General features: G+C 39.0%; 101 protein-coding genes, 2 pseudogenes and 1 CRISPR repeat array (1 of these 104 running past the window's edge). Of the genes and pseudogenes, 37 read left to right on the forward strand and 66 right to left on the reverse strand.

What is annotated here, in order from left to right:
- The 5 genes from paaC to AC58DT_RS09440 form a co-directional block, all read right to left on the reverse strand.
- Positions 1-326, reverse strand: the 5' end (the start) of a protein-coding gene (paaC, locus tag AC58DT_RS09420; RefSeq protein WP_497216599.1) for a 1,2-phenylacetyl-CoA epoxidase subunit PaaC. The gene continues 430 nt to the left of window position 1, outside the view; the window shows 326 of its 756 coding nt (coding positions 1-326); it begins with the start codon at positions 324-326; its stop codon lies beyond the left edge, outside the window.
- A gap of 63 nt (positions 327-389) precedes the next feature.
- A complete protein-coding gene (gene paaB, locus AC58DT_RS09425; protein WP_497216600.1) occupies positions 390-680 on the reverse strand; it encodes a 1,2-phenylacetyl-CoA epoxidase subunit PaaB in 291 nt (96 codons plus the stop codon).
- Positions 681-792: 112 nt separating this feature from the next.
- A complete protein-coding gene (gene paaA, locus AC58DT_RS09430) occupies positions 793-1,749 on the reverse strand; it encodes a 1,2-phenylacetyl-CoA epoxidase subunit PaaA (protein WP_497216601.1) in 957 nt (318 codons plus the stop codon).
- 56 nt (positions 1,750-1,805) lie between these two features.
- A complete protein-coding gene (locus tag AC58DT_RS09435; protein WP_497216602.1) occupies positions 1,806-2,879 on the reverse strand; it encodes a 2Fe-2S iron-sulfur cluster-binding protein in 1,074 nt (357 codons plus the stop codon).
- 129 nt (positions 2,880-3,008) lie between these two features.
- Positions 3,009-3,578, reverse strand: a complete 570-nt coding sequence (locus AC58DT_RS09440; RefSeq protein ID WP_497216603.1) for a TetR/AcrR family transcriptional regulator — start codon at positions 3,576-3,578, stop codon at positions 3,009-3,011.
- Positions 3,579-3,710: 132 nt separating this feature from the next.
- Here AC58DT_RS09440 and AC58DT_RS09445 point away from each other — a divergent pair, with 132 nt between their 5' ends.
- The 3 genes from AC58DT_RS09445 (at position 3,711) to AC58DT_RS09455 (ending at position 6,284) form a co-directional block, all read left to right on the forward strand.
- Entirely contained in the window at positions 3,711-5,480 is a 1,770-nt protein-coding gene (locus AC58DT_RS09445; RefSeq protein WP_497216604.1) for an aromatic amino acid hydroxylase, read from the forward strand.
- 66 nt (positions 5,481-5,546) lie between these two features.
- Positions 5,547-5,852, forward strand: coding sequence for a rhodanese-like domain-containing protein (locus AC58DT_RS09450; protein WP_497216605.1), 306 nt, complete (start codon positions 5,547-5,549; stop codon positions 5,850-5,852).
- A 105-nt stretch (positions 5,853-5,957) separates the two neighbouring features.
- Positions 5,958-6,284: a thermonuclease family protein gene (locus AC58DT_RS09455; RefSeq protein ID WP_062622571.1), complete on the forward strand. Its 327-nt coding sequence runs from the start codon at positions 5,958-5,960 to the stop codon at positions 6,282-6,284.
- On the opposite strand, the gene AC58DT_RS09460 is transcribed toward AC58DT_RS09455, so the two are convergent.
- From AC58DT_RS09460 to AC58DT_RS09470, 3 genes are all read right to left on the reverse strand, one after another.
- On the reverse strand, positions 6,279-6,893 hold the full coding sequence (locus tag AC58DT_RS09460) for a DUF4230 domain-containing protein (RefSeq protein WP_497216606.1): 615 nt from the start codon (positions 6,891-6,893) through the stop codon (positions 6,279-6,281). The two genes, AC58DT_RS09455 and AC58DT_RS09460, sit on opposite strands and share 6 nt — an antisense overlap.
- Before the next feature lie 65 nt (positions 6,894-6,958).
- Positions 6,959-9,718 (reverse strand): carboxypeptidase-like regulatory domain-containing protein, encoded by a 2,760-nt coding sequence (locus tag AC58DT_RS09465; protein ID WP_497216607.1) that lies wholly within the window; start codon positions 9,716-9,718, stop codon positions 6,959-6,961.
- An 89-nt stretch (positions 9,719-9,807) separates the two neighbouring features.
- Positions 9,808-10,680: a GLPGLI family protein gene (locus AC58DT_RS09470; RefSeq protein WP_497216608.1), complete on the reverse strand. Its 873-nt coding sequence runs from the start codon at positions 10,678-10,680 to the stop codon at positions 9,808-9,810.
- A 260-nt stretch (positions 10,681-10,940) separates the two neighbouring features.
- Here AC58DT_RS09470 and AC58DT_RS09475 point away from each other — a divergent pair, with 260 nt between their 5' ends.
- From AC58DT_RS09475 to ppk1, 4 genes are all read left to right on the forward strand, one after another.
- Positions 10,941-11,741 (forward strand): hypothetical protein, encoded by an 801-nt coding sequence (locus tag AC58DT_RS09475; protein WP_497216609.1) that lies wholly within the window; start codon positions 10,941-10,943, stop codon positions 11,739-11,741.
- Between the two features lie 2 nt (positions 11,742-11,743).
- Complete coding sequence (locus AC58DT_RS09480) at positions 11,744-12,358, forward strand: deoxynucleoside kinase (RefSeq protein WP_497216610.1); 615 nt, start codon at positions 11,744-11,746, stop codon at positions 12,356-12,358.
- A gap of 94 nt (positions 12,359-12,452) precedes the next feature.
- Positions 12,453-12,977, forward strand: coding sequence for a lipocalin family protein (locus tag AC58DT_RS09485; protein WP_497216611.1), 525 nt, complete (start codon positions 12,453-12,455; stop codon positions 12,975-12,977).
- Between the two features lie 131 nt (positions 12,978-13,108).
- Positions 13,109-15,148 (forward strand): polyphosphate kinase 1, encoded by a 2,040-nt coding sequence (ppk1, locus tag AC58DT_RS09490; RefSeq protein ID WP_497216612.1) that lies wholly within the window; start codon positions 13,109-13,111, stop codon positions 15,146-15,148.
- Here the strand turns inward: ppk1 and AC58DT_RS09495 are convergent.
- The 5 genes from AC58DT_RS09495 to AC58DT_RS09515 form a co-directional block, all read right to left on the reverse strand.
- Positions 15,138-16,136, reverse strand: coding sequence for an App1 family protein phosphatidate phosphatase (locus AC58DT_RS09495; protein WP_497216613.1), 999 nt, complete (start codon positions 16,134-16,136; stop codon positions 15,138-15,140). The genes ppk1 and AC58DT_RS09495 overlap by 11 nt on opposite strands.
- 6 nt (positions 16,137-16,142) lie before the next feature.
- Positions 16,143-17,408, reverse strand: coding sequence for an MgtC/SapB family protein (locus AC58DT_RS09500; protein ID WP_497216614.1), 1,266 nt, complete (start codon positions 17,406-17,408; stop codon positions 16,143-16,145).
- 271 nt (positions 17,409-17,679) lie between these two features.
- On the reverse strand, positions 17,680-20,172 hold the full coding sequence (locus AC58DT_RS09505; RefSeq protein ID WP_497216615.1) for a sodium-translocating pyrophosphatase: 2,493 nt from the start codon (positions 20,170-20,172) through the stop codon (positions 17,680-17,682).
- A 170-nt stretch (positions 20,173-20,342) separates the two neighbouring features.
- Positions 20,343-20,855: an inorganic diphosphatase gene (locus AC58DT_RS09510; protein ID WP_497216616.1), complete on the reverse strand. Its 513-nt coding sequence runs from the start codon at positions 20,853-20,855 to the stop codon at positions 20,343-20,345.
- Between the two features lie 61 nt (positions 20,856-20,916).
- The gene (locus AC58DT_RS09515; RefSeq protein WP_497216617.1) at positions 20,917-22,317 is read right to left on the reverse strand and encodes an MATE family efflux transporter; all 1,401 of its coding nucleotides are present in this window, start codon (positions 22,315-22,317) and stop codon (positions 20,917-20,919) included.
- Positions 22,318-22,769: 452 nt separating this feature from the next.
- Between AC58DT_RS09515 and AC58DT_RS09520 the strand changes: the two genes are divergently transcribed.
- Entirely contained in the window at positions 22,770-23,720 is a 951-nt protein-coding gene (locus tag AC58DT_RS09520; protein WP_497216618.1) for a DUF4382 domain-containing protein, read from the forward strand.
- Positions 23,721-23,886: 166 nt separating this feature from the next.
- Here the strand turns inward: AC58DT_RS09520 and AC58DT_RS09525 are convergent, their stop codons facing one another.
- The 15 genes and pseudogenes from AC58DT_RS09525 to AC58DT_RS09595 all read right to left on the reverse strand — a co-directional run bounded on the left by AC58DT_RS09525 (position 23,887) and on the right by AC58DT_RS09595 (position 40,652).
- Positions 23,887-24,261, reverse strand: coding sequence for a hypothetical protein (locus tag AC58DT_RS09525; RefSeq protein WP_497216619.1), 375 nt, complete (start codon positions 24,259-24,261; stop codon positions 23,887-23,889).
- Entirely contained in the window at positions 24,212-24,775 is a 564-nt protein-coding gene (locus AC58DT_RS09530) for an REP-associated tyrosine transposase (protein WP_497216620.1), read from the reverse strand. Before AC58DT_RS09530 ends, AC58DT_RS09525 begins: the two co-directional genes overlap by 50 nt.
- An 88-nt stretch (positions 24,776-24,863) precedes the next feature.
- Positions 24,864-25,412 (reverse strand): annotated as a pseudogene (locus AC58DT_RS09535) (RHS repeat domain-containing protein); the annotation flags it as partial.
- A 95-nt stretch (positions 25,413-25,507) separates the two neighbouring features.
- Positions 25,508-25,945: a hypothetical protein gene (locus AC58DT_RS09540; RefSeq protein WP_497216621.1), complete on the reverse strand. Its 438-nt coding sequence runs from the start codon at positions 25,943-25,945 to the stop codon at positions 25,508-25,510.
- Positions 25,946-26,350: 405 nt separating this feature from the next.
- Positions 26,351-26,914, reverse strand: a complete 564-nt coding sequence (locus AC58DT_RS09545) for an REP-associated tyrosine transposase (protein WP_497216622.1) — start codon at positions 26,912-26,914, stop codon at positions 26,351-26,353.
- A gap of 707 nt (positions 26,915-27,621) precedes the next feature.
- Positions 27,622-28,512, reverse strand: a pseudogene (locus AC58DT_RS09550) (RHS repeat-associated core domain-containing protein); the annotation flags it as partial.
- 121 nt (positions 28,513-28,633) lie between these two features.
- Positions 28,634-29,041 carry a hypothetical protein gene (locus AC58DT_RS09555; protein ID WP_497216623.1) on the reverse strand — a complete coding sequence of 136 codons (408 nt, stop codon included), beginning with the start codon at positions 29,039-29,041 and terminating at the stop codon, positions 28,634-28,636.
- A gap of 4 nt (positions 29,042-29,045) precedes the next feature.
- Complete coding sequence (locus AC58DT_RS09560) at positions 29,046-32,735, reverse strand: DUF6443 domain-containing protein (protein ID WP_497216624.1); 3,690 nt, start codon at positions 32,733-32,735, stop codon at positions 29,046-29,048.
- A complete protein-coding gene (locus AC58DT_RS09565) occupies positions 32,725-35,565 on the reverse strand; it encodes a hypothetical protein (RefSeq protein ID WP_497216625.1) in 2,841 nt (946 codons plus the stop codon). Before AC58DT_RS09565 ends, AC58DT_RS09560 begins: the two co-directional genes overlap by 11 nt.
- A 1-nt stretch (position 35,566) precedes the next feature.
- Positions 35,567-37,168 (reverse strand): T9SS type A sorting domain-containing protein, encoded by a 1,602-nt coding sequence (locus AC58DT_RS09570; protein WP_497216626.1) that lies wholly within the window; start codon positions 37,166-37,168, stop codon positions 35,567-35,569.
- Positions 37,169-37,641: 473 nt separating this feature from the next.
- The gene (locus AC58DT_RS09575) at positions 37,642-37,812 is read right to left on the reverse strand and encodes a hypothetical protein (protein ID WP_497216627.1); all 171 of its coding nucleotides are present in this window, start codon (positions 37,810-37,812) and stop codon (positions 37,642-37,644) included.
- A gap of 35 nt (positions 37,813-37,847) precedes the next feature.
- Positions 37,848-38,117, reverse strand: coding sequence for a hypothetical protein (locus AC58DT_RS09580; RefSeq protein ID WP_497216628.1), 270 nt, complete (start codon positions 38,115-38,117; stop codon positions 37,848-37,850).
- A 118-nt stretch (positions 38,118-38,235) separates the two neighbouring features.
- Positions 38,236-38,646: a DUF5675 family protein gene (locus AC58DT_RS09585; protein ID WP_497216629.1), complete on the reverse strand. Its 411-nt coding sequence runs from the start codon at positions 38,644-38,646 to the stop codon at positions 38,236-38,238.
- Positions 38,647-38,663: 17 nt separating this feature from the next.
- Complete coding sequence (locus tag AC58DT_RS09590; RefSeq protein ID WP_497216630.1) at positions 38,664-39,419, reverse strand: hypothetical protein; 756 nt, start codon at positions 39,417-39,419, stop codon at positions 38,664-38,666.
- A gap of 408 nt (positions 39,420-39,827) precedes the next feature.
- Positions 39,828-40,652 (reverse strand): hypothetical protein, encoded by an 825-nt coding sequence (locus tag AC58DT_RS09595; RefSeq protein ID WP_497216631.1) that lies wholly within the window; start codon positions 40,650-40,652, stop codon positions 39,828-39,830.
- A 255-nt stretch (positions 40,653-40,907) separates the two neighbouring features.
- Here AC58DT_RS09595 and AC58DT_RS09600 point away from each other — a divergent pair, with 255 nt between their 5' ends.
- From AC58DT_RS09600 to AC58DT_RS09655, 12 genes are all read left to right on the forward strand, one after another.
- Positions 40,908-41,075 carry a hypothetical protein gene (locus AC58DT_RS09600; protein ID WP_497216632.1) on the forward strand — a complete coding sequence of 56 codons (168 nt, stop codon included), beginning with the start codon at positions 40,908-40,910 and terminating at the stop codon, positions 41,073-41,075.
- A 31-nt stretch (positions 41,076-41,106) separates the two neighbouring features.
- Positions 41,107-42,756 carry a tetratricopeptide repeat-containing sensor histidine kinase gene (locus tag AC58DT_RS09605; RefSeq protein ID WP_497216633.1) on the forward strand — a complete coding sequence of 550 codons (1,650 nt, stop codon included), beginning with the start codon at positions 41,107-41,109 and terminating at the stop codon, positions 42,754-42,756.
- A gap of 2 nt (positions 42,757-42,758) precedes the next feature.
- Positions 42,759-43,424 carry a response regulator gene (locus AC58DT_RS09610; protein ID WP_497216634.1) on the forward strand — a complete coding sequence of 222 codons (666 nt, stop codon included), beginning with the start codon at positions 42,759-42,761 and terminating at the stop codon, positions 43,422-43,424.
- A 451-nt stretch (positions 43,425-43,875) separates the two neighbouring features.
- Positions 43,876-44,109: a DUF4177 domain-containing protein gene (locus AC58DT_RS09615; RefSeq protein WP_497216635.1), complete on the forward strand. Its 234-nt coding sequence runs from the start codon at positions 43,876-43,878 to the stop codon at positions 44,107-44,109.
- Complete coding sequence (gene yidD / locus AC58DT_RS09620) at positions 44,106-44,390, forward strand: membrane protein insertion efficiency factor YidD (protein WP_497216636.1); 285 nt, start codon at positions 44,106-44,108, stop codon at positions 44,388-44,390. Before AC58DT_RS09615 ends, yidD begins: the two co-directional genes overlap by 4 nt.
- 72 nt (positions 44,391-44,462) lie before the next feature.
- Entirely contained in the window at positions 44,463-44,669 is a 207-nt protein-coding gene (locus AC58DT_RS09625) for a hypothetical protein (protein ID WP_497216637.1), read from the forward strand.
- Positions 44,629-45,024, forward strand: a complete 396-nt coding sequence (locus AC58DT_RS09630; RefSeq protein WP_497216638.1) for a DUF6804 family protein — start codon at positions 44,629-44,631, stop codon at positions 45,022-45,024. Before AC58DT_RS09625 ends, AC58DT_RS09630 begins: the two co-directional genes overlap by 41 nt.
- Before the next feature lie 14 nt (positions 45,025-45,038).
- Positions 45,039-45,446, forward strand: a complete 408-nt coding sequence (locus AC58DT_RS09635; protein ID WP_497216639.1) for a hypothetical protein — start codon at positions 45,039-45,041, stop codon at positions 45,444-45,446.
- A 3-nt stretch (positions 45,447-45,449) separates the two neighbouring features.
- A complete protein-coding gene (locus tag AC58DT_RS09640) occupies positions 45,450-46,745 on the forward strand; it encodes a beta-carotene 15,15'-monooxygenase (RefSeq protein WP_497216640.1) in 1,296 nt (431 codons plus the stop codon).
- 2 nt (positions 46,746-46,747) lie between these two features.
- A complete protein-coding gene (locus AC58DT_RS09645; RefSeq protein WP_497216641.1) occupies positions 46,748-47,677 on the forward strand; it encodes a hypothetical protein in 930 nt (309 codons plus the stop codon).
- Positions 47,678-47,770: 93 nt separating this feature from the next.
- Positions 47,771-48,169, forward strand: a complete 399-nt coding sequence (locus AC58DT_RS09650) for a thermonuclease family protein (RefSeq protein WP_497216642.1) — start codon at positions 47,771-47,773, stop codon at positions 48,167-48,169.
- Positions 48,166-48,537, forward strand: a complete 372-nt coding sequence (locus tag AC58DT_RS09655) for a hypothetical protein (RefSeq protein WP_497216643.1) — start codon at positions 48,166-48,168, stop codon at positions 48,535-48,537. The genes AC58DT_RS09650 and AC58DT_RS09655 overlap by 4 nt, the downstream gene beginning before the upstream one ends.
- Before the next feature lie 74 nt (positions 48,538-48,611).
- Here AC58DT_RS09655 and AC58DT_RS09660 read toward each other — a convergent pair whose 3' ends face one another.
- Positions 48,612-48,758 (reverse strand): hypothetical protein, encoded by a 147-nt coding sequence (locus AC58DT_RS09660; protein WP_497216644.1) that lies wholly within the window; start codon positions 48,756-48,758, stop codon positions 48,612-48,614.
- An 84-nt stretch (positions 48,759-48,842) separates the two neighbouring features.
- Here AC58DT_RS09660 and cas1 point away from each other — a divergent pair, with 84 nt between their 5' ends.
- Together cas1 and cas2 are read left to right on the forward strand one after the other, a co-directional pair.
- Positions 48,843-49,763, forward strand: coding sequence for a type II CRISPR-associated endonuclease Cas1 (cas1, locus tag AC58DT_RS09665; protein ID WP_497216645.1), 921 nt, complete (start codon positions 48,843-48,845; stop codon positions 49,761-49,763).
- The gene (gene cas2, locus AC58DT_RS09670; protein ID WP_497216646.1) at positions 49,754-50,083 is read left to right on the forward strand and encodes a CRISPR-associated endonuclease Cas2; all 330 of its coding nucleotides are present in this window, start codon (positions 49,754-49,756) and stop codon (positions 50,081-50,083) included. Before cas1 ends, cas2 begins: the two co-directional genes overlap by 10 nt.
- A 105-nt stretch (positions 50,084-50,188) precedes the next feature.
- Positions 50,189-51,275: a CRISPR direct-repeat array (repeat unit 37 nt; unit sequence AATATCGTGAATCCTAATCTTTAATCAAACCACAACT).
- Positions 51,276-51,493: 218 nt separating this feature from the next.
- On the opposite strand, the gene AC58DT_RS09675 is transcribed toward cas2, so the two are convergent.
- The 11 genes from AC58DT_RS09675 to AC58DT_RS09725 form a co-directional block, all read right to left on the reverse strand.
- Positions 51,494-51,817 carry a GIY-YIG nuclease family protein gene (locus AC58DT_RS09675; protein WP_272856746.1) on the reverse strand — a complete coding sequence of 108 codons (324 nt, stop codon included), beginning with the start codon at positions 51,815-51,817 and terminating at the stop codon, positions 51,494-51,496.
- Positions 51,818-51,886: 69 nt separating this feature from the next.
- Positions 51,887-55,747, reverse strand: a complete 3,861-nt coding sequence (gene cas9, locus AC58DT_RS09680) for a type II CRISPR RNA-guided endonuclease Cas9 (protein ID WP_497216647.1) — start codon at positions 55,745-55,747, stop codon at positions 51,887-51,889.
- A 509-nt stretch (positions 55,748-56,256) separates the two neighbouring features.
- Positions 56,257-57,870, reverse strand: a complete 1,614-nt coding sequence (locus AC58DT_RS09685; protein ID WP_417559181.1) for a T9SS type A sorting domain-containing protein — start codon at positions 57,868-57,870, stop codon at positions 56,257-56,259.
- 293 nt (positions 57,871-58,163) lie between these two features.
- Positions 58,164-58,793 (reverse strand): hypothetical protein, encoded by a 630-nt coding sequence (locus tag AC58DT_RS09690; RefSeq protein WP_497216648.1) that lies wholly within the window; start codon positions 58,791-58,793, stop codon positions 58,164-58,166.
- Between the two features lie 2 nt (positions 58,794-58,795).
- Entirely contained in the window at positions 58,796-59,143 is a 348-nt protein-coding gene (locus tag AC58DT_RS09695) for a hypothetical protein (RefSeq protein ID WP_497216649.1), read from the reverse strand.
- A gap of 339 nt (positions 59,144-59,482) precedes the next feature.
- Positions 59,483-60,154 (reverse strand): restriction endonuclease, encoded by a 672-nt coding sequence (locus AC58DT_RS09700; protein ID WP_497216650.1) that lies wholly within the window; start codon positions 60,152-60,154, stop codon positions 59,483-59,485.
- A gap of 245 nt (positions 60,155-60,399) precedes the next feature.
- On the reverse strand, positions 60,400-61,716 hold the full coding sequence (locus AC58DT_RS09705) for a DNA cytosine methyltransferase (RefSeq protein ID WP_497216651.1): 1,317 nt from the start codon (positions 61,714-61,716) through the stop codon (positions 60,400-60,402).
- A gap of 2 nt (positions 61,717-61,718) precedes the next feature.
- The gene (locus AC58DT_RS09710) at positions 61,719-62,558 is read right to left on the reverse strand and encodes a hypothetical protein (RefSeq protein WP_497216652.1); all 840 of its coding nucleotides are present in this window, start codon (positions 62,556-62,558) and stop codon (positions 61,719-61,721) included.
- A gap of 5 nt (positions 62,559-62,563) precedes the next feature.
- On the reverse strand, positions 62,564-63,682 hold the full coding sequence (locus AC58DT_RS09715; protein WP_497216653.1) for a hypothetical protein: 1,119 nt from the start codon (positions 63,680-63,682) through the stop codon (positions 62,564-62,566).
- A gap of 209 nt (positions 63,683-63,891) precedes the next feature.
- On the reverse strand, positions 63,892-64,218 hold the full coding sequence (locus tag AC58DT_RS09720) for a hypothetical protein (protein ID WP_497216654.1): 327 nt from the start codon (positions 64,216-64,218) through the stop codon (positions 63,892-63,894).
- A 100-nt stretch (positions 64,219-64,318) separates the two neighbouring features.
- Positions 64,319-64,732: a transcriptional regulator gene (locus tag AC58DT_RS09725; RefSeq protein WP_497216655.1), complete on the reverse strand. Its 414-nt coding sequence runs from the start codon at positions 64,730-64,732 to the stop codon at positions 64,319-64,321.
- Positions 64,733-65,332: 600 nt separating this feature from the next.
- On the opposite strand from AC58DT_RS09725, the gene AC58DT_RS09730 reads away from it, so the two are divergent.
- Genes AC58DT_RS09730 through AC58DT_RS09740 form a run of 3 tightly spaced genes read left to right on the forward strand, consistent with a single transcriptional unit; the run spans position 65,333 to position 72,388 of the window.
- Positions 65,333-68,329, forward strand: a complete 2,997-nt coding sequence (locus AC58DT_RS09730) for a SusC/RagA family TonB-linked outer membrane protein (RefSeq protein WP_497216656.1) — start codon at positions 65,333-65,335, stop codon at positions 68,327-68,329.
- A 17-nt stretch (positions 68,330-68,346) separates the two neighbouring features.
- Complete coding sequence (locus AC58DT_RS09735; protein ID WP_497216657.1) at positions 68,347-69,735, forward strand: RagB/SusD family nutrient uptake outer membrane protein; 1,389 nt, start codon at positions 68,347-68,349, stop codon at positions 69,733-69,735.
- A gap of 1 nt (position 69,736) precedes the next feature.
- On the forward strand, positions 69,737-72,388 hold the full coding sequence (locus AC58DT_RS09740) for an alpha/beta hydrolase family protein (protein WP_497216658.1): 2,652 nt from the start codon (positions 69,737-69,739) through the stop codon (positions 72,386-72,388).
- 35 nt (positions 72,389-72,423) lie between these two features.
- Here the strand turns inward: AC58DT_RS09740 and AC58DT_RS09745 are convergent, their stop codons facing one another.
- The 4 genes from AC58DT_RS09745 to AC58DT_RS09760 all read right to left on the reverse strand — a co-directional run bounded on the left by AC58DT_RS09745 (position 72,424) and on the right by AC58DT_RS09760 (position 75,780).
- A complete protein-coding gene (locus AC58DT_RS09745; protein ID WP_497216659.1) occupies positions 72,424-72,687 on the reverse strand; it encodes a DUF6520 family protein in 264 nt (87 codons plus the stop codon).
- A gap of 90 nt (positions 72,688-72,777) precedes the next feature.
- Complete coding sequence (locus AC58DT_RS09750; protein WP_497216660.1) at positions 72,778-74,256, reverse strand: MauE/DoxX family redox-associated membrane protein; 1,479 nt, start codon at positions 74,254-74,256, stop codon at positions 72,778-72,780.
- Between the two features lie 103 nt (positions 74,257-74,359).
- Positions 74,360-75,337 carry a helix-turn-helix domain-containing protein gene (locus AC58DT_RS09755; protein ID WP_497216661.1) on the reverse strand — a complete coding sequence of 326 codons (978 nt, stop codon included), beginning with the start codon at positions 75,335-75,337 and terminating at the stop codon, positions 74,360-74,362.
- 68 nt (positions 75,338-75,405) lie between these two features.
- Entirely contained in the window at positions 75,406-75,780 is a 375-nt protein-coding gene (locus AC58DT_RS09760; RefSeq protein ID WP_497216662.1) for a DUF7793 family protein, read from the reverse strand.
- A 195-nt stretch (positions 75,781-75,975) separates the two neighbouring features.
- On the opposite strand from AC58DT_RS09760, the gene AC58DT_RS09765 reads away from it, so the two are divergent.
- From AC58DT_RS09765 to AC58DT_RS09775, 3 genes are all read left to right on the forward strand, one after another.
- Positions 75,976-78,384 carry an aminotransferase class I/II-fold pyridoxal phosphate-dependent enzyme gene (locus AC58DT_RS09765; protein WP_497216663.1) on the forward strand — a complete coding sequence of 803 codons (2,409 nt, stop codon included), beginning with the start codon at positions 75,976-75,978 and terminating at the stop codon, positions 78,382-78,384.
- Positions 78,385-78,509: 125 nt separating this feature from the next.
- Positions 78,510-79,121 carry a hypothetical protein gene (locus tag AC58DT_RS09770; RefSeq protein ID WP_497216664.1) on the forward strand — a complete coding sequence of 204 codons (612 nt, stop codon included), beginning with the start codon at positions 78,510-78,512 and terminating at the stop codon, positions 79,119-79,121.
- A 516-nt stretch (positions 79,122-79,637) separates the two neighbouring features.
- Positions 79,638-79,877: a hypothetical protein gene (locus AC58DT_RS09775; RefSeq protein WP_497216665.1), complete on the forward strand. Its 240-nt coding sequence runs from the start codon at positions 79,638-79,640 to the stop codon at positions 79,875-79,877.
- Positions 79,878-80,465: 588 nt separating this feature from the next.
- Here AC58DT_RS09775 and AC58DT_RS09780 read toward each other — a convergent pair.
- Positions 80,466-80,924, reverse strand: a complete 459-nt coding sequence (locus AC58DT_RS09780) for a response regulator (RefSeq protein ID WP_497216666.1) — start codon at positions 80,922-80,924, stop codon at positions 80,466-80,468.
- 318 nt (positions 80,925-81,242) lie between these two features.
- Here AC58DT_RS09780 and AC58DT_RS09785 point away from each other — a divergent pair, with 318 nt between their 5' ends.
- Complete coding sequence (locus tag AC58DT_RS09785) at positions 81,243-81,473, forward strand: Kazal-type serine protease inhibitor domain-containing protein (protein WP_076692459.1); 231 nt, start codon at positions 81,243-81,245, stop codon at positions 81,471-81,473.
- Positions 81,474-81,560: 87 nt separating this feature from the next.
- Here AC58DT_RS09785 and AC58DT_RS09790 read toward each other — a convergent pair whose 3' ends face one another.
- From AC58DT_RS09790 to AC58DT_RS09850, 13 genes are all read right to left on the reverse strand, one after another.
- Positions 81,561-82,337: a DUF1206 domain-containing protein gene (locus tag AC58DT_RS09790; RefSeq protein ID WP_497216667.1), complete on the reverse strand. Its 777-nt coding sequence runs from the start codon at positions 82,335-82,337 to the stop codon at positions 81,561-81,563.
- A gap of 125 nt (positions 82,338-82,462) precedes the next feature.
- Entirely contained in the window at positions 82,463-84,310 is a 1,848-nt protein-coding gene (locus tag AC58DT_RS09795; RefSeq protein WP_497216668.1) for a tetratricopeptide repeat protein, read from the reverse strand.
- Positions 84,311-84,477: 167 nt separating this feature from the next.
- The gene (gene ligD, locus AC58DT_RS09800; RefSeq protein WP_497216669.1) at positions 84,478-86,901 is read right to left on the reverse strand and encodes a DNA ligase D; all 2,424 of its coding nucleotides are present in this window, start codon (positions 86,899-86,901) and stop codon (positions 84,478-84,480) included.
- 2 nt (positions 86,902-86,903) lie between these two features.
- Complete coding sequence (ku, locus tag AC58DT_RS09805; protein ID WP_045079125.1) at positions 86,904-87,680, reverse strand: non-homologous end joining protein Ku; 777 nt, start codon at positions 87,678-87,680, stop codon at positions 86,904-86,906.
- Positions 87,681-87,831: 151 nt separating this feature from the next.
- Positions 87,832-89,220, reverse strand: a complete 1,389-nt coding sequence (locus AC58DT_RS09810) for an NAD(P)(+) transhydrogenase (Re/Si-specific) subunit beta (RefSeq protein WP_497216670.1) — start codon at positions 89,218-89,220, stop codon at positions 87,832-87,834.
- Between the two features lie 131 nt (positions 89,221-89,351).
- Positions 89,352-89,648, reverse strand: coding sequence for an NAD(P) transhydrogenase subunit alpha part 2 (locus AC58DT_RS09815; protein ID WP_497216671.1), 297 nt, complete (start codon positions 89,646-89,648; stop codon positions 89,352-89,354).
- Positions 89,649-89,651: 3 nt separating this feature from the next.
- Positions 89,652-90,785 carry an NAD(P) transhydrogenase subunit alpha gene (locus AC58DT_RS09820; protein ID WP_497216672.1) on the reverse strand — a complete coding sequence of 378 codons (1,134 nt, stop codon included), beginning with the start codon at positions 90,783-90,785 and terminating at the stop codon, positions 89,652-89,654.
- Positions 90,786-90,816: 31 nt separating this feature from the next.
- A complete protein-coding gene (locus tag AC58DT_RS09825; RefSeq protein WP_497216673.1) occupies positions 90,817-91,197 on the reverse strand; it encodes a hypothetical protein in 381 nt (126 codons plus the stop codon).
- A gap of 25 nt (positions 91,198-91,222) precedes the next feature.
- On the reverse strand, positions 91,223-91,639 hold the full coding sequence (locus tag AC58DT_RS09830) for a GreA/GreB family elongation factor (protein ID WP_062622593.1): 417 nt from the start codon (positions 91,637-91,639) through the stop codon (positions 91,223-91,225).
- A 90-nt stretch (positions 91,640-91,729) separates the two neighbouring features.
- Positions 91,730-93,025, reverse strand: a complete 1,296-nt coding sequence (locus tag AC58DT_RS09835; protein WP_062622594.1) for a Glu/Leu/Phe/Val family dehydrogenase — start codon at positions 93,023-93,025, stop codon at positions 91,730-91,732.
- Positions 93,026-93,039: 14 nt separating this feature from the next.
- The gene (locus AC58DT_RS09840) at positions 93,040-93,213 is read right to left on the reverse strand and encodes a hypothetical protein (RefSeq protein WP_497216674.1); all 174 of its coding nucleotides are present in this window, start codon (positions 93,211-93,213) and stop codon (positions 93,040-93,042) included.
- Between the two features lie 258 nt (positions 93,214-93,471).
- Positions 93,472-94,785 carry a sigma-54-dependent transcriptional regulator gene (locus tag AC58DT_RS09845; protein ID WP_497216675.1) on the reverse strand — a complete coding sequence of 438 codons (1,314 nt, stop codon included), beginning with the start codon at positions 94,783-94,785 and terminating at the stop codon, positions 93,472-93,474.
- Between the two features lie 6 nt (positions 94,786-94,791).
- On the reverse strand, positions 94,792-95,880 hold the full coding sequence (locus tag AC58DT_RS09850) for a sensor histidine kinase (protein ID WP_497216676.1): 1,089 nt from the start codon (positions 95,878-95,880) through the stop codon (positions 94,792-94,794).
- Between the two features lie 161 nt (positions 95,881-96,041).
- Between AC58DT_RS09850 and AC58DT_RS09855 the strand changes: the two genes are divergently transcribed.
- Positions 96,042-97,493 carry an exonuclease domain-containing protein gene (locus tag AC58DT_RS09855; RefSeq protein WP_497216677.1) on the forward strand — a complete coding sequence of 484 codons (1,452 nt, stop codon included), beginning with the start codon at positions 96,042-96,044 and terminating at the stop codon, positions 97,491-97,493.
- Here AC58DT_RS09855 and AC58DT_RS09860 read toward each other — a convergent pair.
- The 4 genes from AC58DT_RS09860 to acnA form a co-directional block, all read right to left on the reverse strand.
- Positions 97,479-98,132 (reverse strand): HAD family hydrolase, encoded by a 654-nt coding sequence (locus AC58DT_RS09860; protein ID WP_497216678.1) that lies wholly within the window; start codon positions 98,130-98,132, stop codon positions 97,479-97,481. The two genes, AC58DT_RS09855 and AC58DT_RS09860, sit on opposite strands and share 15 nt — an antisense overlap.
- Positions 98,133-98,198: 66 nt before the next feature.
- Positions 98,199-99,266, reverse strand: a complete 1,068-nt coding sequence (locus AC58DT_RS09865) for an NADH:flavin oxidoreductase/NADH oxidase (RefSeq protein ID WP_497216679.1) — start codon at positions 99,264-99,266, stop codon at positions 98,199-98,201.
- A 25-nt stretch (positions 99,267-99,291) separates the two neighbouring features.
- Complete coding sequence (locus tag AC58DT_RS09870) at positions 99,292-99,570, reverse strand: hypothetical protein (RefSeq protein WP_497216680.1); 279 nt, start codon at positions 99,568-99,570, stop codon at positions 99,292-99,294.
- Positions 99,571-99,724: 154 nt separating this feature from the next.
- On the reverse strand, positions 99,725-102,505 hold the full coding sequence (acnA, locus tag AC58DT_RS09875; RefSeq protein ID WP_497216681.1) for an aconitate hydratase AcnA: 2,781 nt from the start codon (positions 102,503-102,505) through the stop codon (positions 99,725-99,727).
- Between the two features lie 361 nt (positions 102,506-102,866).
- On the opposite strand from acnA, the gene AC58DT_RS09880 reads away from it, so the two are divergent.
- Positions 102,867-103,295 carry an STM3941 family protein gene (locus AC58DT_RS09880; protein WP_497216847.1) on the forward strand — a complete coding sequence of 143 codons (429 nt, stop codon included), beginning with the start codon at positions 102,867-102,869 and terminating at the stop codon, positions 103,293-103,295.
- 43 nt (positions 103,296-103,338) lie between these two features.
- Here the strand turns inward: AC58DT_RS09880 and AC58DT_RS09885 are convergent, their stop codons facing one another.
- The 4 genes from AC58DT_RS09885 to AC58DT_RS09900 all read right to left on the reverse strand — a co-directional run bounded on the left by AC58DT_RS09885 (position 103,339) and on the right by AC58DT_RS09900 (position 108,159).
- Positions 103,339-103,863, reverse strand: a complete 525-nt coding sequence (locus AC58DT_RS09885) for a DUF1697 domain-containing protein (RefSeq protein WP_497216682.1) — start codon at positions 103,861-103,863, stop codon at positions 103,339-103,341.
- 3 nt (positions 103,864-103,866) lie between these two features.
- Complete coding sequence (locus AC58DT_RS09890) at positions 103,867-105,093, reverse strand: BaiN/RdsA family NAD(P)/FAD-dependent oxidoreductase (RefSeq protein WP_497216683.1); 1,227 nt, start codon at positions 105,091-105,093, stop codon at positions 103,867-103,869.
- Positions 105,090-106,484: a pyridoxal phosphate-dependent decarboxylase family protein gene (locus AC58DT_RS09895; protein ID WP_497216848.1), complete on the reverse strand. Its 1,395-nt coding sequence runs from the start codon at positions 106,482-106,484 to the stop codon at positions 105,090-105,092. The genes AC58DT_RS09890 and AC58DT_RS09895 overlap by 4 nt, the downstream gene beginning before the upstream one ends.
- A 205-nt stretch (positions 106,485-106,689) precedes the next feature.
- The gene (locus tag AC58DT_RS09900) at positions 106,690-108,159 is read right to left on the reverse strand and encodes a T9SS type A sorting domain-containing protein (protein WP_497216684.1); all 1,470 of its coding nucleotides are present in this window, start codon (positions 108,157-108,159) and stop codon (positions 106,690-106,692) included.
- A 97-nt stretch (positions 108,160-108,256) separates the two neighbouring features.
- On the opposite strand from AC58DT_RS09900, the gene AC58DT_RS09905 reads away from it, so the two are divergent.
- From AC58DT_RS09905 to AC58DT_RS09930, 6 genes are all read left to right on the forward strand, one after another.
- Positions 108,257-109,300: an endonuclease/exonuclease/phosphatase family protein gene (locus AC58DT_RS09905; RefSeq protein WP_497216685.1), complete on the forward strand. Its 1,044-nt coding sequence runs from the start codon at positions 108,257-108,259 to the stop codon at positions 109,298-109,300.
- A 476-nt stretch (positions 109,301-109,776) separates the two neighbouring features.
- Positions 109,777-110,784: a tyrosine-type recombinase/integrase gene (locus AC58DT_RS09910; protein ID WP_497216686.1), complete on the forward strand. Its 1,008-nt coding sequence runs from the start codon at positions 109,777-109,779 to the stop codon at positions 110,782-110,784.
- Positions 110,785-111,038: 254 nt separating this feature from the next.
- Positions 111,039-111,971 carry a hypothetical protein gene (locus tag AC58DT_RS09915; RefSeq protein WP_497216687.1) on the forward strand — a complete coding sequence of 311 codons (933 nt, stop codon included), beginning with the start codon at positions 111,039-111,041 and terminating at the stop codon, positions 111,969-111,971.
- Positions 111,972-112,040: 69 nt separating this feature from the next.
- Positions 112,041-112,328: a helix-turn-helix domain-containing protein gene (locus tag AC58DT_RS09920; protein WP_497216688.1), complete on the forward strand. Its 288-nt coding sequence runs from the start codon at positions 112,041-112,043 to the stop codon at positions 112,326-112,328.
- Between the two features lie 6 nt (positions 112,329-112,334).
- Positions 112,335-113,645, forward strand: a complete 1,311-nt coding sequence (locus AC58DT_RS09925; RefSeq protein ID WP_497216689.1) for a DUF3987 domain-containing protein — start codon at positions 112,335-112,337, stop codon at positions 113,643-113,645.
- A 207-nt stretch (positions 113,646-113,852) separates the two neighbouring features.
- Complete coding sequence (locus tag AC58DT_RS09930; RefSeq protein ID WP_497216690.1) at positions 113,853-114,884, forward strand: DUF6371 domain-containing protein; 1,032 nt, start codon at positions 113,853-113,855, stop codon at positions 114,882-114,884.
- Positions 114,885-115,343 lie beyond the last annotated feature (459 nt).

The raw sequence follows: 115,343 nt of genomic DNA on the forward strand, positions 1-115,343 counted from the left end.
ATAAAGTGATAAACATCAAATAAAAATTGACGACCAATAACGTAACCAAAATGTGTATTTGGCTGTTCTACAAGCAAGCAGTTTTTATATTCCCTTTCTATTCTTAGGAACGCGATATCGTCTTCGGTTTTATCTTCTCCAGAAATTTTGGCGGCATACTGATAATAACTGCGAGTTTGCCCGAGTAAATCCAAGGAAATATTGGTCAGTGCAATATCTGTTTCCAAACTTGGGCCGTGACCGCACAATTCACCCAATCGCTGTGCGAGTATTAGGGAATTATCGGCTATTGTTAGAATGTAATTATAGAGATTTTGGTTTTTCATTTAAAGTTTAAATTCGTTCATCAAAAACCTTTCGACTGCGCTCAAGGTGGCAAACAATTAACATCACATATGTTTTACTTCGTCAGGCAAATCGTAAAAAGTAGGATGACGATAAACCTTATCCTGTGCTGGCTCAAACATTTCCCCGTTTTGCTCTGGGTTTGAAGCGGTGATGTGTTTACTTTCTACCACCCAAATACTTACGCCTTCATTTCTGCGTGTGTAAACATCGCGGGCGTTTTCCAAGGCCATTTCTGCATCGGCGGCATGAAGGCTCCCGAAGTGGCGGTGCTCCAATCCGTTTTTACTGCGGACAAATATTTCCCAAAGGGGCCAGTTTCTCTTTTCAGTCATCAGATATTAGATTTTAGTATTAGGACTTAAGACCGCTTCGCTTTAAGACTAAGGATGTAAGACTATAAATAAATTGTCCTACGTCTTAAGTCCTATTGTCTTACGGCATTTTTTAACTTGCTTTAGCTACTTTTTTGTTTGCATTCTTTTCTGCGTAAGCCATTGCGGCATCGCGGACCCATTCTCCATTATTCCACGCATTAACACGGGCGTTCATGCGTTCTTTGTTACAGGGGCCATGGCCTTTTACTACTTGCCAGAATTCATCCCAATCTATTTCACCAAAATCATAATGGCCGGTTTCCTCGTTCCATTTTAGATCTGGATCGGGAACCGTGATTCCCAGTAAATCCGCTTGGGGAACAGTTTGATCTATAAACTGCTGGCGAAGTTCGTCATTGCTTTTGCGTTTCAATTTCCACTTCATGGATTGCTCTGTGTGAACCGACTCGGCATCCGTAGGTCCCAACATCATCAAGCTTGGCCACCACCAGCGATTTAGTGCATCCTGCGCCATTGCTTTCTGTTCCTCGGTACCACGACAAAGCGTCAACATAATTTCAAAACCCTGTCTTTGGTGAAAACTTTCCTCCTTACAAACGCGAACCATTGCTCTTGCATATGGACCGAAAGAAGTATTGCACAGCGGCACCTGATTGATAATCGCCGCGCCATCAACCAGCCAACCAATCGCACCCATATCGGCCCACGTAATGGTTGGATAATTGAAAATTGAAGAATATTTCGCCTTTCCGCTGTGAAGCTGTTCGTATAGCTCATCCCGCGAAATGCCCAACGTTTCGCAAGCTGAATATAAATACAATCCGTGGCCTGCTTCATCTTGTACTTTTGCAAGCAACGCAGCTTTTCTGCGTAATGAAGGCGCACGGGTAATCCAGTTTCCTTCAGGGAGCATCCCAATAATTTCGGAATGGGCATGCTGGCTTATCTGCCGGATATGGGTTTGCCTGTATTTTTCTGGCATCCAATCTTTCGGCTCTATCTTTTCGTCGCGTGCAATGCGAGCCTCGAAAATTTCTTCTAAGTTCTTAATATTCTTTTCACTCATAATCGCTTAATTTATATTCTCTACTAAAAATATTGAGATTCCCACATTTTCGGGGATTAAACATCAAAATCTACTTTTACTTTTTCCGAAGTGGGAACTGCTTGGCAACTCAATACATAGTTTTGCGCCACTTCCTTTTCTTCCAAAGCATAATTAATTTTCATCTCTACGCTGCCTTCCACAATTTGGCATTTGCATGTACTGCAAACTCCGCCCTTGCAGGCAAATGGTAAATCGGCACCGGCAGCCAAAGCCGCATCTAGGATATTATCAAAATCCTTAGTCATTGTGAATTGGAATTCCTTTCCAGCATCCACAATGGTCACTTCAACGCCTTCCACGTTTTGCTGTGCCAAACGTTCGGCGCGTTGTTTATCTTCTTCGGTAAGGCCAGTTACGAACAGTTCAAAATGAATCAATTCTTTTGGCAAACCTGCTTCCACCAAATAGTTGCTCACGTAGCTCACCATTTCTTCTGGACCGCACAAAAATACTTCGCTAGTATCAGGAATATCAATAAAGGTTTTGGTTAAAACCTGCATCTTTTCATCATCAAAACGGCCGTTGAAAAGTTCGATATCGCGGCGTTCCTTTGTAAGGAAATAATAGATCTCCAATCTGCCAAAAAATTGGTTTCGCAATTGCTCCAAAGCTTCTTTAAAGATAATGGATTTCGCCGTCCTATTCACATAAAACAGCTTACAAGTTGCCTTGGGCTCCAATGCCAAATGTGTTTTAATCATTGAAAGCACTGGGGTAATCCCGCTTCCGGCGGCGAAAAACAAATAGTTTTTGGCTTTTTCAGGTTCAATTTCCACACCAAACATTCCGCTTGGTTCCATAATTTCCAACGTATCTCCAGCCTGTAATCTTGAATTCACAAAGCTTGAAAATTTACCTCCGGGAATTGTTTTTACAGCCACCTGCCATTGCCTATCAATTGGACTGGAACACAGACTATAAGAGCGGCGGGTATCTTCACCATTAATGTCCGCTTTTAAAGTTAAATGCTGCCCTTGCCTAAAGTTGAATTCTTCAGCCAACTCTTCGGGAACGTCAAAGGTTATTACCGAGCAATCGTCGGTTTCTTTGTAAACGTTCTTTACTTTTATTTTATGAAATTTTGCCACCTGTTTTTTGTCGAATTAAGCTAACAAAACTAACGCTTGTTAGTTTAACTTGCAAATTATTAACTTCTGTCACGTCGAGTGCAGTCGAGACGCCGCGTGATAGTTCTCGACTGCGCTCGAACTCACATCCTATTTTATTCCTTTAATGAGCACTGAAACCATATCTTTTTTCAAAATATTTACATCTATTTTTCCACGTTTTTGATACCACAAATACAGCGTTCGCAATGTGGAAAGTATTGAAAACAGAATCACTTCGGGATGATAAGCTTTTATTTCACCTGCATCAATGCCTTGTTTTATGATTTTTCGAAAATTTTCTTCATAATCTTCCCGCATTTTCACGAAAGCCTTCAAATCTTCTTCTTCCAAATGCATCCAATCATTGTTCAATGCGGCAAGCGCCTCGGAATAATTCACAGTAATATCAACGTGCATTTCAATAACTTTCTCCACTTTTTCAATTGCCGAAATGTTTTCAGAAACCACTTTTTCCATTCCAACAGTAAACTCTTCTGCCAATTTCAGAATGATTTCCGAAAGTATTTCCTGCTTGCCATTAATGTGATTGTAAAGACTCGCAGCTTTTATATTCATTGCGGTCGCGATGTCTCGCATGGAAACCGTTTTGTATCCTTTTTCGTAAAAAAGACGGGAAGCAACTCGTATTATTTCTTCTTTTCGGGAGATTGTTTTCATTGTTGCTGCAATTTACAAAACAAGTATCAATTACCCTTTCCGAATTTTTCGCGAAGGGCAAAAAATCCACCTTCCCCTGAAAAAGGAGATGGAGCAATATGTTTTCAAAGTAAAACCAATTACTTTTGAACTATGGAAATTAAAATTGAAACCAACGAATTGTTGGACCGTTTGCCGCCACATTTAAAACAGTACATAAAACCACAAAACTATGAGCAATACACGCCCATAAATCAAGCGGTTTGGCGTTATGTGATGCGAAAAAACGTGGATTATCTCGCAAAGGTTGCCCACGAAAGTTATTTGGGCGGCCTCAAAAAAACTGGTATTTCCATAGATGAAATTCCTTCCATGTACGGGATGAACCGTATTTTAAAGGAAATTGGCTGGGCTGCGGTTGCTGTTGACGGCTTTATTCCGCCGAACGCGTTTATGGAATTTCAGGCGTATAAAGTGCTTGTAATTGCTAGTGACATCCGCCAACTTGAAAACATAGAATACACGCCAGCTCCTGATATTATTCACGAAGGCGCGGGCCACGCCCCAATTATTGCCAGTCCGGATTATGCGGAATATCTGCGTCGTTTTGGGGAAGTGGGCGCGAAAGCAATTTCCAGCGCACACGATATTGATATGTACGAAGCTGTTCGCGAGCTCTCCATTTTAAAGGAAGCCGAAGGCATTTCGCAGGAATTGATAAACGCTGCAGAAGCGCGTGTGGAAGAACTTCAAAACAAAAAAGTGAAACCTTCCGAGATTTCTTTGATTCGAAATTTGCATTGGTGGACTGTGGAATACGGGATGGTCGGTACGGTTGAAAACCCAAAAATTTATGGAGCAGGATTGCTTTCTTCTATCGGTGAAAGTGTTTGGTGTATGAAAGATGAAGTGAAAAAAATTCCTTACTCAATTGATGCTGCATACCAAGATTTTGACATTACAAAACCGCAGCCGCAACTTTATATTACGCCAGATTTTGCCTATTTGCAGGAAGTTTTGGAAGAATTTGCAAATACCATGGCTGTTCGAAAAGGCGGATGGCGTGGATTGAAAAAATTGATAAAGTCGAAACAACTTGGCACGATTGAAATCAGTACCGGACTTCAAATAAGCGGTAATTTCAGTCGAATGATAAAAAACGAAGACAACGAGGTTGTTTATTTTGAAACCGAAGGCGAAACCGCGCTGTCCTACCGTGAAAAAGAAGTGATTGGCCACGGAATACTTCGGCATAAAAAAGGTTTCCGTTCGCCTTTGGGAAAATTGAAAGGCATCAATCTAGCTATTGAAAATATGGGGCCGCGCGATTTGCAAGCCTATAATTTTTACGACGGAAAACCAATTGAATTTGAATTTGAAAGCGGAATAACGGTTGCAGGTTTGAACGTTACCGGAATACGAAACCTTCGTGGTGAATTGATGCTGATCCAGTTTACGGATTGCACCGTAAAGTATAAAAACGAAGTACTGTTTTCACCAGAAATGGGCGATTTTGACATGGCTGTGGGCAAGGAAATAGTTTCAGCTTTTGCGGGGGCAGCAGATTATAATTCCTTTGATTTGGAAACGCACAATGCTACCAGCGAAACCATCCGACCCCAACTTTCTGAAAAAGAAATTGAACTGAATTCGCTTTACAAAAAGGTTCGGGAAATTCGTAATTCTGAAGAAATTAATACGACAAAACTTCAGCAAATCTTTAAAATTTTGGGAGAAAATCATCCAACTGATTGGTTGCTTCCGCTGGAAATTTATGAATTGGTTTCAGAAAACAATTCAGATTTTTCGCAAGAAGTATTGAAACACCTACTAAATTTGAAAAAACAACGCCCAAAAGTGGCACATTTAATTGAAGGTGGAATGGAACTTTTAGAAATGAAAACTAAAGAAGTTATTAACTAAAAAAACCTTTCGACTGTCCTTCGACTTCGCTCAGGGCAGGCTCCTCAAGGTGACAAAATATATTTTATGGGACTATTTGATTTTTTATTCGGAAACAAGACAAAGAAAATTCAGGATTTTAAAAGCCGAGGGGCCATCATTGTGGATGTTCGCAGTAAAGGTGAATATGAAAGCGGGGCAATTCCAGGCTCTAAAAATATTCCCCTTCAAAATATTTCCTCAAAAATTGGCGAAATAAAAAAATGGAATAAACCCGTAATTGCCTGCTGTGCCAGCGGCATGCGTAGCGCAAGTGCCGCAGGAATTCTCAAAAGCAATGGCATTGAGGCTATGAATGGTGGCGGTTGGTTTAATTTGAGCCAAAAATTATAAGCCCACCCCGAATCTCCCGAAGGGAGGGGTAAAATTTCTATATTTTTTAAAGTGTTGAATTTCAGTTTTTTGTAGTTTTATAATGACTAACAAAAAATTGAGATTATGTATCAATACAAAGCAAAGGTTATAGATGTATATGACGGAGATACCATTACAGCAATGGTAGATTTGGGGTTTTACCATTTTCAGCAAATGAAATTTCGGCTCTACGGAATAGATACTCCCGAAATTAGAGGAGAAGAGAGAGAAAAGGGATTAGTGGTTCGCGATATTGTTCGCGCTATGATTCTGGATAAGGAGGTTACCATAAATTCTTATAAAGATAAACAGGAAAAATACGGCCGTTATCTTGCAAACATTATCATAGACGATATAGATTTGAACAAATGGTTAGTGCAAAACGGGCATGCGAAAGAATATATGCTATAGTTTAAGGTTTTGCAGTTCCGCTTCGTTTTCAACTACTGTGGAATTATATTTTAATGTCCAACCCATAGAATTGGTGAGGATATAAATTTTTTGAAGTTCCGAAATCAATCGGTTTTCGGCATTTGTGCGCAATTCGGATGCCTCTATTTTTTTGTGAAGTGATTTTTCAATCCGGCTTTTAATCTTGTTATAATCCGAAGCTGTGAATTGATTGAGATAATCCTGGGTAACATCGTAATACTGTATGTTTGGATTGATGGAAAGCTCCGGTTCGGGAATATTTGTAATGGTTACGGTCTTTTTAGCTTCATCAATATCGGTTTTCACTTCACTTAAATCATAAGCAATACTAGCTTTTGCGTTCACAACAATCAATGCTTTCTTTCTAGCATCAAAAAGCCCGTACATTAAATCCCTACTGGCTTTATAAGTAAAGACTTGCGCATAACTGCCCTCGGTGACAATCAGTTTGCCTACATTTTTCAGTTCTTTTTGTATGAGCGCTGTATTAGCCTCAATGGTTTCACGGTTTTCTTTTTTATTTTCACAATAGCGCAGACCAAAAACGATTACAAAGGCAATGACTATTCCGAGAAGGATATTACGCATGGGAGCAATTTTTATGGGAATTTAAGAAAAAATCATGAGATTGCGTCGCTGCGCTCGCAATGACACTACAAGTCATATTTTATAACAAACATAACAATGCGAGGCATTACAATATACTGTGAAGTGGTGTTGAATTGATCATTAAAACTATCATTGTTAATGGATTCGGTATCTAAAATATTAGTGGCCTGTACCGAAAATTCCCAAGGACTTTCGCCGTGTTTGTAGTAAAGATTTGCATTAAAAAAGGAATATGTGTTTTCGATAGTATTTGCGTCATTGGTATATTTATAATAATCCCACTCCGCAAAAAGATTGAAATATTTTAAAAACCGAAGATTTAAGTTAGCATACGGCCGATTGGTAAAAAAAGTCTGTTCAATCCCGCCATTGTCATAGTCATTTTTCATAAAACGGTATCCTACTTCAAAATTTGGAAAATTCTTGAAATTGCTTAAAACACTGGCATTGTAGTTTTGCGTTAGACTTTGGCTTTCCTGTATTTCTTCATTTATAGTATTATTTGTTTTGCTCAAAAACACTGCTGCATCCAGTTTAAATTGAACTTTTTTTATGGTTTTGCTGAATCTACCAACTGCTGAAAAAGTTTCATCGGGAAAGTTACTATCAAAATTTATGGGGCTACTCACTTGGTTGATTCCAACCAATTCTGTGTTTGTTTTTATGGCGTCAATCCGTCGTGTGTAACTCACATTCCCTCCAATGTTGGTATAGTTGAAAAGATTGAAACTGAAATAGGTCAAATTATAACTGTGCGAAAGTGAATTCTCAAGTTCACGATTTCCTCGAAAAAGTCTGTTATAATTATTAAAAACATAAGCCTGTGCATAATTATTCACATCGCTATATTCTGAAGTGATCGCGTAATTGAAGCGCAGGTTTTCGCTTTTCTTAAGTTCCAAAACAACATTTACATCGGGTAAAACCATCCAATCATTTTGAGTGGAAACAGTTCCCAATTGCTCATTTTTCAGATTATAATTATGAAGTGTAATGCCTGGATTAAATATGAATTTGCCGCTTTTCAGTTTATAATGTAGCCCAAAAAATGCATCTGTAAAAGTATAAGCTACATCGTTGTTGAAATTGTCGTCGGTAAAATCATTTCGGTTGCCGTTGTCTAAAATCTGAAAAATTCCCGAGTTGAATTTCTGCTTGCTGTATGTAGTTCCAACGGTAAAACTAAGGTTGCTAACGTTATTCAAAACGTAGTAATAATCAACCTTTGCGTCTAGTTTATGGCTTTTTACAATTTTATTTTGATTTACGCTGTAGCGATCCGATTGCTCTAAAGGATCAAAAGTATCAGCATCACTATTGAAAGGATCCAACGGATTTATCTGTGTAAAAACGCCACGAAAGGGAATTGAATCCTGTACGGCTTGATAAAACGGATCTTCGTTTTGATAGAGATGCTGAACTTCCGCTGCAAAAATGTTTTTATCGTTTAAAGTATAATAAGCGTTCGCCGTTTGGTTGATGGAAAAAGGTTTATTCTCCTTCACTTCGGCAATATCATTTTGGTTACCGCCCACTATTGAAATGGTAGTATCGTCCTCTGTTTGTTTGGAAGTTTTAATAAGTGCGTCATAATCTAACTGAAAATTTGTGTTTGGTTTATAGGTACTGCTCAATTTTAGCATTCCCAATTGGTTGCGCTGGTCGTTTTCGGTATTTGTATTCTCCGTGATTCCCGTTAAAATATATTGGCGAATACTATTGTTGACGATATTTGTTTTATTGTCGCTCAAAATTCCGAAGCCACTTATATCCAGTTTGTCGTTCACAGCATAGCTGAAGTTTCCGGCAACAAATTTAGCATCGATGTTTTTTGCACGATCGTTTTGCGAAACAGCAAAACCGAGGTCGCTGTCGCTAATCCTAAAACTGGTTCCACCACCTTTGTTAAAGTTTTTAAACCCACCCGTAAAGTTGAAATAATCGCGAAAAGTAAAAGGCACTTCCCCAATATTGTTGAAATCGGTAATTACATTAATACTGTATTTAGGACTGTAATAGAAAAGCTTCGGATGTACTAGATAGCGTCCATTATCATCGCCATATTCATCTGCAATTCCTGCGCCAGCCGTAACCTCTCCAAACCAGAAATTTTTCTTCCCTTCTTTCAATTTGATGTTTATGGCAACATTGTCGCGATCGTTTCCAAGACCGCGCATTTGGCTTACTTCGTTATAATTACGCAGTACTTCTACTTTGTCCACAGCGTCTGCAGGAATGTTTTTTGTTGCCAATTTACTATCGCCGTCAAAAAAATCCTTCCCTTCCACCATTACTTTACTTACAGTTTTTCCTTCCACTTGTATTTCCCCTTCATCGTTTACCTCAACGCCGGGAAGCTTTTTCATTACATCCCCCAATTTGCGTTCGTCTCCGTTTGTAAAGCTATCTGCATTATAAACAATAGTGTCGCCTTTAACGGTTACCGGCATTTCATAAACAATTTCCACATCGTCCAGTTGGTTTTCCTGCGGGTTTAAAATGAAATCCAAATCAATATTTTCCGTATTAGCGGTAACGTTAACGGTTTGTTCCTTGGATTCATAGCCTAGAAAGCTTGCTCTTAAAACATACGTATTTCCTTTCGGAAGATCGAGTTGGTATCGCCCTTGGTAGTTTGTGATTCCGTAGGATTCCGTGGCTCCAGAAGATTTTAGGGACGCAATAACATTGGCAAATTCCAGCGGATTTCCAATGCTGTCTTTTATGGTTCCTTTTACTTTTATGCTTTGGGCTGAAAGTGAAAAGGAGAAAAGCAAGTAAAAAATTGTAATGAATTTATTCATTGAAATTTCATTCGATTTAATGGGAAAGGGAATAGTTTAAACAAAAAAACACGGAAGTTTTCACAAAATGTACAAAGTGGCATTTCTAATTAAAATCCTCCCCCGCGACGACCATTGCCCCCACGATTTTGAAAGTTTTCACGAAGCTCGTCTGTTTTTTCTTTTACGATTTTTACATATTCCTCGCGGGTTACTTCTTTTCCTTTTTTGGGAGGTTCAATTTTTTCAGCTTCTTTCGGGTTCATCACTATTTTGGAACACAAAAGTGTGGTTCTATAAACGTTCAATTCCAAAATAAGTCCGGGCAGTCCGGCATATTCCCCGGGGCCGTTGCTCACGGGAATCTGTGGGGTAAACCAAGCCGTAACCTCAATTTCCTCGGGAATTTCAATCATATCCATCGGGTCTTGTGGTTGCGTAGAATCTTTTTTTACTTCAGCATTTTCTTTTTCGTCCTTCTTTTTTGGGCGCGCCATGCTGTAATCATTGGGATCTACTTTTTTAACAGCCGTGGCTTTAAAAGCGATGTATTGCCCAATGGTTTTGGACTCCTTGGTTATTTGCCAATCTAAATGTTTAATGGAATCTGTCACTAAAAACTGTTTTCCGAAGAATTCGTTTTCTTCAACAATTTGCCCTGATTTAAGATTTTTATACTGTGCCCCTGGCGTGTAGCTGCTCATCATCATTTTAAAGCCAGGGTTCATTGGTGTAGCATCCAGTTTTTCCTGTTCCTTATAAATTGATTCGTCCTTATTGAAGGTAAGGATGTATGTTTTTTCAAGCATACTTTTCATCCGTTCGGCAATCATCTTTTTCATTTCTTCCGTCATTTCACGATTACCGCCAAAAGCATCAAGATCAACTGTTGTTTTGGATTCATAATAAGCTTGGCCACTTATGTTTTGGGCATTTATGGTAAATGAGAAAAATAATAAAAGTATTAAGGTATATCGTATCATAAATAATATTTTGATGGTAAGTGTCAAAGTTAAAACACTTTGACTAAAATGTTTAAAATTAGTTTAATTTGTTTGAACAAATTTCTGTCCACTACCACTAAGACGAACCAAGTTATAATCTGTTACATTATTTTTCGTTTAAATAAAACCTTCATTTTGTAACTTGCCAACTTTATGAAATGCCATTAAAAGATTGTAAACCAAATGAAGATAGATGCTGTGGGCATTCCATCTTCCTATTTCTCAAATATCTTATACAGATGAAACAGCTTTTCCTCTTTTTTCTGCTTATTTGCCAACTTGGCATTGCCCAAAGCGTTACTCTTGAGGGTAAGGTTCCCTTTGTTGCCGATAAGTTTATTGGTTTTGACAACTACAAAAATGCCTACTTTATAAAAGACCGGGTACTGAAAAAACAAGGCCCAGATGGTAACTTTCTTTTTAATGATTTACAATTAGGGCGGATAACATCGGTGGATATAATCAATCCACTGAAAGTGATTGCCTTTTTCCAGGACACAAACACGGTGGTGATGCTGGACAACAAACTCAACGAAATAGAACGTATTAATTTTAACAATCTACCGCAGTTTTTGAACGTAAGCACCGCAACCAACGCTGGCAGCAACAGCTTGTGGCTTTTTAATGTGGATACGCAACAACTGGAAATGTATAATTACGGTTCAAAACTGCAAACAGTAGTATCGCAACCATTTCCGGGGAAACTGCTTTCGCAGGCGAGTAATTTTAATTACTGTTTTGCACTGACTGAAAAAAAACTGCGCGCCTTCAATATCTACGGAAGTATTCTGAACGAAGTACCTTCTGAAAACTATGAAAAAATTGTTCAACAGAATGAAAATTTGATCGCTTTAAAGCAAAACGCACTTTATTACCTTCCAGATTTTGCTAAACGGAACGAAACACTAAACCACAAATCTGTGCAGCTGAAATTACCCGAAATAACAATTAAGGACTTGCAGCTTACCAATGATTTCCTGTATATTTATGACGGCGAAAATTTGCACACTTTTAAACTAACCATCCCAACTAAAGAATAACTATGCACGTTGCAATTGCAGGAAACATAGGTTCCGGAAAAACCACCCTTACCCGTTTATTGGCAAAACATTACAAATGGCAGGCCCATTATGAAGATGTGGAAGACAACCCCTATTTGGACGATTTTTACAACCAAATGGAGCGGTGGTCCTTCAACCTTCAAATCTACTTTTTGAATAGCCGCTTTCGCCAAATTCTCGAAATTCGTGAAAAAGGAAAGAACGTAATTCAAGATCGTACTATTTACGAAGATGCCTATATTTTTGCTCCAAACCTACACGCCATGGGCCTAATGACAAACCGTGATTTTGAGAATTACCGCTCGCTTTTCGATTTAATGGAAAGCGTAACCGAAGGGCCCGACCTGCTTATTTATTTACGTAGCAGCATTCCGAATTTGGTGAACCAGATACACAAACGGGGACGCGATTATGAAAATTCCATCAGTATTGATTATTTAAGTCGTTTGAACGAACGTTACGAAGCGTGGATTCATAATTATGATAGAGGCAACCTCATTATTTTTGACGTGGACAATATAAATTTTGTGGACGATCCGGAGCATTTGGGTCAGGTAATCAACAAGATAGATGCGGAACTTCACGGGCTGTTTTAAGCAAGTCTAAAAAAACAAAAAACTCTTTTTTTACGTTTGATAAAAGTTATATATTGCGCGCTTTAACTTTTTATTAACACGTAAAATATTACCTATGAAAATTTTTAAATTAATCCTTTTTACAGCATTTATTTCATTAACCATTTCTTGTTCCAAAGATGATAATAATCCTGCACTTGAAAATAATGGCAATATTGTTGGCGTATGGAAAGGAACAACAGTAGATTATTCTGGAGCAACAGAAACTTCTGGACAAGGTCAAAATATTTCGGCTACTTTTAATGGAGAAGGCTATGATGTAGACTACACGCTTACTTTTACTGAAAATCCCAACAAAGTAGTTTCTGACGGCAGTTATAGTATTGAACTGACAACAACTGCTAATGGTCAGTCAACTACCCAAAACATTGAGAATTTAGAAATTCTTTCAAGTGGCGAGTGGAGCATGAATGGAAACACGCTCAATGTAACAGTTGATAATGAAACTGATGAAATAACAATTGTACAGTTAACTGATGATACTATGGTATTAAAAGGTCAAGAAGTTCAAACGATGTCCCAAGGTGGATTTACTGTAACTTCTACCACAAATATCATTTTGACTTTTACAAAACAGTAAATTCTTTCGGCTAAAGCTTTCAACCCCTTTTCAAATGAAAAGGGGTTATTTTTTAAAAAATTTTAATATTTAAACCTTAACGTTTCCCTTACAGTATCCTATCTGTAAAACCATTATTTTGCCATAATACTATGGCATCACTATACAACAATAAATTTTACCACCGCGACCTTTCGTGGCTTCGCTTTAATCACCGTGTTTTACAAGAAGCGGCAGACGCGCGCAATCCGCTTTATGAGCGCATCAAGTTTCTGGCAATTTTTTCATCTAATCTGGATGAATTTTTTCGCGTTCGAGTTTCCGATATCCGGCAGATAAAAAACATTGAAAAGCCACTTCGGAAAAAGCTCATTACTAAACCCAACAAGGTTTTAAAAGAAATTAAAGAACAGGTTGATATTCAGCAAAATGAATTTGGAAGAATTTTCAATGAAGAAATAATTCCGCAATTGGCTTCCGAGGGAATTCACCTAATTCGCCACGAGGATTTTTCTGAAGCACAAAAAGAAATTGCAACCAAATATTACGAGGAAAGCCTCAAGCAAATTACCGAAATAAGTTGCAACCCCTGTACGGAAACACAATCTGTATTTGTAAAAAATGAAAGGCTATACTTGGCCGCCCAAACTGCGGAAGATGAATTTTTAATGGTTGAAATTCCAGAGACGGAACCACGCTTTTTTGTGTTTCCTTCGGAAGATGATAAAGAGTTTTATATCACCTTTATTGATGATATTCTGAAATACAACCTCCAGAAGGAGTTTTCCGAAGAAAGGGATTCGGCCTTTCATTCCCTGAAAATTTCCCGAGATGCGGAACTCTATATTGAAGATGAATTTTCGGGCAATTTAATGGAAAAAATCAAGGAGGCGCTTCCGAAGCGCGATACCGGGCAGGCCACACGGGTTTTGATAGACCCCGAAATGCCGCAGGATTTCAGGGAAACATTAAAAAAAGCCTTGGACGTAAACCATACCGATGTGGTTTTGGGCGGTCGCTATCATAATTTTAAGGATTTTTTCAGCTTTCCAAATCCCACGCAAAAGCAATTGCACAATAAAAAACTGCCTCCACTTCCGCATCCCGTTTTGGCAAAATGTGATTCTATTTTTGAAGCAATCGATAAAAAAGACCAATTGCTGCATTATCCCTATCAAAGTTTTAGACCGGTTATCAAACTGATGCAGGAAGCAGCGAATGACCCGCAAGTTAAAACTATAAAAATCACTATTTACCGCGCTGCTGATGAATCTGATTTAAACGATGCCATAGCCCTTGCCGCCAAAAACGGGAAGGATGTAACTGTTTTTATTGAAGTGAAGGCCCGTTTTGATGAACACAACAATTTAAAATGGGGTGCCATTTTTAGAAAAAACGGAGCCCGCGTTATTTATAGCTATCCAGATATTAAAGTGCATTCCAAAATACTTTATATTGAAAGGGAAGTTGAGAACAAAACCAAACGCTACGCCTACATTGCCACAGGCAACTTCAACGAAAATACGGCCACACTTTACACAGATTTTGGATTGATGACCGCCCACAAAAAAATAACCAAAGACCTCAAAAAGGTATTTATGGTTTTGGAGCGCGATATGATTGTGCCAAAAACAAAGCAATTATTGGTTTCGCCATTTACCACCCGCGAGCGTTTTACTGCGTTGGTAGAAAAGGAAATAGCGCTGGCCAATGCCGGTAAAAAGGGCTCGATTATTTTAAAAATGAACAGTCTGCAGGACGAAGGAATGATAAAGGAGCTTTACAAGGCCAGCAATGCAGGAGTAGAAGTGCGATTATTAATACGCGGAATGTGCTCATTGGTACCCGGAATTAAAGGCCAGAGTGAGAATATTTACATTACCAGTATCGTGGATCGCTTTTTGGAACACGGAAGAATCTATATTTTCGGAAACGATGGCGATGCACAAATCTACATAGGCTCAGCAGACTGGATGACGCGCAATTTAACCCACCGCATAGAGGTAGTCACGCCCATTTTGGATGAAGACCATAAGAAAGCCGTTAAGAAAATCATCGATATAGAGCTGAACGATAACATAAAAGCCAGAATTATTGATGCCGAACAAAAAAATGAATACGTAAAAAATTCAGAAAAAGAAGTGCAGTCGCAGCTTGCGATTTATGATTACTTTGAAAGGCTTATTGAATAAAACCCATCTCTCTAGCGTGGGCAACGGCAGCTTTGCTGTTTTCAACAAGAAGTACCGGTACGGTTTCATAGTTTTCAAAGAGGCCCTCAACCCGTACCATTTTTCTTTTGTGGTTTACATTCCGCAGATAAATTGCAAGAATACGTTCAGGATGCGCTTCGGCAATTTCAATATAAATATCGGGATCGTGCTCGCCACTATCCCCAATTAACACAAAGGGTAATTTAGGATATGTTTTCAGAATATTGGTTATTTCCTTTTGTTTTTGCGGCTTTTCCGGCTTGTACTTTTTGGCAAAGGGATTTACAAAATCGCGCAACAAAATGGGGCCTTTCGGAAAATTATTTTTTTGAAGAAATACTTCCAAATAGCGATACAGATTCCACGGACTGTGGCTTACATAGAAAACCGGATTGCAATCGCTGCCAGATTTTCCATCGTGCAATTGGTGATAAAATGCTGCCGCGCCCTCAAGTGGAATTCGTTTTTCGGCTCTTTTGAAAAAAGTATTTTTAACCACAGCCCATTTAAAAAAAGAGGTTAGCCCTGTGTGGAGAATGGTGTCGTCTATATCGCTGATAACACCAAATTTTGCTCCTTCGGAAGGGATTAAGATTTCACCTTTAAAATTGTTGTTTTGTTGAATTTTTCTTCCCTTAATTTCTTCTGCGAAAGAGATAGAGTAATGAAGCCAACCATCGGCATCCGTCAAAGGAAGTAAGTTTTCTATCATGGCATCTATTAAAAAATAGCCTTGGGAATCTGATACTGTTTCCAGCGTTCTTCCATTTGCAAGTTTAAGAATGAGCTTGGCATTCTTAACCTTATCTGTTTCAAAGCGCTTCCAACTGTTCCAAAGTAGATTGAAAAAACCAGTTTTGGAAAGATCGATACCTTCATCCTGTATTGCCCTTCCTTTTATATATAGATGGCTCGCAGTGCCATAACTGTGAAAGTTAACAATCTGAATTGGGTCTTTTTTAAACATACGCTATTATAGGTGCCAAGCTTCTGGCCAAAGCCACATTAACAATAATCCAAATGCGATGGTTATTCCAAAGGAAATACCAATCCACTTAGCCAATTGTCTGGTACCGAGAACAGCGGCCATAATTCCCTTAAAAAGTAGATTGGAAAGAGTAGCCAATAAAATAAGTCGCCAACCCGTGGAAGTATTAAGGCCACCGCCTTTCATCAATTGTGAAAGGGAAAGCGTTATGGCGTCTACATCTGTAAGCCCACTGATAATTGCTACTACGTAAAGCGCCTCATTTCCAAACTCCTCCTTGGTGAAAGCCACTGCCAGTAAAATACCTCCGTATAAAAGTCCGAAAATTAAGGCGCTTTTAAATTGTGCGGGGTTTTTTGGTTCGGGCATTTTTTCATCTCCGCCATTTTTACTGATAATATAAAAAAGGCCCACGCACAACAGTGCCATAAGCACAAAAACAGTTATAAGTGGTAATACAATTTCCGGCAGTTTTTCAGGAATTACGACGCCCACCTCAACCAAAACCCTTATCAAGGCAACGGCAGAGGCTGCGGTAATAACAAATGCCGCCATTTTATTAATTGATTCAGCATCCTTAGTTTTTCGGGCATAGCTTACAGTAGTTGCGGTGCTGCTGATTAGACCTCCTAAAATTCCGTTGGAAATAATCCCTACTTTCTTGCCCACAAATTTATAGATGAAATAACCCACAACGCTTATGCCTACAATCAAGGTTACCATAAACCAGATATTCCGCGGGTTCAGCACATCCAGCGGGCCATAGGTTTTATCGGGCAATAGTGGAAGAATTACCAAGGAAATCCCCGCAAAGGTCATTATTGCGGCTAGGTCCTTTGCCTTTAGGTTTTCAATAAAATTGTGGAGATGTTCCTTTAGGTAGAGCAGAATGGCCATAGAACCTCCCACAATAACTGCCACCATCCTATCTCCCATAACCAAATAAGCTCCCACGGCAAACATAAGTAGTGCAGCTACCTCAGTGGTTTGCCCCACGTCGGTATCGTTTAGTTTTCTGAGTTTTATGACATTGGCAGTAACTAAAAGGGCAGTAATACACAACCCCAATACGGGAAGTAAAAAGGGATTGTCAAAGTCACGGGCCAGAAAAGCCGAAACAACCCCCATAACTGAAATAAGGGTAAAGGTGCGTACACCGGCCATTTCGTGGTCGCTTTTCTGCCTTTGGAGCCCTACGAGCATTCCCAACCCAAAGGCAATAGCTAAAGTAACAATGTCGTGATAATTCATAGCAGCACCAAGATAATAAATTCTTGTATATCTGGGATCAGTCGGGAGGATTTGTTAATAGGGATTAGGGATTGGGGATTAGGGATTGGGGATTGGGAGATTTGGGATTCGGTGCGGCGACTGCGCTCTGCATCATAGCATTGCTGCTTTGACCGCCCTTTGAATCTGCTCTGGAAAAGCTGCTCAGGGGATAGAATAGGCGAAATAAAAAAACCTACAAGGCTTTTACCTTGTAGGTTGTGATTTAGAAATTGAAATTTGGAATTTGCTCTTATTCCTTATCCTTTATTTTGATTTTCATTCCCTCCACATCTTTCAATTGGGCCCGAACTTCCTCTTCGGTACCAGTAAAGGATTTGGTTTCGGTAGTTTCAACACCGTCAACAGTTCTGATGATGGTTACGTTGGCCGTTACTTGATCGTTGTTATCGTTCTTTAACATTTCAACCACAGTCTCGGTTTTGTTCTTTAGATTTTCACCTCCTTCAATAGCACTACTTTCACCGTTTTCAAGGTATTCAACCTGCTTTTCGGTAAGGATAGTTTTGTTTCCTTCGGCATCAATAAAATAAACTTCTTCTGCAGAGGTTTCAGTAGCCATTGCCACATCGCCGTGGTTTCCAAGGATTGGAGCGATAACCAACCCAACCAAACACGTAAGTTTAATCAAGATGTTCATAGAAGGGCCTGATGTATCCTTAAATGGATCACCCACAGTATCACCAGTTACAGCAGCCTTGTGAGCGTCACTCCCTTTATAGGTCATTTCACCATTGATCTTTACACCGGCTTCAAAAGATTTCTTGGCATTATCCCAAGCACCACCAGCGTTATTTTGGAAAATAGCCCACATTACACCACTCACACAAACTCCGGCCATATAGCCTCCAAGCGGCTCGGCACCAAATACAAGGCCGATAATAACAGGTGTAATAATAGTAAGCAATCCTGGAAGAAGCATTTCCTTCAAAGCAGCTTTAGTAGAAATATCAACACATTTTGCATACTCAGGAGTTCCGGTACCTTCCATAATTCCTGGAATTTCACGGAACTGGCGACGTACTTCCTGTACCATTTCCATAGCCGCTTTTCCAACAGATTTCATCGCCATTGCAGAGAAAACCACTGGAATCATTCCACCCACGAATAACATAGCAAGCACATCTGCACGGAAGATGTTTATACCATCAATACCCGTAAAGGTTACATATGCGGCAAACAGAGCCAAAGCTGTCAATGCAGCAGAAGCGATCGCGAAACCTTTACCAACGGCAGCAGTAGTATTTCCAACGGAATCCAAGACATCGGTACGCTCACGTACTTGTGGATCCAGTTCGCTCATTTCAGCAACACCACCTGCATTATCGGCGATAGGGCCGAAAGCATCAATAGCAAGCTGCATAGCTGTAGTAGCCATCATTGCTGAAGCGGCCAAGGCAACCCCGTAAAAACCTGCAAGTTCGTAAGAACCGTAAATTGCAGCTGCAAAAAGAATTACAGAAGCAAAAGTAGATTTCATCCCCACTGCAAGACCTGCAATAATATTGGTAGCTGCTCCGGTAGAAGAATTAGTTACAATATCCATTACCGGTTTTTTACCCAAGCTTGTGTAATAAGCAGTAACGAAAGAAATAAGTGCCCCTACGGCCAGACCAATACAGGCAGCCCAGAACACATTGATGGAAGCGATGGTTTTGTAGCCTTCACCGAAAAATTTCATATTCATAGTTTCTGGAAGCATCCAGTCTATTAAAAACCAACTGGCGATAAGCGTAAGGATAATCGCTGCCCAGTTACCAGTGTCCAAGGCTTTCTGAACTTGGGATTCTTTGGCTTCGTTGTTTTTAATGCTTACGAAGAAAGTACCTATAATAGAGGCAAGAATACCTACACCCGCAATTACAATTGGTAAAAGGATTGGCCCCATATTATTGAAACCATCGGTAAACGGCATATCCAAAGACATATCGCGGATTACATAGTTACCCAAGACCATGGCAGCAAGTACAGTAGCCACATAACTTCCGAAGAGGTCAGCGCCCATACCCGCTACGTCACCTACGTTATCACCTACGTTATCGGCTATGGTCGCAGGGTTACGCGGATCATCCTCGGGAATACCAGCTTCCACCTTACCTACAAGGTCAGCGCCTACGTCGGCAGCTTTTGTATAGATACCACCACCCACACGGGCAAAAAGCGCAATACTTTCGGCACCTAGGGAGAAACCTGCAAGGGCTTCAAGCACGATGGTCATTTCATCATAAAAATTTAAAGGGTCGGTTCCAATAAATTGGCCGATAAAAAACAGGAAAAACAAGCTCAATCCCAATACTGCAAGTCCTGCAACACCAAGCCCCATAACGGTACCACCGCCAAAGGAAACTTTAAGTGCCTGCGGAAGGCTGGTTTTGGCAGCTTCGGCAGTACGCGCGTTTGCATCTGTTGCAATACGCATCCCAATATTTCCAGCCAAGGCCGAAAAGATAGCACCACATATAAAAGCGGGTACAATCATCCAACTGGTTGATGGAACCAATTGGGAAACCACAAACAATAATACTGCGGCAATCACTGCAAATACAACTAGCAGACGGTATTCGGCATTTAGAAATGCCAGGGCACCTTCTTTAATACTTTTAGAGATAAACTTCATACGGTCGCTACCGGCGGGTTGCTTTTTCACCCAGCTCATTTTAACGAGCATAAACAAAAGGCCTAGTACGGCAAGTGCAATAGGAATAAATATAATGTTCTGTTCCATTATTTAATTAATTTAGATTGGTTTCAAATTTGCGACTGCAAAAATAGGGAAATGGTTTGGGATACGAAACAAGAAAATGACGTAGGACGATAAGACCTATGACGTAAGACCACAGAATACGAACTATATCCGTCCTACGTCTTATGTCCTAGCGTCTTATGTCTTTTAAATTATATACTGAAATGTCCCTGCACCTCTGGCGTTTCCCTGTAGCGTTTTACACATTGGTTGTAGATTTCGATAGCTTCATTGGCATCACCCCAACCGCCAACATCTACTTTTTTCTTCTCTAAGTCTTTATAAACCTGAAAGAAATGCTCTATTTCACGTACTAAATGTGGATTTATGTCGGATAGGTCATTCAGGCTGCTCCATATAGGGTCAGAGATAGGAACGCATATTACCTTTTCATCGGGACCTTTTTCATCGGCCATATGGAAAACACCTATGGGCTTCACTTCCATTACGCACATTGGGAAAGTTGGTTCGCCACCCAATACCAATACATCCAGCGGGTCACCATCAAGCGCCAAGGTTTCAGGTATAAAACCGTAATCGGCAGGGTACATCATACTGCTGAAGAGCATTCGGTCAAAGCGGATTTTTTTCAGTTCGAAGTCGTATTCGTATTTGTTGCGGCTGCCTTTTGGGATTTCTATCAGTACGTCGAAAGTCTTTTTCATTACTTAATTTTTGTTTAGGGGATGCAAAAATAGTCCATTATGACTATACAGCCTTATAAAATTATACCTTTATCAATTTCCACTTTCCTTTTTTGAACCAAAGAATGGCGATTATGGCTATCAATGATTCCGCTAAAGCGATTGCCACAAATACGCCAATGGGACCCCAATCCAATACTAGGGAAGTAAAATATGCAAACGGAAGCTGAAACACCCAAAAACAGAAAAAGTTTATAATAGTCGGAGTTTTTGTATCGCCCGCACCATTAAAAGCCATAGTAACCGTCATTCCGTATGCATAAAGGAAATACCCAACTGTAACAATCTGCAAACTAAGTGCCCCATATTTCACTACTTCGGGTGCTACACTGAACCAGCCAATGATTGTCTTGGCAAACAAAAGATAAATAATGGACACAGCAACCATAAAAAAGGCATTGTATTTGGCGGTTTTCCACACAGAGGTCTCGGCCCGGTCGGGTTGATTGGCTCCCAAATTTTGTCCTACCAAAGTAGCCGCGGCATTGCTTAAACCCCAAGCTGGCATCATGGTAAACATCATAACCCGGATTGCAATAGTATAGCCTGCAAGCACTTCACTACCAAATTCGCTTATAATTCGCATTAAAAATATCCAACTACTGGTACCTATAATGAACTGCCCAATTCCCCCAAGGGAAACGCGGATTAAATTGAACATCACCTTAATGTTCACCACCAAATCCTTAAGACCGAGCTTTATTCTGGTAGCTCCGAAAAAGAGTATATACAACTGAAATAATACCGCCACTCCCCGCCCGATAGTAGTGGCAATGGCAGCACCTGTTACCCCGTATTCCGGAACAGGCCCCCAACCAAAAATAAAGATAGGGTCCAGGATAATATTGATAGCATTGGAAAGGATAAGCGTCCACATAGCCATGGCCGCATTGCCGGCACCTCTATAGACCGCATTTATAAGAAACAGCAATACGATGGTAAAGTTACCTCCAAATAGAATTTGCGTATAGCGATACCCTTTATCAATTAAATCCTGTTCGCCACCCATCAAGCCAAGTATTTCTTTTGGAAAGAGTATCCCTAATACACTGACGATTGAAGAAACAAATATTCCCAAAAAGATAACCTGAACCGTTACACGCCTTGCCCCTTCGGCATCCTTTTCACCTATACGTCTAGCCACAATGGCTGTTGCGGCCATGCTCAACCCCACGGCCAGGGCATATACAAGCGTGATTACAGATTCGGTTAATCCAATTGTAGCCACAGCATTTGTGCTTACTTGGGACACATAAAAAATGTCTACCAAAGCAAAAATGGATTCCATGCTCATTTCCAAAATCATGGGCACGGCTAGTAAGAAAATGGCTTTCTTGATACTGGCTTGGGTAAGGTCAATCTCCTTGCCCGCTTTGGCCTCCTTTAAAAAAATGAAAAATGATTTTAGCGAGTGCGCTGCCATTTATTGTAAACTTTGTCGTAAATGTATGGAGAAAAATTTGTGAGTGAATGGGCAATCTGGACATTTTAAAAGTATAAGCGACTATTAAAAAGCCAGAATATTTTTTTAAAGCAGATGATTTAAACCCTCGAAAATCCATCTTCAATTACAAACCACTGTTAAAATCAGGCACGCGCTGAGTGTTAATTAATCGTTATTGCTTTTGCCTAAAAAGCAGTTGTAATACTATCTAATCATACCCCAATAATCTTTTGTTCCTCAAAAGGTTTGGGGTTTTTTTTAGAGACATATCTGCTAAAATCGTAGTGCCCCGCCCATTTCCCAAAAAACGTTAACGTACGTTAATACTTACAATAATTGCGGAGATACTACGCTAATATTGCGGTGTGGCAATGCTTGTCACCCATAACAAACAAACCTAAAATAGTATTAACAATAACAAAAAACAATCTATGAAAACAAATGTGATTTACAAATCGATGCTTGCGCTTTTACTAATCGTAGGCTTTGCTTCATGTAGTGAAGACGATTCTACCGAAACAGATCAATTGGCATATAACGCAGAGGTATATATTACCGATGGCCCAATAGACAATGCCGAAGTAGAAGGAGTTTTCGTTACCATTGCCGATGTGAAGCTAAACGGCAGCAGCTTAGATGGATTTACGAAAACCACCGTAAACCTACACGCCCTACAAAATGGAAACACCCAATTGTTGGGAGACATTGACCTGGCTGCAAACACCTACAACCAAGTAACCTTGGTATTGGACACAGAAAGTGACGCCTCTGGCAATGCTCCAGCGAATTATGTACTTACTACTGGCAACACCAAAGTTGAGCTAACTCCAGAAAACAGCACTATTACTGTGAACAGCAATTATGATATTGAAGCCTCCTCTTCAAACCAAATAATAATTGACTTTGATTTACGTAAGTCCATAGTTGCAGATGCTGGTAACTCAGGCTATAACTTTGCCGGTCAAGCCCAATTGGAAAACAGTATTAGGGTAGTAAACGTATTGGATGCGGGTACCATTAATGGAACCGCTACCAATAACACTGGAAACAGCGAGATAAAAACAGTAGCCTATGCATATACCAAAGGTAGTTATAGCGAAAGCGAAGAAGACGAGAACGCAGCCGGGGTACGTTTTGCCAATGCAGTAACAAGTAGTATGGCCACAGGTGGCAGTAACGAGTTTAGCTTGCATTACCTAACGGAAGGAACCTATGAAATTCACTTCGCGTCTTACGAAGACACCAATAGCGACGGCGAGTACGAGTTTACCGGAATGATTGAGGCAGAGGGCGACTTGGGCCTAGACCTTATGGACGTTATGGTTTCGGCAAACACCGAAGTAACAATCCAAGTGATTTTACTTACCATTCTTGGACTGTAAAACCACATTTCATAAAACAATTAAAACCTCCCATTGGGAGGTTTTTTTATGCTTTCCTATTAAGAAAAATCAAGAAGCCACTTTCTATAGTATGTAACCTTAGCTTATTTTAGTAGTACTCAAACTGGCTCTGTTATGAAATACATCAACCAAAAATTAGTTCTGGCTATCTTACCACTTTTTGTAGGCATTGCCGCCTGTGGCGTAACCCACGCTGGTGCGCGATTGCATCGCGTTCCCCCCGCTGATGTGCGATTGCATCGCGTTCAATACACAGTTTTAAATAGGTTCTCCAAGTTCCAAATTCAACCGTAATACTGAAATACCACAATACCGTCCAACAATCCTTTTTCATCTGAATAATCCGAAGCACTGCTATAAACATAATCCTGAGCCCACGCTGGTGCGCGATTGCATCGCGTTCCCCCCGCTGATGCGCGATTGCATCGCGTTCAATACACAGTTTTAAATAGGTTCTCCAAGTTCCAAATTCAACCGTAATACTGAAATACCACAATACCGTCCAACAATCCTTTTTCATCTGAATAATCCGAAGCACTGCTATAAACATAATCCTGAGCCCTATAAACCAATCCAGCCTCAACAGGATTATTGTGGACATAATTAATCTTCTCCCAAATAACCCTGTTGCTCCACAATTCGATAGGTTTATTATCGTGTCTCCAAAACTGATACTCTTTCACATTAGATGATTTTGCAGCAGCTTTTTTGAATTGCTCCAATAGAAATTCCCTTCTACGCTCTCGTGGATTCTCCTGTATGGCTTTTACTACTGCCTTGCTCGTGAACCGTTTAAAATCTCCTAACAGAAGTGATGGATGCTGCCCCTTTACGCTTCTAAATACCAAGTGTACATGATTGGTCATAACACACCACGCAATTATTTCCATTCCCTTTACTTTTTGGCAATAAGAAAGACTTTGCAACAAGATGTCTTTGTACTCATTGCGGGTGAAAACATCAAGCCATCCCACAACTGCAAAACTTACAAAATAAAGACCTTCAGGATTATGGAATTTATAATTGCGACTCATATTCTAAAGATATTGTTATTTCTTAATATCAGGAAAACAAAGGCTCCTAAATCATATCGAAACAAGAACAGTTAGTACTGTCACTACATTAAAGCTTGGGAGACCACGCGATGCAATCGCGCGGGAGCGGGGGGTTAGCGGCACTAGCGCCTCCAGATCCATCATCTTGATTAACAACATCTACCATTCCTTGACGTGTGTCAGAGCCACCTTCAATCTCCACACTATTATCATAAGCAATGCTATTTCCTTCAAAGGCTGAAGTATCTCCGCTATTTGCTTTTATAAAAGATGTTGTTGCATCTTTTTGCGAAGTACTTATTCCATCGACTGGTGCTCCACTCTCGACACTTTGCACATCAGTTTTGACCACATATACTTTCCCATTATTTTTCCCATCATTTCCTATGTTGTTTCCATTTTGGTCTATAAAATCGCCTGGAGGTAGTGCCATCATCCCATCCGGATCGATAAAATATATCGGATTGTTAAATGCATAGTTGTAGGGCGAGTGCCTGCGCATCGCCTCCGCCAGCGGATCGATGTTCATCCACCTGCCCAGTGCGGGGTCGTAGTTCCTCGCGCCGAAGTCGTAGGTGTTTATATCAAACTCATCTTGGTACTCCTTCCCGCCGAACTTGTACTTTAACGTACAACACGTCTTTTTGTGTACGTTTTAATTCAAATAATTGGAAAGAGCCTCTTTTACTGAATTAACTCTTTTCTTTATTGTTATTTGCAATTATTAAAAACATATTTTGAATCTAAAATAATTACATTGAAAGCTTCATTTAATTTAAAAACTTGTTTCAATGATTTATTGGCACCTACTTTAATAGTGGCGTTTTTAATCAAAATTTTAGTGTCAGATGTACTATGCGAGATGTTTACATCCTTTTCATTTGGAAGACGTATATAAATAGTGTCTTTGCTAATAACATAATAATTTTCTATCAAATCAAAATCAGGAGATAAAACAGAAGATAAATTAGGAAAAAATTCATCTTCTGTTTTTGAGTTAAAGAAATTAATAAATGTATATCCTTCATTATTATAAAAACAATTTTGTTTAACAGGTCTTTTTGATAGGGGCTTTTTTCCAATACAAGAAGTAATTAGAAAACCAAATATGAATAATAAAGTAAGTAATTTTAGCTTTTTAATGATCATGGTGTTTTACTCTGGTATTACTATCTATTATAATCAATGCGTTATTCTGGTATTTAACGTTTTCGATACTTGGAGATTCCGATTTGTCAATTACCCCTGTTCTAATAAATTCTAATCCATGATCCAATAGCTCATGAATCGTTATAGAACTTAAGCTTGGGGTAGTGAGTTCTCCATTACCGGCGTCGAAGGTTTGATTTTTGCCTATATCTGGAAATATTATAACAGAGGCCTCTCTCGAACCAATAACAGATAAAAATAAACCTCCTCCAGTCCATCCTAAATTTCCCCCCGCTGGTGCGCGATTGCATCGCGTTCCCCGCTGGTGCGCGATTGCCCCCCCGCTGGTGCGCGATTGCATCGCGTTCCTTACACAGTTTTAAATAGCTTTTCCAAGTTCCATATTCAACCGTAATACTGAAATACCACAATACCGTCCAACAATCCTTTTTCATCTGAATAATCCGAAGCACTGCTATAAACATAATCCTCAGCCCTATAAACCAATCCAGCCTCAACAGGATTATTGTGGACATAATTAATCTTCTCCCAAATAACCCTGTTGCTCCACAATTCGATAGGTTTATTATCGTGTCTCCAAACCTGATACTCTTTCACATTAGATGATTTTGCAGCAGCTTTTTTGAATTGCTCCAATAGAAATTCCCTTCTACTCTCTCGTGGATTCTCCTGTATGGCTTTTACTACTGCCTTGCTCGTGAACCGCTTAAAATCTCCTAACAGAAGTGATGGATGCTGCCCCTTTACGCTTCTAAATACCAAGTGTACATGATTGGTCATAACACACCACGCAATTATTTCCATTCCCTTTACTCTTTGGCAATAAGAAAGACTTTGCAACAAGATGTCTTTGTACTCATTGCGGGTGAAAACATCAAGCCATCCCACAACAGCAAAACTGACAAAATAAAGACCTTCAGGATTATGGAATTTATAACTGCGACTCATATTCTAAAGATATTGTTATTTCTTAATATCAGGAAAACAAAGGCTCCTAAATCATATCGAAACAAGAAAAGTTAGCCTGTCACTACATTAAAGCTTGGGAGACCACGCGATGCAATCGCGCGGGAGCGGGGGATGCAATCGCGCGGGAGCGGGGACTGATTTCCGAACTGGACGAAAAAGATAAATCTATTGTCTTTGGGATGATTGAGACGATGCTGACCAAAAAGAAGTTCAAGGACTTCTTTAAAAAGAATGTGGCGATGTTATAAATGTAAAAACCGCCTCGGTGGGCGGTTTCTATCTAATTATAGATTATTGATAGATAATCTTGATGCGTTTAAAAAAGAATAAAAGAAAGACCAATAAAGTCAACATCCCGTTATATATGCCATTTGTAAAATCAGCTTGGGAAGCCAACCAAGTATAAAGTGCATATTCCACAACAACAATAGCTAATATTGTTAAGGCAAAATAAAGCGGGTTTTTTATTCTGAACGAAAAGTACATTGGTGCCGTAAAAATAAGTAAGCACAATACTGGCAGAAATAAAAATATCCACAGATAATAATACCAATCTTCATTTGTTTTAAGCTTACTAAATTCTATCAAAGCGTAGTTACCACTCTTGAACATTTGCAATAAGTAGAATAAAATATACTTTACAAACCAAAACAAAAGAATATTTAATACGGATGGTTTTAACATAATCAATTCTGGTATCTTAAATGAAACGATGGGGCTGGTCTGCGAGGTGTTGTTATTACATCAACACCACCCATACCATTATCACTAAAACTCCTACTTCTTCCGTGAGTTCCTCTAAAAGACGGTTGGTTGTATCTAAAAAGCTGATTACCGTTAACAGAAAGAGACGCAGAAGGGAAAACATCTGTACTTGCCGATACGGATAAATTATTGCCAGATGTGCTTATATTTAATTGTTGAGCAACATTTACAGTATCAAAGCCCAACATATCCAAACCAAATGCTTCAATAGGGGAAACGCTTGCGTGCTGTTCAAAATTCAAACTAAAGCTGGATAAAGTACCATCGGCATTTGTTGATTGACTTGAACTAAACTTATTTTGGTCATCTCCTAAACCTGGGAAATAATCTCTGGCTGTACCAAGAGGTGTAGAACCGATTTCAACATCACTTGTGGCAGAAATTCCAGTTAACTGTCCATCGCTGTTTTCACTCGCTGATAGGGTTACTGTTGAAGTCAACTTATCTCCAACTGGTGCATCTCCTCCTGGGCCATCCCAAAGCTCTCCATCTATATTGCTGTTAAAAGTAAATGAAAGTTCTTTACCTAAATAAGTATCGCCAGCTTGTGTAGTAGCTTGGCTGTTCGCATTATCATCCCAATATATATTTCCATTCTTGCCTAAAACAAAATCCTCTGGCGCAAGTCCTAATGGGTCAACATATCGTATGGGATTATTGTACGCCATATTGTATGGCGACCATTCGGGCATATCGGATGCTAATGGGTCAACATTCATCCAACGCCCGAGGGCAGGGTCGTAATTTCTCGCTTCAAAGTCATACCAATTCAAACCTAATTCCTCATTAAGCTCTTTACCATTGTATTTATAGTGTAGGGCGTTACATGCGTTTTTAGAGTACCAATATTTTAAAGAACGTTACCTTTTATTTTACGTTACCAAAACCACACGTAGGATTTGCGTTTAACTCGGTATCTATGATATTTATGAATTAATTACAGTCTAGTTTATCAGCATTAACTATATTTCCATTTTTATCTGTAGTTACAATTATTTCGCTCGCAGCTGCATCACCTTTTGAAAAATGAGATATTAAATATTTTGAAGAAGGTTTTAATTTGTATTCAGATCTATCAACTTTTTTGCCTAGTGAATTATATATATCAAATTCATCACTGATAGAATTTAGGTGAAGTTTTAATACCCCTATTCCATTTCTCTCTTCTTTAAGTACGATTCTAAAATAGTCATGATTTTCATTTATTCCTTCAATTGATAGCTTTGAAAGCAAAGAATCGTGGCAAGAAATAATAGCTTTTTCTTCAATAGAAAAATAAATTCCATTTCCAGAACAGGAAATTATAAAAAGTGAAATCAACAATATGAATATCTTTTTCATAAGTCTAATTTTTTTTCGTCCATTCTTCTCCATTCCAAAAATATGTTCCTTGAGAATAATTATCTAAATTTGTAGAAATTCCTTCAAGAAAACTCTCTGTTCTCTCTTCTTTTACTCCTCTTTCTTCCTCAAAGGCTTCCCACCATTTAGAAATTGTTCTAGTGATTACATTCTCAGAATTCTTCTCAAATAAATTGCTGATACCGTTTTCTTCAAAATTTTCATTAACGAAATTATTAAAATCTGTAAAAACTTGAGAACCTGTGTCAGCTTCTTTTTCATAATCTGCTCCATCATGATTTCCCGCACTACTATATTGACTAATAAATTCTCCAATGTAAGACCAGAGTCCACCTTCTCTATATATTTGAGGGATATGTCCTACTTCGTGTGAAGATAGTCTCAACCATCTCTTAATATCTTGTCCAAATCCATTTCCATTGTATTTACTATTATCATCTTCAAACCAATTTTCTGTATAAGTTATTGTATAATAATGTGGAGTACCCAAAGTGATGGCGCCTCCACCTTGGTTTGCAGAATACCATGGTCTATACTGACCAATTCCACGTGGTTGTATCACAGCATTTTGAATCTGTCTTTTATCAACTCCAGAAACAAGACTTAAAAGGAAAGAAGCAGCATGTGTAAACCTGTAAGTATTTGTAGCTTTGTCATATCTTAGAATTGGCTCAGGATATAGCCCATCTTTATCTACAAAACTTAATGGATTATTAAATGCATACCCATAGGCACTATGCCTAGTCATGGTTTCTGCCAGCGGGTCCAGGTTCATCCACCTGCCCAGTGCGGGGTCGTAGTTCCGCGCGCCAAAATCATAGGTGTTGATGTCAAACTCATCTTGGTACTCCTTCCCGCCGAACTTGTACTTGTACGTATCCCCAAGAAATGGGTTCACAGGCGTTAGGGTGATCTGTCCCCCAGGGGTAACGTCCCAAGTGGTATGGTTGCCGTTATAACCGTTGTGCTTGAGCCCATAGGGATAGTAATGGTCCTCTTCCAGAATCTCTATCTGGTTGCCATTGGCCGGGTTCTGTGCAAACTTTACCCGTATGTTCCCCAAATGGTCGGTATAACTGAACACGTACTTGAACGTATAGCTGGTACCGCCACCAAGCCCCGATGGTATTGCCTTGGCGTACCCCTCGGCGTGCGGGAAGAAGTCGAGCTTGCCGTTCGTGTATTGAAAACCGTCCATATAGTTCGTAGTGGTAATAGTAGTTCCGTCCGTCACCTTCTTTTTTAATTTAACGCCCGTGGCATCATAAAAGTATTCAATCTTTCCACCACCACCAAATGTTATCTTTACGGGAAGGTTCAAGTGGTTGTAACTTATATCAGTAATTTCTTTATAGGGGTCCGAAACCAGATTCCCATAATCGTCATAGCCAAACTGTACATTGGTCCCCTTACCGTTCATATCAAATCCTGCGGGATTGTTCTCCAGGTCATTGACCTTCTCAAGCAGGTTCCCGTCGTTATAGGTATAGTCCAGATCATCTATTTCTATGACCGAGCTGGCCAGATCCTGCTCCCCATTGCGCTGGAGCGACAGGATGTTCCCGTTGCGGTCGTAGCTGTAGTGGGCACTATAGGAATCGGTCCTTGGCACGGAGGTACCGGGCAATTGATAATAGGCATCCATCAAACGGTTCTGGTGGTCGTAGCTATAGCCATATTTGCGTTTAATGTTATCACTGCTGCTACGCCAAAAGGTCTCCGCAATATTTCCGTTGTAGAGTGGGCTTACCGTGCCATTAATGTCATCCTCCACTTCGGTATAGTTTATCTTAAAACCAAACAGGTCCAAGGGCGATGAGGCCTGGCCAAGGTTATCTACATCGTTTATTTCCGACAGCCAGCCGCGTACATTATACTTATAGTCCACAAACTGTAGGGCAGTTGCCCCCGAAACGTCGGTACCGCCCACCTTTTTGGTCTTTAAACGGCCAAGCTCATCATAGGTATTGAGCGACAATAACTGTTCGCCCCCCGTGTTGATCTTATGGGTATGCTTCAGGGGCCTGGACTGGTCGGTGTAGGTAAACACATCCTTGGTGGTCACCAAGAAGCCCGAGGCATCCTTCTTGTGCTGGGTCTTGGTATATTGCGGGTTTCCGATAAAATCAAACTTGGTGTCGGTCTGGGTATAGCCGCTTGCGGGGTTCGTACTTTTTACCCGCACGGGATTGGACTTTTTATCATAGAGCGTATAGGAAAGAATTCCGTTTGCCTGTAGCGCGGATTCTACCTGTCTGGTCCAACTTCCCGTCGGCAGTCCCTTGGGTCTTATTGTATTGTCATAGAGCACATCAATATCGCCCTCGCCTACCGTGGTGGGAATAGTTGTAGGCGCACCGGAATACTGATAGTCGTCGTAATAATTTACCGTAAGCACATGGTAGCCCGAGGTGGGTGCTACTTGGTTGGAATAACTAAAGGAGACCCCGTTCACCTGACTGGTGTTGCTGCCGTACAGGCGGTACTCAGAAATATAGGTGGGCAGGGCATTTGCAAGGGCATCCCGTTGGGCGCCATCTACCGTGCCCTGTTTCCATAGGGTGTAGGCTACGCGGTCGTGGAAATCGTATTTTGTGTGCAGCCACCCCTCGGCCTGATCGCCAAAAGGGGAGAGCGCGGGCCCTGTTGCTATAATACGGTCCAGGTTGTCATAGACCATATACTCCTTGGTTTTTCCCGGTATCTTTTTCTCGATCACCCGGTTCCTGTAATCGTACCTATATTGGTAGGCCAGATCGTCCAGCAATGGACCGGAAAGAGAACCGTTGGTGGGGATCTGGTGCGAGAGTTTGGGAGGGAGTACAAATGTCAGGTTGCCGTAATCATCATAAATGTAATAGGTGTCCAATGCCATGGGTGGATCGGTAAGTAGGCCCTCAATCGGCGTCTCGTAGGCCCGTTTGAGAACGATGCGCCCCATCTTGTCCTTGTATTCCGTTATGGTCCCTTTGTGCCCATCGGACGGTTGCCAGTTTTCGGTTTTGGTTACGGTCTTGTACAATTGCCCCTTGGGGTATTTTTGGTGGTAATGAAGCGAGGGCGTACCGTTCGAGCTCAAGGTCACGGTATAATAGTGCACCTCGTTATTACTGTTGGTCTCGTAGGAAAACTTGATGGTGTGGCCGTCTTCCTTCTTCCATTTATTCCCGGGGGCGGCCTGCTCCAGCACCCTGTTCAGAAAGGATTCCTCAAATATCTTTTCGCTCCAGGGGTTGCCAGTGGCCCCATATTCCTGATCGGCATAAAAGTCCAGCAACTCCACGTTGCCCGTATCCTCTATATAGTTCAGGGTCGCACTCCCGCGGTCGAAGGGAAGGAACTCCAATGGCTGCCTTCCGAAACCGTCATAGGCAAAAGAGGTTACAAGGTCATCCCCGTCACCCGACTGTTTATGGTCGATCCGTTGTTTGGGTCGGCCAAGCCCGTCAAAATAGGTCAGCACCACCACCGCCTCATCCGCATCTGGGGTCTGTGGAAATACTGTGTCCTTAGCTACCTTATAAGTGGTGGTCATAATATAGTTGTGGGTCGGGTCCTGCGCAAGTATCCCTATGTTAGAACCCAAGGATATTAGTATAAAGGCAAGCGCAAGTCTGGGGCGCAAACTAAATGGTCCGGGTATTTTCATCCGTTGGCTGATGTTAATTTCCATAGTTGTATTCGTTTTCGGAAAGAATATTGTTGTCGTTGTCCCGTACCAGCACTAAGCGGCCAAAACTGTCGTATTCAAAGGTCTGCTTTTCCCCTTTGGGGTCGGTAATGGTCTTGACCCCGTTCAAGGGCTCATAGGTAAAGGTGGTCACCATCCCATTGCTCGTACTAGCGTGCTCCCTGAGCTGTGTTAAAAGGTTGCGCAGTGTACCTTCATCGGTTGTGGACTCAATACTGTTTACCAATTGACCACCATTGATTTGCTCGAGGGTCCATCGCTTTACCCCCTCGACCTTTGCAACGGGAAACTGGCCGTTATAGCCCCATATATATGAAACCTCCTGGCCGTTCGTCCGACGCATCTGTACGGGCTTTCCGTCCTTATAGGTAAAGGAGGATATATACTCATAGTCCGGGGGGATATAGTCAAGTGGATTGTTGTTTGTCTTGGCCCCTTTATTGTATTGGTAGGTCTTGGTAATATTCCCGACAGCATCGTACTCGTAGGCCTGTCCAAAGATCTTTCCGTCGTGGCGGTCGCTGGTGACCTCTTTTCTGATCATCAGGCCTTTTGGGAATTCGGGATCGAAACCTTCGTCCGTGGGAACAAAAGGATATTTGTAGTCTATGGTGATACGTTCCCCATTGGGATTGCGGACTGGATAGCTTACGACACCAGTTGAGTCCTCCACACGTGTTCTTTGGGTATCACTGATCTCTTGAACCTTTAAGAGGGTCTCGTCATCATAATCAAACTCCTGGATGGTGGTCACGGTATCGTTAACTGACACCCTTTTTAATATGTCTGTTGTGGCGATGAAGGTGGGAAGATGGGTTGTGTTGCCGGAATATTTAAGTTTTCGTCCCAGCCCATAGCCAGAAAAATAGCTTATTTCATAAGCTATACAAAGGGAATGGCCAAGAATATTCCAAGAAACTGATTTACCCACACCAAACCTCTCATATTCATACTCCGTAATTTTAGCTAATGCATTTCCCGAAAAAACCTTTTCCTTACTTAATAAAAACCCTCTAGTACCAAAACTTAAGTTTTCGATAAAATGGCTTTCTTTACTTTGTAGTTTTCCATTTTCTGTTACCGATTGAGTAACCTTTTTATAGAAATACCCGTTTTGAACAAGATCTGGCTCGGCCACAAAACTAGAATGAAAAATATCTTTGACTCTTTGGTATCCAGATCCATAATAATCTACTTGGGTGTGCAGATTTTCAAAGTTGGTTACATAACTGTCCCCCTCCAATCCCTCGTAGTTATATACTGTAGTCTTTAAAATGTCATTATTGTTATTCCTATCCTCGATTTTACTTACCCTCAATCCACCGCAATATTTATCCTTTTGAAAAATGGTATCGTATACCGCATTTGCCTGATAGCTGAATTTTGTTGAACCTCCTGTTGGATATTTAATGGATTCAAGTACTCCAATCTTTAAATAATTGAAATCGTGATTTCTGTCACCAGTATTTGAATCATAAAATTGCTCAACATTGGAACCTTGAAAAAAACCGTTCTTAATAATCTGGTCTTTGGGTGCGAGGGAATTATTATTTTTACCATTGTAATAACCAAAAAAGTCTTGAGAAAAATCATATTTATCGGGAAGATGTCCATCAATATATGTAAAAGTATATCCGGGTAGTTCTGCTGTTCCTTTTTTTTCATATACTCTTGTTAGTTTAAGCCTAGGGTCATTACCATAATATCCATACTCAAAATGAAACTCCTTAAAACTATTCGTATGCTTATCATGTATGGTTATTTTTGTAAGTTTCTTTTTCCATAATGAAGCGTTATTATCGTCCTCATAGTCAAAAAATATCTTTACGCTCTCACTACTTATTTCGGTAATTAGCTGCACCGTATAATCATTAATGACGCTTGTAGAAGTTTTCTCCGCATATTCATCAATTTCAAAGGCGCACTGTACACTATATGCTATGGTATTGGCTACGGTATGCGGTATATGTTCATTAATAGTATAGGGATCGTATTTAAATAAAATGGTTTTGGCGTTTTTAGTACTTATTGAGTCAAGCATCCATCCCGTTACAATATTATCATCGTACGAATAACCGTTAAAGTCAATCAAACCCCCACCTGTGCGAGCACTGGTGGTACTGAAACTCTTGTTGCTGACCTCTTTATCCAAACCAAAGAAGTATTTATTGCCCATTTGGTCCACGGCCGCAGGATTTATTCGGGAGTCTAAGCTACTAGGATCAACCATGATATTATCCGCTTGGTTTTTAATTATCTCTGAATTAAAATCAGTTATAAATTTTCCAGAATAGCCAAGAAAATTATAATTATATTGATCGGGATTGTGGTCTCTTAGTTCTGCAAGACCTGGACTATTTGGGGTTCCCGTCAAAAAACTTTGCATAAATTCATTATTGATAATAAAATCATCATAGAAATCGTCTGAAATCGGTCCTTCGTCTCCGACAAGCCAACCATTTTCATCAGGTTTGCTGCTAACACTCCTAAATATGCCACCACCTGCATTTAGTGTCCACTTTAACCCTACCGCGGTGGCCAATTCATTAACCTGTATTCCAGATGCATGATAGGATAGTGAAATAGGGATACTCAATCCATCTACTTCTAATGTATATAAAGGAATATTAATATTTGGGACCCCCGTGGCAGCATTAACAGGGATATTCCCATAAGTGCCCAAGCTTGCCGCATTTGGAGTTGAGGGCATTTCGACATTGTTCCAATCAATAAATGTCTTCTCGGTGTTAAGCTGGGCATTTGCTGTCACATAGCCTAAAATCAATACTGCCAGAAATTTTATTCTTCTCATTTTAATTACTCTTTAATATTTTAACGGATTCGGTGGAAACATTTGTCTTAACGGTCACGATATAGACCCCCACGGGAAGTCCCTGTAGGTCTATCGGCACAGTCCTGCTTTCTATGGCAAAGAACTGTACCTGCTTGCCACTGATGTCATATACGCTGGCATTGCCGTTCTCAAACTCGTGGTTAACGATAACATTGGTAAAGTTCTCGGTCGGGTTGGGGAAGGCCTCAAGGCCCACATACCTACCATCCTCGTCCTCCTTGTCCTTGTCCCTAAGCTTAACCACCCAAAAATCCCTGCGGCCCTGGCCGCTATTCCTGTCACGGGACACCTTGCCGTTGGTGGTACCGGCGAGCAGGTAGCCCCCGTCACGGGTCTCCACCAATTTTTTAAGGTTGTCCTCACCCGCGCTGCCAACTGTTTGCCGCCATTTTTCCTCACCGTCCGATCCTATCTTTAATGCGATAAAGTCATCGATACCCTTTTTGTCTGTCCGTGCCAGTCCCGTGTTCTCGGTCTTGGCGTGTCCGCCCAAAAGCAGGGTGCCGTCACCATTTTCGGTAATGGAGATCAACATATCGGTCTTCCCAAAATCATAGGTTTCCTGCCAGTCAATCTCGCCGACCTCGCTGAGCTTTACCAGCCAGAAGTCGGTTCCACGCCCATTGGACTTCTTCTTGTTGCCCGAGGTACTGGAGCTGGAATTTCCTCCAGCAAGATAGCCGCCCTCCTTCAGCTCGATAAGGGTGTACAGGTGGTCGTCCTGCTCACCCCCAAGTGCCCGTTGCCATTCAATAGTTCCGTCCCTATCAAGTTTCAGCACCCAATAATCGCCTTCGCCATAGACATCCTCACTTTTGTTCCCAGACTTAAAGGAATTTGACCACCCCCCTATAAGGTAACCATCATCCTTGGTGGATATGATGCTCTCTAATTGGTCCATAAACTTGCCCCCGAAAGTCTTCTGCCATTCTATATTTCCGGTAGCATCCAGTTTGATGATCCAGTAGTCCAGGCTGCCATAGGAAAGTTCGGTCTTCAGCCCGGAAACAATACTCTCAGAGGAGCCACCCATAATATAGCCGCCGTCTCTGGTCTGGTGGATCTCCTTCATTACATCCCGCCCCGTACCGCCAATGGTCTTCTGCCACTCCTCATCGCCCTTGGCGTTCAATTTGATGATCCAAAGATCCTCCTTTCCAAAATTATCGTCCTTTTTGTCCGCGCCCTTTGGGGAAGTGGAAGTGCCCCCAAGGATAAAGCCACCGTCGAGCGTTCCCTTTATGCTCTGGAGATGGTCCGCTCCAGTACCTCCCAAGTTCTTCTGCCAGTCCATATCGCCCTTCTCGTCCATCTTCCAGACCCAATAGTCAAGGTCCTTTATATTTTCCTGTTTTTTGTTGCCGGACTTGCCCGAAAGCGAGCTTCCCGCGAGGATAAAGCCATAGTCGGCAGTGGGCTGGGCATCAAAAAGGTATTCCGATTGTATGCCGCCATACGATTTTTCCCAGAGGATGTCCTGGGCATAAAATTGATTGGTAAGAAGCAAGGATATTCCTGCCAATACAAGGAAAATCCTTGGGTGTGGAAAGGTTTTTTTCATAAAATTGGGTTATCATTAAAAAATTATGCACCCTTTAAAACTTTAAAGGACAAAAAACAAAAAAAAAATCTTTTAATCAACTTGCACGACTTTAAGCCATAACATGAGTTATGGTCACAGATAACAGGCAAGTTTATAATCGGGGAGAGAATTAAACTTAAGGGCAAGATAATAGCAATATTTTAAATTGCCAAAATTTTCTTAAAATTTTTTAAAGTTTCTTTATTTAAGCGCTTTACACCCTTATTTTAAAGAACATTGTCGAAGAAACGAATTAAAAATAAATTTCAAAATACTAGTCTTCTAACTATAACCTTAACAGTATTTATAATTTTTCACAACCCTTCATTCAAATTTGTAGCCGCAAAGCGAAACTCTACTTATTTGCAATTGAAGCCTGACTTTACCGATTCGTTCCTAAGAGAAATATTAGAAAATAACTTCTTAACCCCTTTGTTAAAAAAACATCATCATCACCTATTTTCCCCAAATCCCCCAACCCATTTTAAAAGTACGGTGACCAAAAAACTGGTCAACGTTCCCAATATGGCCATATAGATCGTGACCACAATGTTCTCAACCGGTAGGTTCGGAACCAATCCAAATACGGTACCTCCGTAAATACTCAATTTATAATTGTCCATAGTATTATATTTTATTAATTAAATCTATCATTACTTTAAGTCATCCCATTTGTAAAGAGCCTACGTTTTCCAGGTTTCATAAATGGTCCAAAACCTCCATTTTCATCTGTCATCTCATTAATAAGTGCTTGGGTTCCCACCGATAATAAGGTACCAGCCACTATGGCGTAAACAGCCAGTCGCTCCAATAAGTCCCCACCAGGAAGGCCTATTATTCCACCGCCAACAGTAGTTAGAGCCCATCCTAATTTGCGAAACTTACGTAGCATCCTAAGTTTTGCATCCTTTTTATTTCTAGTTTCCATAATCCTATTTTATTAAGATAACCGTCCAAATAAAATCTCATCCGCCAAACAGACAACCCACAACAGACAACCCACAACAAACAAAACAACAGATAACAGAAAACAGACAACTGATACCTCACCTCCCACCATGCACCGATTCAATAGTTAAGAAAAAAGATTTTCCATTACTCCTTCCCGCTTCCATCCGCATCAACAATCTGTGCAGCGCCTCCTTTGAACCGCTTCCTTTACTAATTCCTTCTAGTCTCACTACAGGTACTATAGTTCCAGGTGAAACTTCTCCCAGATTTGGCATAGATCTAAATAAAATCCCACACCTGTCCGGCACATTTAAAATCCGTATATGATGTCCAAATTCAAGGGAATAGCAGCACTCTAACTCATAGACCCCATCAGGAATACAGGAGATATCTGCTACATTGCAACGCCAAGGCAATTCAACACAGAAGCAAATGAAATGCTGCTTGTGAAACAGCATCCCATTTGTCCCCGCCTTAAAATGTGTCCTAAATAAAAACAAGTCCATCGCTAAGGCTTTTAAGGTTACGGTTGGTCAACGGTCACTATAGAAAGTGCATTGAACACCCCATTACGTAAGGGATACATCTGCCCGTTCACTTCCTGAAAGAAACTTACTCCCACCACCCCAATCACCGGTAGTGTACTCGCTGCCCCAATGGTCGCACTAAGGGTAAAGGCCGCCTGTGTCTGGTTGTCATAAGGCATTACTGGCGAAAGAATATGCCCCTCCTCAAACGAACGTGCCGTAAAATTCAAACTACTCACTCCTGCCGATAGCTGTATGTGGGTAGTACCACGAGGGGCATCTATCGCATCATTGGGCACAAATTCTGCAACATCCACATCATAAGCCCCCGAAGGCCGATCAAAAGTTGGGGTAAAACCAGTAAAGAATACGGTAGTCAGTTTTCCCTTTTGGTTAAACTCAAACCCCTTCAATTGGCTCATATCCCCATCCTGAACGGTACGCAAACCACGTTCATTCACACCATCACTTTTTATAATGCGCATCAGTGCCTGCACCAAACGGCCAGTCACTCGATTGTCGCTTATTTGACGCAATAACAACCGTTGCGACTTACGGATCAATTGCCCGCCCTTCCCTGCGGTTCCAAACTCCTGCCCGTTTTCCCGTGTTCTCTTAAAAGCTGGGTCGTTCATAATCCTGTTCTTTTCAATCCCACCTTTTTCCCGGGCCATATACCCGTCTGCGGTTCTGTAATAGGTAACATCTCCCATGGTACCTTTCAACTTGATAATTCCTTTTTGCTTTGCCATTGTAAATTAGTTTTAAGGTTAAACAATAAGCCAAACTTAACCCCAACAACCTTAAGACCAACATCCTAAAACACAGACCAACACTTTTTGCACATTTCTGCACATCCTCGCGCGTACTTTAATGGCACTATCTCAAGCAGCACTTAGCTAGTTTACCCTGAGCGGAGTCGAAGGAAAGGAAAGGGTAGAGAATGAATTTATTGGAAGAACAAGCAAAAATCCTTTTTACCAATACAATATAGAAATGTATATCCCCCCTTTAAAGAGCCTGTCCCGAGCTTATCGAGAGAGGACTAGGGGGGTGTTTTTGCGCCGGAAATAGAATTGCAAAAGACACATATTCACGAACTCACAGATTCACAAATTCACAGATTCACAACATCTATGGTATCTACTCATTAATGGAATTTAAGGACAAATATGTTTCCTTATCATATACCCTGTAATAGGCTTAAGAGTTTTACCCGTTTCGGGATGTAACCCATAACTAGTGAAATATTGCAATATACCCTCCCTATTTTTTCCATACCATATTTGAACCTCTCCATCCTTTCGGAAATATTGGGTACTACAATTAGCAATAATTCTTTTAAAGCTTTCAATGCGCTCTTTTTTATAAAATTTCAAAATACCCTCATTCAGTTTTTGGGAATCGAAAGAAACCTCAACATAACGGGTGTTCTGCCACTCCATCCAACGTTGTCTAGTGATATAGAAATAACCTCCTATGCATACAATCAAAAGAAATATAACAATCAGTGTTATTTTATTTTTATTTAAAAATCCCATTGAGCTCCAGAAGTTGTTAGTAGGTGATATTACAGGTGTTCCTTTTTCTTTATTAATTGGATTTTTATCTAAATACTCCATAAAATTGGCATAGTCCAAATAATTAGAGAGTGCCATTACAACCTCCTCTTGAGGGATATTGACTTCTTCGCACTCAGGCTTAATGGCATTATTATAAAAATCACGTAAGCTTCTCTCACTATAGCTAAATGTTTTGGAAACTATAACGGACAACTCCTCCGCACATCGTGTCTTTGATGGAGAGGAAACCCCTTCTTTTTCCAATTCATTTCGAGCTTTTTCAAAAGCATCCAATAGTAATTTTTTATGCATAATACTTGTATTTGAACCGATTAAAACTACAAAAAATTGCGTGGAAACAATTGGGAAATTATTTTCCAAAACCTTTCCAAAACCTTTCCACCCACTTTCCAAGCTTTCCAAACCATTCTTTCTTCATTTGCTTCAGTATTGAAATGCCGCCCTGGGTGTAACAGGGTTTACAAAACATTTCAATACTACTACTGGAGCTGCAGTGTAATGTAACTGGCCATTTTGAGAAGTAACCTCTTGCATTGCTTCTGCACTCCACACTTCTCAAGAATGAAAGGCCTGGCCTTTCCCTTATCGTGTCGCTGTAAAACAATCTGGGCAAGTACCCGGACGGCCACACTAGTATCAACTTTTAATCATAACAAAATGAAAAAAATAATTTTAGTTTTACTTACGGTTTTCCTCAATTTGGGTCTCTATTCCTGTACCCCACAAGCAATGTCTGAGGAAGTTAAGAATACCCAAGCCTGTTGTGGCGATGATGGGGATTTACCACCACCGCCACCACCACCATATGGAGGCAACGGAGGATAATTTTCTATAAAATTGTTAGTACTTTAGAGGAATGAAAGCACATCAGTTTTTATTCCTCTTTGGTTTTATAATGGGATTGATATACCCCCCATTAAAAGCACAAAATTCTAAAGATAGTACTGCCTTCTATTATGATAATATTATTAATCCAATAAATAGTAAGGATATTCCCAGTGCCATTCAATTTTATAACTCACAAAAAAATAAGCATTTACAGGACAATGAAATATACGACGCCATAGTGGATTTAAGAATGGTTGCCATTGGCCAACTTCATCTCGGAGAAAGTAATGAAAGTGAACAAACTGTTGTAGAAGCCTTACGTTTAATTGACGCTTCTTTACAAAGTGATACATTGATAGAAGCGAGAAAAGGCCTTTACAATCAATTAGGAAAAATTTACCGTAGCACTTACAATTATTCAAAAGCACTTTCCGCGTACAACAATACTTTAAAATATTCACATACCCAATCTGATAGTATTACCGTTCTAAATAACAAAGCCACAATCTATAAAGATGCCGGCAACTATAGCAAGGCATATGAAGAATTGATGATTGCACTACAGAAAAGGAATATTCAAAAAAATGAAAAAGCCTATGCAATGGTATTGAATAATCTAGGATACATTCAGACTCAATTAAATGATCCGGAAGCACTTTCCAATCTTAAAAAGGCTCTTTTAATTCGGAAGAGATTAAATTATCTACCGGGAATGTATTCCAGTTATCACGATTTTGCCGAGTATTACATTGATAGAAATGATAAGTCCAATGCCTTAAAATATGCCAACAAAGCCTACACCGTGGCTAAAACCCTAAACAGCATTTCATATTTAGAAGATGCGCTTTCCCTTTTTGTAATAATGAACGATAATCCCAAAATAGTAACTTATAAAACCATTCGCGATAGTTTGGAGAAGGAAAGGCAGTTAGCACAAAATAAATATGCCTTTATAAGATACAATGTAGAAAAGGAGAAGAAAAAAACCGCAGAAGCGGAGCTTGGGAGGGAAAAGGAAAAATCACAAAAAACATTCTATCTGTTATTGGTGATAGGGGTAGCATTGGTAGCTATTATCATCTATATATATTTGCGCGAACGTCATAAACGGGAAAAACTTTTACAGGTGCACAAAACCGAGGCGCGTATTTCCAAAAAAGTTCACGACGACGTAGCAAACGATATATACCAGCTAATGACTAAAATGCAAAGGAAATATAAGGATGAAGAAGCCTTGCTAGATGATCTTGAAAATATTTACAACAAAACTCGCGACATCTCAAAAGAAAACAGTGCCTTTGAAATAGGTGGCGATTTCAATGAACAGCTTAACGAACTCTTGTTAACCTATCAATCTGATACCACGGCAATTTCTACCCGTAACTTAGCTACCCTCGACTGGGAAATTATTTCAAAAATTAAAAAAGAAACAGTTTATAAAGTGCTACGCGAATTAATGACTAACATGAAAAAATATAGCAAGGCATCTGCGGTATTGCTAACTTTTCATCAAAGGGGCAAAAATATTATCATTGAATACAGCGATAATGGACAAGGTTGTACCCTCAAAAATAAAAATGGCCTCCAAAATGCGGAAAACCGTATTCAAGCAATTAAGGGAACCATTATTTTTGAATCTGAACCTGGAAATGGATTTCGTTCAAAAATAAGTATATGAGTATGTTTAAAAAAGTATTGGTGTCAGATGACCTGGAGTGTATCAACGAAGGGGTCGTTTCTGTCTTGCACGGAATGAAAATAGAACACATTACGCAAGTTGCATATTGCGATGATGCGTTTCTGCAAATTGAAAAGGCGATATTGGACAACGAACCTTTTGACCTATTAATTACAGATCTCTCTTTTGTTGCGGACCATCGTAGCCAAAAGTATCCTTCTGGCGAGATGTTGATACGGGAATTAAAGGAAAAACACTCAGACTTAAAGATAATTGCCTATTCCGTAGAGGACAACCTGCAAAAAGTACGAAACATTGTACTGCAGTGCAATGCCGATGCCTATGTTTGTAAAGGACGGTATGGCCTAAAACAATTGGCCCAGGCCATAGAGGATGTGTATGGAGGGAAACAATATCTCTCCCCCCAAGTAGCTAATGCCATTCAAAAAAAGATGGCGATTGAAATTAGCGACTACGACATCGAAATTCTAAAGCTACTCTCGCAGGGCTTTATACAAAAAGAAATCAGCTTCAATTTTACAAAAAACAATATCCAGCCTGCCAGCGTAAGTTCCATCGAAAAAAAGATCAGTAAGCTTTGCGATCATTTTAAGGCCCGGAATACCACCCAATTGGTGGCTATAGTAAAGGATATCGGGTTAATTTAAGTAGGTGACGTGAGACGTGAATCGTGAGACGTGAGACGTGAATCGTGTATATTTATGTCCTTGACATAGGTTGACCGCTTTTGCCTTCTCCTCCACTCAGGACGGTGTTCACTTTGACTTCGCTCAGAGAACGCCATCTGGATTATAACATCCCCCTCGCCCTCCCTCGTCAAGCTCGGGACAGGCTCTTTAAAGGGGGAGAGTGTTTCCGATTTATGAAGTTTTTTTAATGCTCGTTTATTTTGTCTTGATAGGAAATAAGATTCTCCATTTTTTTAATAGGTTACGGATTTCCGTAAAACACCCTCTACCCCCTTCCATACCTTTGACCTAATAATAGCCTAATATATATGGGTAGGGAGAATATATAGGTTATTTTTTATCCCTTACGGAAAACCGTAAGGGATTTTTATTTCGGTAAAGTAAGTTTGGAAAAACTACAAATATTTAAATGATGGAATACAAAGTTATCCCTTTTACCGCACACGTAGATCACAAAACTGGGTCACCACACCACGTGTCTATGCAATTGGAAAAAATTATAAACCAACAAGCTGAAGAAGGTTGGACGTATCTACAATTGGAAACTGTGACAAATACAGTTCCAACGGATGCAGGTTGTTTTGGTTTTGGCGCAAAACCTGGGTTTACCGTGTTGAGCAATATGTTAGTTTTCAAAAAATGATCAGGCACATTTTATTACTCTCCATTAAATGTTATTGGTTTATTATTCCACAACACAAACGGAGAAAGTGTCTCTTTAAGTTGTCCTGCTCAAACTATATCTATATTCAAACAAAGGAAGAAGGTTTAAAAGCCGGACTGCGGGCGTTGAATTACAGAGTTAACAATTGCAATCCTCATTTCCAGATAATTGATTTGGGGAACGAAAAAATAGTTATAACCAAAAAACATAAAGTAATTCCAGAAAAAGAACTGAGTGGATTTATTTTAAAAAATTATTGACTTTACGGTTTTCCGTAAAACTTTCTTTTTCAATTGTTTTAGGTTTGAATGAATTTGCAAACTTTAAAAATTATGGAAACGTATTATGTAAACAAAAAAGCCCAGCCTAATGGCGATCATGAAGTGCATACAAGTGATTGCGAGTATTTGCCAAATACGGAAAATAGATTGTATCTGGGAAGATTTTCGAATTGTACCGATGCCGTAAAAGAGGCGAAGAAAACATATTCAAAATCCAATGGATGTAAAACTTGCTCAAATGAATGTCATACTTCTTAAAAAAAGCAATAGAATTTTCTCAATAATCTGTGCTGGACTTTTATTTCTTGCAATATTTAATTTGCCCATAGGATATTTTACAATTTTAAGAATCGTCATTTCTATCGGGGCTTTATTTATAGCCGTTGAAAATATAAAAACTACATATTGGGCTGTGATATTTGTTTTGATGACTATATTATTCAACCCTGTATTTCCAATTTTCTTCCATAACAAAGAAATATGGGTACCTATTGATATTATTTGTGCAGCATTATTTTTAATAGAAGCTTTAGAATTAAACAGACATAAAAAAGAAGAGAATAGAACTATCCAAAAGACAAACAAAAAGTATACCCGTGACAAAATACTCTAACCAAATTATCAATCATGGAAAAAATAGATATACCTACAGAATTGAAAAGTCACCTTTTAAATCTATATAAAATTGCTCTTTCCGATGGCAATTTCAGTTCACTAGAAATGAAAATGTTATATGAATTTGCAGATGAAAGAGGCGTGAATAAAGATAAATTAAATGAATTGTTATTAAATCCAGGAAAAACAATTGCAATTGTTCCTATGAGCATAGATGAAAAACTAAGCTATTTAATAGATTTCTGTGTGATGAGTTGGGCAGATGGGAAAGTTGTCCCCGATGAAGAAAATGCATTGAAAAAATTTATATTGAATTTCGGTTTTTTAGACGAAAACGTAAACGAGCTTGCTCAATTTTTATTGAGTGCAGTAGAAGAAGGTAAGTCGAAAAAGGAAATAATTAACCTGCTAAACTCTTAAGATATGAGCCTACGAAATCTTATACAACTCAAACCAAACCAAAAAAATACAAGAGAAAGTTTTAATCAAATTAATCCAGAAGAAAGACGAGAAACATATCATGAAGCTGGAAAACAAGGTAGCAAAGCTAACAATGGCCACCCTCAATCTCTTGCTATCTGTCTTGACGCCATATATGCTAAATTTCAAAATGAAGAAAAAGAAAACGAACAGCGGCAAAGAGAAAATAAAAAACCTTACAATGAGGAAAAGGAATGTAAAATTTCAGAAATTAAAGGCTTAGAAGTAGCGATTGAAAATACTAATGATAATATAAAACATAAAGAGGAAGAAATAATTTCGATAAACGAGAAATTAAAAAATCTAAAAAGCGAAATCGTGGACATCCCCCAGAACCCACATTTATATGTTGATGATGTTCGAAAAGGAGCAAGTACAAAATTCTGGATAGGATTAATTGTTTTAATACCTATAACCCTCTATCTTTTTACATTTTATGCCTCCGTTGTTTATTCTGCAATGGAAAAGGTTTTCACGTATAATGACCAGAGATGGTATATGCCTGACGCAATTGAAAGAGCCTGGGAAACAGGCATACAAGCAGCTGCCACTGTAACTTTTGCGCCTTTTATCTTTATTGGTTTAGGGTATTTAATCCACATGTTCTATCAAAAGAAAAACTGGGTTGCATATTTAAAACTCACAGGTGTAATTGTAATAACCTTATTGTTTGATATTCTTTTGGCATTCTTTATTGAAAAGAAATTATGGGAACTAAATGTCGTAGATGAAAATGCTGTCTACGGCTTTAAAGAAGCTATGGAAAGTCAAGAGTTTTGGCTTATAATATTTTTAGGTTTCGTAGCATATATCATTTGGGGGTTCATTTTTGATTTCGTAATGGAAGAGCATAAACATAAAGATAAAATTAAGATTGAAATAAGAAAGCGCCAAAGTAAGATTCAGGACTGTCAAAATGATATTCAAACTACTGAAGCGAAAATTATAGAACTCAAGGATGTAATAAGAAATTTTAAATCAGAGATTCAAGCAGCAAAGAATAGAATAAATGAGTTGCAGTCCATTTTAGATGGAATTGTGATTCCATCTAAAGAATATAAACTTTATGCATCAGAATATGTCCAGGGCTGGGTAACTTATATAGCGGAGCACATTAGGGTTTCAAAAGATGAAAATGATAAAATGATTAACGAAGCACACAATGTGTATGCTAAACATTTAAAAAACGAAGGAGTTGAAGATAATTTTCAAAATACAATTTTTACTAAAGTTCTCTAATTATGAAAAAAATTTATTTAGCCTTAACTATTCTTTTTTATATCTCTTGCGCAAATGACAAAAATGAAAAAAAGTCTGATTCCACTCTATTAAAAAACACAATAAAAGTTGATTCGGCAAATTGTCCAGATTATTTAATGGAAAGAAAAGAGAATAACTATAATGTTACTATTTTAATCGATCTTTCCAGTAGAATCTCAAAAGAAAATCAACAACAGAGAGATTCGTCATATATTTATACGATAGCTAATACTTTTAATGAGCATATTAAAACAAAAAAACTTGGGCTCTTAAAAGATAAGATACAAGTGCTATTTCATCCTATCCCAAATAATTCAGAAATAAATAACTATTCGGAGCAATTAAGAATATCATATGAAAAAGGTGTCTCAAAAAATGAAGTAATTCCTAAAACAGAGTTACTTTATAAGACATTGCCTAGTAAAATTTATGATCTTGCAAAGAAAGATTATAATAAATTCCAAAATTATCCTGGCTCTGATACTTGGAGTTTTTTTAAAGATGATATTAATGATCAATCAATAGAGGAATGTTATAGAGATTTTGTAGTAATCCTTACTGATGGTTATATGTACTATCAAAATAATTTAAGGGACGAGGGAGCAAAGAAGAATTATTTACTACCAAGAACGATTAAGGAGTTCAATCTTACTAATAGCAAATGGGAAGACGTTATGATTCAAAAAAATATTGGTTTTATTCCTGCAAATACTAACCTCAATAATTTAGAAGTTTTAGTACTTGGGATTAATAGTGAAAATGATAAAAATCCTTATGAAACTGACGTTATTAAAAGTTTTTGGGAAAATTGGTTTAAAGAAATGGGAATAAAAAAATATAAGGTGAAAAAAACAGATTTACCTTCAAATATAGAGCCCGTAATAAAAGAATTTTTCCAACCAATAAAATAAAATTTTATCAGAAATATAATTTTACTTTTACCATTCCTCCTATATACTATAACCTTTTATGCCCAAACCTTAACAGGCAAAGTAATTGGGATAATGGATGGCGACACCTTTAAACTCCTAACCCAGGATTCAACAATAGTCAAAGTACGTTTAGCAAATATAGACTGTCCTGAAAAAAAGCAGCCATTTTCCCAGAAGGCCAAGGATTTTACTTCCAAGGCCATTTTTGGCAAAACAGTATGCATAGATGTGCTAAAAAAAGATAGGTATAGGCGCAGTATTGCCATTGTATTCTATAATGATTCCTTAAATTTAAACAATCAACTGTTGATTAATGGCTTAGCCTGGCATTATACGAAATATTCAAAGGATATAGAACTTCAAAAAATAGAAGATATGGCGCGGAAAAATAAAATTGGCCTTTGGCAAGAAGCAAACGCAATTCCACCTTGGGAATGGCGGGATTATAAAAAGAAAAAAATAAAACAATGAAATTTCTCCAACTCCTCATATTCCTTGTTTGCTTAGGCTGCGCCCAAAACAGTCCCGCCCAAACAGTTTATACCACCAAAACAGGCGAGAAATACCATACGGCAAATTGCCGCTATCTTAAACACTCCAAAAAAGAAATCACTTTGGAGCAAGCTATAAATCTTGGTTACCAAGCCTGTACGGTCTGCAAACCTGGTTCAAATCCAGAGAAGATACAAAGTTTGGTATCTCAATCAGAACAAAACACCAAATCCCAAGAAACCGTTTCCCAAAAATCTACCGCCACCCAATGCACCGGAAAGACCAAGGCGGGAAAGCGGTGTAAGCGCATGACAAAAAATGCGTCGGGACGGTGCTATCAACATTAGAAGATAAATCAATTAAAATGGGAGTTTGAGGTCTTAAGATTGCATCCCAAACTCCCAAGATTACAAATTTAAATTTACTTGCAACCATTCTTGTCGCAAGTAATACTCTGCGATGTGTTTACCCAATGGTCCGGATGAGCATTAGTGCTTGTTCCACAACCAGTGTATCCTCCTTTAGAACCACTGTGAACTTCGCCCGTAGGTGTGTGTTTTACTGCCATAATACTAAATTTAAATTATTAAAACACTAAGTTAACCTATAGATTTTAGCTTTCCTTACGGTTTTCCGTAATAAAGTGCTTTAAATGATACTTAATTTGAGCCATTCTAACCTTTTGGCAATGTTAAAACGAACCCTCTTCTTTACAAACAAAACGTCCATTACCACCAAATGGGAACAATTGGTGGTCAAAACCGAATCGGGAGAAAAAACCGTCCCCATTGAGGACATCGGGTTTATCGTGATTGAAAATCAGGAAATCTACATTTCCATTCCCGCATTGAACAAACTCATAGACAACAATGTGGCCGTAATTTTCTGCGATGCCAAGCACATGCCCTCCAGCATGCTTTTAAACCTGAACGGTCACCACACCCAACAGGAACTTTTCAGCAACCAAATAAAAGCTTCTGAGCCCTTAAAGAAACAGCTGTGGCGCCAAATCATAAAAAAGAAAATAAAGCACCAAGCCCAATATTTGGAAAAAATGGGCAAACCTTATGAGGTACTGAAATTCCACGAATCAAAAGTTTTGAGCGGCGACACCGATAACCGCGAAGGCGCTGCGGCCGCACACTATTGGAAACATCTCTTCGACTTCGATTTTAAAAGGGAGCGTTATGGCGGCTATCCTAATCCATTTCTCAATTATGGCTACATAATTTTAAGGGCGGCCGTGGCCAGATCGCTTGCGGCAAGCGGACTGCTTTGCACCTTGGGCATACACCACCACAATAAATACAATGCCTTCTGTTTAGCAGATGATATTATGGAACCCTATCGACCCTTGGTAGATGACAAAGTATTGCAAATAATGAACGATTATAAGGAAAATGAGCTCACTACGGAGATTAAACTGGCATTGCTCTCCGTACTCACCGAAACCGTATATTTCAAAACCTCCAAAAGCCCATTAATAGTTGCTCTTTCGCGAACCGCTAGTTCTCTACAACAATGTTACAATGGAACGGCAAAGAAAATCAGCTATCCAAGATTATGGAACTAAACGGGTATCGTATTATGTGGCTATTTGTATTTTTTGACCTACCAACGGAAACGAAAAAAGATCGGCGCAATGCGGGACTTTTTAGAAAAAACCTCATCAAGGACGGTTATACCATGATGCAATATTCCGTTTATATTAGACACTGTGCCAGCAGCGAAAGCGCAGATGTACATGAAAAAAGGGTTTACAGATTATTGCCGCCATTGGGCAAAGTGAGTATTTTGCGGATTACCGATAAACAGTTTGGAAATATAATGAACTTTTGGGGCAAGGCTGAAGTGCCCAAAGAGCCGCCACCCGCACAATTGGAGTTGTTTTAAAACAAAAAAATGTCCCAATCTTGCCTTATCATTACAACAAAGGGGCATTTTAATTCGCGATATTCTATGATAATATTTTGATAATTAGAAGCTAACAGCGCAACTAATATCGTGAATCCTAATCTTTAATCAAACCACAACTTTGTTTCATAGTTTAATTATAATAATATCAATATCGTGAATCCTAATCTTTAATCAAACCACAACTTAAAGCATCTTCTTTTGATTCTAATGTCAAATATCGTGAATCCTAATCTTTAATCAAACCACAACTTACGAAAAACAATTTTGCGAGTTTAAAAAATATCGTGAATCCTAATCTTTAATCAAACCACAACTATTGGCTTTGTGAATCCTGATGGATATCCAATATCGTGAATCCTAATCTTTAATCAAACCACAACTGTAGATCACCACATCAACCTGGTCCAGCTAATATCGTGAATCCTAATCTTTAATCAAACCACAACTGCTGCATAACTCATTTTCCAAACAAGGTCAATATCGTGAATCCTAATCTTTAATCAAACCACAACTTGATTTAGGGAATGAAGTCGACCCTTCCAAATATCGTGAATCCTAATCTTTAATCAAACCACAACTATGTAGTTGCTTTGCAGTTTTCAGATGAAAATATCGTGAATCCTAATCTTTAATCAAACCACAACATGACGAATCGTTTGGGGTTGACTTACCAAATATCGTGAATCCTAATCTTTAATCAAACCACAACTTTGATATTGTTTTTCTGAAATTTGTTTTTAATATCGTGAATCCTAATCTTTAATCAAACCACAACTAGCGAAGGTTATATTTCATCTATAAAAAGAATATCGTGAATCCTAATCTTTAATCAAACCACAACTGCCTGATGGCGATGCCTATGTACAGCCAGAATATCGTGAATCCTAATCTTTAATCAAACCACAACTTTATAACATTATTATTACTATATGCAATATCGTGAATCCTAATCTTTAATCAAACCACAACTACACGGGGGTGCGAGCTGCGTTTTTTATTAATATCGTGAATCCTAATCTTTAATCAAACCACAACCGCGAACCAGCACAGGAAATAACTCTATAAAATATCGTGAATCCTAATCTTTAATCAAACCACAACTAACAAATAAGAAATAATGAAAACAATGAAAATATCGTGAATCCTAATCTTTAATCAAACCACAACTGATTACCATCGCAACAAAAACCAAAAGGTCGGTTTTCCTTTGTGGTTTGGTCGTTTAAGTTAAAGGTCTTATGTCAATGAACGTCGTTTTGCCATTCCGACGCAGGAGGAATCGCATCCAGCTAAACAGCCAAATTATATTTAACAGCCGGAAAGTTAACTCTTATGCGATTTAACTCCGTTGAAACTTCGGTATCTCCCGTTAGTCGAAATGACAAGTTAATTGCCCAAAAACCGATCCTCCAAAAACTCAAAAGTTTCGTTAAATGAGCGAATCAAAGCTAATTTCTTATCCCTGCGCCAGCCCTTGAGTTCCTTTTCCCTGGCAATGGCTAGCTGCACCCAAGAAAACGCTTCATAATAAACCAAATGCTGTATTTGATATCTGGATGCAAACGTTTTAATCCCTTTTTCAATATTTTCTTGGTGTTGCCGCAATCGTTTTCCAAGATTATTGGTCATCCCAATATAATAGGTGGAACGGTATTTATTAGTAATGATGTAAACGTAATACGTATGGCTGCCTTCGTTAAATTCAATCATGGCATTTGCTTCATATTCTTATGGGATTTCTCCTGCGTGGAAATAAAAAATATCAACTAAATGAGTTATTTATTTAAACTTAATCTTCCCCGATGACAAAATATCAAAATCCTCTTTTTCAAAAGCAGCCTTGAAATTGCTCAAACTTATCCGCAGTTTTTGGGCAGGCCTGTCAAAATCCAAAGTGGATTCTTTCTTCAAGTCCTTATCTGCTCCACCCTGTGCATGGTGGCGCAACTGGATACGGCCATCGCTTTCAAATTGGGTGATTTTATAAAGTCGCGAACTCAATTCCGAGTTTGGCAATTGTCTTAATTCTTCTTTGTCATTTTCATAGAATAGCACCATCTGATTAACTTTCAAAACATAAGTAAGCGGAAGTAATGTTTCAGATTTTTTTCCTTCATTTTTCAACATATTGTTGTCAATGGGCAATTCCATTTTATGGTTGCCGTGATTGAATTTAGCGACCTCCAAAGCGGAAATGGTCTTAAAACTTCTGTCAACTTTACCATTTGTATTTGTGGACTCGTAAACGGCCAATCCAAAAATATTTTCCAACGTGGCGTAATAGTTTTCTTTATAGGGCTTCTTACCTTTCTGAGACAGGTGGCTCTGTTTCTTTATTATGGGCAATTCCTTGAATTTGGTTTTTATCCTTACCCGCTTTATTAACATGTTCTTTTTACCGTCCTCTGCTGGTAACTCTACAAATCCCTCTTCTGTTCTTATGTTTTTTAAACCGTGTTTGTTTATTCTTTCTTTTATTCCTTCATCAACGATATTAGACACGTCAGTTTCCGTAAAAGAGCTGTCCACGGGTTTTCTGATTACAAACCAAATTTCTTTTTCGTCGTTTTTGTTTAGGCGTTCAATAGCTCCATAAAATGTGTCTCTGTGCAGCGAACTCCGGATACCTTGTCCTTTTTCGAAAATAACATTGCCCGATTTGTCATATTGAATTTTGCCGCGCTTGCGAAGTTTCCGCTTGGTTTGCTTCAACAAGTTATCTTTATGTTTATGCACTACTAAAATTGATTGCTGTTTTCCCAAAATATCTTCCGTGAAGGTTGTCCACGGCTTGGCAACCTTGAATTTTTCAACTCGCCCAATCTCTTCGGCTTGGCGGAAGGCCTTGGCCAAAGAATCCCGAATATCTTTCGTCATACAGGTCAATACAATTGCATCTACTGCGTGGTGATAATGTAGACTTCTATCCTTTTCCGGCAAGCCCCAGGAATTTCTTATGTCGGCAACCATTGTCCCTTTCGCCGGAAAAACATTATCAAACAATGATTTTAAAAACGAGGTGGCATACTTTGTAATAATTCCGGTATCCACCAACTGGCTGTTCTTGAATTTTGGATTGATTTCCTTGTCAGTGAACCGATTGTATTTATCTCTCCAATAATTCAGTTCCAACATTAAATAATGTTTCTGTTGGATTGCCCTGTCTTTTTGCTCAACGGTTGAAGCAATTTTGGAAAAATATTTTTGTTGCTCCACCTTTTCTTTTAAATCCTCTATTGTGGTTTTCCAGTGTGAAATATTGATAAGAGCTGTTTGTATATATTTTTCATCCAATTCCTGGGGAATTTTGTTCCCCTTAATTTTTTGATTAAATTCTTTATCGGTCAACGTTTTGTTAGCCAATGAATTGTCAAAAGACTTGCTTCGTGGGAAGGTATGCTCAATATCAAACTTTGGATTTGTGCCAATTATCTCTGAAACGTCGATGGTTTTGTCTGTATAGATGCATTTTCCCAACTGTTCTTTCCATAATCTATATTTTAATATATCCAAATCTGAAACAATATAGTTTGAATATTTCTGTTGAAATTCTTCTAAAAATTCCCTGTATTTATTGTTTTCATTTTCCCGCTCACGCTGCCACCTTTCTATCGCCAAGCGTTTGTTTTTGTCGTTGAGCTCTCTTGCCAACTCAATAATAACGGTGGTGTCCGGTTCAATTTTGCCCTCTTCAATGAGCGAATTGACCAATTTTCTCAAATTATGAAGAGTCCGCATTGCCATAGGGTTTCGGACTGAATCTGTAAAAGGGCTTCCCAATAAGCCGTCATCGCTTTGGGGATAAATATCAACTGCCGATGGATGGTATAATTTGTTTGCCTGTTCTTTACTTACTTTGAATTCGTCTATTAGAAATTGTTTGATGTCTTCATCCAATCTTGGTTTCGACAGGAAGTAGCCGCCTGTTCTTCTTTTTTGGAGCTGTTTTTGAAAAAGGGAAGTGATTTCCAAATAGAGTTCAGACTGTTGGGATTCATCTAACTTTTCCCATCGCTCCTTTCCGTAAAACGCGACAATCTTTTCCGTTGCATGCTTCTTGTCTGTCTCGTCCAAAACATATTCGTTATGGGCATTGTCATATTCTTTAATAAAACCACCCACGAGCTCATTTACAATATCAATCTTTAATATCTTCTCTTTATACCCTTCAATAATATCATAGATAGTATCTTGAATAAACTGTTGGTTTTCATTCCATATTTCCTTTCCTACTATCGCTTCAATATTTGCGTAAAAGACGGCGTGGGAATAAATAATATTTTTCTTCAGGAATGGTAGGATTTTAGTAATCGCTTTCTTGCTCAAAGAGGCGAAACCCTGTTTAAGGCCTATTTTTTCATAAGTTTCAACTTGTTCTTCCGAAATATCGTAACGGTCGCGAATGAATTTTTTAATTTTTTCAGATGTAACATCGTTCACAAAATCGCCTGCGAAATATAAGGTATGCCAAAGCTCATCAACAAGTTGTTCAGCATTTTTACTATCGCCGATTTTATAAGCTTCCGCGATTTTTATTTTACAATCCTCCCAATCTTCGGCGTTAAAAACGTCGATAAACCTACTCATGGTCGGGTTTCCAACAATTGGATATTTGTCTTTATAATTAAACGTAAAATACTGGTTTTCCTTTTTTGCCAAATTGTTGACCGCTTTTGATAGATCTCCAAACTTGAAATTGGGTTTGCTTTTTCTAAAGAATAACTTTCTGGCAACATTAAAATAATCCGGATAATCCGAAAGAAAACGGAATGTTTCACTACCCCTCTCTTTAACCTTTAAGGAGTTCAGGAATTGATACATCCTATATTCCTCATATAATGGATGGCTAACGGCACATCGGGACTTGCTGGGCTCCAATGTACACTTGCCAATGCTCCCCTTTTGCGATTTTAGCGGCCTTTGAAAAAAAATGGCTTCAAAAAATTGGTCTGCCAAATCATTATCAATATTTTGGCTTTTTACCAAGGCATTGAACTCCTCTATATAACTTATCCGTGATGAATTTACTTCATTGTCATCGGCCTTGTATTTGGTTTTTCTTACTTTTTCCCCTTTCTCCAATTGCTCAAACAAATATTCGCCCAGTGTCCTATTCCCTCGTTTCTCCTTTTCCACATTATAAACCTCCAAATCCTTCCCTGCATCCGAATCTTTTCGGCCACTCTTAAAACCTCGTCTTTGACAGATATGATAAAAAGCCCTGCCCAATTCAAATTTTGAAACTTTTTCATTGGGTGCTTTGGCCCGCACTTGGTTTGGATCTATCTTGAGCCAATCTTGAAAATCTACATTTTCGGTTGGATACCTTATATCTCTCCCTTTTTTGTAAACGGTCCATGCGTTCAATTCCTCTATGGACAATGGGCAGTACCCATTATTTATAAGAAACTTTAACAAATCGGCCTTCCGTTTTCTTCGTCTTGCATAAAGCTTTCGCGCTGCCCTATTTTTAGTGCGTTCCGAAGCCAAGGAAAACTCTACTCCTTTCACTTCGCCCACACCTTGTGGAAAAACTAAAACACCAGAGTCTAGAATCTGGTTTTCATTTCCTGCATTGTTGTCCCTTATTGCCCACCCAATAGAGTTCGTCCCCAAATCCAGTCCTAATATTTTCGCCATAATTTCTAAAAGTTATTTAAGCCCCTAAACTACTAAAAAAGAATTTTTCTACTTTACGGTTTTCCGCATTGCGGACAATAAAGATTTTAATTATATTTGTCTTAGATTAAATTTTCCTAATCTTTAATCTTATCACAATAAGGCTATATGCCGTAGATGAAAATCTTTAGTCCTGCTTCGGTGGGACTTTTTTATTGAAAATATTTTTCACTAACTGCAAAATGTAATAATATGCATTTTAACCGAGGAGAATATCAAATATAAAGTTTTTTGCTATATGCTGTAGGCTGAAGGCTGTAAGCTTTAGGCTGTAGGCTTTTGTGAATGGGTGAATATGTGAGTATGTGAATGAGGGAGTTCTCAGTTTTGGGTTCTCAGTTTCTGGGTTGTGGGCGGAGCCGTCTACCCCACGGTTAGTCGCATTGCAAATGCTGGAATTAAATAGACACGCTTTTTAAAAGCGCGCCAGATGGGAGGGGGAATTATTTTAGCGATCGTGGATGTCCTTCTTAAATTAGAATCACTTTTTTTGTGACTGTTCCCTTTGTATTTTTAACTTTAATAAAATAAACTCCTCTTGCATAGGATGTAAAATCTATTTCTTTTTTAATAGTTGTTTTTAAAAGCACACCTCTAACATTATAGATCTCAATATTTTCAATAGTTTTACCCTTAACCCTCAATACATCTTTTGTTGGATTAGGGTATAAGACAATCAAATCATCTGAAAATGATTCCGTAGATAATGTGGCATCTGTCATTTCCGCGAATAGGGCATCCCCTCGATCTGGGGTTATTATATTTTGTCCATTATTATAAGTGAAATCATCGTCAATTCTACCTGCATACATTAGTTTACCATAACCATAGGATATACTATTTTGAAAATGACTAGCAGTGAATTCCGACGCCCATTTTACTTGTTGAAATTCATCAAGTTTTACAATAAATCCCGTGTTGGAAGAAATCGTGACTGTTGAAGGAGCTATCCCTATAACGGCACCCGAATTACTCCATCCTGAAAGATAGGCCTTATTATATTCATTAAATGAAATGGAAAAAATCCTCACACCATCGGGAGCTGGATGTTCATGCTCAGTAATTACAGAACCATCACTATTATAAAAGCCAACTAATCCGACCCCACCATTTTTATATCCACAAATTCCAATAACACCTACAGAGCTAATATCTAAAGAAATACCATAGCTAGAAAAATTGGACGGAAGTTCTAAAATTTGTTTTACCCAATTTTGAGTTCCATCAGGATTATAGGACAATAAAATTATTCCTTCATCATCATTACCATTATAGGCAGGTGAAATCTCTCCATCGTAGTATACTGGTCCGTCACTGTGACCCAAAACAATAACCTCATTTGTTTGAGGATGTATCTTAATATCTTGACCACTGGCAAACGTATTATGGGGGATACCGCCTGCTCGTTTTGCCCAGATAATGTTACCGTCTGGTTGATACTTAGCGACGAGCATATCCATTGTAGTACCAGTAGATGGGTTTGTAAGTGTTATTGTTCCACCTAATGTAACCGATCTCCTAAACAAACCTACTATATAAAGGTTTCCGTCCGAATCGGTAGTTAGTCCGACAAATGAATTGTTATCTCCCCCTAAGGTAGTGCCGGATTCATGCCATATGTATTCACCATCAGAATTTACCTTGATAATGACACCTTCACCTCCGGTCTGACCGGGAGCTTCTACCCCGCTTAAGATTTGCCCATCATACTCAAAGTTTTGGCCAACTGATTGAATTGCAAGGTAAACGTCACCAAATGGATCGATATGAATATTTACAGCCATATCATTATAAATTCCGTCATCACCTCCAATTGTTTTCAACCATACTAAATTTTTTTGAGAATCTAGCTTGATGAAAAATGCATCACTCCTACCATTTGTATAATATTCATTGCCTTCATATACAAAAGGATTGCCAGTAGAATATCCAATAAGGTATGTTTCCCCTAGGCTATTTCTTATTGCTTTTACACCATGTTCATGATCACCTCCTGTTACGCTATTTGCCCAATCAAACTCTTGCGCGTTCAATCCGAATACCTGTAAAATGGTTAATAGAAAAAGAATTTTTTTGATTCGCATTATATATAGTGTTTATTCCAATTATATAATTAGGTTAATATTTCCAAATGTAACAAAAACAAAACCCCACCAATTACGGAAAACCGTAAAGGGGGTTTATTTAATCAGCCCACCTTCGCATAAAGCTTCGGTGGCCAAGGGGGAGAATACCAAATATAAAGTTTTTTGCTAAATAGAACCGCTATCTATTTCATTTATAGAAAGTACCCAAAACAAAGCCACTCAAAGCGGTTTAAATTGATTAAGTGATTATAATGGATGTGCAGCGGTTACCATCTTTGTCAGGCACAGTATTATCCTTTTATCTGATTTCTAAATGACTGGCCAATTTCCATTAGAATACTGTCAAAATTTTCTTTAGTTTTTTTATTTTGATTTATGGTCCTTTTGGCTTGCTCGGTTGTAATATTCTCTCGCCCTTCAATTGGTCTACTTCTTAATTCAATTAACTTGATTTTGCCAAACTGAAATTGGTCAAATTGAGTAATCAAGTTTATAAGCTTATCGTAATGTTCTTCTTCAATTAACAATAAATTATCATCAATTGCATCTCTGGTTAATTTAATCTGTTCTCCAAATGCAGGAATTTTTTCAGGAATAGCACTTTCCCATAATTCATCTGCTTGATGTTTTGTATATAAAAGTACTTTCCAAAGATCATTATAAAGATCAAATTGTTTTTCGGAATATCGTATAAATTGGGACTTTGCTTTTTCTAAGTCTGTTTTAGTTTTTTCAAGTTCTCCTTGATATTTAATTTTAATGCCTTCTAATTCTGTTGTATGCTTGTTATTATAGTTATCTAATAGCCTTTTAGATAAAAAATCTCCAAACCATTTTGATAGACCAATAATTACTACTGTAGCTCCACCAACTGAAGTCAGTATTGCACCAAATAGTTTTAAATATTCGCCAAACTCCATATTTAGTAATTTAAATTATTTGAGCGCATCCAATTAACTAAATTATCTGGGTCTAACGTTACTCCTGATTTGTATTTGTTTTTTGTAAGATAACCATATTTTTGTCCTTTTAAATATATTGTAGGTGGAGTGCTGGTGTATTGATTGTGAGGGCTTAATGAAGAGTATTTACTTCCGTAACTACTATATTGATTATTTATAGAAGTTGATGCGTATTGACTTCCATATGACCCATATTTGTTTAAAATAGATTCTGAGTCGTACTGATTTAAACTCAGTTTGCCCAAAAACTGTCCATCGTTAGCCACTAAAAATGATTGTCCTTGTTCAGCTCTTTCTAATATATTCATCACTATTTTAGTAATTTTAAAATGGCCCCGCCTTTTTTATATCCCACCTGAACGAGGTTTATTCCTACATTAGGGTTCCCTATGTCCAAGATATTAAAATTTTCTTAATACCTTAATATGAAAATCAAATATAAACCCACCCATTACGAAAAACCGCAACAACCTGCTTTTTAACCGGGGAGAATACCAAATATAAAGTTTTTTGATTAATAGAACCGCTATCTATTTCATTTTTAGAAGGTACCTCATAACAAAGCCGCTCAAAGCGGCTTATATTGGTTCGGTCTTTAAAAATCATGGGGTTGTGCAACGGTTACCATCTTTGTTATATACAGGCTTTTATTCAAAATTGATTTTAATTTGATTCGGATTTTCAAATTCAATTTCTTTGTCTGGATCATATTCCGAAATTATTAGCATTCCTTTTTCAGAAGTCCATTTTGTCGGACAATTGCATATATATTCCGTTTTTTCATTTGTGATACCTTTTCCGCCACAATCTTGACAATTCACGTAAATAGAATCACAACTCCTACATTTGCCACCTAACCACCACGTCAAAATTCCGCTTTTTGTAGTAAATCCACTTTGGTCTAAAACCACACAATCTTCTTGACAAATTTTACACATTAACCACTTGTCTTCAACAACCAAATCAGTTGCCTCATCAAAAGTTAAAATCCGTAAATCCAATCCATCAAATTTGGCTCTAATTTCGGCAGGTTTAGTCCATTCGTTATTAGTGACAATTATTGCCTTGTCAGCTTTAACAGATTGAGCAAGCATTATTATTTCTTCAACATCTTTGACGTCAATATTTTCTTTTCTTTTTTTTGCGTCAATCAGAATTTTGAAAGTGTGATTCTCAAACTTTATTTCCCACCAAACGTCAACCTGCCTGGCTTGACCAGTAACTTTATCGGGTATGGTAATATTTTTTTTGATCGTACCCAATTCGTCCATCTGTTCATAAAGTTGTCCAACTGCTTCTTGATATTCTTGCCATTTCATAAATTCACGGATTGTTGTTTAGGTTGAATATTACTTATTTATACCCCAAACTATTGAGGGTTAATCCCTCCAATAGACTTGGCTAAGCCCAAGTTATTAAAATTTACTTCGTATAGTTTAAAATATAATACAAACCCAAACCAACCCAGTATGGAAAACCATAAGGATGGGTTGCATTCCGGAGGGATTACCAAATAATGGTTGCTTAACCCTGACAAATACATAAAGAAATAGAAGAACTTCAATTAAACCTCTTGAAACTTATCTTTATTTTCTTTAATTTGTATGTTATGATAGTTCATTAATAGTTCACAAGCAACATTATAAACCAATTCAACATTGACCATGTTTCCTAGCACTCTAAAGGAAGCCGCTTTAGTCTCTGGCAATTTAATATCTTCTGGAAGAGATTGAGCTCTTGCACCTTCAATAGGGAGAATATATCTCATATATCTACCTATAATTGGCACTTGAGTTGAGACGGTTACTAATGATGGTAAAAAGTTATTTTTTTTTATTCTTACACCTGAACCTCTAAATTGAATTAATTTATCCTCAAAAGTACGTGGAGTAAATGGACTATTCCATTCGAATTTCTTCCAGCTTTCTAATTTAAAATTTTTTATTTCATCTAACGTAGTTTTAGAGATAAAGCCTTTATTTTTATCGTAAAAGGATCTATTATTATTAATATATCTTTGCTTCCAATCAGGAGGCAATCCCTTTTGGGTTTTAACATAATTTGGCAGTTTATCAAATACCTGTTTTAAGGTTGAGCATTTTTTTAAAGGATAACCGTACATACCTTTATATTGTTGCCAATCTTCTAATGATAAAGTTTCCCAAATAACATCTATTGGATAGTTAGCCCCAAATTCCATAGACCAAAGTGGTCTATATGGCTCAACATCTTTAGGTAATTCGTTTATAAATCTTCCCCAAGTATTTAATACGTCTATTTTTTCTAATTCTAAATTTGAGTGGTTCTGATGATGATTTAATATATTATCAACGCAATTTGTATATTTTTCTTCCTTTAACCAGTTAATATTTTCAATATCAGTTGACTCTAAGCTTCCGATAATAAAAATTCGTTCTCTATGCTGAGGAATATTTATGAAATGGGGAGACAATATTTTCTTATCAAAAGAATAGCCTAACTCATCTAATTTATTCGATATATAACCCCAAGTATTACCAGAATCATGTGTTAGCAAATTTCTTACATTCTCTAAGATAAAAAATCTAGGTTTGTGATGAGTTAAAATTTTTAATATTTCGTCAAAAAGCTTACCTCGTGCTTCTTTCATTCCATTTTGATTTCCTGCTTTAGAAAATGTTTGACAAGGAAATCCCGCGCACAAAATATCATGTTTAGGAATTTTTTTAATATCTATTGTGGTTATATCACCGTGACATTTTATACCATAATTTTTGAAGTATAAGGATCTTAAATCGAGACTTAATTCAGAAGCAAAAACACATTCATGCCCTAACCTTTCTAAAGCTATATGAAAAGCACCAATTCCAGCAAAGAGGTCAATAAATTTTAGACTTTTCATATTCACTTTATATTTTTTATAAAATCTATAATTCTATTATTCAAATTCTCATCTGACGTATCATAATATCTTAAGATTCTTCCTCTATCAAATATTATTGAATTACCGAATTCTGAGTGTACATTTCTTAATTTATTAGATTCTAGAAAATATACAACACTTAGAAGTGTTGTTGGTGGTTTAATTGCAAATGTTATATACTCATCTTGCCATCTCTGGTAAATCGTTTTTTTATCTTTAAAATGTTTGCCCACACATGCCTGTCCCAATATTATTAGATTTCCAATATTTCTTTCGTCTATAGGTTTATATACAATAAAATCAACACCATCATCTTTAGCTTTATTGGGAAGATTATAAAAAATGCCCGGATTTTCGTTTATCTCAAGGGATATTTCTTTCAATCTATCTTCTGTTAGATTTGCTCTTCCTTCCCCAATCATTATAGATTTCGAGCCCTCCCCCAAAAAATTTTTTACAGCATTTGCTGAAATATCCTCAAATAGTTCTGCGGAGCCGTCTAAGTTTGCATTCGAACCACCTGTAATTGATTTGTAGGTCAAAAACCTATGTAAGTAATTCTTTATATTAAGGTTTAGGACATCATTCACTTTGAGTGTGCAATATCCGTTCTCTGAAGTTAAAATATTTAGATTATATAATTTTATGAACCTATACTGTAGTGAATCCAATTGACGTTTTCTAAAACTTAAAATATCTATTTCTTGCAATTCTTCATCTGTATGTGTTTCACTCAAATATTCATTAATAATTTCTTCAAAATTTATAAATGAATCTATTAGTGATATTCTATCTTCAATAATATCAATAGCAGTATCCATGAATTTTATTTATAATCAACAACAGTATTTGTGCTTTCAACCCTTTCAACTACATTTGCTTTATAGAGAGTGAGCAAATCTAACCTATTATCAGGTTGTGTGTTTGCCCAATTTTGTTGAATATGGGTTAAAGATTTATGTATGTTACTACAGGAATTCCTAATAATGTTATCATATGTATCTGAAAGCAATAAGGCAGAATCTTTATCTTCTCCATCTTCAAATGCCTTAGTTGATATGGGGTTCTTTAATATAGGTTTTAGATATTCATTTATTTGTCTACTTTCTTTAATCGGAGGGTTTAAAGAAAAAACCCATATTATTATATTTCTCAATTCATTTTCTTTGTCCTCAGGTATAATGTTCTCATAATTTTCGGGGTCTAATCTAGCATAGCTTGAAATACCAATATAATTAGCAACAGAAGTTCTACCGGTTTTGCCCAAAGCCACTTCGAGAAGGGAAAATTTATTATCAAGTGAAGCTTCTATTCTAGGGTTCGCATCTATAATTCGCTCCATATCTTTATATATACAATATTTATAAAAGTGATTCAAAACATCTGTACTTTTATTATTGGTTTCTTCTACAAATGCATCAATTGCATCAGCAACTAAACCACTTCGTGATGATTTTTTTTTAAGTAAAATTTGGTTATATACATATTTCGATTGGGCAAGAGGCTCCCATCTTACAACACCTCCCAAATGCCTAACACCTAAGTACGCTGTAACACTTGCTCTATTCTTCGCAACAACTACTGGTATTTTTTGAAGACGACTTATTAATTCAGGCGAAGCGGTATAATCTTCTCTTCTCCCTTGTGAAATACATTTATTTCTATATTCCTCAATACATAAAATTTTAATAGTTGTTAGCCTCCTATTTCCTTCAACAACTATAAAATTATCATTACCATCATTTGCAGGAACAGCAACCATTGGTTCTACAGGAAAATAGCCGTTTTTTAATATAGAGTCCTTAAGGTCACTAATGCCAAAATTATCATATATAAATTCTGCAAGATTGACTTGTGTAATTTGGTCAGATATGTTTTGATGAATTCTAGGGTTTTCCTTGTCTAAGAGTAATTTATTCAAAGGAATTGTATCAATATTATTCATGACATATTTAAGTTTATACAAACATATGCAATATTTGATAATATAGAATAAAAAATCAATTTGGTCAAAAGGGTTTGGGTGAAGTTTCTTCAATGTTTCACCTCATTTTCTTACAATGTTTCAGATGTTTATATCTGCAAAGGACCTCAAAGTAAAAGGTATCATTATAAAAAAGACTGCAAGGCCCTATCAAGCTGTCCAACAGAAACCTACTTATAAATATCATCAATGCTTGCGTTTGAAGCTCTGTCCAAAGGAAAATAATCTTCAATTGGTATTCTTTGTGAGAAATAATCAAGTTGTGCGCGTTTCGCTTCCTCTACAATTTTTCCCCAATCCCATTCATTTAGTGATACCAAGGTTTGACTGTCGTTAATCCAATTATTTGTTTCTCTGATATTTATTTTAGTTTCAACACCATCAACGACTGCGCCGTTATTTCTCCTAATAACTTCTGTAACTATTCTCAAGTCAGTGTGGCTGTTAGTTATGCTAAGTTTACAATAATAATCTTCTAAAAATTTTTCCTTTTTCATAGTTCCGGTTTTGTTTTGGCTTACTTACAATTTGGCTATATTACCTTTGAAATAAATATTTAACAGGGCATACACTAGTTTCATTAAAAAAATAAGGAGACTATTTTTTTATAATCTTACAATATTCCAATTCATTTGCTTTAAATAATATCATTTCTGCTTCCGTAAGATTTCTTTTGGAAATTACTTTGAAAAGATTCTTTCTTGAATCATTTGGATCAGGAAAAATTTTTAATCTTATCCGTAATATATCTCCCTTTAAAATCTTTTCGGGGAGCAATTCAGAATAAGATTGCAAATTAAAGATTTGAGCTAATTTATTTAATATACGGATATTATATTTAGAACGCTCTTTGAGATTTTCCACTTTACCCACATAACCTTCAGACTGATCTAGAAGTTGGGATAATTTCATTTGAGATATATAAATAGGTGATGACCTTAATTCTTTAACCTTTTGGATTAAATAAAAATCAAGTTCGGAAATTACTATTTCAATTATCTCTTCTTTCATCTATATAAAAAGACGTAATTAAGGCTTTTAAAAAATTTATATCACATCCACATGTGGATGTTTAAATTATTTTTTATATATTTGTTTTAGTAACATATATTTGCGATTCTTCAAATCAAAATATTGAAGCCCTCGCTTTGAATCTCGCGTTAGGAAACTGGTAATTTTTGCAACGAGATGATAAGCAGATTGGCTTGCGTCCCGGGCGCAGCCTCTCTTATCATTGCACGGTATACCAGTACCTCTAACGTGGTAAGTTGAGTCCTGCGCCCTTTTGTATGGGGCTTGGTCGTTATTGCTAACCTCAACTTTCTTTTAAAGCAATTGTTTCAGTTTTGTTTATGATTTTTCGCGACTATGGTAGTGAGTAGTTAGTATTGAGTAGCGTCTATTCGCTTTTCGCTCTTCGCTAATTCCTTAATCAACAGAGTAGTAAGTAATCCTCACCCCCTTCGGGGGCCGGGGGGACTACAAAAAAAAGGCTCCTCACCCCCTTCGGGGGCCGGGGGGACCAAAAAAAATGACCCGCTCCCAGTTTTCGACGACGTTGGAGCAGGCCAGTAGTTAAAATAATGTATAACACTTAACTGATGCAAAATTATGAAAAATAAGTACAGGCGAAGCTATGCCTATGCACTATCTTTTGCCCTTTTCTTAACCTACAACTCCCCTATTTTTTCTCAGAACCAGCCACAAAAAACCATTAGTGGCATTATTACCTCAGGCGCGGACCCGCTTAGTGGCGTCAACGTCTTGGTAAAGAACAGCGCCCGGGGGAGCATTAGCGATCTGGAGGGGCGGTACTCCCTTAGTGCATCCGCAAACGATACGCTGGTGTTTACTTATGTAGGCTATAAGTTGCAAGAAGTTGCAGTTGGCAGTGCCCCTATTTTAAATGTTGTTATGGAGGTGGATGCGCAGGCTTTGGATGCGGTGGTTATTAATGCTGGGTATTATAAAGTTTCCGATAGGGAGAAGACTGGGAGTATTTCGAGGGTCACCGCAGAGGAGATTGAAAGACAACCTGTTTCCAATCCCCTTGCCGCTTTACAGGGAAGAATGGCGGGCGTAAATATTGTCCAGACCACTGGTGTCCCAGGGGGTGGCTTTTCCGTCCGCATCCGTGGCCGCAACAGCATCCGTGCCGATGGTAGCGAACCTCTTTATATTGTGGATGGAATACCATATCCCTCCCAATCCCTCGGTAATACTGAAGTTTCCAATGTAATGGGTCATGCACAGAGCCCATTAAATAGCATAAGCCCAACCGATATAGAAAGCATTGAGGTTCTTAAGGATGCCGATGCCACCGCCATCTATGGTTCCCGCGGCGCCAATGGGGTGGTGCTTATCACTACCAAAAAAGGAAAGGTTGGTAAAACTACGCTAACATTGGGTACTTCTACGGGCGTGGGAAGTCTCACGCGTCGAATGGATTTGCTCAATACAGAGCAATATCTGGCAATGCGCCACGAGGGGTTTGCCAATGATGGCATTACGGAATATCCTGCCAATGCCTATGATATCAATGGCACATGGAACCAGACCCGCTATACCGACTGGCAGGAAGTGCTTCTGGGCAATACTGCTTACTACAATACATTAGAGGCATCCATTACGGGTGGAAGTATCAATAACCAATTTCTAGTAAAAGGAAGCCATCGTAAGGAAACCACTGTATTCCCAGGAAATTTTGATTATAAAAAAAATTCCCTCCTTTCCTCCTATTCCCACACATCTGAGGACCAAAAATTACGTCTCCGTGTTACCGGAAATTATGTTAGTGACAATAACCGACTCCCTACAACGGCCTTTGTTCATCCCGCCTTAAACCTTCCCCCCAATGCCCCTGCCCTCTATGATGAAAACGGGGAGCTTAATTGGGAAAACAGTACCTTTTCCAATCCCCTCGCACAATTGGCAGCCAACTATCGCTCCCAATCCAGCACCCTTTTGGGGAATGGGAATATAGCCTATACCCTATTTAAAGGCTTTTCCGTGTCAGCCAATCTTGGGTATAACGAAATCCATCTGGAAGAGACCAATACAAACCTTAACACAATATACGACCCCGCCTTTGGCTTGGGTTCCGAATATTCTTCCATAACAGTCAATACGGCCAAGCGTAGTTCATGGATTTTGGAACCGCAGTTGGAATATGAACATCAATTGGGTAAAATGGGATTCTCCATTTTGGCGGGAACTACCTTCCAAAGTGAAACCCGCTTCGGACGCACCCAGTATGCCATGGGCTTTACGAGCAACAACCTTATTTACGATCTCTCATCGGCTACCGATCATATTATTCTTTCCAATAAGGAAGATGAATACAGGTACAATGCGGTTTATGGAAGGATTAACCTGAACTGGCAGTCAAAGTACATCCTTAACCTTACCGGTCGTCGCGATGGCTCCAGCCGATTTGGTCCTGGCAAACGTTTTGCCAATTTCGGGGCCGTGGGGGCTGCTTGGCTTTTTGGAGATGAAGAGTTCATTAAGGAAGGGCTGCCATTTTTAAGCTTTGGAAAAATTAGGGGCAGTTATGGCAGTAGTGGGAACGACCAGATTGGGAATTATGGCTACCTAAATTCCTATATAGGTACGGGCACTTCCTATCAAGGCATCTCTACCCTACAACCCGCCAATCTCTACAACCCTGATTACGGATGGGAAACCAACAGAAAAATGGAACTTGCCTTGGAATTGGGCTTTCTAAAGGATCGTATCAATCTTACCACGGCCTTTTACCGAAATCGCTCTTCCAGTCAATTGGTGGGTATCCCCCTGCCTGGTACAACGGGCTTCCCCTCCATTCAGGCAAACTTGGATGCTACGGTGGAAAACCGCGGCTTGGAAATAGAGCTAAATACCGTAAACCTCAAAAACGAAAACCTCACCTGGACCACCACGGCCCAATTGACAGTACCGCGCAACAAATTGATCTCCTTCCCAAATCTGGAAGGCTCTACCTATGCCAACCAATTTGTAGTGGGCGAACCATTGGACATAGCGCTGTTGCTAAACTATACAGGTGTTGACCCCCAAACCGGTCTTTACACCTTTGAGGACTATGATGGTGACGGAAATATATCCTTCCCGAACGATCTAAAAAAACCGGTGCGTGTGGGGGTAGATTATTATGGCAGTCTTGGCAATACGATAACCTATAAAAATCTCAGCTTTGATTTTTTATTGCAGTTCGTAAAACAGACAGGCTACAATTTCCAATACACCTCTGCCCCCGCAGGTTTCATGGCGAACCAGCCAACTGAGGTGCTTGACCATTGGCAACAGCCCGGAGATCAGGGTTTCAACCAACAGTTTACAGCGGGCTTTAATGAAGACGCCTATGTAGCCTATAGCTACCATTCCTATAGCAGTGCCGTAGTAAGCGATGCCTCCTTTCTCCGCCTAAAAAATGTTTCCCTCTCCTATTCAATTCCAAAAACGGCATTAGGGGTCGGCTGCCGTATCTATGGCCTTGCCCAAAACCTCTTTACCATCACGGACTTTATCGGAATGGATCCAGAAACACAATCCCTCGGGCAACTTCCCCCATTACGGGTGATGAGCCTTGGAGTGGAATTAAGTATTTAACCAAAAAAACTGATGAAATGAAAAAATTATTAAAAAAATATAAGACCAAGAGCGTCTCGATTATTATTTTTACCTTGGTACTATGTCTTTGGTCCTGTGAGGATTTCATTGAAGTAGACACGCCAAATTACCTAATAGGCAACGACGTTCTCTATACGGACGCTAAAACGGTAGAAGCAGCTATGTTGAGTATCTATGCAAAACTGCGCGACGAAATCCTGTTAACTGGAGAAGCCCAAGGCCTCAGTACACTGTTGGGGCAATATGCCGATGAGTTCGACTACTACAGCCCCTATGGTCTTCCGGAAGAACAGTTCAATAAAAATGCCCTTCTTGCTACCAATACCTCGGTAGCACAAATTTGGGATGGATCTTACAACCAAATCTATGCTGCCAATGCCATATTGGAAGGTGTAAAGGAGCCCTATTTTTCTCAAGAGGAAATTGCCCAATTTAGCGGTGAGTCCTTATTTATTAGAGGCCTAGTCCATTTTTATCTCGTTACCCTCTACGGTGATATTCCATATATTAAGACCACCAACTACCTCCTCAACCAGAAAGCCCATCGCGATAAGGTAGTGGATGTATATCAATACATTATTGAGGATCTGGAAACCGCACGCACCCTCTTACCCCCTAATGAATCCAGCGGTGAAAGAGTAAGACCAGACCAAAAAACGGCAGCCGCACTTCTCGCAAGAGTCTACCTCTATTCCCAAAATTGGGAAAAGGCCGCGGCAATGGCTTCTCTTGTAATTGAAAACACTTCATGGGAAACCAATCCCGAAAACGTTTTCCTAAAGGAAAGCCCTTCCATAATTTGGCAACTTCAACCGGAGTTTGTCGGAAAAAACACCTTAGAGGCGGGGAATTTTATTTTTGAGACTGCCCCTCCCCCCACAAGGGCGCTTACCCCTTCCCTTGTAAATGCCTTTGAATCGGGCGATCTGCGAAAAGAACAATGGATTGGCACGGTCACCGATGGTACCCAGAACTGGTACTATCCCTTCAAATATAAACATCAGGCTGGAGAACCTACCAATGCAGAGTATTCCATTATTTTAAGATTGGCAGAACAATACCTGATCCGCGCCGAGGCCAGGGTGCATATGGGCGATTTATCAGCTGCCCAGTCCGACATCAACCTAATCCGCACCAGGGCAGGGTTGCCACCTACCAATGCAAATGGGAACGAGGAATTGCATAATGCAATAATGCAGGAAAGAAGGGTGGAATTATTTTCAGAGCATGGCCATCGCTTCTTCGATTTAAAAAGAACGGGGATTATAGATAATGTTCTTGGTAACATTAAACCGGGATGGAATAGTGATGATATACTTTTTCCCATTCCCCAAAAAGACCTACTCCTAAATCCAAACCTGCAACCGCAAAATCCCGGCTACTAACATGGAAAATAACAATAATCCGCTAAAATTATTTTGGATTAGCACTACCCAAGTAATTTTCTCAATGCTGGTATTGATGGCCTGCCCCATTTGGGGCCAGGCTGTCAAAAAAAAGGACCTTACGCCTGAAGATTATAAGCTATGGTACAATATTACCCCGCCTAAATTAAATAATCACGGATCGTGGTTTTCCTTCCATAAATATTACAAAAGCGGGGAAGATACGCTCGTCATCCAGAACATTCAAGACAGCAGGCAAATTGTCGTAGCCAATGGTAAACAGGAACAATTTCTTGAAAATTCCGATCGCTACTTATACCTCGTCAACAATACCCTTGTCCTCAAAAATTTAAAAACAGGAACTGATACCGCATATCAAAATGCCGTAGATTATAAGGTTTCTCCACAGGAAAAATACCTTGCGGTTCTAAGCGAATCTAAAGGAGAAGGAAACTCGAAAACAAAAAACCTAACAGTTACAACACCTGGGAACTCCGCTCTTGCTTACATACCTAACATAATGGATTATGATTTCGATAATGCGGGCGAGTATCTGGCCTTCTCCCAAAAAACCGAAAATGGCTCCCAATTGGGCTATCTCAATTTGGAAAAAAAGGATACTCCCAAAACCATTTTAATGAGCAGTGTTAATCCTTTTACAAAAATTATTTGGGGCACCGATGGCCATCTGGCCTGCTTTGAGGAGTTGGACAAAGGATATAACAACATCGTCCATTGGTTTAATGTTAAGAGTAAGAAAAACAGCCACGGCTCCTTCAACTCAATGGAGCAGGTACAACTGAGCGACCCTTGTAAAATAGTAAACAACATCAGCACAACCCTACATTTTACGCCCGATAACAGCAAACTGTTTTTTCACATTCAAAAAATTCCCAAGGATATCCCTCAAGAAGACCATGGCTCAAATGTCCAGGTATGGAACACCAAGGATTTAGTAATTTATCCGTACTATTCAGTGGATAAATCTTATGCCCACGATCCCCCAATTATGGTCTCTTTGAACCTTAATAATAACAAAATCCATCTTATGGGCGACAGCCAGTGCTCTAAAAGCATATGGGGCAATGAAGCTAAATTTGTATATTCCTATAGTTTCTTTGAGGACCAATCCATGGACAGAAATAAAACACCCATTAAGTTATTCAATACAGCTACAGGTGAAGAAAGATTTGTAATGGCTCTACCCTTCAAAATTCCTTGGCATGTTTCCCCTACGGGAAATTATCTCTGTTATTTTAAGGATGACAATTGGTGGATTTATAGAGCGGCAACTAATATCCATTTTAATCTCACAAAAGGTATTCCTGAGAGTTTTTTAAATAAAAGTGACTTAAAAGCGGGCCAAATTAATCCCTACGGCTTGGCGGGATGGACAGAAAATGAGAAGGAGGTTTTACTTTATGATGAGCATGACATCTGGGCAATCTCCTTGGAAGGTAAGAGCGTAAAAAAACTAACGAATGGAAAAAAGGAACAGCTCGTTTTTAGGCTTTCTCAAACGGAGGCTGGACAAAATAACCTTTTTGGTTTTACTGCCCATAATATTGATTTAACGAAAAGCCTTCTTTTGAGAACATCGGAGAAAACTACTGCCCGAAATGGTTTGTATCAGTTATTGCCTAACGGCACACTTAAAAGGCTCGTCTTGGAGGATTTCAAGATTTCCAATATTTCCAAATCAACTAACGATACCTTTTTATATTCCTTGGAAAGCTTTGATCAACCCCCCGCCTTATATTGTTATAACTCGTATAGCTACAATAGTATAAAAGTTTTTCAAAGTAACTCCCAACATTTTGGATTTAATTGGGGAAAAAAAGAGATGGTAAAATTTGAAACCGAGGATGGCAACTCCCTAAAAGGGGCCCTGTTTTATCCTTCAAATTTCGACCCTTCCAAAAAATATCCAATGATTACTTATATTTATGAAAAAATGTCCCCAAAATTCCATCGCTATCAAAACCCTTCCCTTTACAATGGGGCAGTTATTAATAGCAGCAATTATACTACTGAAGGTTATTTTGTGTTTTTTCCTGATATTGAATATAGGGTCAATGAACCCATGGTATCCGCGCTTAATTGTGTAACGGCTGCTGTAATCGAGGTCTCCAAAAAGCCATTTATTGATAAAAATAAAATTGGCTTGTTTGGCCATTCCTTCGGTGGTTTTGAAGCGAGTTACATTGCAGCCCGCTCCAACCTTTTCGCAACTGTGGTCTCCGCTGCAGGAGTTCACAACCTACGTAGTTTTCATTTATCAAATGCTTGGCTATGGTCACGCCCCCAAATGGGACGATTTTTTAATGATCAGTTCCGATTTAATGCGCCATATTTCGAGATTCCCCAAAAATATGAGGAAAATTCGCCTTTAACTTTTGCAGAATCTATAAATGTCCCATTCCTAACCATGGCTGGCGATCAAGATTCCAATATCAATTGGGAACAATCCATTGAAATGTACAACGCCCTGCGAATTTTAAATAAGGAGCATATAATGTTGATCTATCCCGACGAGGGCCATGACCTCTTCAGTCAGGAAGCCCAACTTGATGCCACCCAAAAGTATAGTGAATGGTTTGGCTATTTTTTAAAAAATGAAAAACGCCCCCAGTGGATGGAAGCGTTCAATTAATAAAAAAGGCTGGTAAAAACCAGCCTTTTCCATTTTTACTGCCCAGGCATAAATTTAAATGCCGGTAGGTTACAGGAAGTGCCTAATGCATTCTTCCTTTTGGCAACCTGTCCTCCACTGGTACATGCAATAACACCCGAATCATCGCATTGTACAGAGATTTTGCAGGGTTGGGGGTGGTCAAGGTATCCCAATACCGGAGCCGCACTCTTTGTCTCAATATTGCTGGCAAAAGCGCCGGCAATAGCAATGGAAAATGCCACTATCGGCAGTATCCATTTTTTTCTAATTGACTTCATAATAAAAAATTTTAAATTAATATAGAGCCTACTCTTTTCTAAAGGTTTTCGGCCTCATCCCTTACACAGCGCCGTGTTTCTTTTATATTGTTATTTCCATTTCGACTTGTTTTTTATCCTAAAGTGCCGTAAGTCTTGGTTCATCAAAACATAGATGTCTTCCCCGAAAACCTGAAAATCCAAAAATTGTTCTTTATTATATCGGTCTATGGTAAAACTTAACAAATAGATTCCTTCAACAATGTCATACACATCAATAATTGATTTCATTTCTGAGGATTCATCGGGCTCATAACGGCCCAATCGGTTGGAATTGATAAATAACAGATTCCCATAAGTAGCCGCCAATCTATTCACAATAACCGATTTCCCTCCCAAGCTTTTCCGTCCTGTAGTTTGGTTTGTACTTATGTCCAAAATAGGTTGCGAAATGGTGTCAATGGTTTTATGGGTGCTTTTGTTCCAAGTAAAGGGATTAATGTTCTCGTACTCATTTTTATAATAGTACACATAGAGAAGCTTGTCTAGCTGCTTGTTAAACAAAAGGATTCCGTCACGATCAAAATACCCATCAATAGTGCCTGTTAACACATCCTGCTTAAGGCTGATTTCAATACTGTCTTTTAAAGAAATAGTTCCAAGTATAGTCTGTTGTGTTTCACTTTTTAAGGTGCGTATTCCTAGTTTCTCTGGGTTAATGGGCATTAATTTTGAAAAATAAGGCACCTTATGATAGCTAGTGTCGATTCGCCAATCTTTTGTATTGCCCCTATGTATAATAGGTACTGTTCCATCCGAAAGAAAAAAGGCATTTCCAATAATATTGATATGAGTTGACCGATAGGGCATTTTTAATCGCGGCACCTCTATTTGATAATGAACGGTATCCCGCAAATCACGGGAGACCTTTAGTATCTTTAAAGGGGCGGTATAATTTCCTAAATAAACAGAACTGGAATCAATGCCCGCAAAATAATAGGAATTATAGGTTAGATCCAGCGTATCCAAAGTTATGATGGGATGATGGGGATAGCGCCTGATAAAGGCATTGTTTCGGTGGGTTTGTTCTTCCGATAAAACAAACAGTAAACTCACTATTCCAACCCCAATTACCATAAGTATTGCCAATATGGTAATTTTATTATTTCTTGAATCAGAGGGAAGACAGAATATTGCGATACCGGAAAGAATAATAAAGCCTATGTTAAATAGTAAATGCTGAGTCCAACTTAATTTCTCAAGCACCCCGCCACAGGAACAGGGAATAAAATCTGAAAAATTAAGGATAATCAATATATAGGTAGTGAACATCACCATTAGCAGGTAAGAAGCAAATAAGGCAAAATGCCTAAACTTGGAAATCATTAGCAGTACGGCGATCAAAATTTCCACTGTGGGAACCAAAAGGGCTATGGGGTATGCAAAAGCACTCAATAATGGCGACTGGGCTAGTTGTCCTACAAAGACATCAAAATCCAATAGTTTACTTACCGCGGCATAAATGTATAGAATAGCGTAGAGAACACTTATAGCTTCAACAGTCGTTCTATTTTTTAATCTTAACATCATATCGTTTAAATTGATATGATAAAATTCCGAATTATAATTTGTGCATTTGGGAGTTTTCCTTGCCTATAAGGTATTACTTCAAAAAAGACGGAAAAATCAATAATTATGTATCCCCTAAAAATGTTTTCTGTCGTAATTCGGTCGGTGTAAGCCCAAACTCCTTCTTAAAGATTCGCGAAAAATGGGGCACACTTTTAAACCCACAAATTTGAGCAATAATTTTAAACGGCTTGTCTCCGTATTGTACTAACACCTTGGCTTTTCGTAGCCTTTCCTTTCTTAAAAAACGATAAACGCTTATCCCGTACAGTTCCTTAAACCCATACTTTAATTTAAATGTGTTCGTTCCTAATTGGAGTGCAAATTCCTTCAAGGGGCGGAAATCCCGTGAAAGATCATTGAGCATCAAACTATGCGCATCTTCTATCATCCGTATATCCTCTTGTGTCAATCGAACCTTTTTTCGTAGGGGTTCCGTAACCTCCAATTCCCCTACCATGGCTTTGCTTTTGTGAATTTTCAGTATTGGTTCCCGTAGCTCGTTTTCAAGGGATACTTGTTTTTTTGAATGTTTTACAACCGTAAGCAATGTTTCTTCTCTATTTCCCTGCGCATCTTTAATCAAATACACATAGCAGGCGCTGGGAATTAGAAGTCCCTTCTTGGTTCTAAAGGCAAGTTCAACGGCATGTTCCCCACTCTTATTTTCTCGGTGTTTCTTAATATAAGCTTCCCACGTTGTAGAGGTGTTTTCATCCAGAAATTGGGTTAAGGGTTGGCCTATGATGTCTTCACATTGATAATCTAAAATGGAACAGCCCTCCGGATTCACTGCCACTATTTTTCCATTTCCATCAAATATAAAGTGCATAACTACAATATGCTTGATGGTTTTATTCGCATTGGCATACCCTTGGTGCAACAAGGCTTCCTCAATTTCCTCAGCCATCATGTTGATTACTGATACAAGAGCCTCCACGTTATCGTTTTTCCCAGACCTTTCCAAACGGTAGAAAAACTTTCCCGTTCCCATTTCCAAAAGTAAATTTCTTAACTTTTTAAGACGCTTCTTTTTAGACATAACAGTATAGTTTTTTGATTACAATTCAATCTACTAAAGGGGAGTTATGTAATAGGTTAAAAACAAGATCATAAATAATTCACCAAGTATTTTTCAGCTTCCTCTGAAGTCTGAAAGGCCTGCGCGGGTATGGGTGGCTTACTGGCTAAGAGATAAAATTTTGAGATCACTTCAGATACAGAGGGTTCCACTAAAAATGCCACTGCCTTTAAAAGTACAGAACCTTCCAAAGCCAAATAATCCCGTGCGGCTTTTTTTACTTCCCGTACACCACGCATATCACAAAGGGCAGGATAAGCCTGACCCTTTTGTAGATGTAATCGATCCGCAACAATCTGTATGGCAGCTGGTAAGTCAATCGATACCCCAATATGGTAACGTATGTATAGTACACCTGCTGCAATTTTGTACGTTGCATAATTATTTTCAATGGAACCTAACATGAATGAAAACTGGTAAATCAATATAAAGCTACAAAAATATGTCTGGATTGGTAACTATTATCGATGTATGACACCCTTGAAAATCTCTTTTTCTTGCCTAAAATGAAAATATGCTTAACCATAAGGTATTATATCATCATGCCACTTTTTATTTCAAGAAAATGCCTGTACCTTTTTTTACAAAAGGATAAAATCATGGCAAAAATTAAACACAACAATTTTTTAGACACTGTAAATGAAGTGTTTACAGACGCCAAACAACAAGGGGTGCTTCACCTCTATGCCCAAGGCGAAAAATTCAACGGACGAACCATAGAGGTAAAAGACCGAAGCCTCTATCACTTTGGTACAACTGGCTATTTGGGCTTGGAACAGGATTCACGCTTAAAAACCGCTGCCATAGATGCCATTAATAAGTATGGTACACAATTTCCTCTGTCCAAATCCTACATCTCCAATCCGCTATATGCAAGCCTGGAACAAAAGATTGGCGAAATGTATGGCCATCCCATTATCATCACCAAAAACAGCACACTGGGTCATATAGGTGTAATCCCCAGTGCAGTGCAGGATCAGGATGCCATCATCCTCGACCATCAGGTACATTGGAGCGTCCAGAGTGCGGCTAAAATTTTAAAGAACCGCAACGTCCCAATTGATATGGTACGCCATAATGATTTGAATATGCTCGAGGATAAAATCAAGCAATATGCAAACAAGCGAAAGAAAATCTGGTATATGGCAGATGGCATATATTCCATGTACGGCGACTTCGCCCTTATAACCAACCTCATGGCACTCAGCCAAAAATACCCCCAACTCAACTTCTATTTTGATGATGTGCACGGCATGAGCTGGATAGGTAAAAACGGCACAGGCTATGTCTTGAGCGAACTTAAGGAACTATCTGAAAATGTGCTGCTCTTCGGTACCCTCAGCAAAACCTTTGGGGCTAGTGGCGCCGTATTGGTATGCGCCAACAAAAAAATGTACAACCGCATAAAAACTTTTGGCGGTCCACTAACGTTCTCGGCCCAACTGGAACCAGCTTCCATCGGCGCCGCTATCGCTTCTGCGGAAATACACCTATCTCCAGAAATATATTCTCTTCAAGCTGAATTAAGGGATAGGGTTACCTATTTTAATAAGTTATTACAGCAAACCGACCTTCCGTTAATTGATGAAAATATATCTCCGGTCTTTTATATAGGCACCGGAATGCCTAAAACAGGCTACAACTTTGTGAATCGTCTAATGAAAGAAGGATTTTATGTAAACCTTGGAATCTTTCCCGCGGTCCCCGTCAAGAATACGGGCGTCCGCATAACCATTTCAAGACACAACCAAAACGACGAAATCAAGGGTCTTGTAGAGGCAATGCAATATCATTTCCCAAAGGCGCTCGAAGACACCCACACCAATACCGAAAGAGTCTTTCATGCATTCAAGTTGAAACAAAAACAAAAGGAAACAACAATTAATACTAAAACTAACAGCAATTTAAAATTACAGATGGAAGACTCCATTTTAAAAATTGACAAGCAACTTTGGAACTCCCTACTTGGTAACAAAGGCGTATTCGATTGGGATGGTCTAAAATTTTTGGAGGAATCTTTTAGTAGCAATGCCCAAATGGAACACAACTGGACGTTCAGATATCTAATAATATTTGACCAAGTGCAACAGCCTATTTTAGCAACCTATATCACCCTAAGTATATGGAAGGACGATATGCTCGCGCCTGTAGCAACTTCCCGAAAAATTGAGGAAGAACGCAAATTCCGTCCCTACTATTTAACCTCCAATGTAATTAGCCTGGGTTCCCTCTTTACGGAAGGCGAACATCTCTATTTATATAATGAACATCCCCAAAAACAGGAGGCCCTGAATCTTTTAATACGAAGTTTGGAGGAATTGGAACAGCCATTGGAAGCAAAAATGATCGTCCTGCGCGATTTCAGGGAAAATGAAATATTTCATAACTATTTTCAGGGCCAAGGCTTTGTGCGAATCCAAATGCCAGATTCGTGCAGCATTCAACTTGATGAAAATGAAACTGTGGAAAGCTATATCGCAAAACTCTCTTCCAGAAACAGAAAGCACCTTAGAAAAGAGATTTTAAAACCTGAAGAGCTACTGCATATAAAAGTATTACGAACGCCTTCCCCCATTCAACTGAAGCGAATTGAGGTACTCTATTCGAATGTCCATCAAAATAATTTGGGATTGAACACATTTTCCTTTCCCTCAAAACTGTTTGCAAATATGGCCGCACATCCCAATTGGGAATTTATTACACTTAGCCCCAAGACGGATCCAGACAAAATGATGGGTGTAATGCTATGTTACAAAAACGCGCACAACACCTATGTACCTGCCTTTATTGGAATGGATTATTTATACCTTGAACAATATCAGATCTATCGCCAACTCCTATACCAAACAATAAAAAGAGCAATCGAAATAAGGGCGAAAACAATAGCCCTAGGACTAACGGCAGCTTTTGAAAAAAGAAAACTAGGAGCGACCGTAACCCCAACCTACGCCTACCTCCAAACACCCGATAATTTCACCCTCGAACGCCTGGAAGTCGAACAAGGATAACAAAAAAACAACCAACAACAAAAAACTCTCATCCACCTATCAAGTATTCCGTAGCTTCAGCGAAGCTGGAGGCAACCGAAAACAGAAAACCGAAAACAGACAACCCACAACCAAATCTTAAAACCATGGAATCAAAAATCAAACAATTCTGGGAGTTCTTTGAAAAAGAGAGCTTCTTTATCTTGGAAAATCTAAAGTATGGAATCGTTCCTAAAAGCAAGTTCGAACTGCTCGATTACCTCCTTCAAAACATACACCCTAAATTACAGGCCCTCGTTAACCGACCCCCGAATGGGGAAGCACATTTTGTCTTCTTGACCAAAGGCCGCTTAGGCTTAAAACGAATAATAACAGAACTACTGGAAAGAGCTCCCGAAAATGAATATTGGCTCTTTAAAATGGGCCTCTCTCCTTGGAGCGGCGAATTCCATGACTTCAACAAACACTATAAGTTTTTTGGTCCCGATATTCACGTATATGATATCTACTTTGATATCTATAAAACCTATCCCTCCACAGGCAAGAGCAACCTTCATATTCATGTGGAAAAAAACAAACCCCTCCCAAAATATTTTATAAACGATAGTATGCGGGCCTTTTTGCTCTATTATTTGGGCGACCAACTGTTCTTTAAAAAAATCCTCTATCTAAAGATTGTACAAAGGAAACCCCGACATATAAACTTTGTTCACATTTCCGAACTAAAAACCCTGTTGGAGTTCTCATGGGTTACATAAATAGTATAAAAAAACAATAGGTCGAACATCCCCCTTAAGGGACTAAAAGTTCCAAAAAATTACAAAATTTTTCATACCATAAAACGATAAGGTAATATACCTTAGAGGGAGATAGGGTATATGTCAAGGTGAGTTAATGCATATGTCGAGGTGAGCTACTGTATATGTCAAGGTGAGCTAATGGGTAGTTCAAGGAGGTCTAAAGTATGACGAGTGTATGGTTTAAGCTACGTTTAAGCTACCCAAAGCCTAGGTTAAGGCTACTTTCACTATAATTGCCCAAATCACAAAAATCCTTCCCATAAGCAATAATAACAAATCAAAAGAAAAAACATCATACAGAAAAAGGTGGCTCCCGACCCTCCCGTCGGGTGACGGAAGGGCTTATACCACAATCTAATAAGTATATACCCATAACCGACAACCAACAAAACTCAACACAATAACCCACAACCGACAACCCACAAAATCTATGCACTCAAATCAAACCCCTCCCCACCCATTTCATCCCAAGACATGGAACCTACAGATGAAAATAAAGATAATTTCCAAGGGAAAAGGCCACGCCCCACCCGCATTGTAATATACCCCAAGAATATCCAACTCCTCACGGGCAAATCCTACCGTCATGCACTAGACCTGAATAAGGAAGTACGTACCTACTTCAAAAAACAAAAACACCACCTCCTAACAGTCTACGAATTCGCCCAATACACAGGTGTAAATCCTGAAATAATCCTAACCCACCTAAAATAAAGTGCCCCCCCTCACCCATCACACGACAAACCGACTACCGATAACAGATAACCGAAAACAGTCAACCGAGAACGAGAACAGAACCCTAAAACCTCTTATAAGGGAAGGTGACTTTTTAGTATAAAGTGACTAATATTTCATTTTAATTTTCAACTCTTCAAAATTTGCACATCACCTATAGCGCATATTCGCTTCAGGCCTTATCCTTCAAATCCCCCTTGTAATGTACCTTATACCGTATAGGCTTAAAACTACCTCCATTGCTATCTCTAATTATTAGAATTTTCAATTTCGAATTATTATCCCCAGAAATAAATCCTCAGTTATGCTTCAAGCTAGTTTTTGTTTTTTGAAAAGCAGATGGTTCTTCTGGACAACTGAACTTTCATTATTTCAACGAATGGGAACCAAGCCTTTTCCGAAAGCTTGAATTTTTTATAAGCTCATACCAAAAACAACTTTATCAATGTTTTAACGCAGCTGTTTTAAAATCGATACATTTTTAACGAAATGTGTTAGTAAAGACCCAACCGCCCCATGTAGTATTGACTAAGGGTGATACTGAATTGCAAATATTTATTGGGTTGGCTATCTCTTAAAGATCTGAATGATCTTATCGAAGAATGAAGTATTTTCTTTTGTTTCCTCCTTCTCTTCATTATCTTCTTGATTTTCGCCAAAAGTGTACTCCCTTAAAAAATCACTTTGAGATTTGGAACTGTCATATTTCCGTCTTTCGTTGCGTATCTTATCCAACTGTTCCTTATGCGTTTCTATTATAGTGTGGAATAGGGGCTGCATACGCTCGTTTAAAGTGTTGATGGGTTCTTTTAAAAAGAAACCTTCGGCCCCACACTCAAGTAGTTTTTCCCGATCGGCTTCATACTTAAGATTTCCCGTTATCACTACCACTGGAATTTTAGCGTTGTAGTTTTTAGCAATTTTTATTACATCGAACGCATTCATGCCCACTAGATTGAAGTCGGTTAGAACCATATCGGGAATATAGGTTTTCAGCGCATTTATAAGGCTTATCTCACTATCCACGAATACGAGTTTACCAGAATGATTGAGGCAGAGGGCGATTTGGGCCTAGACCTTATGGAAGTTATGGTTTCGGCAAACACCGAAGTAACCATCCAAGTGATTTTACTTACCATTCTTGGACTGTAAAACCACATTTCATAAAATAATTAAAACCTCCCAATGGGAGGTTTTTTTATACCTAAAGTTAGAATACCACTTTCATGAACTCCCAAACTGGAATAGCGAGAAGACGTTCATAATAGTAGAAAAAATTTAAGACGCACCCTTTATATAGTAGCTAACTTTCGCTTACCTTAGCTTTCCTAAAACCACCTATTTATGAAATACTTCAACCAAAAATTAATTTTGGCAGCAATACCTGTCAGTTTATGTATAGCAGCTTGTGGCGTAACCCGATCCGGAGCTTGCATAGACCCTGCAAAGATAAGTGATGGCCCCTGCACCATGGAATACAATCCAGTATGTGGTTGCGATGGCAAGACTTATAGTAACCCCTGTGCCGCAGATCGTGCTGGGATTATTTCTTGGACACAAGGAAAGTGTGAGTAGGAATTCTGCTGCAATTTTATAAGTAATTGGGTCATGCACATTCTATTTTTATAAGTTGGAAAATTCCAAGTTTTATAAAAAATCAGATCATTCCTTTTCAAAACTCCGATACCGCGTTAGCAATACAAAAAATGCTCCGTATGAAATAAATCCAACAGCGGTAATAGCCATCAATATTCTCCCAAAGGTGGATTGATCCAAGAATTTAAAAGCATCCTGAATTCCCTTTATATCGTGATTGCCTGTATAAATTCCGGCCCTGAAAAAGAAGTAGGCAATAATGGCCACCACAAATGCACGGGCGTAAAACCCGAACTGCCCCACTGTCCTTATAATGGCCGCACCTTTCCTTCCTTCCAGATTAAACTGATCCAACAACCCGCCCTTAATAACTCCAACGGTAAGTACAATCCCCTGCATGGTCAAAACAATACCAATGCCGATAAAAACGTAGCTTAAGGTTGTAGGTCCCAAAAAATCCAGATAGCGCGAGTTTGAGCTTTCCTCCATGGGATAGGAAAAAAGATGATAAAAACATAGAAAAGCCACAACTACATAGACTAAGCCCGTGGTAAAAAGACCAAAGCGCCGTAATTTCGCCTTGTAATCCGAACCAATATTTTCAGGATCTTTAAAAGCTTGAAGAAACATCCAGAAAGAATAGCAAAGAAGACCTACGCCAAGGAGCAGCAATAATACCTGCCCAAAAGGTTGTTTTTTCAGGAACAATAGCGCCTGATTGGTGCCCGAACTATCGCCTCCCATGTTCAAAGCTGCCATAAGAGAGAGCACTCCTATTACCACATAGATAATGCCCTTGGACACAAAACCAATAACAGCAGCAGTTTTATACGATTTTTTCAAATTTGAAATGTGTTTATTGACAAACGCCCGCAAAGCTACAACTAGCGCTGATATTATTGATGGGAAAAGTTTTGGTGTCTCTTCAACCTAAGTAGTACATTTACTTTGTAAGGCATAGCCTGACATTACTCCAAATGATCTATCAATTTTTCAAACCCTAGGATATCATCACCCATACCTATTTTCCTACGTAGTGTAGTCTTTTTAACTTCTACCTGATCGGTACTGATGCCCATAAGCGCTGCGATTTCTTTTTCAGATAGCTGCAATTTCAACATACAGCAAAAGGCCACATCGTTTTCAGACAGGTTGGGAAACATCTCTGCTAGCTGAAGGGCAAAGACAGGATGCACCTCTATAAATTTCCCCTTAAAATATTTCCAATAATTATTTTGGCCCAAAAGATTTTTTAACTCTTTTGCCAATGCCGTAGAACTTTCAGGATTGTCCCTAGTATCTATCAATTCTATAATCTTGTTCTGTAGGTTGGACATTTCCATACTCACTTGTACCAATTCCTTTTCCTTGTTTTCCAAAACCCTCTCGCGTTCAAGGCGCAGCTCTCCCTCAAGGGTATTTTTCTCTTCCAACACCTTCTTTGAATTTTCCAAGCTTGCTACCAGTTCCTGTTGCAATTTCAGTTTGTTTCTATTGGTCCTATAGAGAACCAAGCCGATGGCTAGGAGGAGTATAAAACTAAGAAAGCCCAAGAGTAGGATATTATCCTTTTTATTATTATTCTCAATCAAAAGTTCATTGTTTTTCTTTAGCACGAGATTTCGTTCGCGTTGCAAATCATTTTGATAGGCTTCCTGCAGCTCCAAGGATTTGGCATGGTTTAAGGCAGTATTGAGGGAGTCTTTTAAAAAATCCAAACGCTCAAAAGCTTGCAATGAATTTTCCACCATTCCGTTTTGTCCATAGGTGAATACAGCCTGTTTTAGAAAGTCGATTTCGTTGTCGGCATTCATTTTCATTCTCGTGCTGTTTGTTGAGGCTTTTACCCTGTCAATTACCTTTTGAGCCTTAGAATACTGTTTTTTACTATTCAAAAAATCAAGATAACGAACGCTCGTTTCCAGAAAGCGAGGCGAACTTATTTGGTACATGCCATCATAAGCGCGTTGGAATGCTTCTTGCGCCTGCTGTGATTTGCCCATAGCTACATATACTTGGGCAAGATTGCTCACGGCTATCCACATATACTCCTTTTGATTCATTTCCTTAAAGGCATTTTCCGCCTCTTTTAGGGCTTCTTCCGCCTCTTTATAATTTTCTTCCAACTGAAGTAGGCAATCGGCGTAACTCAATAAAGTAACATAATAGTTGGTTCCTTTTTCCTTTGCGAAGACCGGCAAAATTTCTTCATAAATATCCCTGGCAAAAGCAAAGTTACTATTGTTGTAATATAGGTTCGCAAGTTTCTGCCTTACGATGCTCAATTCGCGTTCGCTGCCCGATTTCTTTAAAATAGCGATGGCTTTTTTGAGATATTCCAGCGCCTTCTCGCTGTTCTTCATATAATTATAATTGGAGGCCATTTCGCCATAGGCCCTCCCCACTCCTTCCTGATTACCTGCTTTTTTAAACTGTTCAATGGCATTTTCACTAGCTTGCAATGATTCCTGATATTGCGACCCTATACGATAGTTTATGGCTAGATTAAGATACATTTTGGCATGTTGCAAAGGATAATCTTCAGTATAGTCAAGCGCCTTTTCCATATAAAATTCCGCCGAATCGGGCACCGCAAGTTTATTGTACTGTATGCCTATAGTGCTGTACGATTTTCCGATTATGGTATCATGCAGTTCTGAAGAAAACTTTAAGAGTTGAAATAAATAAAACTTGGTAGAATCTGGATTACGCACATGGCTTTCTATCTTTTTGTTGAGCCTGTCTATTTCCGGATTTTGGGCTTGGAGGTCAGTAAATATGCAAAGGAAGAGAAATAGGTAGATAGAATTTTTCATAAGCAAGTTTGGGGCGATAAATATAATTGAAATAACTATGATGTAGGCAAGGAAGTTAAAAGGAAGATTTGCGACATTCAAAATTCGAAGCTCGAGGTGGAGATTAGAGAATGAGGATTAGAAATTAAGTTTTAAGGAATTACTTTTTGTGATGCCTTTCCCTTTGCTTAGGCTTCCAGATTATCAATTGCCTTAGCTATATCTACCCCCTTACCCAAAACCGGAGAAAACCAATCGCCCATTTCCGTAAGGCGCTGGGGCATGGATTTTATGGTAAAATCCAAGATGGCAAGACCAGGCTTTACTTCCTTCCAAGATAGTGGAGCAGAAACAGGCGCGCCTTTTTTGGGCCTTGCGCAATAGGGAGCCGCCAAGGTTTGGCCCCTGCGGTTTTGTAAGTAATCCAAGTAAATCTTGCCTTTCCGATTCTTTACTGCACGCTCCATACTGGTGAGCTTTGGCAATTTTTCGTGGATAAAATAGCACAGCAGTTTCGTAAAATCGCGGGCCTCATTGTAGCTGTAATTACTGCCCAATGGAATGTATATGTGCATCCCACTAGAACCGGAAGTTTTACAATAGCCCTTTATTTTGGCAAGATCCAATACCTCTTTGGTGGCCAACGCCACCTCAATCACCTCTTCAAAATTATTTTTCTCGGAAGGATCTATATCTATCACCGTATATGTGGGATGTTCAAGATCTTGTATGGTAGAATTCCAAGGATTGATTTCTATGCAGCCCAAATTTGCCATATATAGCAAGGTGGCCTCATTTTGACAAAGTAGATAATCAATATCCTTTTTGGAAGATTCGGAATAAATTTTTACAGTTTCCACCCAATCCGGCAAGGTTTCGTTGTCTTTTTGATAGAAGGAAGGTTTCAAAATACCGTTGGGATGGCGGTGCAGATTTTGGGGCCGATCCTTTAGGTAAGGCAGGATGATTTCAGAAATATGCAGATAATAATCGATCAAGTCGTATTTGGTATAGCCGGCGTCCGGCCAATAGACTTTATCTAGATTGGAAACAGGTACCGATACTCCATTTACCTCTAAATGCGAATCGTTGCTTTTTGTTGCCTTGGAAGCCTTATTTTTTGGTGGCTGTGGCGTGGCCTCGGTCCATTCCTTGTCGCGGCGGAGTCCTTTATAAATAGGATGACGCATTAGGCCACTCTTTGTCCATTCCGAAAATTTCACTTCGCAGACCAGTTCGGGCTTTACCCAATGCGGATTTCTTCCCTTAAGCGAAATTTTCTTTCCGAAGGGATTGGTTTCCGTTTCAAGAGATTGAAGTTTCTGTAGCAGTTGCCGCTGTTCCGAAGCAGAAAATCCCGACCCACAATTACCTACGTAAATAAGATTTTCCTCTTGGTACATCCCCAAAATAAGGGACCCAAAAATGGCTCCTCCTTTTACTGAGTCGGTATAGCCACAGATAATTGCATCTTCGGTATTGGTACTTTTTATTTTCAGCCATTGCTCACTGCGGTAGCTGGGCGTATAAACGGAATCTGCCTTCTTGGCAATCACCCCTTCCATGCCAGCTTCAGTGGCCCGTTTGTAGAGGGTGGGGCCCATAGCTTCTATATGGTCGCAATAAAGAATATGCTGAAAATCTTCCAATATCTCGGGTAGAAGGCTTTTTCGTTCCAGCAAGGGCAACGATATAGTGTCGTGGCCATTGAGGTGAAGGAGATCAAAAACGTAATAACGAAGTGCGCCTTCGGTAATTTCGGGATCGTAATTTTGCAGTTTTTGGAAATCGGGAGTTCCGTTATTATCCACGATTACCACTTCGCCGTCCAAAATACAATCGTGCGGAAGATCTTGCAATTCTTTGGTGATAGCTGCAAATTTAGTATTATATGAAATACCGTTGCGGGAGTAGAGCTCCACGCGACCATTAAAAACATTGGCCATTACCCGATAGCCATCCCATTTAAGTTCAAAAACCCAATCGGGATCCTTAAAAATCTTTTTGGCCGGGGTGGCCAGCATAGGTTTTATAAATTCTTGTGGATTGAGCGCTTTTATCTTGCCTGATTTTATTGCCTTGGCGGAAGCGGCAAAAACCTCAGCGTCATATTCCAAATCAGTGGCAAAGTTATCTTTCTTTTTTATGAGCAGCCATTGGTTTTTTTCACTGCCCCTATTTGTATGTACCAACGCGAAGCTTCCCTTTATTTTTTCTCCGAAGAATTCAATTTTTAGATCTCCCCTTTCCAATTGCTTAATGGGATCTACACCGTCATCGCTTTCCAAAATTTTATAGGTTCCTTCATCCCAAATATCCATAACGCCAGCGCCATAATTACCTTTTGGAATAGTACCGTGAAAGGTGAGATATTTAACTGGGTGGTCCTCGGTCATAATCGCCAGTCGTTTATCAGACGGATTCATGGACGGACCTTTGGGCACTGCCCAACTTTTGAGCACGCCTTCCATTTCCAATCGTAAGTCGTAATGGAGACGGCGGGCTTGATGTCTTTGGATTACAAAACGCCTGGCATCCTCCCTGCTCATTTCGCCCTCTGGCTCGGGGGTTTTGTCAAACTTGCGTTTCCGAATATAATCTTCTAAGCCCACGATTAGGAAGCTTTACTTTTCTTTTTCCTTTCGAGACTGGCTTTTAGTTTCGCCATTAAATCATCCGCCTGCGTTGGGGTGGTGTCCACCTTCTTAGTGCGGGTCGTTTTCCCTGCCGCCTTGTTGTTGATTATTTTCATCAACTGTTTGTTGTAAATGTCCTTATACTTATCGAGCTTGAAGTCTGTGGTGTAATTCTCAATAAGGGAAAGTGCCATATCTACTTCCTTTTTTGAAACTTTCGTAGAAGGCAGTTTCAATTCACCAGGGTCACGGATTTCATCGGCAAAACGGATCACGTGCAGCACCAACGCATTTTTATAAACACCGATAAGACTCAAATGTTCCTTTTGGCGCATTACGAATGTGGCCACGCCCAATTTTTTTGTTTTTTTTAAAGCATCGCGGAGCAGATTATAACTTTTGCCCCCCTCTTTTTGGGGTTCCAAAAAATAGGGGCTTTTATACAAAAGATCGCTTATCTCACTTTCCTCCACAAACTCTTCTATGTCTATGGTCTTGCTCTTTTTCATATTGGCCTTTTCAAAATCTTCCTTGTCCAGCACAATATAACTGTCGCCTTTCTTAAACCCTTTAACGATATCCTTCCATTCCACTTCCTTGCCTGTTTCCTCATTTACGCGTTTGTAGCGGATGCGTGCATTGTCATGAACGTCGAGCATGTCCAGATCGAGTTTTCTGTCTTCCGATGCGCTGTACATTTTTATGGGGATTGACACTAGGCCAAAGCTTATTGAACCATTCCAAATTGATCTCATAATCATAGCATTTTCATTAAAAATAATGCTAATGCGGGAAAGGTAATCGTGGTTTCACGATATTTTAACGGTGGCAGAAATAAGAAACGCGATTATACTCCGTATGAAATGTAGAGGATATTTTAAGGAAGTTATACCTACTAACTATAGCTTAAATCAGTTTTAATTGATTCACGATCTCCTGCAAAGACGACTTCGCATCGCCAAAAAGAATACTGCAATTATCCAGTCCGAAAAGGTCGTTTTGAACGCCTGCATAGCCTTTGCCCATACTTCGTTTCATTACTATAACCTGCTTGCTTTCGTACACACGAATGATGGGCATCCCATAAACGGGGCTGTCGGGGTTGTTTTCGGCTGCTGGGTTTACTACATCGTTGGCACCAATTACCAAAACAGCATCGTACTGTTCCATGTTTTCATTGCCTTCATCCATTTCCTTTAGATGGGAATATTCCACATTGGCCTCTGCAAGCAGCACGTTCATATGTCCTGGCATACGGCCAGCGACGGGATGGATTATGTAATCTACCCCCACGTGACGCTTTTCTAATAATTGTTGCAATTGACCACAAATATGTTGCGCTTGTGCAACCGCAAGTCCGTAACCGGGAACGATGGCTACTTTCTGCGCAAACGAAAGCGATAAGGCCGTTTCAGAAATGCTTATTTCCTTAATCTCCTGCTCTGCTTCCACAGCTCCGGTTTTGCTCTTTTTGAAGGTACCGGCAAGCACTTTCATCAAAGAACGGTTCATCGCCTTACACATTAAAAGCGTAAGTAGAATTCCCGCGGCACCCACAAAAATACCGCCCGCAATCATTGCCTTGTTGCCGTAAACAAAACCTGCAAAAGCTGTTGCGATACCCGTGATACTATTTAAAAGTGAAATTACCACAGGCATATCGGCACCCCCAATTGGAAGAACGAAGAGCACGCCATAAACCATGGCTATGGCTGCCAGTACATACATAAAAGCGGTAAACCCGATAGGAATGATTCCGAAAAAATAGAGCACAGGCAACAATACCATCAAACCCAAAAGTATCCTTGCGGAAAGGATCACGGTTTTGCTGCGTCTGTCTTTTACTTTTCCGGCCAATTTTCGCTCTGCTATAATACTTCCCGTTAAGGCTACTGCCCCCGTTATCAAACCGGCTATAAGTAGGATTTTATTGCCAAGAATGGTAGTGAAGGGATCCATTTGGTTGGCCTCTACCAAGCCAAGAAGCATAGCACAGCCGCCACCCGTGGCATTGAATAACGAGACCAGTTGGGGCATGCCAGTCATTTCAACCTTGTCTGAGAGCCTTTTGCCGATAACCGTTCCTACGGCGATTGCCAAGAGCATAATTATTAAATTGGTATATGGAACGGTTGCCGTTACCGCAGCGATAAAAGTGAGAACAACGGCCAGGACCATGCCCAAGGCGGCTATTAAATTTCCCGTTTTCGCATTTTTTGGGGAGCTCATAAATTTCAAACCTCCCAGAAAGGACAGGGTGGCAATTAAATAACCTACTTCTATGATTGCGTACATGGTTTAATTATGAAATTTTGTTTTTAATGGAAAATAGAACGACTTTAAAAAAAGACCAAAACATAAGCGATTTTTTAAATTGAGGTTGCTTATGTTTTGTGTCTTTCAGTATTGAGTCAATAATTGAGGAATTATTTTTTAGGACTAAACATTTTCAACATACGTCCGGTTACGAAAAATCCGCCAGAAATGTTAAGGGTGCCGAGAAAAACCGCGATTCCCCCCAAAGTGAGGTTGAGGTAATCGTCCGCCGGCACCCGTAGCATCACGATGATGGCTCCTGCCAAAATAACCCCACTAATGGCATTGGCGCCGCTCATTAGAGGCGTATGCAAAATAGCGGGCACATTGGCGATTACTTCTATGCCGATAAAGACACAAAAAATGACAAAATAAATTTCCTGGATGTGTTGATTTATGAAATCCATAATTTATGCTGGTTGTAGTTGTTTGGTGAAATGTGGGTGCGTCCATTGGCCTTCCTTCATAATTTGGGAAGCGGTGAGCAATGGATCATCTGGTTGGTCTTCTGCCTTTTGTTTGTACTTTATAAATGAGAAATAGTTATTGGAAAGCAATTTTGAAGCAGCCGCGGGTATTTCTGCGGAAAGGCTTGAGTGACCCAGAATAGTAACTTCGTTGTGATTGATAATTTCCTTGTTTTTTGAAAGCTCGCAGTTTCCGCCCTGTTCTGCCGCCAGGTCAATGATCACGCTGCCGGGCTGCATTGCTTCCACAGATCGTGTTTCAATGAGCAAGGGTGCTTTTCTCCCCGGAATATTGGCAGTACTGATTACGATATTTGCCGTTAGAATGTGATTGTGTATCAATTCTTTCTGCTTTTTTTGATATTCCTCACTTTGCTCTACCGCATACCCTCCTGCATTTGCAGACTCGGTATAGCCTTCTACTTCAATAAAGGTGGCACCAAGGCTGCGGACTTCCTCTCCGGCAGATTTGCGCACGTCAAAGGCCTCAACAACTGCACCTAATCGACGGGCCGTTGCAATGGCTTGCAGTCCTGCAACGCCTGCACCGAGCACTAAAATCTTGACCGGGGTAAGTGTTCCCGCGGCGGTTGTAAACATTGGGAAAACCCCATTATACACTTCCGCTGCTTTTATCACCGCCCTGTATCCCGCAAGGGAGGCCATGGACGAAAGCACATCCATAGACTGCGCAAGAGTAGTTCTTGGAAGCAAATCCAAACTGTAAACCGTGGCTGAATTTTTTTGATAAATAGCGAGTTTGGAATCATGAAAGAGGGGGTTGAAAATACCAATGAAGCAACAACCCCCCTTCATTTCCACTTCGCTAAAAGTATGGTTTATGGATACGATGGTATCCGAATTTTTAAAAATTGACTCGCGAGATTGACTGATAGCTCCCGCCTGTACATATTCAGCATCGTCAATTTGTAGCGAACTGCCCAGCCCCGGCTCAAAAAGGATATTGAGCTTCAACTCCCCGGTAAGTCTTTTTACTTCCTTGGGCAACAAACAAACCCGCGGATCGTTTGGGGTTTTTAGGATTCCTATAGTATTGGGCTGCAGCTGTTCGCTCATAAGTTCTTATTGAAATTTTTATTTTTCCTTTTTATTTGCTTAGCATACCGAAGTATTCTTCCTTTACTTCCCGGTAACTTTTTAAATGGGCCAAATATGTTTTTCTAAACTTTTCATGCTCGCTTACATAAAACATGTCGCAATCCACATCTTCGCATTCCGCGGCCTTTGGCAAGCCCTCTTTGTATTTTAGGAAAGCGTCAATGGTAGCTACGTTTTTCTCTTTTTCACGAGCCAGTTTTTCTATTACGTTCTTGGATTCAAACACCTTTAAAAGTTCCGAATTCCCAAGGTTCAACAGGTTGACAATCTCCTTTTCGATATAGTTGAGATGTTCTATCCAGTTGTCCAACTCTATGGAATTATTCTTAAATGCTATTGCTTCGGGGGAATCGTGATCGTAAATCTGCATGACTTATATAAATATTTTTAAATTTCTATGAAAGAACGTCTATATCGATGGGTCTTTCAGCCTGCTTAACACTTGTAATTTTTAGTTCTTTGGTACCATTTGGAAAATTCCAAATAACGGAATCGCCCTCGGCATAACCCATTACGGCTGAACCCATTGGGGCCAAAATAGAAATCTTGTTCGCCGCGATATTTCGTTCGGTGGGGATGACCAATTGAAATTCGGTTTGCCAGGTTCCTGATTCAACTGTAACAACACTGTTAAAGCGAATTACATCTGCAGGCATTTCTTCGTGGTCGTAAATAATGGCACTTGTAAGCTCCCCGCTTAATTTTTTAAGGGAAACCTTGGTGTTTTCATCTTTATAATAACCTGTAACGTTGAGTAGGCGTTTTAAAAAAACATACTCTTTTTTTTCTAATATCAAATTTCCATATTTCATGGTTTCTATTTCTGTATTATTAAAGATGGAACATCATTGTCATTTAAGACAATTGAGGAGCGATGTTCCATCTTTATGGATTCAAATTAATTATGGGAAAATCCCTCTAAGCACATAGGCTTTTTCAATTCTTTCGATAGCGATTGCAAAAGCTGCGGTACGCATATCGATTTCTTTCTCTTCGGAATAGGCCGAAACTTTCTTAAAGGTTGACCGAAGTTTTTTCTCCAGTTTTTCCAAAATCTCGTCCATCTGCCAAAGCTCTCCGTTACGGTTTTGAAGCCATTCAAAATAACTTCCTATTACGCCACCGGAGTTGCACATAATATCTGGAATGATGGTGATGCCACGCTCCAACAATATTTTTTCGCCTTCCACATCTGTCGGGCCATTGGCGCCTTCAGCAATCAAAGTAGCTTTTATGGAATGTGCGTTTTCTTTGGTAATCTGGTTGCCCAAAGCTGCTGGAATACAGATGTCGCAATCCAAGCCGAAAAATTCCTTGCCGTCCAAGGCGTCTGCTTCTGGGAAACCTACGATGCTGCCGTTATTGGCTTTTCCATAATTGAAAAGATCCTCAACTGTAATCCCTTCTTTGTTTTGAAGGCTTCCGTAGGCGTCCTGGACACCTACCATTTTTGCACCTTCTTTTTCCAAGAAATGTGAAGCCCAATAGCCTACGTTTCCAAAACCTTGAACGATAAAGGTTTTACCTTTTAGACTCTCATTGTTCTTTTCTGCCCAAAATTTAATGGTCAAAAATACACCGTAACCAGTGGCACGATCACGGCCTTCCAAACCACCACTGCCAACAGGTTTTCCTGTAACTACGTGTTGGTTTTTGGAACGTTCACTAGTGCTTTTGGTACTCATATAGGTGTCTGCAATCCACGCCATGGTCTGGTCGTTGGTATTTACGTCTGGCGCAGGAATATCGTGCTCCGGGCCAATATTCTCGCCCAGCGCATAGGTGAATCTTCGCGTAATGCGCTCCAATTCTCCTTTTGAATATTTTGAAGGGTCGATCTGGATTCCTCCTTTTGCGCCTCCGTAAGGTAATCCTGCCAAAGATGTTTTCCAGGTCATCCACATGGCCAAGGCACGTGCGGCGTCAATATCAACCGTTGGGTGGTAACGAAGGCCTCCTTTGTATGGGCCAAGTGCGTTGTTATGCTGCACACGGTAGCCAGTGAATATCTCCACATTACCATTGTCCATACGAACCGGGAAGTGAATGATGATTTCAGTGTTTGTGATGCTAAGAATTTTGCGAACGTTTGGGTTCAGATCAATTTTGTCTGCAGCGCTGTTGAATTGCTCCAACACGTTGTCCAACATTCCTCTTTTTACAGGTTGCGGTTTTTCCAAGGTTTGTGTATTTGTCATTTTAATAATTGTTTTTAAATAGTTGCCATTTCTGGCTCTCTTTGGGTTATTTTCAGTAAAGGCTCGGGAGCACGGTGTTGCAGTTCGTCAAACTCACTACAGGAAAACACCGCTGAATGATTGTGCGTTAGCACGCAATAAGCTGCGTGCGCACATTCAAGGCAAAGGTTTGTAGGGTTATTAGTCATAATCATTAATTGTTTGACATTCCTATTGGCAAGGTGTGTGCCATTGGCACAAAAAATATTCAATAAAAACGCTAAATTACTGTATTACAAATAGTTATAATGATTTATAACTAATTTTTTTCTGTGAAGTGAGTGGGGCATATTTTCCGCGGTGGGGAAAAATTACCCAATGAAGATGAAGTGGGAAGTTGGAAGTGGAAAGTATGAGGTAATTAGTGAGAGTGCTTAAACTAAGTAACGCTTTCGCTCAATGACCAATTACTTAATTTTCCCACGAAGTGTTTTACGGTCAATGTTGAGAATCTCCGCAGCTTTGGTTTGGTTGTTGTCAGTTGCGGCAAGTACTTTTTGAATGTATTTCTTCTCCATTTCCTTTAAAGAAAGCAGACTGTCCTCAGGAAAATCAATTTTATATTTTAAAGTTTCGGGCAAATCTTTTATACCTATGGTACGGTCGCACATAATCACGGCACGTTGAATTACGTTCTCCAGTTCACGAATGTTGCCCGGCCAATCATAACGTTGCAAAAGCTCTTGAGCCTCTGGATCAATGGTAATGTAGCGATCTTTATATTCATTGCCGTATTTGAAGAGAAACTTGTCTGCTAGTAATGGAATATCCTCTTTCCGTTCCCGAAGAGGCGGCACGTTGATTTCTACAACCGTTAAACGATAAAAAAGGTCTTCACGAAAGGTTTCCTTCGCAATCATTTCCTTTAGATTGCTATTGGTGGCGGCAATGACGCGTACGTCAATTTTTTCAGTTTTTCGATCGCCAACTTTCATTACTTCTTTTTCTTGAAGGACTCGTAAAAGTCTGGATTGAACAGCCAAAGAAGCGTTTCCTATTTCATCCAAAAAAATAGTTCCGCCATCTGCAGCTTGGAAAAAACCTTCGCGATTGTCATTGGCTCCTGTAAAAGCACCTTTTACATAACCAAAAAGTTCCGATTCCAAAAGATTCTCAGGAATTCCGCCACAGTTTACCGCAATAAACGGTGCGCGCGAAAACTTGCCGTTGTAGTGAATGGATCGTGCCACCAGCTCTTTTCCCGTTCCACTTTCACCACTTATAAAAATGGTGGCTTTGTTGTCCTTTACACGTTCTATTATTTGCGTTACGTTTTTAATGGCTTCACTCTCGCCAATTATTTCATTATATTTTTTTGTTGCAGTAATTTCGGTTACGTTTTTCCGCTTCGTTTTGGTAGAAAGGGATTTTAAAACACCTTGTTTCAATTCTTCCTTCGTAAATGGTTTTACCAAATAATCTACCGCGCCCGATTTTATTGCGGAAAGCGCATCCTGAACCGAAGGATAGCCTGTAACCACCAGTTTTGGCATATTTGGGTAATGTTCCGAAGCAAACTGAATAAGTTGAAAACCGTCCACTTCGGGCATTTTTAGATCTGTAATCAGTAAATCTATTTCGGTATCGCGCAAAATGGCAACGGCCTCTTTTACAGAAACTGCTTTATAAGTGTGATAATTGAGCGAATGGAGATGCCGCTGGAGGAGTTCCAAAATGTTGATGTCGTCATCTACTATCAGTATGTTTTCCTTTTGTAGCATCGGGGTTTATTGTTTTGGAAATGTAATAATAAAAATGGCACCCGTGGGAATATTGTGTTGATAATCTATAGTTCCACGATGGCTGCGAATAATTCCGTGCACTACGCTAAGCCCTAAACCGGAGCCGTCGCCCACGGTTTTTGTTGTGAAAAAAGGCTGGAATATTTTCTGCACGTTTTCGGGAGAAATGCCTGGGCCCTCGTCTGAAATTTTAAGCGTGATTTTCTTTTTTGTTTCTTCCAAAGAAATAGTAATCAAACCATTTTTGGGTGAAAAATAGATTGCGTTCAGCACTAAATTGAAGATAACCTGGGTCAACTGAATGGTGTCGGCTTTCATTAAAACTTCACCTTTTGGAAGATTCACTTTATATTTTACTTCGTTCTTCTTAAATGTGGGGTCTAGCAAATTCATCGCTTCGTTAATTACAGGAACGATGTCTGTCTGTCCTAAATTTTGCGGCATCTCGCAGGCGAAGAACATTAATTTTTTTACCACTTCGCGTGAAAAAATGGCACTGTTTATTATTTTATCTAGGTCTTGGCTGGTCTGTGTGGTTTTGGGTTCTTTACTTTTTAGCAACTCGGCGAAGCCCAAAATATTTGCAAGTGGGGTGTTGAGTTCGTGGGCAATTCCCGCGGTTATTTCGCCCAAAATACTCAAGCGGTCCGCGTGTTCCATTTTGCGTTTCATCACAGTTTCATTTTCACGGATGGCTACTCGTTCCAACAAATCGCCTACGTTAATTGCAACGTTTTTCAATAGTTTTTTCTCTTCCTTTAAAAAATCTTTTTTGGTGAATTTATCTGCGGGATAATGAATTTTTATAAAACCTTTTGGCTCATTGAAAATGGTGATATTACTTTCAATAAAAACACTTTTTTTGGGAAGTGCCGAAGAAATGAGATGGAAGGGTTCCGAGTTGATTTCAACTGTTGCGTGTTTGCCGAACTGCAATGATTTTCGCAAACTTAATGCGATTGAATATAGTGTTTTGTCAAGCTCTTTGTAATCATTGTTTACTATAATAGAAGAGACCTCATACAGGCAGGTAAGTTCTTTTATTCGTTCCTTAAGGTTTTTTTCAAGAGTCATATAAGGCTGTAAATATTTGTTCAAAGATATTGATAATGCGGAGATTTTCTGAGTTAATTGGTACGAATGGTTGGTTTCGTCATTGGATTATTTCCATTTAAGAGGAAATATTCCAATATTTCAAAATTCTTTCACTACATTTGTTTTCCCAGCAAAGAAAAATGCAATCACAACTTTTCGCAATTATAGACGTAGAGACCACTGGCGGTGGGATAGCAGGCAATCGTATTACCGAAATCTGCATTGCATTGATGAAAAATGGCGAAGTGGTAGATAAGTACACCACGCTCGTAAATCCGGAGCGGGAAATACCACACCACATTACTGCACTTACAGGCATTGACAATGAAATGGTTGCCGATGCGCCACGGTTTTTTGAAGTTGCCGAAAAAATTGAAGCGTTTACACAGGATGCTATTTTTGTAGCGCACAACGTTAGTTTTGACTACAATGTAATCCGCGGTGAATTTCGACTTTTGGGGCAGCATTACAACCGCAAGAAACTCTGTACCGTTCGGCTTTCGCGAAAGTTAATTCCCGGAATGCTTTCCTATAGCTTGGGAAGGCTTTGCAGCACGATAAATATTCCCCATTTCAATAGACACAGAGCAGAGGGCGATGTGGATGCCACTGTAATTCTTTTTCAGCGATTGCTTTCACTTGATGAAGATTTCAACACTATCAATTCCTTTTTGAATCCGCGTTCCAAACAGGCAACACTACCGCCACATATTCCCGCCGAACAGATAAACGAACTGCCCGAGGAGCCAGGTATTTATCTTTTCAAAAACCAAAAGCATCAAGTGGTGTATGCCGGAAAGGCGAAGAATATTAAAAAACGGGTGCTTTCGCACTTTTACGACAAAAAAACGAAGGAATACCAACTGGGGCAAGAAACGCATTTTATAGATTACGAACTTACGGGGAATGAGCTCGTGGCATTACTGGTAGAATCTGAACACATCAGAAAACACTATCCAAAATTTAACCGGGCACAGAAATGGCCCGCCACAACTTACCAAATAATAAGCTATGTAAACCAACGCGGCATTATCCAACTGGCTTTGGGAAAAACAAAAGCACTTACTGATTCCGTTAGCACTTTTTACAACCGAACCGAGGCCACGGAAAAACTGGAAGAGATCTGCGAAACTTTTAAATTGTGTCCACGTTTTTGTACGTTGCAAAGTACTTCCGAGAAATGCTCACACTACCGTATAAAAAACTGTGAAGGTATTTGTGAGGGTGATGAAAGCGTAACAGATTATAACCTAAAAGTACGCGCCGCCATTCAAAGTTTAAAGGAAAATAAACCCAGTTTTGCAATACAAGGCAAGGGAAGAACACAGGACGAAATTGCCTTTGCCTTGGTAGCAGACGGACAATACAAAGGCTTTGGTTTTTTTGACAGAAGTGAAGCCATTTGCAATATTGAAGATTATGAACCTTTTTTGAAATTGCAGCAGGCCAGTTATCACACCCACGCCATCATTCGCAGTCATCTTAAAAAGAATGGAGAACGGAATGTGGTCTATTTTGATCCCCTTCGCCTATCGGCACCTCCCCTTAGAAAAAAGAGAGGAATATTCAATTATAATTTATCTCAAAGTTAAATTTGAAAACACAATCTCCTCAAAACTTGTAATCACCCTATCCGCCCTACTGTAATCCTGATTGGCAGAATGGGGGCTTTTGAAGCCTACGCAATAAATATTCGCAGCTTTTGCTGCGGCAATTCCGTTAGTGGAATCTTCAATTACCATACAATGGTTTGGGTGTTCGCCAGCAAGTTCGGCGGCTTTTATAAAAATTTCGGGATGCGGTTTTGAGGCTTTCAAATCTGCGCCGCTAATTTTGGCCTTAAAATATTTGTCGAGATCAAATCGCTCAAAAATACGGTTGATGTTTGGCATGGATGCCGAAGAAGCCAAAACCAAGGTTAAACCATTTTCGTGATAATTTCTTATTAAATCGTGTACGCCGTCTAAAAGTGATAAATCTGAATCGTTTTCAAAAAGATATTTAAAGTGTTTTCTTTTTGTTGAAACTAGATGTTCTGGAGCATGTGACAGATCAAAATGCTGACACAGTGTTCTGCAAATAGGAAGGGTAGCCTGCCCCGTAAATGAATCATACAGTTCTTCGCCCACATCAATATTTACATCCTCAAACATTTTGAAGTACGCTTTTCGGTGCAAGGGTTCGGTGTCTACAATAACCCCGTCCATATCAAAAAGTACGGCTTTTAGCATTTTTCTATTTTTTTTTGCGAAGGTACTATAGATTGTTGGATTATTAGATTATTGAAAGGTTAGACATTAAATTTTGGCGCGTTCATATTGTAACGGCCATTCCAAATCCACATCTAATACTTTAGCGGCGTGAAGCGGAAAATACGGTTGGCGAAGACTTTCCCTGGCGTAAAGAATTAAATCTGCCTTTCCTTCCTTTAAGATTGCTTCGGATTGTTCGGCGGTTGTTATTTGCCCCACAGCACCAGTCAAAATATTTGCCTCTTTTTTAATCTGGGCAGCGAAGGGAACTTGATAGCTGGGTTCACTGGGAATGGTTGCTTTTGGCACATTTCCGCCCGAAGAAGTATCGATTAAATCAACACCCAGCTTTTTCAGTTCAATTGAAAGTTTTACGGAATCTTCAATAGCCCAGCCGCCATCGGTCCAATCTGTTGCTGAAATTCTGACAAATAAAGGTTTTTCCTCTGGCCATTCTTTTCGTACAACTTCGGTTACTTCCAGCAAAAGGCGAATACGGTTTTCAAAACTTCCGCCGTATGCGTCAGTGCGTTCATTGGCCAATGGCGAATAAAACTGATGAAAAAGATAACCGTGTGCGGCGTGGATTTCAACCACATCATAACCTGCTTTTTCTGCACGACTGGTTGCTTCGGCATAATCATTTTTCACTTTTTCAATTGCTTGTAAATCCATTGAAACCGGAGCAGGTTCGCCTTCCCGAAAGGGCAAAGCAGAAGATGAGACCGTCTGCCAACCATTTTTACCATCGGGCACAATTTTTCTCGCACCATCCTTCGGCAATTGGTAACTGGCTTTTCTGCCGGCATGCGCCAACTGTATTCCTATTAAAGCATTTTGGGAATGTACGAAATCGGTTATCTGTTTCAACTTTTCAATGTGGTCGTCTTTCCAAAGTCCCATATCGCCATGGGTAATTCTTCCCTCTGGTGAAACGGCAGTTGCTTCCTGAATTATCAATGCCGAACCGCCAACGGCGCGACTTCCCAAATGAACAAGGTGAAAATCGTTCGCAAAGCCGTCGATGCTACTGTACATGCACATGGGCGAAACGACAATTCGGTTTTTAAAGGTTTTGGATTTTATTTTTAAGGGGGAAAAAAGTAGGCTCATTTAGTTGTTGGTTATCAGTTGTCGGTTATAAAAATTTTAAAAATCCGTAAGGCTTTCGTTTTTTTAAGTAATTAATTTCACTTTCGTGGTGATAGGCTTCCCGTTCGAAGGAAATATTACGGTATGCTTTGTAACGATTTTTATATTGAATTAATCGTATCAAAAACTCAAAGCCGTACCACAAATAGAAAAAAAGAATCAGCAATTCTGCCTGTTGGTGCAAGTGGATTTTTTCGTGGTTCAAAAAAACGGCATCCTCTTTTAAGGTATGGTGTTTTAAAACCACAAAAGGCCAAAGGGTCATTCCGTTGTAATTTTTACGGAGAAGTTTTGGACGGACGATTAGGATCACATTGTTTCAGGTTTCTAGTTTCAGGTTTCAGGTTATAAAAATTAAATATTACCGTTGGGTTAATTTCCATTTACCCTTCGCTCTTCTCTAATTCCTCTTCCCTATTTTATTTTTTTAAAAATTGCCGCAATACATATTGAAGGATCCCCTCGTTTTGGTAATATGCAACTTCAATGGGCGAATCCAATCTTGCGATTGCCTTGAATTCAATTTCCTTGCCATTGTCATCTTTGGCGATTACGGTTATTTTTTTTGACGGGGTTAAATCGTTTTCAATTCCTGTAATACTGAAAACCTCTTTCCCCGTAAGGCCATGGGAGTTTGCGTTTTCACCTTTTAAATATTCCAATGGCAGGACGCCCATCATAATCAAGTTACTGCGGTGGATACGCTCATAGCTTTCTGCCAAAACGGCTTTTACACCCAAAAGAATGGTTCCCTTAGCTGCCCAATCGCGGGAAGAACCACTTCCGTATTCCTTGCCCGTAAGCACAATCAAAGGAGTTTTATCTTTTATATATTTTTGCGAGGCTTCAAAAACCGTCATTTCCTCTCCCGAAGGAAGATAAGTTGTATAACCACCTTCCCTCGTAGCCAATTGGTTTTTAATACGCACATTGGCAAAAGTTCCGCGTACCATTACTTCATCATTTCCACGGCGTGAGCCATAACTGTTGAAATTTTTCTTTTCCACACCTTTTGATATCAAATACTTTCCGGCAGCGGAATCTTCTGAAAAGGCTCCCGCAGGCGAAATATGGTCCGTTGTAATGCTATCGCCCATTACCAAAAGTGCGCGGGCACCCTCTATATTTTTAAGCGGTTTCGCCTCATTTGAAAGATTGTGGAAAAACGGGACTTCCTTAATATATGTGGAGTCATCTTCCCATTGATAAAGCTTATCATCCGGCACTTCAAGGTTTCGCCATATTTCGTTGCCGTCAAAAATTTCGTCATAGTTCTTCTTGAAATCTTTTGGAGTAAGCACGGTTTTCATCACCTCATGAATTTCATCATCCGTAGGCCAAATATCTTTTAAAAAGATTGCCTTTCCGTTGCGGTCATAGCTCAGTGGCTCCGCCGTCAAATCTATATCCACGCGACCAGCTATAGCAAAGGCCACAACCAACATTGGCGACATCAAGAAATTCATTTTTACTTGGGAATGAATTCTGGCTTCAAAGTTTCGGTTTCCGGACAATACGGACGTTACTATTAAGTCGTTTTCCTCTACCGCTTTTGAAATCTCCGGAGGTAATGGGCCGGAGTTACCAATACAGGAAGTACAACCGTAGCCCACCAAATGGAACTGAAGGGCTTCCAAATCTTTTAAAAGGTCTGCTTTTTCAAGATAATCCGTAACAACCTTTGAACCCGGAGCTAAAGAAGTTTTCACCCAAGGTTTTACATCAATACCGCATTCCCTTGCTTTTTTTGCAACCAGCCCTGCTCCTATCATGACAAATGGATTTGAGGTGTTGGTACAAGATGTAATTGCCGCAATGGCTACAGCTCCGTCTGAAAGCATGTATTTTTCGTTATCTTGTGAGATCCAAACAGTTTTTAAGCCATTTTTAATTTTAGCTTCAATCTCAATATCGGGTGCGGGATTGTGAGACTGTTTTACCGGCTGGCTGCCCCCTTCTTCCTTCCAGCGGGTTATGGCATCTTCCCTTTCTGAATGTTTTATATATTTTCTGCCAAAGGAAGCATGTTCCAGTTCTATGAATTTTTCCTTTAAATCTTTAAGCAAAATTTTGTCCTGAGGTCGTTTTGGCCCAGCCACACTTGGTTGAATAGTTGAAATATCCAATTCCAACACATCGGTGTATTCAATCTTATCCTCATCCTCTCGCCAAAGCATATTCGCTTTACAATAATCCTCAACCAACTGAATCTGTTCTTCGCTTCGGTTACTGCTCCGCATATATTCCAGCGTTTTATTGTCTATAGGGAAGTAAGTAATGGTACAACCAAATTCTGGCGACATATTCCCAATGGTGGCTCTATCAGGTACCGAAAGATTGTCTAAACCGGGGCCAAAAACCTCAACAAATTTGCCCACTACACCATATTTACGCAGTAAGTTGGCAATGGTCAACACCAAATCGGTAGCAGTGGAACCCACGGGAAGTTTTCCGGTTAATTTTAAACCAATTACCTCAGGATTAATGAAATAAATAGGCTGGCCAAGGATAGCAGCCTCGGCTTCAATACCCCCAACGCCCCAAGCTACTACTCCAATTCCGTTTACCATTGGCGTGTGGCTGTCTGTACCCACAAGGGTATCTGGGATAGCCATTCCCTCCCTAGCAATTACACCTTTAGAAAAATACTCAAGATTCACTTGGTGGCAGATCCCCATTCCAGGGGGCACCACGCTAAAATTATTGAACGATTTCTGTGCCCACTTCAAAAAAGTATAGCGTTCTCTGTTACGTTTGTATTCCTCTTCCATATTTTGCTGATAGGCGTATTGAGCCGCAAAATAATCTACCTGTACACTGTGGTCTATCACAAGATCTACCGGTATCAATGGATTTATTTTTGAGGCATCGCCGCCCTTTCGTGCCATTTCGGCTCTCAGCGAGGCAATATCAACAACGGCGGGAACACCCGTAAAATCCTGCATCAATACACGAGCAGGTTTAAAGGCGATATCTGCATCACTTTGTTTTGGAGTCCAATTGAGTATCGTTTTTAAATGGTCTTTGGTTACTGAGAAATCGTCGTAATTACGAAGTGCATTTTCCAAAAGAATCCGGATGGAGAAAGGTAGCTTTTTGATGTTGTGTCCCTGCTTTTCCAGTTCGGGAAGACTATAATAAGTAAGCGCTTCGTTATTGGTTTTAAGCGTTTTTTTGAGGTTGTAAATATCTTGCTGCATGGCTGAAAAATTTTGGCTATTAAAAATACGCAAATTATATTGCGCCGTAAGCCGAGAACTTTTGTTTAACAAGGCGTTAACAGATAGACGTGGAACGCAATCAAAATAAAAAAGCCTCCGAGTCACAATATCCCGGAAGCTTTTTCCCTCACATTTACAATTTTAAAACTACTCCTCAATAGTTTAATATATACTTATCGATTTTGGATATAAAATGTCATCAAGGTCTTGGAAAGAAATTTTGTAGATTTAAACTTTTCGAAAAAAACTCGCTGTGAAAACCTAAAAGGTTTTTTAAAAAATTAATCACACATTAAATGACAACAGAAACCATATTATTAAAACCAAAAAAACAACCACCATCATATTGCTTTTAATCAGTACGCTTTTTGTTGTTTTAGGATTTATGGCAATAGAAGAAAGACCATTTATGAAATGGGTTATAATATTATTTTTTGGTTTAGGAATTATTGTATTCATAATTGAATTATTCCCTAACTCAAGTTATTTAAAGTTAACGAATGAGGGATTTGAAGTGTGTTCATTATACCGTTCCCATTTTACAAAATGGACGGATGTAAATAGTTTCGGAATACTCACTATTAAATTTAATACTTTGGTCGTTTTCAATTATACTGAAGAACATAAAAAACATTCTACAGGAAAGAAAATTGCGAGATTTCTTTCCAAAAATCAAGGAGCTTTGCCAAATACCTATGGAATGAAAGCCATGAAACTTGCAGCGCTAATGAATGAGTGGAAATATAAAAGCGAAGGTGTAATAATTTAATTCTTACGTCCAGCATCGTATAATCATTCTGAAAACAAAACAATTATTTTGATATCTCCACCAACTTTACGAGCGTGCTATAGTTTCGCGTAGTTGCCGCAACCCCAAGTTTTTTCTCAAAAAAGTTGTTGTTCAACTTGGCTTTCCCGGCTCCATTGCCATAGTGTAGATAAATGCAAGCGGGTGTTAAAACAAATTCCTCGTTCGGGTAATTAATTTCGTGTACAGCATCCATAAGTTCCTGTTTGGGTGGCGTGGCAAGTAACATAAAATGAGCTTCGGTTTTCTTTGTTTCCCCAAAAGGGCAATTCTTTAAAATTTGCGCAATTTCATCTGCGGTTTTTACAAGCACCGGTACCTCATAACCAAACTTTTCCGCTATTCCATTTGAAATATTATCAGAAAGATCTTTTTCTTCCTTCGCGGAAAAAACAACATTTCCGCTCTGTATATAAGTCACCACATTTTGAAACCCCAATTCTTCCATCATTGACTTTAAATCGGCCATTTTTAGTTTTTTATGACCGCCAACGTTTATGCCGCGAAGTAGGGCTATGTATGTTTTCATAATTCACTTAGTTATTGCCTGTGCCACAAGATATCCGCCCGTCCAAGCATTCTGAAAATTGAAGCCTCCGGTGATGGCATCTATATTAAGGACTTCTCCTGCAAAGTAAAGGTTTTTGCATATGCGGCTTTCAAAGGTTTTGAAGTTTACTTCCTTTAAATCCACACCACCAGCAGTTACAAATTCCTCCTTAAAAGTACTTTTCCCTGTAACTTCAAAAATCGCAGTGGTAAGTTGGTTTGCAATATTCTGAAGATTTTCGCGCGAGGCTTCTGCCCAAGTGAGCCTTTCATCAATTCCCGAAGCTTTTACCAGACTTTGCCAAAGTCGTTTTGGTAAATCAAACTGCGCATATTTAAAAATGGTCTGCTTTCCCTGCGATGATTTCAAATCCTTTAAAGCATCCAATGCTTCTTCTTCAGAAATGCTGTTCAGCCAATTCACTTCAATTTTGAAGTGATACTTTAAAGGTTCCAAAACACGCGCGCCCCAAGCTGAAAGTTTTAAAATGGCTGGTCCGCTCATTCCCCAATGGGTAATCAATAATGGAAGCCCCCTGACGCCCAAAGGGGGAACTCCTGCCGGTAATAAAATCTTTACGTTTGCAGATGTTGAAATTCCTGGAAGTTCTGCAATTCTTTGATCTTTAATATTAAAGGTGAAAAGTGACGGAACGGCAGGCACAATGCTATGCCCCAAACCTTCCAACAATTGCCAAATTTTAGGATTACTGCCCGTGGCAACCACAATTTTTGCTGCGGAAAAAGTATCTGTAGCAGTATTTATGGTGAAATGATCAGCACTTTTTAGAATCTCCTTTACAGATTGATTGAGAAGAACCTCCACACCCAATCTTTTTGCTTCGGAAAGAAAACAATCGATTATGGTTTGCGAAGAATCCGAGACTGGAAACATGCGTCCGTCCGCTTCTATTTTCAGTTCCACTCCACGTTTTTCAAACCATTCAATTGTATCGCCTGTCATAAAAGTGTGGAACGGGCCTAAAAGTTCCTTTTCCCCACGTGGATAATTTTGCGTTAATTCTTTTGGAAGAAATTCTGCGTGGGTTACATTGCACCTTCCTCCGCCGGAAACTTTTACTTTTGTGAGCACTTCCTTTCCGCGTTCGAGAATGATTATTTTAAGTTTCGGATTTTTATCCGCAGCATTTATTGCCGTAAAAAATCCCGCAGCGCCCCCGCCAATTATTATGACATCGGCCTGTTTCAAGCCAGGACTTTTTCTTCCGCAAAACTTTCGCAGAGGGCAATGGTTTCTTTTACGTCATCCAGGGTTGTTCTCGGGTTTATCAAGCACATTCGCAAAACAACTTGCCCGTTGAGAACAGTAGTAACAAGCAATGCCTGTTGCGAATCCACGACGTTTTTGGAAATTCTTTGGTTTAACGCATCCAGTTTTTGCTCCGAAAGTTTGTTGCCTATTGGGTTGTATCGAAAATTGATTACCGCCAAAGTTGCGGGCGAAATAACTTCCCAATCAGCACTTTTTCGAAGAAAACTTTCGGTGGCTTCGGCCAATTTTACATTATAAGTAATTGCTTTGCGGAATTCACCCATTCCAAAGGTTTTCACAGACATATAAAACTTCAAAGCACGGAAACGTCTTGTAAGTTCAATACCGTGATCGTAAAAGTTTATTTCGGAAGTATTGCCTTCAATATCGCGCAAATATTCAGGTTTTTCGGTGAAAGTTCCCTTTAACCATTTGTGGTTTTTTACCAAAAGACAACCTATTTCATAAGGCTGATAAAACCATTTGTGCGGGTCAACCGTTAACGAATCTGCTTTTTCAATTCCTTTTAAAAGTTGCTTTCCGTTATCGGCAAGTATTGCAAACCCGCCGTAAGCGCCGTCAATATGGAACCAGATATCTTCCTTTTTGCATATTTTCGCAATATCGGAAAGCGGATCAACCGTTCCCGTATTTGTAGTTCCCGCTGTTGCAATTAAGCAGAAAGGTTGCAATCCTTCCAAACGGTCTTTAGCGATTGCATTCTTCAATTTATTCAGTGAAAACTTAAATTCACTATCCGTGGGAATTACCCGAATCTGCTCTTTTCTAAAACCAAGTACACGTATTGCCTTTATATTTGAAGAGTGCGCCTGGTCTGAAAGATAGATCACCGCCTTGCTGAAATCGTCGCCACATTTCACTTTTCGGGCAGTAACCAAAGCGGTCAAATTTGCCATGGAACCGCCGCTGGTAAATATTCCGCCACCTTTTTTCTGCGGAAATCCGAACATTTTCAGCAACCAATTCATGGCCGTGATCTCCATCTGTGCCGCAGCTGGCGAAGCCGCCCAACCGCCGGAAAATATATTGAATCCCGATGCCAAACTATCTGCCATCGCACTAATATAGTTGCTAGGACCAGGAACAAAGGAATACGATTTTGGGTGCGAAACGATGTTACTTTTGGTCATCACTTCATCCAAAATGAAATTTAAGACTTTTCTTGGGTCGCTAGCTTTTTCAGGTGCATCTTCAAGAAACAATGCCTCCATTTCTTCACGGGAACCGGACACTACTGGCAGTTTTTCGTTTTGTGTTGCAAAATGTTCCACAATGGCGTCAACCACTTCGTAACCATAGGTTTTCATTTCGTCCTTGCTCAACTCTAGCGTAGCTTTATTCTGAATTTTCACGTATTTGTTTTTTGAATTTTTTTGAAAGCCTACCGAAAAGGGGCAGGCGGGTGCAAAATTACGGTTTTAGGAAGGGATTTAGCGATTTACGATAAAAAAATCCTAAAAAACCCCAAAGGTTTTCGAAACCTTTGGGGTCTGTTACTATTGGATAGATAGATTACTCCACCACCATTTTCTTCGTAACGTTTTGTAAGTCATTGCTGAAATTCACAAAATACAATCCTGAAGGAAGATTTATAGATAAACTGTTTTGCCCTTCAGAAATAGTTTCGGAAACAATCAAATTGCCCTGTACACCATAAATTTCAACTGTTGAAAAAGAATAAATATTGTTGAAATTGATTTCGTTTTTAACAGGGTTTGGATAAAAGCTGAAATTTTCAACAGTATTATCGGCAACACCCAAAATGCCACATAGGAATGGGTCAAAAGTAACTTCTCCCAAAGCCGGATCGTCCACACTGTGAAAGATTACATCTTCTACCTGCTCCGGCGTGCTTTCCTGACCTTCTATCCAGCAATTGCTCTTTGCTGAAATAGGATTTGCGGTATTGTTGTACAGCGCATAAATTTCGCCACTGTTGCCGTTTTCCGCAAATACGTTATTTCCCGGGTTGCTTGCATCGTCACCAAGGTTTATTGAAGCCTCGCCCTGTAATGTAATACCCCAAAGGTTTCTTCGTATTTCGTTTCCAGAGACAATAACGTCTTCACTTATGGATGAACTATTAAGATTGATGCCGCTTCCGCCAAGATTAGGATCTCCTTGAACATTGTTGTCTTCAATTACATTGTTAATAATCTCAGCAGAATCTACCGTTCCAAGGATTGTAATGCCATAGCGATTGTCGCGAATGGTGTTGTTTTCGATAATTACATTTATATCGCCACCCACAAAGTTGGCAATGGCAATACCCCCAGTTTGATCTGCTGCGGGATCTCCTATGATGGTGTTCTGTATAATCTGTAGCGGGTCGGCGGCCATGGTAGTGCCCAAATTTATTTGTGGGCGGTTGCCATTAGCTTGATTGTTTGCTTCAATAGTATTATTGAAAATATATGCCGAAACGACAGAATTTGCTGCAGAGCCAATGGCTGGCAAATCATTTTGGGCAATGGTATTATTAGTTATTTGCGGCATGCCCCGGGAAAGTTGGATTACCGCACTCGTAGTTGCGCCAGCAACATTATTGGTAAGTGTACAATTGTCTATTGAAAAAGTTTCCGTCAAAACCCTTAGTCCACCACCATATTCAATAGTTGCATTTTGGATGTCTATTTCTGAAAACTCTTCAAAACGAAATCCGTCGTACGGAGTGTTTTCATCCAAGGCAGTAATGGTCACTGCATTTGAATCTACTGTAAATGCTCCAAAAACGGTTACTAGCTTTGCTTCATCAATTAAAAGGGTCAAATCTGAATCTATAATTACTGCATCATTTTCCGAGATTGTAAGATTTCCCAAGAGCGTATATTCACTTCCAGAAATAGTGATAGTTGTGGGACTTGCCGCTGCAATGTCATCCAGCGTCCAAGTTACACCTGTGTTTGGGGTTGTATAATCTTGCGCAATTACAAATGTGAAGGTTAAAAAGATAAATAAAGTACTGAGGATAATTTTTTTCATGTGTTTGATTTTTTGAAGCCGTAAAAGTAGGAATATACGTTTAAGCAAAAAAGATATTTGTAGGCTTTAGCATTTTTAAAAAACTTAAATTTGAAAGATGGTATTGTACATTTTAATAATCTTCTTTACAGTAAGCCCCTTTTTTCCTGCAACTGGAAATCCGCATTGGTTTTTCCGTACGGCAGATTTTGTGAGGCTACAGTCGTTGTTTATTCAATTGATTTTATTGGCCTTGTTTTTTTATTTTGAAGAAGAATACACCGTTTTTAGTTGGATATTATTTGCAGCGCTGGTTGCAACCATGCTATACCAACTTTACAAAGTATTTCCATACAGTTCCCTTTTCCCCAGAAGAAGCAGGATAAAGGCCAAAAGCGACGGTCACGTTTCCATTTTGGCCGGAAATGTTTTACAGACCAATTCCTGCTATCCAGATTTTTTAAAGGAAATAAAACGTTTTGATGCAGATTTGGTACTGACAATGGAATCAAACCAAGAGTGGGAAGATTGTCTTTCGGAAATTGAAAAAGACTACCCCTTCACCGTAAAAGTACCTTTGGAAAATTTTTACGGAATGCACCTTTATTCAAAAAAGGAATTGAAAAATGTGGAAGTGAAATACCAGATTGAAGATGATAAGCCTTCAATCTTTTTCGATTTTCCCCTTGCAGGAAATCCCCCTATCTTTTTCTGTTGCCTGCATCCCGCGCCGCCCAGCCCAACCGAAAATGAAACCTCAAAAGAGCGCGATGCCGAACTGATGCTAACCGGAAAAAGAATACGTGATTTGGACAAACCCACCGTTGTATGTGGCGATATGAACGATGTGGTTTGGAGCCGCACTACACGGCTGTTCAAAAAAATGACTGGAATGATCGATCCGCGTGTGGGCCGTGGTTTCTTTTCTACCTATCACGCAGATTATTTCTTTTTACGGTTTCCGTTGGACCATCTTTTTCACACCCGCGATTTGTACGTAGGTAAAATGGTCCGTTCCAAAAACTTTGGCAGTGACCATTTCGCCATGTATTATGAAATTCATCACAAAAAAAAAGTCCAAACTCCGAAAAACCCAAAACTTAACGGGGATGACAAAGAGGAGGTTGAAGAGTTGATTGAAAACGGAAAAGACAATCAATAAAAAAAGCTCCAGTTTTCACTGAAGCTCTTCACTTTGTACAGGCGGAGAGTCCACTCTAATCCAAAATAAAGATAAACTCAAACCCCTAATAATTATTGCATTCACACCTATAAATCCAATAATAGTAATAGATTACATCATTTTTTTATTTTTATTTAATTTGTATGGTTTTGAATTAGTTTGAAATCAGCCGTACAAAAATCGTACAGATATTTTATATTTGTATTGTTAAAATCGATTAATGTATGGCTTCTGTGAATTTTCTCTACCGTTCCACGAAGGAGAATGCCCCCCTTAATTTAAGATTGCTTTTTAGGCATAATAACAAAGATTTTGTCTTGGGGGCAAGAACTCAATACGAAGTATCAAAACACTACTGGAAAAAGGAACATCCGCAAAAACGTCCAAAAGATATAGAAATAAGCAACCGGCAACAGGAAGTTAATACAGAATTGAACAATATAGAAAATCATATTTTGGAAGCATTTAAAACTGTCCATCCATTGGATATTTCTAAAGATTGGTTAGATTATCAATTAGATATTTATTACAACCCGCCAAAAAAAAATACTGGAATACCTCTTAATTTAATTGAATATATAGATTTCTATACGGATTATCGAAAACACGAAATAACCTACTCTTCCGTAAAAAAATACAATACCGTTAAAAACAAACTAAAGCGCATGCAAACCGAGCGCAAAGATCCTATTTTAATAAAAGATATAAATGAAAGTTTCAAAAATGAATTTGTTAACTTCCAAAAAGCCAAAGGCTATGGGCAAAATACAATTCAAAGAGAATTTGGATTTATAAAATCATTTTGTAAACACGCTCGCTATTTGGGTTTAGAAACAGACTCACAGCTGGATGCATTAAAGTTGGAAAAAGCCAAAACATCTAAAATCTATTTGTCATCACAGGATCTTGAAGCGATAGAAAAAAAGAAATTTAAACATGATTATTTAGATAATGCTCGAGATTGGCTAATTATTAGTTGTTATACTGGCCAGCGAATTTCAGATTTTTTACGTTTCACTAAAGAAATGATTCGGATTGAAAATGGAAAAAGTTTTTTAGAGTTTTCACAAAAGAAAACAGGCAAAGTAATGACTGTACCACTTCATAATAAAGTGTTGCAAATACTTGAAAAACGGGACGGAAACTTTCCCCGTTCAATTTCAGATCAACGATATAACGATTATATTAAGATTGTTTGCAAAAAAGCCAAACTCAAAGAAAAAGTTGAAGGTGCAATTGCAACTAAAACAGAAAATGGAATACGGAAAGTTTCGGGAAAATATGCAAAATGGGAATTAGTCACTTCACATATTGGACGAAGAAGTTTTGCCACCAACTTTTATGGTAAAATACCAACTACATACCTGATATACATTACTGGCCATAGTAGCGAAGCAATGTTTTTAAATTACATAGGCAAAAGCAATAAAGATTTAGCAATGGAAATAAGCAAATATTTTTAAAACAAGAGTAACAATCCCCACTGCAACTAATGCAACCGACACCGTTGCAATTGAAATTATGAGAAATATAATGCAACATAGCAACAGAATAACTATCGAAACCCAGTTGCAACAGATGCAACCGCAACGTTGCAATTGAAATAGTGAGAAATATAATGCATCATAACAGCAGAATAACTATCGAAACTCAGTTGCAACAGATGCAACCACCACCGTTGCAATTGAAATAATGAGCATTCCAACAAATAATTAATATGGCAAAGCGAACTTTTAGAAATATTTTAAATCGTAAAGAATTTGACAAATTAACTACACCTGAAAAAATCAAACTTGCATTAGAAAAGGAAATTTTTGAAATAGCAGATAACTACCCTTATAAACGTGATTTTTCAAAATTGGATTTTTCAATTTATAATGATGAAGAATTTGAGTTTTTTGAACACTATGATGTAGATGATTTCGGAATTATGCTGAATTATTCAATTCCACATGAAATATGTGATTTGCTTTGTTTAAGAATTTCGCACACCTATAAAAGCCATCTACTTTTAAAAGAAATCCAGTTCAAACTTGAAGCATTTAATACCCAAGACCAAAAACTAAACTTTTTAAATCAAGAAATAAAAAAATCAGACCCTTTTAATTTGCCTGAATTAATTGGTGATTTCGACAAGGGTGATTTATTCTTAAGCCCTATTCAAGCTATAGAACTCATATCGAGAAATAAAAACTTACTCTATGACTGGCTAACTGATGGGATAAAATATGAAACCAATTTTGAGGCCTATAATACTGTAAATACATTTGGTGATAGTTATCTGAAATTTATTTATTGCCAATATTGTTTTAATGAAATTAAGTCTATTAAAAAAGGACAACAATCAATTGAAACAAATCCCAATGAGGGTGAATTAATGCACCCTGATATTTTTAAAAAAAATGGATTTAAAATATTTGAAAAAATACACTCAAAGTATAAGGACAAAAAACACCTTGTAGCAAATTATAGCTTTTTGTTTTACGCTATGACAAAAGACGGATTAATTCATTGTAGCGGGATAAAATTTATTGAGTTTTTAGCATCCTATAACGTTTCTATTGACAAAATAGATAGTAGGCAATCGGGGAAAAATAACAGAATGGATTATTACAACGAAATAAAAAGCGCAATAATAGCTCAACAATAGCGCAAAAGCGGGTTAAATATAGCGCAATCCACTACGGACTTTTGCTTGTGAATATTAAAACATAAGCAAATGAAAACAAATGCAATCTTACTCCAAGACCTAACGCCCGAAGAACTGGGAAACCTTATTGATGTTAAGCTCCAACATCGAATTGAGGATTTAATTGTACATCTAAGCAACCTAAAATCCAATGACGAACTTTTAACCCGGGATGAAACCTGCAAATTCCTATCCATAGACAGCTCAACACTTTGGGCTTGGACTAATAAAGGTAAAGTCAAAGCCTATGGAATAGGCAACCGCAGGTATTACAAGCGTAGCGAATTACTTGAATGTTTAAAACCATTAAAAAAGTAAATTGCTATGGTAACGGATGATAATATCAAGCCAAGTTTTACAGATTTAGGCCATATAATTGATACGGAGATGCAATGTTCAGCTAATGGCTTCCCTTTGGAAATCTTCCCTGGTGCAATACAAAAGTTGATAAATACTGCAAAGATCACCAATGGTTTCGACAAAGACTATTTTAGTGCGGGAATACTTTCGGTATGTGCCACCGCAATAGGGAACAGTGTAAAACTGCACAATGGTAGTTACAAATCAAAACCTATTCTTTGGTTATCCATTATCGGAAGTCCAGGAACTGGAAAAACACATCCTTTAAATTTTGCAAAGCAACCAATTAAATTAAAAGATGATCAAACCTATATTGAATATCAAAGTTTGATGCTGGAATATGAGCAACGGGATAAAGAAACAAAAGGCAAAAAACCCAGTTTCAGTAAATTTATTCTTATGGACTTTACGCCAGAAATGCTCGCACAATCCTTACAGCATAATTCAAAAGGAATATTGGTATTTCAAGATGAGTTAATGGGCTGGATTAATTCTTTTGACAAGTATAAAAAAGGAAATGATCAACAAATGTACCTTGAACTTTTCAATGGGAATGAGTTGACTGTGGATAGGGTTACAAAAGAGCCAATAAGGATTCCCCAAACCAATGTAAATATATTGGGCGGGATGCAACCGGAACTTGTGAAACAGCTTGCTGGTAACAATAGAAGCGAGGACGGTTTTTTAGATAGATTTCTTTTTGTTTATCCTGAAAATTTAGAACCTAATTTATTTACTGGCACAGACATTCCTGAATACCACCAAGAGAATTATAAAAGGCTAATCAATAACCTACTGGAAGCACCCCAACAAACTATTAAAACCGATGCTTCAAATATTGAAGTGTTTAAGGAATGGCAGCACAAAAGAGCCAAGGAATGTTTTAACGACACCTTGGAACGTTCCATACAGGCAAAAATGGAAACTTATGTTTGGCGAATTGCGTTGATTATTGAAATGATGCAACAAGCAGTAACCGGCAGTTATAATATTTCACTTCAAAATGAAAGTTTGGAAAAGGCGATTAATCTCGTTGAATATTTCCGATTGAACGCTTTAAGGGTACACGACAAAATAATGACAAAAAACCCATTGGAAGACCTTAGTACTAACCAACAGGATTTATACAAGGCTTTGCCCAATGAATTTAAAAGAGCGGACGTATTACCTTTATTTGAACGATATGAAGTCAAGGGCGGAGCTATTGCACGGTATCTGAACCGAAATGATTTGTTTAAAAATTATAAGTATGCCCATTATAGAAAGCTTTATTAGGCGGAAAGTCGACAAAGCAGGTAAACTAATCTTTAAACTATTGATTTTTAATTTATTGCGATCAAATTTGTTAGCCTAAACTTTACCAATCACTATAAACAGTTTACCACTTTACCAGTTTATCAGAAAAGGTTTTCAAACTGAAAACCCTTCCTATTGTTGAAGTTTACACAGATTACCAAGTTTCCTTGAACTAAAAGAAAAAAAATGAAATATCGATATGAATTGGAAAAAGGGAGCAAAAAACATGATTGCCCCCAATGCACAAAAAAGACTTTCGTTAGGTATTTAGATAACGAAACAGGGGATTTTTTGCCTATTGAATTTGGCCGGTGCGATCGTGAAAATAATTGTGGGTATTGGGGAAGACCAAAAGGAGAATACTCCAATACTTTTGAAGTGAAATTTACACCACCGCCCCCCGCCAGTTACCATCCTTTTGAATTGGTAAAAAGAAGTGGACGGAACTTTCGCGAAAATAATTTTATTCAATTTCTGAAAAGGCTGTTCAGTGAAGACGAAGTGAGGAAGGCAATTTTGAAATATCTTATAGGCACTTCAAAATTATGGAAAGGTGCAACCGTTTTTTGGCAAATCGATAAACAACAAAATGTTAGACACGGAAAAATAATGCTATATGATCAGTATACGGGAAAAAGGGCAAAGGATTCCAACGGCAAAGCCTACATTAATAGCGTTCGCAGTACATTACAGCTAAAAAAATTCAATTTGAAGCAATGTTTGTTCGGTCTTCACTTAATAAATGAAACAACCAACGGCACCGTTGCTGTCGTAGAAAGTGAAAAAACAGCAATAATCATGAGCCTTTTTAAACCGGAATATGTTTGGCTTGCTACCGGAAGTAAACACGGTTTTAAATACGAAATGCTTCAACCCATAAAGGGCTATAAAATTATAGCGTTTCCCGACAAAAGTGAATATTCCGAATGGCTGGATAAAGCAATGGAGTTAAAGGATTTTGGTTTTGATATTTCCGTAAGCAAGTATTTGGAAGATAAATCCTATGCCGACGGCATAGACTTGGCAGATGTTTATATTGGTATAACTAAAAACAACAGCAATTCTTTAAAAAAAATTCAGACCAAAGAAATTATACGAACTAAAGCGGAAAACAAAGCTCAAAAACTCGCTGAAATCAATCCTTCTTTTAGGAAACTAATAACAGAATTTGAATTAATAGACACTAATGGCTATTTGATAAAATTGGAAGATCATTAATCAATTATTAAATTAATTAAATTTTCCGCCGTTACTGGTGGCAAAGTCAATTAGACGCTTATTATGCTTTATGTTTAATTTCAGAAAAGCTTATTGAATTTTATCCTAAAAACTCAAGATCTCATCTTTGAATTGATTGTTCTTCAGTATAACTTTTTCCATTTATCCAATTATAAATTAATTTAATAAATGAAAGCGACAACCACAAGAAAATAGGTGTCAAGACAAACAATCCCATATAAACTGCATCATCACCATATTCATTTAAAGAAATTGTTATAAAAAAAATAATTAGCATAGTTTGATAAATAAAAAAAGCAATTGAAATTAAGCCTATGACCCTACGTAATTTTAAAGGAAATCCATCAATATTAAAAAGACGATAAAAAATTAATCATCCTTAAATTTCTTTATTTTCAACTTATTTATTCTACAGAGGTAAAAATTTTGAATAGCAGC

This window comes from Aequorivita sp. CRS11, from assembly GCF_059693805.1.

Coding starts and splice junctions, on each gene's coding strand:
- paaB (WP_497216600.1), bottom strand. CDS start 680: ATGACTGAAAAGAGAAACTGGCCCCTTTGGGAAATATTTGTCCGCAGT.
- paaA (WP_497216601.1), bottom strand. CDS start 1,749: ATGAGTGAAAAGAATATTAAGAACTTAGAAGAAATTTTCGAGGCTCGC.
- AC58DT_RS09440 (WP_497216603.1), bottom strand. CDS start 3,578: ATGAAAACAATCTCCCGAAAAGAAGAAATAATACGAGTTGCTTCCCGT.
- AC58DT_RS09445 (WP_497216604.1), top strand. CDS start 3,711: ATGGAAATTAAAATTGAAACCAACGAATTGTTGGACCGTTTGCCGCCA.
- AC58DT_RS09450 (WP_497216605.1), top strand. CDS start 5,547: ATGGGACTATTTGATTTTTTATTCGGAAACAAGACAAAGAAAATTCAG.
- AC58DT_RS09455 (WP_062622571.1), top strand. CDS start 5,958: ATGTATCAATACAAAGCAAAGGTTATAGATGTATATGACGGAGATACC.
- AC58DT_RS09460 (WP_497216606.1), bottom strand. CDS start 6,893: ATGCGTAATATCCTTCTCGGAATAGTCATTGCCTTTGTAATCGTTTTT.
- AC58DT_RS09465 (WP_497216607.1), bottom strand. CDS start 9,718: ATGAATAAATTCATTACAATTTTTTACTTGCTTTTCTCCTTTTCACTT.
- AC58DT_RS09470 (WP_497216608.1), bottom strand. CDS start 10,680: ATGATACGATATACCTTAATACTTTTATTATTTTTCTCATTTACCATA.
- AC58DT_RS09475 (WP_497216609.1), top strand. CDS start 10,941: ATGAAACAGCTTTTCCTCTTTTTTCTGCTTATTTGCCAACTTGGCATT.
- AC58DT_RS09480 (WP_497216610.1), top strand. CDS start 11,744: ATGCACGTTGCAATTGCAGGAAACATAGGTTCCGGAAAAACCACCCTT.
- AC58DT_RS09485 (WP_497216611.1), top strand. CDS start 12,453: ATGAAAATTTTTAAATTAATCCTTTTTACAGCATTTATTTCATTAACC.
- ppk1 (WP_497216612.1), top strand. CDS start 13,109: ATGGCATCACTATACAACAATAAATTTTACCACCGCGACCTTTCGTGG.
- AC58DT_RS09495 (WP_497216613.1), bottom strand. CDS start 16,136: ATGTTTAAAAAAGACCCAATTCAGATTGTTAACTTTCACAGTTATGGC.
- AC58DT_RS09500 (WP_497216614.1), bottom strand. CDS start 17,408: ATGAATTATCACGACATTGTTACTTTAGCTATTGCCTTTGGGTTGGGA.
- AC58DT_RS09505 (WP_497216615.1), bottom strand. CDS start 20,172: ATGGAACAGAACATTATATTTATTCCTATTGCACTTGCCGTACTAGGC.
- AC58DT_RS09510 (WP_497216616.1), bottom strand. CDS start 20,855: ATGAAAAAGACTTTCGACGTACTGATAGAAATCCCAAAAGGCAGCCGC.
- AC58DT_RS09515 (WP_497216617.1), bottom strand. CDS start 22,317: ATGGCAGCGCACTCGCTAAAATCATTTTTCATTTTTTTAAAGGAGGCC.
- AC58DT_RS09520 (WP_497216618.1), top strand. CDS start 22,770: ATGAAAACAAATGTGATTTACAAATCGATGCTTGCGCTTTTACTAATC.
- AC58DT_RS09525 (WP_497216619.1), bottom strand. CDS start 24,261: ATGAAAAAGGATTGTTGGACGGTATTGTGGTATTTCAGTATTACGGTT.
- AC58DT_RS09530 (WP_497216620.1), bottom strand. CDS start 24,775: ATGAGTCGCAATTATAAATTCCATAATCCTGAAGGTCTTTATTTTGTA.
- AC58DT_RS09540 (WP_497216621.1), bottom strand. CDS start 25,945: ATGATCATTAAAAAGCTAAAATTACTTACTTTATTATTCATATTTGGT.
- AC58DT_RS09545 (WP_497216622.1), bottom strand. CDS start 26,914: ATGAGTCGCAGTTATAAATTCCATAATCCTGAAGGTCTTTATTTTGTC.
- AC58DT_RS09555 (WP_497216623.1), bottom strand. CDS start 29,041: ATGAAAAAGATATTCATATTGTTGATTTCACTTTTTATAATTTCCTGT.
- AC58DT_RS09560 (WP_497216624.1), bottom strand. CDS start 32,735: ATGGAAATTAACATCAGCCAACGGATGAAAATACCCGGACCATTTAGT.
- AC58DT_RS09565 (WP_497216625.1), bottom strand. CDS start 35,565: ATGAGAAGAATAAAATTTCTGGCAGTATTGATTTTAGGCTATGTGACA.
- AC58DT_RS09570 (WP_497216626.1), bottom strand. CDS start 37,168: ATGAAAAAAACCTTTCCACACCCAAGGATTTTCCTTGTATTGGCAGGA.
- AC58DT_RS09575 (WP_497216627.1), bottom strand. CDS start 37,812: ATGGACAATTATAAATTGAGTATTTACGGAGGTACCGTATTTGGATTG.
- AC58DT_RS09580 (WP_497216628.1), bottom strand. CDS start 38,117: ATGGAAACTAGAAATAAAAAGGATGCAAAACTTAGGATGCTACGTAAG.
- AC58DT_RS09585 (WP_497216629.1), bottom strand. CDS start 38,646: ATGGACTTGTTTTTATTTAGGACACATTTTAAGGCGGGGACAAATGGG.
- AC58DT_RS09590 (WP_497216630.1), bottom strand. CDS start 39,419: ATGGCAAAGCAAAAAGGAATTATCAAGTTGAAAGGTACCATGGGAGAT.
- AC58DT_RS09600 (WP_497216632.1), top strand. CDS start 40,908: ATGAAAAAAATAATTTTAGTTTTACTTACGGTTTTCCTCAATTTGGGT.
- AC58DT_RS09605 (WP_497216633.1), top strand. CDS start 41,107: ATGAAAGCACATCAGTTTTTATTCCTCTTTGGTTTTATAATGGGATTG.
- AC58DT_RS09610 (WP_497216634.1), top strand. CDS start 42,759: ATGTTTAAAAAAGTATTGGTGTCAGATGACCTGGAGTGTATCAACGAA.
- AC58DT_RS09615 (WP_497216635.1), top strand. CDS start 43,876: ATGATGGAATACAAAGTTATCCCTTTTACCGCACACGTAGATCACAAA.
- yidD (WP_497216636.1), top strand. CDS start 44,106: ATGATCAGGCACATTTTATTACTCTCCATTAAATGTTATTGGTTTATT.
- AC58DT_RS09625 (WP_497216637.1), top strand. CDS start 44,463: ATGGAAACGTATTATGTAAACAAAAAAGCCCAGCCTAATGGCGATCAT.
- AC58DT_RS09630 (WP_497216638.1), top strand. CDS start 44,629: ATGGATGTAAAACTTGCTCAAATGAATGTCATACTTCTTAAAAAAAGC.
- AC58DT_RS09635 (WP_497216639.1), top strand. CDS start 45,039: ATGGAAAAAATAGATATACCTACAGAATTGAAAAGTCACCTTTTAAAT.
- AC58DT_RS09640 (WP_497216640.1), top strand. CDS start 45,450: ATGAGCCTACGAAATCTTATACAACTCAAACCAAACCAAAAAAATACA.
- AC58DT_RS09645 (WP_497216641.1), top strand. CDS start 46,748: ATGAAAAAAATTTATTTAGCCTTAACTATTCTTTTTTATATCTCTTGC.
- AC58DT_RS09650 (WP_497216642.1), top strand. CDS start 47,771: ATGGATGGCGACACCTTTAAACTCCTAACCCAGGATTCAACAATAGTC.
- AC58DT_RS09655 (WP_497216643.1), top strand. CDS start 48,166: ATGAAATTTCTCCAACTCCTCATATTCCTTGTTTGCTTAGGCTGCGCC.
- AC58DT_RS09660 (WP_497216644.1), bottom strand. CDS start 48,758: ATGGCAGTAAAACACACACCTACGGGCGAAGTTCACAGTGGTTCTAAA.
- cas1 (WP_497216645.1), top strand. CDS start 48,843: ATGATACTTAATTTGAGCCATTCTAACCTTTTGGCAATGTTAAAACGA.
- cas2 (WP_497216646.1), top strand. CDS start 49,754: ATGGAACTAAACGGGTATCGTATTATGTGGCTATTTGTATTTTTTGAC.
- AC58DT_RS09675 (WP_272856746.1), bottom strand. CDS start 51,817: ATGATTGAATTTAACGAAGGCAGCCATACGTATTACGTTTACATCATT.
- cas9 (WP_497216647.1), bottom strand. CDS start 55,747: ATGGCGAAAATATTAGGACTGGATTTGGGGACGAACTCTATTGGGTGG.
- AC58DT_RS09685 (WP_417559181.1), bottom strand. CDS start 57,870: ATGCGAATCAAAAAAATTCTTTTTCTATTAACCATTTTACAGGTATTC.
- AC58DT_RS09690 (WP_497216648.1), bottom strand. CDS start 58,793: ATGGAGTTTGGCGAATATTTAAAACTATTTGGTGCAATACTGACTTCA.
- AC58DT_RS09695 (WP_497216649.1), bottom strand. CDS start 59,143: ATGAATATATTAGAAAGAGCTGAACAAGGACAATCATTTTTAGTGGCT.
- AC58DT_RS09700 (WP_497216650.1), bottom strand. CDS start 60,154: ATGAAATGGCAAGAATATCAAGAAGCAGTTGGACAACTTTATGAACAG.
- AC58DT_RS09705 (WP_497216651.1), bottom strand. CDS start 61,716: ATGAAAAGTCTAAAATTTATTGACCTCTTTGCTGGAATTGGTGCTTTT.
- AC58DT_RS09710 (WP_497216652.1), bottom strand. CDS start 62,558: ATGGATACTGCTATTGATATTATTGAAGATAGAATATCACTAATAGAT.
- AC58DT_RS09715 (WP_497216653.1), bottom strand. CDS start 63,682: ATGAATAATATTGATACAATTCCTTTGAATAAATTACTCTTAGACAAG.
- AC58DT_RS09720 (WP_497216654.1), bottom strand. CDS start 64,218: ATGAAAAAGGAAAAATTTTTAGAAGATTATTATTGTAAACTTAGCATA.
- AC58DT_RS09725 (WP_497216655.1), bottom strand. CDS start 64,732: ATGAAAGAAGAGATAATTGAAATAGTAATTTCCGAACTTGATTTTTAT.
- AC58DT_RS09730 (WP_497216656.1), top strand. CDS start 65,333: ATGAAAAATAAGTACAGGCGAAGCTATGCCTATGCACTATCTTTTGCC.
- AC58DT_RS09735 (WP_497216657.1), top strand. CDS start 68,347: ATGAAAAAATTATTAAAAAAATATAAGACCAAGAGCGTCTCGATTATT.
- AC58DT_RS09740 (WP_497216658.1), top strand. CDS start 69,737: ATGGAAAATAACAATAATCCGCTAAAATTATTTTGGATTAGCACTACC.
- AC58DT_RS09745 (WP_497216659.1), bottom strand. CDS start 72,687: ATGAAGTCAATTAGAAAAAAATGGATACTGCCGATAGTGGCATTTTCC.
- AC58DT_RS09750 (WP_497216660.1), bottom strand. CDS start 74,256: ATGATGTTAAGATTAAAAAATAGAACGACTGTTGAAGCTATAAGTGTT.
- AC58DT_RS09755 (WP_497216661.1), bottom strand. CDS start 75,337: ATGTCTAAAAAGAAGCGTCTTAAAAAGTTAAGAAATTTACTTTTGGAA.
- AC58DT_RS09760 (WP_497216662.1), bottom strand. CDS start 75,780: ATGTTAGGTTCCATTGAAAATAATTATGCAACGTACAAAATTGCAGCA.
- AC58DT_RS09765 (WP_497216663.1), top strand. CDS start 75,976: ATGGCAAAAATTAAACACAACAATTTTTTAGACACTGTAAATGAAGTG.
- AC58DT_RS09770 (WP_497216664.1), top strand. CDS start 78,510: ATGGAATCAAAAATCAAACAATTCTGGGAGTTCTTTGAAAAAGAGAGC.
- AC58DT_RS09775 (WP_497216665.1), top strand. CDS start 79,638: ATGGAACCTACAGATGAAAATAAAGATAATTTCCAAGGGAAAAGGCCA.
- AC58DT_RS09785 (WP_076692459.1), top strand. CDS start 81,243: ATGAAATACTTCAACCAAAAATTAATTTTGGCAGCAATACCTGTCAGT.
- AC58DT_RS09795 (WP_497216668.1), bottom strand. CDS start 84,310: ATGAAAAATTCTATCTACCTATTTCTCTTCCTTTGCATATTTACTGAC.
- ku (WP_045079125.1), bottom strand. CDS start 87,680: ATGAGATCAATTTGGAATGGTTCAATAAGCTTTGGCCTAGTGTCAATC.
- AC58DT_RS09810 (WP_497216670.1), bottom strand. CDS start 89,220: ATGTACGCAATCATAGAAGTAGGTTATTTAATTGCCACCCTGTCCTTT.
- AC58DT_RS09815 (WP_497216671.1), bottom strand. CDS start 89,648: ATGGATTTCATAAATCAACACATCCAGGAAATTTATTTTGTCATTTTT.
- AC58DT_RS09820 (WP_497216672.1), bottom strand. CDS start 90,785: ATGAGCGAACAGCTGCAGCCCAATACTATAGGAATCCTAAAAACCCCA.
- AC58DT_RS09825 (WP_497216673.1), bottom strand. CDS start 91,197: ATGCAGATTTACGATCACGATTCCCCCGAAGCAATAGCATTTAAGAAT.
- AC58DT_RS09830 (WP_062622593.1), bottom strand. CDS start 91,639: ATGAAATATGGAAATTTGATATTAGAAAAAAAAGAGTATGTTTTTTTA.
- AC58DT_RS09835 (WP_062622594.1), bottom strand. CDS start 93,025: ATGACAAATACACAAACCTTGGAAAAACCGCAACCTGTAAAAAGAGGA.
- AC58DT_RS09840 (WP_497216674.1), bottom strand. CDS start 93,213: ATGACTAATAACCCTACAAACCTTTGCCTTGAATGTGCGCACGCAGCT.
- AC58DT_RS09845 (WP_497216675.1), bottom strand. CDS start 94,785: ATGCTACAAAAGGAAAACATACTGATAGTAGATGACGACATCAACATT.
- AC58DT_RS09850 (WP_497216676.1), bottom strand. CDS start 95,880: ATGACTCTTGAAAAAAACCTTAAGGAACGAATAAAAGAACTTACCTGC.
- AC58DT_RS09855 (WP_497216677.1), top strand. CDS start 96,042: ATGCAATCACAACTTTTCGCAATTATAGACGTAGAGACCACTGGCGGT.
- AC58DT_RS09860 (WP_497216678.1), bottom strand. CDS start 98,132: ATGCTAAAAGCCGTACTTTTTGATATGGACGGGGTTATTGTAGACACC.
- AC58DT_RS09865 (WP_497216679.1), bottom strand. CDS start 99,266: ATGAGCCTACTTTTTTCCCCCTTAAAAATAAAATCCAAAACCTTTAAA.
- AC58DT_RS09870 (WP_497216680.1), bottom strand. CDS start 99,570: ATGACCCTTTGGCCTTTTGTGGTTTTAAAACACCATACCTTAAAAGAG.
- acnA (WP_497216681.1), bottom strand. CDS start 102,505: ATGCAGCAAGATATTTACAACCTCAAAAAAACGCTTAAAACCAATAAC.
- AC58DT_RS09885 (WP_497216682.1), bottom strand. CDS start 103,863: ATGAAAACATACATAGCCCTACTTCGCGGCATAAACGTTGGCGGTCAT.
- AC58DT_RS09895 (WP_497216848.1), bottom strand. CDS start 106,484: ATGAAAACCTATGGTTACGAAGTGGTTGACGCCATTGTGGAACATTTT.
- AC58DT_RS09900 (WP_497216684.1), bottom strand. CDS start 108,159: ATGAAAAAAATTATCCTCAGTACTTTATTTATCTTTTTAACCTTCACA.
- AC58DT_RS09905 (WP_497216685.1), top strand. CDS start 108,257: ATGGTATTGTACATTTTAATAATCTTCTTTACAGTAAGCCCCTTTTTT.
- AC58DT_RS09915 (WP_497216687.1), top strand. CDS start 111,039: ATGGCAAAGCGAACTTTTAGAAATATTTTAAATCGTAAAGAATTTGAC.
- AC58DT_RS09920 (WP_497216688.1), top strand. CDS start 112,041: ATGAAAACAAATGCAATCTTACTCCAAGACCTAACGCCCGAAGAACTG.
- AC58DT_RS09925 (WP_497216689.1), top strand. CDS start 112,335: ATGGTAACGGATGATAATATCAAGCCAAGTTTTACAGATTTAGGCCAT.
- AC58DT_RS09930 (WP_497216690.1), top strand. CDS start 113,853: ATGAAATATCGATATGAATTGGAAAAAGGGAGCAAAAAACATGATTGC.